Below are 115,343 nucleotides of genomic sequence, written 5' to 3'. Positions count from 1 at the left end.
CCGGGGACCCGGTGCTGCTCTTCGGCTTCGGCGGGAACCTCTCCTACGCCGGACAGGTCGTCCGCTGTCCCTGAGCACCCACTGTCCCTGAGCACCTCTGGCGGGCCGGGCGCCGTAGACTGTAGACGAAAGCCAATCGATACTCGGCGTACCGGCCGTATCGCTGTCGTCGTGCCGCTTTCTTCGTGCCGCTGCCTTCTGGCCGCTTTCGAGGGGGACCGATGTTGTCCGCAGGACTGCCGCAGGGCGCGGTGCCCAAGCTGGAACGGCCCGGCCCGCTGCGTGACCGCGTCTACGAGGCGCTGCTCGAACTGATCACCACCCGGGCCCTCCAGCCCGGTCAGCACCTCGTCGAGAGCGAACTCGCCGGTCACCTCGGGGTGTCGAGGCAGCCCGTGCGGGAGGCCCTGCAGCGGCTCAACACCGAGGGCTGGGTCGATCTGCGTCCCGCGCAGGGCGCGTTCGTGCACGAGCCGACCGAGGAGGAGGCCGACCAGCTCCTGACGGTCCGTACGCTGCTGGAGGCCGAGGCGGCCCGGCTCGCCGCGGCCAACGCGGGCAGCGCGGGCGTGGCCGCCCTGGAGGAGCTGTGCGAGGAGGGGGAGCGGGCGGTCGCCGCCGACGACGTGGACGCCGCCGTCGCCGTCAACGCCCGTTTCCACGCGAAGATCATGGAGCTGGCCGGCAACGCCGTCCTCGCCGAACTCGCCGCACAGGTCGACCGCCGGGTCCGCTGGTACTACACGCCGATCGCCCGGCAGCGCGGCCGGCAGTCCTGGATCGAGCACCGCGGCCTGATCGCCGCCATCACCGGCCGGGACGAGCAGGCGGCGACGCGGCTGATGCGCGAGCACACCGAACATACGCGGCGCTCGTACCACGCGCGCGAGGAATCGTAAGGTCAGAGGCTGTTCGCAGGCCGCCCGGCGGGATGTCCGGGCGGCCTTGCCATAGGTCGCGGAGCCGAGCACTCCGCACTTCTTTGTCCACTCAGTGGAGAAAGTTCGCAGTAATTCGTGCGTGACTTCTTCCCACGCCCGGCGCCCACTGCTACGTTCCCTCCGAAAGCAAGCCACGGACGTGGCCGGGAACCGGCACACTCAAGGCCGATTGAGGCGGGGAGGGGCTCGTGAGACGCATGACGGCACGACCCGCGAACGCCCACCAAGCGCGACTGCTCCAGCTGTTGCGTGACGGAGGGCCCAACTCCCGTGCCCAGCTCGGCGACCAGGTCGACCTCTCCCGGTCGAAGCTGGCCGTCGAGGTGGACCGGCTGCTGGAGACGGAACTGGTCGTGGCCGACGGGCTCGCCGCCTCGCGCGGCGGGCGCCGCAGCCACAACATCCGTCTCAACCCCGAGCTGCGCTTCCTCGGTGTCGACATCGGCGCGACCTCGGTCGACGTCGCCGTCACCAACGCCGAACTGGAGATCCTCGGGCACATCAACCAGCCCATGGACGTACGCGAGGGACCGGTCGCGGTCTTCGAGCAAGTACTGGCCATGGCCGCCAAGTTGCGGGCCTCGGGGCTCGCGGAGGGCTTCGACGGCGCCGGCATCGGCGTCCCGGGGCCGGTCCGCTTCCCCGAGGGTGTGCCGGTGGCTCCGCCGATCATGCCGGGCTGGGACGGCTTCCCCGTGCGGGAGGCGCTCAGCCAGGAACTCGGCTGTCCGGTCATGGTCGACAACGACGTGAACCTGATGGCGCTGGGGGAGCAGCACGCGGGCGTCGCCCGCACCGTGCACGACTTCCTCGTCGTCAAGATCGGTACCGGCATCGGCTGCGGCATCGTCGTCGGCGGTGAGGTCTACCGCGGGACGACGGGCAGCGCGGGCGACATCGGGCACATCCAGGCCGTGCCCGAGGGGCGCCCGTGCGCCTGCGGCAACCGGGGCTGTCTGGAGGCCCACTTCAGCGGCGCGGCACTGGCCCGCGACGCCACGGAGGCCGCCCAGCAGGGCCTGTCGGCCGAACTCGCGAGCCGTCTGGAGGCGAACGGGGGCCTCAGTGCCGCCGACGTCGCCGCCGCGGCCGCCGCGGGCGACGCCACCGCGCTCGACCTGATCCGGGAGGGCGGCCGCAGCACCGGCCAGGTCATCGCCGGCCTGGTCAGCTTCTTCAACCCGGGTCTGGTGGTGATCGGCGGAGGGGTGACCGGCCTCGGCCACAACCTGCTCGCCGCGATCCGCACCCAGGTCTACCGCCAGTCACTGCCGCTGGCGACCGGCAACCTGCCCATCGTACTGGGGGAGTTGGGCCCCACCGCCGGAGTCATCGGCGCGGCCCGGCTGATCAGCGACCACCTGTTCTCACCCGCGTAGGCACCACCTGTCACCCGCGTAGGCACCACTCGGTTCCTGAGCTCCACCTGCACAGCGCCCTGTACTGCCTTGCCCTGCCCTGTACTGCACTATACCGCCCTGCCCTGCTCCGTTCTGCCCTGACACCGGCCCGCATGCCCGCCGAGGGGACCTCACATGGCACCAGAACCACCGCTGCTCAGCATGTCCGGCATCACCAAGTCGTTCCCCGGAGTCCGGGCCCTGGACGGCGTCGACCTCGACGTCCAGGCCGGCGAGGTGCACTGCCTGCTCGGCCAGAACGGCGCCGGGAAGTCCACCCTCATCAAGGTGCTGGCCGGCGCCCACCAGCCCGACACCGGCACCATCCGCTGGCGGGGCGAGGACGTCACCCTGCGCTCGCCCATCGCGGCCATGCGGCTCGGCATCGCCACCATCTATCAGGAACTCGACCTGGTGGAGGACCTGTCGGTCGCCGAGAACGTCCACCTCGGCCACGAGCCGACCGCCGCCGGCTTCGTCGTGCGGGGCAGGGCGGCCAAGGCGTCAACGGCTCAGCTCCTCAAGCGACTCGGCCACCCGGAGGTCGATCCCGGCCGGCTGGTCGGCGAACTCTCGGCGGCGCAGCAACAGATCGTGTCCATGGCGCGCGCGCTCTCGCACGACGTACGACTGATCGTGATGGACGAGCCGTCCGCCGCGCTCGACCCGGACGAGGTCGACAACCTCTTCCGCATCGTCGCCGACCTCACCGCCGAGGGCGTCGCCGTCGTCTACATCTCGCACCGTCTGGAGGAGATCCGCCGCATCGGCGACCGGGTCACCGTCCTCAAGGACGGCCGGGCCGTCGCCGGCGGGCTGCCCGCCGAGTCGACGCCGACCCGCGAGGTGGTGGCGCTGATGACCGGGCGCAACGTCGAGTACGTCTTCCCGGAGCGGCCGGCCGGAGCCCCCGAGGGCGACCCCGTGCTGAGCGTGCGGGGCCTGGCCCGGGAGGGCGAGTTCGCCCCCCTCGACCTGGAGATCCGCCCCGGAGAGATCGTCGGCCTCGCCGGACTCGTCGGCTCCGGCCGCTCCGAGATCCTGGAGACGGTCTACGGGGCCCGCAAGGCGAGTGCCGGCCAGGTCCTCGTCGACGGGGTCCCGCTGCGCCCGGGCAGCGTGCGCGCCGCGGTGCGCGCCGGGCTCGGGCTCGCCCCCGAGGAACGCAAGGCGCAGGCCCTGCTGATGCTGGAGTCCGTCACCCGCAACGTGTCGGTCTCCGCCATGTCCCGCTTCTCACGCGGCGGCTGGATCGACCGCGGCGCCGAACTGGGCGCGGCCCGCGCGGCGACCCGCGAGCTGTCCCTGCGGCCCGACAACCCCTCCGCGCCCGTGCGCACCCTGTCCGGCGGCAACCAGCAGAAGGCGGTCCTCGCCCGCTGGCTGCTGCGCGGCTGCAAGGTCCTGCTGCTCGACGAACCCACCCGCGGCGTCGACGTAGGCGCCCGCGCCGAGCTCTACGCGGTCGTCCGCCGCCTCGCCGACGAGGGCCTCGCCGTCCTGCTGGTCTCCAGCGAGGTGCCCGAGGTGCTGGGCCTCGCCGACCGGGTGCTGGTGCTGCGCGAGGGCCGTGTCGTGCACGAGGCCCCCTCCCGTGAACTCGACGAACACCGCGTACTCGACCTCGTGATGGAAGGAAGCCCGGCGTCATGACGCAGCACGTGTCCCCGCCCCGGGACGGCACCGGCAAGACGGCACCGGTGGACGGTCCGCCCGCCTGGCGGGTCCAGTTGGGCCGCGCCGACGTCCGCACCCTCACCCTGCTCGGGGTGCTCGCCGCCCTGGTCCTGATCGGCGGCATCACTCAGCCCGACGCGTTCCTCGACACCCGCAACCTCCAGCTGGTGCTCACCCAGGCGTCCGTGATCGGCGTCGTCACCGTCGGCATGACCTTCGTCATCGTCTCCGGCGGCATCGACCTGTCGGTCGGCGCCATCGTCGCCCTGGCCTCGGTGTGGGCGACCACGGTCGCCACCCAGGAGTACGGCTTCGTCGGCATCCTCTTCACGGCGGTCGTGGTCGGCGTGGGCTGCGGACTGGTCAACGGGGTGCTCATCGCGTTCGGCCAGATGGTGCCGTTCATCGCCACCCTCGCCATGCTGGCCTCGGCGCGCGGCCTCGCGCTCCAGATCACCGACGGCCGCACCCAGGTCGTCACGGTCCCCAGCGTCCTGGACCTCGGCGAGCGCGACGCCTACATCCTCGGCATCCCGCCCCTGGTCCTGGTGTTCGCGGCGGTCACCGTCATCGGCTGGCTGGTGCTCAACCGGACCACCTTCGGCCGCCGCACGGTCGCCGTCGGCGGCAACGCGGAGGCCGCCCGCCTCGCCGGCATCGACGTCCGTCGCCAGCGGCTCTACCTCTACCTCCTGTCCGGGCTGTGCTGCGGCATCGCCGCCTTCCTCCTGATCGTCCTGGCCGGCTCCGGCCAGAACACCAACGGCAACCTCTACGAACTCGACGCCATCGCCGCCGCGATCATCGGCGGAACGCTCCTGACCGGCGGCCGGGGCCACATCCTGGGCTCGGTGCTCGGCGTCCTGATCTTCACCACCATCACCAACATCTTCGCCCTGAACAACCTGCAGACCGACGTGCAGCAGATCGCCAAGGGCGCGATCATCGTCGCCGCCGTGCTGGTCCAGCGCCGTACCGCAAGCACGCATTGAGGAAAGGGTCCACCGTCATGACGAACCTCACGAGCCGCAGAGGGCTGCTCTTCGGAGCCGCCGCCGTGTCCGCCGGTGCCGTCCTCACGGGGTGCACCAGCAACGACCCCGACGAAGGCGAGGACAAGGCCGCGGACACGCAGCCGGCCGCCGACGACAAGCCGGGCAAGCCGGTCACCATCGGCTACGCCGGTCCGCAGGCCGACCACGGCTGGCTCAACGCCGTCAACGACCAGGCTCAGAAGCGCGCGGAGAAGTACTCGGAAGTCACCCTGGAGGTCACCGAGGGCTCCAACGACACCGCGCAGCAGATCGGCCAGATCGAGACCCTCATCAACAAGAAGGTCGACGTCCTGGTGGTGCTGCCCGCCGACGGCAAGGCGCTCACCCAGGTCGGCCTGAAGGCGATGCGGGCCGGCATCCCGGTCATCAACCTCGACCGGATCTTCAACAGCCCCCAGGCCTACCGCTGCTGGGTCGGCGGCGACAACTACGGCATGGGTCTCAACGCCGCCCACTACATCGGTGAGAAGCTCAAGGACAAGCCGGACGCACGGGTCATCGAGCTGGCCGGCATCGACAACCTGGAACTGACCCAGCAGCGCACCCAGGGCTTCGACGACGGCCTGAAGAACTACCCGAACATCAAGAAGGTGGCCCGCCAGGCCGCCGAGTTCACCGTCGAGTCCGGCCAGGCCAAGATGGCCCAGCTGCTCCAGGCCCAGTCGAACTTCGACGCCCTGTGGAACCACGACGACGACCAGGGCGTGGGCGCGCTGCGCGCCATCGAGCAGGCCGGGCGCGACGACTTCCTGATGGTCGGCGGCGCGGGGGCGCTCTCCGCCTTCCAGGCCATCAAGGCGGACAGCGGCGTACTGAAGGCGACCGTGCTCTACCCGCCGACCATGGCCGCCTCCGCGATCGACCTGGCTCGCGCCCTCGGTCAGGGCAAGGGCGTCAGCGGCCTCGCCGAGTTCGAGATCCCCTCGACCGTCACCTGCTACTCGGCCGTGGTCGACAAGGAGAACGTCGACCAGTACATGTCCACGGGCTTCAAGTGAGGGCTGCCGCCCCACGGCCGGCCTGACCAGCCGGCCGTCGGGCGGGGCCCACCCCCCACCGCGCCATCACGACGAGGAGGACATCCGCATGGGACAGCCGCAGCAGCCCGAGGGGGCCGGGGCGGAGGCATCAGCCGCCGGAACCGGGACCGACAGCGGGACCGGGACCAGGGCGACGGGAGCATCCGCGACCAGACCGGCGCTGCGCGTCGGCATGGTCGGCTACGCCTTCATGGGTGCCGCACACTCCCAGGGCTGGCGCACCGCCGGCCGGGTCTTCGACCTGCCGCTCGACCCGGTACTGGCCGCGATCTGCGGCCGGGACGCCGACGCCGTCCGCACCGCGGCCGACCGGCACGGCTGGGCGAGCACCGAGACGGACTGGCGGACCCTGCTGGAACGGGACGACATCGACCTCGTCGACATCTGCACCCCCGGCGACAGCCACGCCGAGATCGCGCTGGCCGCGCTCGCCGCCGGGAAGCACGTCCTGTGCGAGAAGCCGCTGGCCAACACCGTCGCCGAGGCGGAGGCGATGACCCGGGCCGCCGACGAGGCGCACGCCCGGGGCCAGTTGGCGATGGTCGGGTTCAACTACCGCCGGGTGCCGGCCACCGCGCTGGCCCGGCGGATGGTGGCAGAGGGCCGCGTCGGCCGGCTGCGGCACGTACGGGTGACGTACCTCCAGGACTGGCTGGTGGACCCGAAGGCGCCGCTGACCTGGCGGCTGCGCAAGGAGCTGGCCGGTTCGGGAGCCCTCGGCGACCTCGGCGCGCACATCGTCGACCTCGCGCAGTACCTGACGGGGGAGCGGATCGCGGGCGTCTCCGCCCTCACCGAGACCTTCGTACGGGAACGCCCACTGCCCGAGGGCGCCGCCCGGGGTCTGTCGGCGGGCTCGGCGGACGGCGTCACCGGCGAGGTCACGGTCGACGACGCCGCCGTCTTCACCGGCCGCCTCACGTCCGGCGCCCTCGTCTCCTTCGAGGCCACCCGGTACGCCACCGGCCGCAAGAACGCCCTGCGCATCGAGCTCAACGGCGAGCGCGGCTCGCTCGCCTTCGACCTGGAGCGGCTCAACGAGCTGTCGTACCACGACGGTACGGAGCCGGGGGAGCACGCCGGATTCCGCCGCATCCTCGTCACCGAACCCGAGCATCCCTACCTGGACGCCTGGTGGCCGCCGGGCCACGGGCTCGGCTACGAGCACACCTTCGTCCACCAGGCGCGCGATCTCGTCCACGCCGTCGCGGAGGGCCGCCGGCCCGAGCCGTCCTTCGCCGACGGGCTGCAGGTGCAGCGCGTGCTCGCGGCGGTGGAGGAGAGCGCCGAGAAGAACTCCGTCTACACCCCGATCGCCCTCTGAGGAGGCTGGCAGCGACATGCCGCGCAACTTCACTCTCTTCACCGGCCAGTGGGCGGACCTGCCTCTGGAGGAGGTCTGCCGCCTCGCCCGCGACTTCGGCTACGAAGGACTGGAACTCGCCTGCTGGGGCGACCACTTCGAGGTCGACAAGGCCCTCGCGGACCCCTCCTACGTGGACTCCCGCCACCAGCTGCTCGACAAGTACGGGCTGAAGTGCTGGGCGATCTCCAACCACCTCGTCGGCCAGGCGGTCTGCGACGCCATCATCGACGAACGCCACCGGGCCATCCTGCCCGACCGCATCTGGGGCGACGGCGACGCCGAGGGTGTGCGGCAGCGCGCCGCCGCCGAGATCAAGGACACCGCGCGGGCCGCGGCACGCCTCGGCGTCGACACCGTCATCGGCTTCACCGGGTCCGCCATCTGGCACCTGGTCGCCATGTTCCCGCCCGTCCCCGAGTCGATGATCGAGCGCGGCTACCAGGACTTCGCCGACCGCTGGAACCCGATCCTCGACGTCTTCGACGCCGAGGGCGTGCGGTTCGCGCACGAGGTCCACCCCAGCGAGATCGCCTACGACTACTGGACCACCCAGCGGGCCCTGGAGGCGGTCGACCACCGGCCCGCCTTCGGCCTCAACTTCGACCCGTCCCACTTCGTGTGGCAGGACCTCGACCCCGTCGGCTTCCTGTGGGACTTCCGCGACCGGATCTACCACGTCGACTGCAAGGAGGCCCGCAAGCGCCTCGACGGCCGCAACGGGCGGCTCGGCTCCCACCTGCCGTGGGGCGACCCGCGCCGCGGCTGGGACTTCGTGTCGGCCGGCCACGGCGACGTGCCCTGGGAGGACGTCTTCCGGATGCTGCGCTCCATCGATTACCAGGGCCCCGTGTCCGTCGAGTGGGAGGACGCCGGCATGGACCGTCTCCAGGGGGCCCCCGAGGCTCTCACCCGACTCAAGGCCTTCGACTTCGAGCCGCCCAGCGCGTCCTTCGACGCCGCGTTCAACAGCTGAGCCGCGGCGCGTCACCAGCTGCTCCAGGCGCCCGACGGCAGGTCGGGGACGGGGGCCGGATCATCCGCCGGTCCCCGGTCCGACCTGCCCGAATCCCACTTTGTCCTGCATTGGGCAAAAGTTGAACCAGTCCTGGTCCAAGGGGTGTTGGGCCAGGAAGAACGCGGTTACCGTCCCTGAAGTGTTCAGGACACCCACACCTCCGGGGTGACGGCGCACCCCGGCGCTCGCACGGCACGTCTTCGCACCCACCCGTACGGCCCATCCCGTTCCCGGAGGGACTTCGTGCACAGAAGCAGAACCGGAAAGTCCAAACCCACGAGGCTTCGCACCACCCTCGCCCTGTTCACCGGCCTGATGCTGGCCGTGGGCACCCCGGCGACCGTGGCCGGCGCCCACCCCGGCCACCCGGAACACGACGAACCGGCAGCCGCCGAGGGACAGTTCCAGCAGGTGCCGCTCGCCAAGGGCGAACCCGAGATGGGCGAGCCGATGTCGCTCGCCGTGCTCCCGGACCGCAGCGTCCTGCACACCTCGCGCGACGGCACGCTGCGCCTCACCGACCAGGGCGGCGTCACCAAGGTCGTCGGCAAGCTCGACGTCTACAGCCACGACGAGGAGGGGCTGCAGGGCGTCGGCATCGACCCGGACTTCGAGAACAACCGGGCGATCTACCTCTACTACGCCCCGCCGCTCGACACCCCCGCGGGCGACGCCCCCGAGACCGGCACCGCCGAGGACTTCAAGAAGTTCGACGGCGTCAACCGCCTCTCCCGCTTCGTCCTGGGCGCCAACGGCACGCTGGACATGGCCAGCGAGAAGAAGGTCCTGGACGTCGCGGCCTCCCGCGGCACCTGCTGCCACGTCGGCGGCGACATCGACTTCGACGCCGAGGGCAACCTCTACCTGTCCACCGGCGACGACACCAACCCGTTCGCCTCCGACGGCTACACGCCGATCGACGAGCGACCGGACCGCAACCCGGCCTTCGACGCCCGCCGCAGCTCCGGCAACACCAACGACCTGCGCGGCAAGATCCTGCGCATCAAGGTCGCCGAGGACGGCTCGTACACCGTCCCGGAGGGCAACCTCTTCGCCCCGGGCACCGAGAAGACCCGCCCCGAGATCTACGCGATGGGCTTCCGCAACCCCTTCCGGATGAACATCGACAAGAAGACCGGCACCATCTACGTCGGTGACTACGGTCCCGACGCCGGTGCCGCCGACCCGAACCGGGGCCCGGCGGGACAGGTCGAGTTCGCCAAGGTGACCAAGCCCGCCAACTTCGGCTGGCCCTTCTGCACCGGCGACAACGACGCCTACGTCGACTACGACTTCGCCACCAAGACCTCCGGCGAGAAGTTCGACTGCGCCGCCCCGAAGAACACCTCGCCGCACAACACGGGCCTCGTCGACCTGCCGCCCGCGCAGGCCGCCTGGATCCCGTACGACGGTGACTCCGTGCCCGAGTTCGGCAGCGGCTCCGAGTCCCCCATGGGTGGCCCGGTCTACCGCTACGACCCGGACCTCGACTCCTCCGTGAAGTTCCCCGAGGAGTACGACGGCGACTTCTTCGCCGGCGAGTTCGGCCGCCGCTGGATCAAGCGGATCGAGCAGACCGAGGACGGTGCGGTCGCGAAGATCAACGACTTCCCGTGGACCGGCACCCAGGTCATGGACATGGCGTTCGGCCCGGACGGCGCGCTCTACGTCCTGGACTACGGCCTCTCCTGGTTCCAGGGTGACAAGGATTCCGCGCTCTACCGGATCGAGAACGCCGACGACGGCTTCTCCCCGATCGCCGAGGTGAGCGCCGACAAGACGTCGGGTGCGGCCGGCCTGAAGGTCAAGTTCACCGCCTCCGTCAAGGACGCCGACTCCCCGGACCTCACCTACAGCTGGGACTTCGGCGACGGCACCAAGGGAGAGGGCCTCACGCCCACCCACAAGTACAAGAAGGTCGGCACCTACACCGCGACCTTCACCGCCAGGGATCCCGAGGGCAACACCGGCAACGCCAGCGTCCGGATCGTGGTCGGCAACACCGAACCCAAGGTGAAGATCGAGGTACCGGGCAACGGCAGTCTGGCCGCGATGGGCGAGCCCGTTCCCTTCAAGGTGACCGTCACCGACCCCGACGAGACCGTCGACTGCTCCAAGGTCAAGGTCGTCTACAGCCTCGGCCACGACTCCCACGCCCACGAGCTGACCAGCGAGATGAGCTGCGAGGGCACCCTCAACCCGCCGCCCGGCGACGGCGGCCACGACCCCAACGCCAACATCTACGGCGTCGTCGGCGCCAGCTACACCGACGGCGGGGCCAACGGCCAGGAGGCACTGACCGGCACCGCGCGCACCGTGATCCAGCCCCCGCACCGCCAGGCCGAGCACTTCACCACCCAGCAGGGTGTCGCGGTCATCGACAAGACCGGCGCCAACGGCGGCAAGACCGTCGGTGACATCAACGACGGCGACTGGATCTCCTTCAGCCCGTACAAGTTCGACGGGCAGAAGAAGCTGACCGTCCGGGCCTCCTCCGGCGGTGCCGGCGGCTTCGTCGAACTGCGCACCGGCTCGCCCACCGGCAAGCTGCACGGCTCGGCGTACATCCCGCCGACCGGCAGCTGGGAGACGTTCCAGAACGTCGACGTGCCGCTGCGCTCGCTGCCGAAGCGCACCACGGAGATCTACCTGGTCTTCCGGGGCGGCGACGGCGCGCTGTTCGACGTGGACGACTTCGAGTTCTCCAAGGAGCCGTTCAAGAAGGGCAAGAAGGTCCTGGTCTTCTCCAAGACGGCCGGCTTCCGGCACGACTCCATCCCGGAGGGCGTCGCCGCGCTGAAGGAACTGGGCGGCCCGGCCGGCATCTCCGTCACCGCGACCGAGGAGGCCGGACAGTTCACCACGGCCAACCTCGCCAAGTACGACGCGGTGGCCTTCATGTCCACCACCGGTGACGTCCTCAACGCCGACCAGCAGAAGGCGTTCGAGAACTACGTCAAGAACGGCGGCGGCTACATGGGCATCCACGCCGCCGCCGACACCGAGTACGACTGGGAGTTCTACGGCGGTCTCGTCGGCGCCCACTTCGACTCGCACCCGGCCATCCAGAAGGCCACCGTGCGCGTCGAGGATCACGACCACCCGTCCACCGCGCACCTGGACGACGCATGGGAGCGCACCGACGAGTGGTACAACTACCGCACCAACCCGCGTGAGCAGGCCAAGGTCCTCGCCACCCTCGACGAGACCACCTACGACGGCGGCACCATGAAGGGCGACCACCCGATCGCCTGGTGCCAGAGCTACGGCGGCGGCCGCTCCTTCTACACCGGCGGTGGCCACACCAAGGAGTCCTACGCGGACGAGGCCTTCCGCACCCACCTGCTCGGCGGCATGCAGTACGCCACCGGCCAGGTCAAGGCGGACTGCAAGCCGGACAAGGGCTACCGGGACATCTTCAACGGCCAGACCCTGGACGGCTGGAAGCAGGCCGGCCCCGGCACGTTCGACGTCAAGGACGGCGCCCTGGAGTCCGAGGGCGGCATGGGCCTGCTCTGGTACCAGGCCAAGGAGCTGAAGTCGTACTCCCTCAAGCTCGACTGGAAGATGCGGGGCGACGACAACTCCGGGATCTTCGTGGGCTTCCCGGCCTCCGACGACCCCTGGTCCGCGGTGAACAAGGGCTACGAGATCCAGATCGACGCCACGGACGCGCCGGACCGCACCACGGGCTCCGTCTACTCCTTCAAGTCGGCGAACATCAAGGCCCGTGACCAGGTTCTGCGGCCGCCCGGCCAGTGGAACTCCTACGAGATCAAGGTCCAGGGCGAACGCCTCCAGGTGTTCCTCAACGGAGTCAAGATCAACGACTTCACCAACAAGGACCCCGAGCGGAGCCTGACCGACGGCTACATCGGACTCCAGAACCACGGAGCCGCCGACCAGGTCTCCTTCCGCGACATCCAGCTGAAGGAACTGCCCGCCAAGGGCGACTAGAACGGCGGCGGGCGGAGGACGCCGGACCTCCGCCCGCCGTCTCCCCGGGCACCGCCCGGGCCCCGCTTCCGGCATCGCACCCGGTTCGCACACGACAAGGAGGCTGCCCATGTCCGCCGAACCGTCCCTGCCCACCCCCTCCTCGGCCCCCCGCATCGGTGTCTGGCTCATCGGTGCGCGCGGTTCCGTGGCCACCACCGCCGTCGCGGGCTGCGCGGCCGTCGCCGCCGGGCTCCATCCGCCGACCGGGATGGTCACCGAGACCGCTCCCTTCGCCTCGTGCGGTCTGCCATCGTTGTCGTCGCTCGTCTTCGGCGGTCACGACACCGTCGACTGCCCGCTGCCCAAGCGTGCCGAGCACCTCGCCGCCGGTGGCGTCCTGCCGCACGGCCTGCCGTCCGCCGTACACGCCGAACTCGTCGCCGCCGACCAGGAGATCAGGCCCGGCGGCCCCCTCCCCGGGGGCACGGACGGCGGCCCGGAGCGCACCCAGGACGAGTGGATCGACGTGTTCGCGGCCGACATCCGCGACTTCGTGCGGCGCCAGGGCCTCGCGGGCGCCGTCGTGGTCAACGTCGCCTCCACCGAACCCGCCCCCACCGACGGCACGCTGCCGCCCAGCTCCCTCTACGCGGCCGCCGCCCTGCGCGCCGGCTGCCCCTACGTCAACTTCACCCCCTCCACGGGCCTGCACCACCCGGCGCTGGCCCCGCTCGCCGACTCCTCGGGCCTGCCCTACGCGGGCCGTGACGGCAAGACCGGGCAGACCCTGCTGCGATCGGTACTCGGCCCGATGTTCCTGCAACGCGCCCTCGCGGTGCGCGCCTGGTCCGGCACCAACCTCCTGGGCGGTGGCGACGGCGCGGCCCTCGCCGACCCCGCGGCGGCCGCCGCCAAGAACGCGGGCAAGGAACGCGTCCTCGCCGACACCCTCGGCGCCGCGCCCGAGGGCGAGGTCCACATCGACGACGTGCCCGCGCTCGGCGACTGGAAGACCGCCTGGGACCACATCGCCTTCGACGGCTTCCTCGGCGCCCGCATGGTCCTCCAGACCACCTGGCAGGGCTGCGACTCGGCGCTCGCCGCGCCGCTCGTCCTCGACTTGGCGCGGCTGGTCGCCCGAGCCCGGGAAAGGGGCCTGTCCGGCCCGCTGGGCGAACTGGGCTTCTACTTCAAGGACCCGGTGGGCGACGGTCCGTCGTCACTGGCCGAGCAGTACGCGGAGCTGGTGGGCTTCGCGGAGCGGCTGCGGGACGGCGCCGACGCCCCAGGGGCGCAGCGGTGAGCCGCGCGGTCACCGCGGCGCGGGACGCGTCCGTGCCGTCCGGGCCGGCCGGCGCCGCGGGGGGCGGCCCGGACGGCACGGACGACGCCCCGGCCCCCGGTGGCGGCACGCCCGGCGAGCCCCGCCCGACCGGCTCCGGCCGCGCGGGCGCCTGGGCCGAACTGCTGCGCCTGCCCGCGCTGTTCACCGTCCCCGGTGACGCCCTGGCCGGCGCCGCGGCGGCGGGCGCGCGCCCCGGGCCCCGCACTCTGCTCGCCATCGGATCCTCCCTGTGCCTGTACGAGGCCGGCATGGCCCTGAACGACTGGGCGGACCGCGCCGAGGACGCCGTGGAACGCCCGCACCGCCCGCTTCCGTCCGGCCGCGTCCGTCCGGCCGCCGCCCTCACCGCGGCCTGCGGCCTCACCGGAGCCGGCCTGCTGCTCGCCGCCCGCGCCGGCCGGCCCGCCCTCGCGGTGGCCGCACCGCTGGCGGCGACCGTCTGGGCCTACGACCTGGCGCTGAAGCACACGCCGGCCGGTCCCGCGGCCATGGCCGCCGCCCGCGGACTGGACCTGCTCCTGGGCGCGGCCGCCACCGGCGGCGACACCCGCGCCGCACTGCCCTCCGCCGCACTGCTCGGCAGCCACACCCTCGCGGTCACGGCCGTCTCCCGCCGGGAGACCACCGGCGGCTCGCCCCTGGCCCCGCTGGCGGCCCTCGCGACGACGGGGGCGCTGACCTGGTCGGTCGCCCACCGCCGCACCCGACTCCCGGCAGGCCGGCGGGCAGCAGCCGCCCCCGGCCTGCCGGGCTCCAGCCCAGCCGAGGGCCCGTCCCGGGGCACGGGCGGCGCTCTTGTCACCGCCCTGGGCGCCGCCTACGCCGCCACGGCCGCCCGTCCCTACCTCCACGCCACGCTCAACCCCTCACCCCCGCTCACCCAACGCGCCGTCGGCGGCGGCATCCGGGCCACGATCCCGCTCCAGGCCGCGCTCGCCGCCCGTTCCGGCGCGACCGCCACGTCCCTGCTGGTCGCGGTCCTGGCGCCGGCCGGCCGGATGTTCGCGAGAAGGGCGGCCATGAGGAAGGTGAGCATCACGTGAGCCGGAACCCGCACCAGGAGCCGAACGCGGGCGCGGACGGCCACACGGACGGCCAAACGGGCCGCGCGGACGACCACACGGACGGCGACACGCACGGCCGCGCGGACGTGACCGGACGCCCGCGGCCGAACCGCGACGGTGCCGCCCCACCCCCTCTCCGCTTCGGCTACGGCACCAACGGCCTCACCGACCTCCGGCTCGACGACGCCCTCGCCCTCCTCGCCGACCTCGGCTACGACGGCGTCGGCCTGACCCTCGACCACATGCACCTCGACCCGCTCGCCGACGACCTGGCCGCCCGCACCCGCCGGGTCGCGCACCGGCTGGACGCGCTCGGGCTGGGCGTCACCGTGGAGACGGGCGCCCGCTATGTGCTCGACCCGCGTCGCAAGCACGGCCCCTCCCTCCTCGACCCGGACCCGGACGACCGGGCCCGCCGCGCCGACCTCCTCGTCCGCGCCGTCCGGGTCGCCGCCGACCTGGGTGCCCACGCCGTGCACTGCTTCAGCGGCATCACCCCGGCCGGGACGGACGAGGACACGGCGTGGAAGCGGCTGGCCGAGTCGCTCTCCCCGGTCCTGGACGCCGCCGCCACCGAGGGCGTCCCCCTGGCCGTCGAACCCGAACCGGGCCACCTCCTCGCCACCCTCGCCGACTTCCACCGACTGCGCGGCATCCTCGGCGACCGGGAGCACCTCGGCCTCACCCTGGACATCGGCCACTGCCAGTGCCTCGAACCCCTCCCGCCCGCCGACTGCGTGCGCGCCGCCGCCCCCTGGCTGCGCCACGTACAGATCGAGGACATGCGCCGCGGCGTGCACGAACACCTCCCCTTCGGTGACGGCGAGATCGACTTCCCGCCCGTCCTCGACGCCCTCGCCGCCACCGGCTACCAGGGCCTGACCGTCGTCGAACTGCCGCGCCACTCCCATGCGGGCCCCCACTTCGCCGAACGCTCCCTCCCCTTCCTCCGCGAGGCCGCGGCAGCGACCCCGCCCCGTCCCACGAACCGCTCCGGCGAGCCCTCCGCCACCCACTGAAGGGAGAGCCACACCCATGACGCAGCCACACGCCACCCACGTCACCCCGAGCACCCAGGACGCGGATGGCACCCCCGCCGGACGGGCTCCCCAGGGCACCACCCCCGCCCACATCCCACCGGCCGACCTGCGCGCCACCCTCACCGCCGAACTCGGCGGAGCCGCCCGGGCCTGGCTGGACCAGGCCCTGGACGAGGCAGCCGCCCACCCCGGCAGCCACGGCCCCATCTCCGTCTGGGAGCTGCGCCTGGCCGAGGCGGGCCGCCGCTGCGGCCCCGCCCACGCCGACGCCGCCCGCGTCCTCGTCCTGCACGCGGCCCACGCCGACCCGGAGGCGCTGACCCGGGTCTACTCCCAGGGCACCGCCGACGAACGCCGCGCCGTCCTGCACGCGCTGCCCCACCTCGTGACCGGCCCCGACGCCCTCCCGCTCGTCGAGGACGCCCTGCGCACCAACGACACCCGGCTGGTCGCCGCGGCCCTCGGCCCGTACGCCGCCCGGCACCTGGACCCGCACCAGTGGCGGCACGCCGTGCTGAAGTGCCTGTTCACCGGCGTCCCCGTCGACCACGTGGCGGACCTCGACCGGCGGGCCCGCGCCGACGCCGAACTCGCCCGCATGCTCGCCGACTACGCCGCCGAACGCACCGCCGCGGGCCGCCCGGTCCCCGAAGACCTGCACCGCGTCCTGGCCCTGACCGAGCCCGCGCGCTCCTCGCACGGCACGGCCGACCCCCACGGCAAGGAGTCCTGATGCGCATCTTCGACCCCCACATCCATATGACGTCCCGGACCACCGACGACTACGAGGCCATGTACTCCGCCGGTGTGCGCGCCGTCGTCGAGCCCTCCTTCTGGCTCGGCCAGCCCCGCACCTCTCCCGCCTCCTTCCGCGACTACTTCGACGCCCTGCTCGGCTGGGAGCCCTTCCGCGCCGCCCAGTACGGCATCGCCCACCACTGCACGATCGCCCTCAACCCCAAGGAGGCGAACGACCCCCGGTGCCTGCCCGTCCTCGACGAACTGCCCCGCTATCTGGTCAAGGACCGCGTCGTGGCGGTCGGTGAGATCGGCTACGACTCGATGACCCCGGCCGAGGACACCGCCCTGGCCACCCAGCTCCAGCTCGCCGCCGAACACGGCCTGCCCGCCCTCGTGCACACCCCGCACCGCGACAAGCTGGCCGGCCTGCGGCGCACCCTGGACGTGGTGCGCGAGTCCGCGCTGCCCACGGACCGGGTGCTGGTCGACCACCTCAACGAGACCACCGTCAAGGAGGCCAAGGACAGCGGCGCCTGGCTCGGCTTCTCCGTCTATCCGGACACCAAGATGGACGAGGCGCGGATGGTCGCCCTCCTGCGCGAGTACGGCCCGGAACAGGTCCTGGTGAACTCCGCCGCCGACTGGGGGAAGAGCGACCCGCTCAAGACCCGCAAGGTCGGCGACCTGATGCTCGACGAGGGCTTCACCGAGGACGACGTGGACCGGGTGCTGTGGCGCAACCCCGTCGCCTTCTACGGACTCAGCGGGCGGCTGGTCCTGGACGTGACCTCGGCCGACGCCACGCACGAGGGCAACTCCATCCTGCGCGGCGGGGAGTGAGCCATGCGCTTCCGGCACCCCGACGGCTCCACCGTCCACCTCGCCTACTGCACCAACGTCCACCCCGCCGAGACCCTCGACGGCGTCCTCGCCCAGCTCCGCGACCACTGCGAGCCGGTCCGCCGCCGCCTGGGCCGCGACCGCCTCGGTATCGGGCTGTGGCTCGCCCGCGACGCCGCCCACGCCCTGGTCACCGACCCCGCCGCACTGCGCGGGCTGCGCACCGAACTCGACCGGCGCGGCCTGGAGGTCGTCACCCTCAACGGTTTCCCCTATGAGGGCTTCGGCGCCGAGGAGGTCAAGTACCGCGTCTACACGCCGGACTGGGCCGACCCCGAACGCCTCGACCACACCACGTCCCTGGCCCGCGTCCTCGCCGGCCTCCTGCCCGACGACGTCACGGACGGCACCATCTCCACCCTGCCGCTCGCCTGGCGCACCGCGTACGACGACACCCGCGCCGACAAGGCCCGCACCGCCCTGGTCACCCTCGCCGAACGCCTCGACGCCCTTCAGGAACTGACCGGCCGCTCCATCCGCGTCGGCCTGGAACCCGAACCCGGTTGTGTCGTGGAGACCACCCACGACGCCATCGCCCCGCTGACCGCGATCGCCCACGACCGCATCGGCATCTGCGTCGACACCTGCCACCTCGCCACCTCCTTCGAAGACCCGCACACCGCCCTGGACGCCCTCACCGACGCCCGCGTCCCCATCGTCAAGTCCCAGCTCTCCGCCGCCCTGCACGCCGAACAGCCCTCTCGCCCCGAGGTCCGCGAGGCTCTCGCCGCCTTCGCCGAACCCCGCTTCCTGCACCAGACCCGCGCCGCCACCTCCGCCGGCCTGCACGGCACCGACGACCTCGACGAGGCCCTGGCGGACGGCGGCGCCCTGCCCGCCACCACACCCTGGCGCGCCCACTTCCACGTCCCCCTGCACGCGGCCCCCGCCGCGCCCCTCACCTCCAGCCTCCCGGTGCTCAAGGCAGCGCTGACCCGGCTGGTCGGCGGCCCGCACCCGCTCACCCGCCACCTGGAGGTCGAGACCTACACCTGGCAGGCCCTCCCGCCCGAGCTGCGGCCCCGCGCCCGCGCCCAGCTCACCGACGGCATCGCCGCCGAGCTGACCCTCGCCCGGGACCTGTTGACGGACCTCGGCCTGAAGGAGCTGCCATGACCCCACCGACCCACTCCGACGGACCGACCCCCCTCCTCGTCCTGGACGTCGTCGGCCTCACCCCCCGTCTCCTCGACCACATGCCCCACCTCAAGAAGCTCGGCCAGACCGGCTCCCGCGCGCCGCTGGGCACCGTCCTGCCCGCCGTCACCTGCGCGGCCCAGTCCACCTTCCTCACCGGCACCCACCCGTCCGAGCACGGCATCGTCGGCAACGGCTGGTACTTCCGTGAACTCGGCGACGTCCTGCTCTGGCGCCAGCACAACGGACTCGTCGCCGGCGACAGGCTCTGGGACGCCGCCCGCCGCGCCCACCCCGGCTACACCGTCGCCAACATCTGCTGGTGGTACGCCATGGGCGCCGACACCGACTTCACCGTCACCCCCCGTCCCGTCTACTACGCGGACGGCCGCAAGGAACCCGACTGCTACACCCGGCCCCCGGCCCTGCACGACGAACTCACCGAAAAACTCGGCACCTTCCCGCTCTTCCACTTCTGGGGACCCGGCGCGGACCTGGTCTCCAGCCAGTGGATCATCGACGCGACCCGGCACGTCATGGCCACCCGGCACCCCGACCTGACGCTCTGCTACCTCCCTCATCTCGACTACGACCTGCAGCGCTTCGGCCCCGACGACCCGCGGTCGCTGAAGGCCGCCGCCGACCTGGACGCGGCGCTGGCACCGCTCCTCGGCGACGCCCGCGCCGAGGGTCGCATCGTCGTCGCGCTGTCCGAGTACGGCATCACCCGCGTGAACCGGCCCGTCGACATCAACCGCGCCCTGCGCCGCGCCGGCCTGCTCGAAGTGCACACACAGGACGGCATGGAGTACCTCGACCCGATGGCCTCCCGCGCCTTCGCGGTCGCGGACCACCAGGTCGCCCATGTCTACGTGCGCCGCCCCGAGGACCTCGACGCCACCCGCGCCGCCCTCGACGGACTGCCCGGGATCGAGCAACTCCTCGACGACGAGGGCAAGAAGGCCCACCACCTCGACCACCCGCGCGCCGGCGAGCTCGTCGCCGTGGCGGAGCCGGACGCCTGGTTCACGTACTACTACTGGCTCGACGACGACCGCGCGCCCGACTTCGCGCAGCTCGTCGAGATCCACCGCAAACCCGGCTACGACCCGGTCGAGCTGTTCATGGATCCCCTCGACCCCTACGTCAAGGTCAAGGCGGCCACCGCACTGGCCCGCAAGAAGCTCGGCATGCGCTACCGCATGGCGGTCGTGCCCCTGGACCCCTCACCTATTCGAGGCAGCCACGGCCGCCTCCCAGCGAGCGACGACGACGGTCCGCTCCTCATCTGCTCCACCCCCCGCGCTGTCGGAGACCGCGTCGCGGCCACCGATGTGAAACAACTCCTGCTCCAGCTCGCCGGACTCGGCTGACGCGGCACCACGTACGGCCCCCGAGATCCAGCTACTGAGAGTGAAACACACGGCACTGACAACGGCCCGCCCCAGCCGCATCAGGGCAGGCCACGACCCAGAAGGCAGGCACCCGTGACCCTGTTCTCCGACCCATCGCGCACCGACGCCACCACGGACCCGGCCGTCGACGGCCCGGGCGAAGGGCTGCGCCGCACCCTCGGCGTGGACCGGCGCCGCTTCCTCAGCACGTGTACCGCCGTGGCCGCCGGAGCGGTCGCGGCCCCCGTCTTCGGCGCCGCCCCCGCCCTCGCCCAGGACCGGGACAGAGACCACGGACATGGACACGGCCACGGACACGGCGGGCACGTCCTCGTCCCGGCGGACAAGCGCGGCATCATCCTGTACACCGTCCGTGACGCCACCGGCCGTGACCCCCTCGCCACCGACCTGCCCTCCGGCTTCCGCGAGGTGTTCAAGCAACTGGCGCGCCACGGCTACCGGCAGGTGGAGTTCGCCGGGTACCGCCAGCACGCCAACGCGCCCGGTGGCGCGAACCTGGAAACCGTCGAGGGCGCCAGGCTGCTGCGCTGCTGGCTCGACGACTACGGCCTGCGCGCCCAGGGCAACCACGGCTTCATCCCGTCCTCCTGGCCGCTGACCACGGCGGACAAGGACACCTTCAAGAAGCACTTGGAGATCGCCAACATCCTCGGCCTCGACCACATGGGCACCGGCGGCGACCCCACCGGCAGCTCCTACCGCGCCGACTGGGACGTGGCCGCCGACAAGTGGAACGCCCTCGGAGCCATCGCCCGCCGCGAGGGCGTCAAGCTCTACACCCACAACCACGACAGCGCCTACGGCTTCCTGCTCGACGGCGGCCCGCTGGACGACCAGGGCCGGCCGACCCGCAGCTCGGGCATCCGGAAGCTGGAGTACTTCCTGAAGGTCACCGACCCCAAGGCCGTCTGGCTGGAGATGGACATCTTCTGGGCGCACGTCGCCCAGTACAAGTTCCACACGTACACCGCACACGACGGCTCGACCCGTAAGCAGGTCTTCGACCCGGCCGGCCTCGTCGCCCGCAACAACAAGCGCTACCCGCTGTTCCACGCCAAGGACGGCGTCGTCAGCACGACCAACGGCATGGGCTACGACATGGTGCCCTTCGGAACCGGCGTCATCGACTACACGACGTTCTTCTCGCGGGTAGGGCAGCGGAACTACCACAACCCGATGATCGAGGACGACAACTCCCCGAGCGCCACCGACCCCGGTCAGTCCCTGCGGGAGGCCAAGATCAGCTACGACAACCTGTCGGCCCTGCGCAAGCGTCGCCACTGACCCGCGCCACGGACCGGGCGGCCCTTTCCGCGTACTGCGGGAGGGGCCGCCCGGTCCGTGCGAGGAAGCTCGGTCGGGTCATCCCTCACCCAGCGGTCGGGGATTGGGCGTGACGCGCTTGTTCTTCGGGCGTCCCGGCGGACGCAGGAACAGCGCCATGAAACCTGCGAAGATCGAGATACAGCCCGCCAGGGTGAAGGCGCCGTTGTAGCCCCAGGCGGCGACGACCACGGAGCCCATGCCCGCGCCCAGACCGGAGACGAGCTTGGAGCTGTAGACCATTCCGTAGTTGGTGGCGTTGTTGTTCTCGCCGAAGTAGTCCGCCGTCAGTGCCGCGAACATCGGGAAGATGGCACCGCCGCCGAAACCGGAGACGGCGGAGAAGAACAGGAACAGTGGCAGGTTCTTGATCTCGGCCGACCAGATGATGCCGAACTGGGCGAGGCCCAGGATCGCGCACACGTAGAGCAGGCACTGCTTGCGGCCGTAGAGGTCGGAGAGCCAGCCGATGACACCGCGCCCGGTGCCGTTGACGATCGCCTTCAGCGACATCGCGGCGGCCACGATCCCGGCCGCGAAGCCCGCCTCCTCGCCGATGTCGACCTGGAAGGCGATGCCGAAGATGTTCACTCCGGAGGTACAGGCGAGACAGAACCACATCAGCGCCACCCGGCCGGTGCGCCACGCCTCCATCGGGGAGTACTGCTTGACGGCCGGGGGATTCTTCTCCAGCGAACGCCGGGCCCGCGGGTCGGCCGGCGGATTCAGCGGGTCGACGGCGGCCGGCCACCAGTTCTTCGGCGGGTCCCGGAAGTAGAAGCCGGCGATCGCCACCGTCGCGGCGAGGAAGACACCCGCGGAGACCAGCACCCAGCGGAAGTTGGAGGTGTCCATGTAGCCGTGGAAGATGAAGACGAACGGCACCGAGCCGTAGGCGAAACCGCCGTTGACGAAGCCGGTCTTCCCGCCCCTGCGCTCCGGGTACCACTTGCCGACCATGTTGACGCAGGTCGCGTACACCATGCCCGCGCCCATGCCGCTGAACACGCCGAACCCGATGAAGGCGAGCGTCACATGCGGCGCGAAAGCCAGCGACAGATAGCCGAGCAGCGTGCCGACCGAACCCAGCATCATCGCCCAACGCGCCGGCAGCCTGCCGCTCTCACGCAGCCGCCCCGCCGGGAACGCGACCGCGGCCTGGCAGAACACCCAGGCGGTCATCATCCAGTAGATGCTGCCGCTGGACCAGTGGTGGGCCTCGTGCAGCGTGTCCTCGGCGGACGCGAAAGCGTACTCGGCGGAGGAGATGCCCATCATGCCGACCCAGGGCAGAATCACCATCCACTTGCGCTTGCGCCCCATGATGTCGATGTCGGACTCGCCGACGCGATAGACGCGTCCGTTCCTGTCGGTCACCTCCCGGTAGGTGGCTACCCGTGGGACCTCGGTGGTTGTCATCTCGCTTGCACCCCTTGCGTCGAAAGTTCTGGCCAGCGCCCCCTGTCCAATGCCTTCCGTGCGCGCGCGGGTCCCCGGGGCCGGCCGACGCGCACCCGTCGGCCGGCCCCTCGCTGCCTCACGTCATGAGTCGCCCCCCAGCAGCCCCGCGGCCCGCGCCCAGCGATACTTCGCACCGAGTACGTCCACCGGCTTCTCGGTCGTGTACGGGTACGCCACGACCCCGCGCTCGAAGAGGTACTGGCACGCCTCCTCCACCTCCACGTCGCCCGCGAGGGAAGCCACCACGGGCTTCTCGACGCCCCGTTCACGGAACTCGGCCACCACGCGCGCGGTGAGTTCGGCGAACACCATGGGAGGCGTGACGATGGTGTGCCAGTAACCGAGGACCAGCGCGTGGATGCGCGGGTCCTCCATCCCGAGCCGGATCGTCGCCTCGTACGTCGACGGCGGCTCGCCCCCGGTGATGTCCACCGGGTTGCCCGCCGCCCCGAACGGCGGGATGAACGCGCGGAACGCCGCGTCCAGGTCCGGCGGTATCTCCATCAGCGACAGTCCGTTGTCCGTCACCGCGTCCGAGAGCAGCACCCCGCTGCCGCCCGCCCCGGTGATGATCACCACGTTGTCGCCCGCGGGGGCGGGCAGCACCGGCAACGCGCGCGCGTACTCCAGCATCTCGCCCAGGCCGGGCGCCCGGATGACCCCGGCCTGCCGCAGGATGTCGTCGTACACGGCGTCGTCCCCGGCGAGCGCCCCGGTGTGCGAGCCGGCGGCCTTCGCTCCCGCCGCGGTCCGCCCCGCCTTCAGCACCACGACCGGCTTCCTCGGTACGGTCGCCCGCGCGGCCTCGACGAACGCGCGCCCGTCCTTGAGGTCCTCCAGGTGCATCGCGATGCACTCGGTGTGCGGATCCTCGCCGAACCACGTGAGCAGGTCGTCCTCGTCCAGGTCCGACTTGTTGCCGAGACCGACGATCGCCGACACGCCCGTCTTCGTGGTCCGCGCGAAGCCCAGGATCGCCATCCCGATGCCGCCCGACTGCGAGGTCAGCGCGACACCGCCCTTGACGTCGTACGGCGTGCAGAAGGTGGCGCACAGGTCCTGCCACGTCGAGTAGTAGCCGTAGATGTTCGGACCCAGCAACCGGACGCCGTACCGCTCGGCGACCGCCACGAGTTCGTCCTGGAGCGCGTGCTCACCGGTCTCGGCGAACCCGGAGGGGATCAGTACGGCGTTGGGTATTCCCTTGCGCCCCACCTCCTCCAGGGCCGCGGGAACGAACCTCGCGGGGATCGCGAAGACCGCCACATCCACCTCACCGGGAACGTCGGTGACACTCTTGTACGCCTTGCGGCCCAAGATGTCATCGGCCCTGGGGTTCACCGGATGGATCTCGCCCGCGAAACCGCCGTCGACCAGGTTGCGCATCACCGAGTTGCCGATCTTCCCCGGCTCACCGGACGCGCCGATCACGGCGACCGACGAGGGCTGCATCAGGCGGCGCATCGAGGTGAGGATCTCCTCGCGCGTGTACCGGCGGCGTTCCTTCGGCGCGTCGGTCGCCAGGATCACCCGGATGTCGGCGGCGACCGCGCCTTCGGGCGTGGCGATCACCGGGTTGAGGTCCACCTCGGCGATCTCCGGGAAGTCCGCGACGAGTTCGGAGACCCGGCGGACCTGCTCGGCCACCGCCCACCGGTCCACGCCGGCCTGCCCACGCACCCCGCGCAGCACCTCCGCCGCCCGGATCGAGTCCAGCATGGAAAGCGCCTCGTCGGCGTCCACGGGAGCGAGCCGGAAGGTGACGTCCTTCAACACCTCGACGAGCACCCCGCCGAGCCCGAACGCCACCACCTTCCCGAACGTCGGGTCGGTCACCGCGCCGACGATGACCTCCAGCCCCTTCGGCAGCAGTTCCTGGATCTGCACGCCCTCGATGCGCGCCGACGCGTCGTACGCGCGCGCGTTGTCGACGATCCGGCAGAACGCGGCTCGTACGTCCGCCGCGCCCTCCACCGCGACGACCACCCCGCCGGCGTCGGTCTTGTGCAGGATGTCCGGCGAGACGATCTTCATCACCACCGGCCCGCCGAACCGAGCCGCGCACGCCACCGCCTCGTCGACGTCCCGCGCCAGCTCCTCGCCCGGTACGGCGATCCCGTAGGCGTCGGCGAGCACCTTGCCCTCGGGAGCGGTCAGCGCGGTACGCCCCTCGGCCCGTACGGAGTCCAGGAGCCCGCGCACCCGCGCCACCCGGTCCTCGGCCATCACGTCAGATCACCCCGTTCGACTTGAGCAGGCGCAGTTCCTCGTCGCCGATGCCCAGCTCGCCGACGTAGACCTCCTCGTTGTGCTCACCCAGCAGGGGCGAACTGGTGACCTCCACCGGGGAGTCGGAGAGCTTGAGCGGACTGCCGACGGTCACGAACTCGCCCCGCTCGGGGTGGGGGACGGTGACGACCATCTCGTTGGCCACCAGGGACCGGTCCTCGATGATCTCCTTGGTGGACAGGATCGGCCCGCACGGGATGTTGTGGGCGTTGAGCCGCTCCAGGACCTCCCACTTGGGGAGGGTGGACGACCACTCCTCGATCAGCTGGAACATCTTGTTCAGCTTCGGCAGCCGGGCCCGGGGCGTCGCCCACTCGGGGTCCTCGGCCAGCTCGGGCCGGCCGATCAGCTCGCTCAGCGGCTGCCAGCCGACCGGCTGGACGATGACGTACACGTAGTCGTTCGGGCCGCCCGGCGCGCACTTGACCGCCCACCCCGGCTGCCCGCCACCGGACGCGTTCCCCGACCGGGGAACCTCGTCGCCGAAGTCCTCGTTGGGATATTCGGCGAGTGGACCATGGGTCAGGCGCTGCTGGTCGCGCAGCTTCACCCGGCAGAGGTTGAGCACCGCGTGCTGCATGGCCACGTTCACCCGCTGACCGCGTCCGGTGCGCTCCCGCTGGTACAGCGCGGCGAGGATGCCCGCCACGACGTGCACGCCCGTGCCCGAGTCCCCGATCTGGGCCCCCGTCGCCAGCGGTGGTCCGTCCTCGAAACCGGTGGTGGACATCGATCCGCCCATGGCCTGCGCGACGACCTCGTACGCCTTGAAGGCGGTGTACGGGCCCTCGCCGAACCCCTTGACGGAGGCATAGACGATCCGTGGATTGATCTCCTTGACGCGGTCCCAGGTGAAACCCATCCGGTCGACCGCGCCCGGTCCGAAGTTCTCGACCATGACGTCCGAGCGCCGGATCAGCTCGGTGAGGATCTCCTTGCCGCGCTCGGTCTTGGTGTTGAGGGTGATGCTCCGCTTGTTGCAGTTGAGCATCGTGAAGTAGAGGGAGTCGACGTCCGGCAGATCGCGCAACTGCTTGCGCGTGATGTCACCGGTCGGCGCCTCCAGCTTGACGACGTCCGCGCCGAGCCAGGCGAGCAGCTGGGTCGCCGAGGGCCCGGACTGCACATGCGTCATGTCCAGGACGCGGATGCCCTCAAGAGCCTTCGCTGACATGAGTGTTCACCTCACTTGTACATCGTCTGGTTCATGGTTCCGGGGGCGTACGCGTCCGGGTCGACCCAGACGTTGACCAGGGACGGCTTGCCGGACTCGCGCGCCCGGCGCAGCGCGGGGCCGATGTCGGCGGGGTCGCGGACCTCCTCGCCGTGGCCGCCCAGCATCCGCGCGAACTGGTCGTACGGCACGTCGCCGAGGGTGTTGCCGACCCGCTCGCGCTCCTTGCCGTACTTGGCGGACTGGCCGTAGCGGATCTGGTTCATGGAGGAGTTGTTGCCGACGATGCCGACGAAGGGGAGGTCGTAGCGGACGAGGGTCTCGAAGTCCCAGCCGGTGAGCGAGAAGGCGCCGTCGCCGAAGAGGGCGACGACCTCCTTGTCGGGCCGCGCCTGCTTGGCCGCGAGCACGAAGGGGACGCCGACGCCGAGCGTGCCCAGCGGGCCCGGGTCCATCCAGTGGCCCGGTGACTTGGGCTGCACTACCTGCCCGGAGAAGGTGACGATGTCGCCGCCGTCGCCGATGTAGACCGAGTCCTCGGTGAGGAAGTCGTTGATCTCACTGACCAGCCGGTACGGGTGGATGGGGGAGGCGTCCGACCTGAGCTGCGGCAGCCGCTTGTCCAGCGCGGTCCGCTCGGCCGCGCGCAGCTCGTCGAGCCACTCCTTGCGCTTCGACGCGCCACCGTTGACCCGTCCCGAGGCGGCCTCGGTCACCGCCTTCAGGACGAGCCCCGCGTCGCCGACGATGCCGAGGTCGATGTCGCGGTTCTTGCCGACGGTGCGGTAGTCGAGGTCGATCTGCACGACGGTCGCGTCCGGGGAGAGCCGCTTGCCGTAACCCATACGGAAGTCGAAGGGCGTACCCACGATGACGATGACGTCGGCGTTGGAGAAGGCGTAGCGGCGCGACAGCTGGAAGTGGTGCGGGTCGCCGGGCGCCAGGGTGCCGCGTCCGGCGCCGTTCATGTACGCCGGGACGTTCAGCGTGCGGACCAGTTCGACGGCCGCTTCGGTCGCGCGGGTGGTCCACACCTGGCTGCCGAGCAGGACGGCCGGCTTCTCCGCGTGGACCAGGAGGTCGGCGAGCCGCTCGACCGCCTCCGGGTCGCCGCCGGATCGGGTCGAGGCGCGGTAGGCCCCGGCCTTCGGCACCCGCGCCTTCTCGGTCGGCACCTTGGCGTCCAGCACGTCGCGCGGGATCTCCAGGAAGGAGGGCCCGGGCGCCCCGTGGTAGCACTCGCGGAACGCCATCGACACCATGTCGGCGGCCCGCGCGGTGTCCGGCACGGTCGCCGCGAACTTGGTGATCGGCGTCATCATGTCGACGTGCGGCAGGTCCTGGAGGGAGCCCATCTTGTGCTGGGTGTGCGCGCCCTGACCGCCGATCAGCAGCATCGGCGATTCGGCGCGGAAGGCGTTGGCGACACCGGTGACGGCGTCGGTCGTACCCGGTCCCGCGGTGACCACCGCGCAGCCGGGCTTGCCGGTGATGCGGGCGTAACCGTCGGCGGCGTGCGCGGCGACCTGCTCGTGGCGTACGTCGACGACCTCGATGCCCTCGTCGACGCAGCCGTCGTAGATGTCGATGATGTGGCCGCCGCACAGCGTGTAGATGCGGTCGACCCCCTCGGCCTTGAGTGCCTTGGCAACGAGGTGTCCGCCGGAAATGGCGTCCTGGGTGTCGTCGGGCATGGCGAAGTCCTGTCCCTTCACGAGGGGTTGGGGCGCTCTCGCGGTACATTGCATACAGTCGACGAATACTGTATGAAGCTTGTTATCCCGCATCCAGTGGGTGGTGTCCAGGGGGCGTGCGGCACTTTCAGTCAGGAGCCGGAATGGACCTGTACGAACACCAGGCAAGGGAACTCCTCGAGAAACACGGCATCGTGGTGCCGAGGGCCGAGGTCACCGACTCGCCCGAACGGGCCCGTGGGATCGCCCGCGCCCTCGGCGGCCGCGCCGTCGTCAAGGCGCAGGTGAAAACCGGTGGGCGGGGCAAGGCGGGCGGAGTGCGGCTCGCCGCCGACCCGGCCGCCGCCGAACGCGCGGCACGCCGGATCCTCGGCATGGACATCAAGGGGCACACCGTCGGCACGGTGATGCTCGCCGAACCGGTCGACGTCGACCGCGAGTTCTACGTCTCCTACGTGCTCGACCGCGCGGCCGGTGGCTTCCTCGCGATCGCCTCCGCCGAAGGCGGCACGGAGATCGAGCAGGTCGCGGCCGAGCGGCCCGGGGCCGTGGCGCGGATCCCCGTCGACCCGGCCGAGGGCGTGACCACGGCCACGGCGGCACGCATCGCGGACGCCGCCGGCCTGCCCCCGCAGACCGTCGACGTACTCGTACGGCTCTGGGAGGTACTGGTCCGCGAGGACGCCCTCCTCGTCGAGGTCAACCCGCTCGTCCGGACGGCGCAGGGCGGCATCGTGGCTCTCGACGGCAAGGTCACCCTCGACGACAACGCCCTGTTCCGCCAGTCCCGTTGGGGCGGCGAGCGAGTGGCGTCCGCGGACCCGCTGGAGGCGCGGGCCGCGGCCAAGGGCCTGAACTACGTCAGGCTCGACGGCGAGGTGGGCGTCATCGGCAACGGTGCGGGCCTGGTCATGTCGACGCTCGACGTGGTCGCCGGCTGCGGTGTCCGGCCCGCGAACTTCCTCGACATCGGCGGCGGTGCCTCCGCCCGGGTCATGGCCGACGGACTCTCGGTAGTCCTCTCCGACCCCGCCGTGAAGTCCGTCCTCGTCAACGTCTTCGGCGGCATCACCGCCTGCGACGCGGTCGCCGACGGCATCGTCCGGGCCCTGGAGGAGGTCAGGTTGACCAAACCGCTCGTCGTGCGCCTCGACGGCAACAGCGCCGCCAGGGGCCGAGCCCTGCTCGACGCACGCGCGCACCCGCTCGTCGAACAGGCCACCACCATGGACGGCGCCGCCCGCCGTGCCGCCCGACTCGCCACCGCGGCATCCACCGCCGGATAAGGAGACAGGACGACATGGCGATCTACCTCACCGAGGAGAGCAAGGTCCTCGTCCAGGGCATGACCGGCGCCGAGGGCATGAAGCACACCCGCCGCATGCTGGCCGCCGGTACCGACGTGGTCGGCGGCGTCAACCCGCGCAAGGCGGGCCGCACCGTGGAGTTCGACGAGCGGGCCGTGCCGGTCTTCGGATCGGTGCGCGAGGGCGTCGAACGCACCGGCGCGGACGTCACCGTCGTGTTCGTGCCGCCCGCCTTCGCCAGGGCGGCGGTCGTCGAGGCCGCCGACGCCGGCATCGGCCTCGCCGTCGTCATCACCGAGGGCATCCCGGTCCACGACTCCGTCGCCTTCACCGCGTACGCCGGGGCCAGGGGCACCCGCGTCATCGGCCCCAACTGTCCCGGCGTGATCACGCCCGGCCAGTCCAACGCGGGCATCATCCCGCCCGACATCACCAAGTCCGGCCGCATCGGACTGGTCTCCAAATCGGGCACGCTCACCTACCAACTCATGTACGAGCTGCGCGACATCGGCTTCTCGACCTGCGTCGGCATCGGCGGCGACCCGGTCGTCGGCACCAGCCACATCGACTGCCTCGCCGCGTTCCAGGACGACCCCGACACCGAACTGATCGTCCTCATCGGCGAGATCGGCGGCGACGCGGAGGAGCGCGCGGCGGCCTACATCCGCGACCATGTCACCAAGCCGGTCGTCGGCTACATCGCCGGCTTCACGGCGCCCGAGGGACGGACCATGGGCCACGCCGGCGCGATCGTGTCCGGGTCCTCGGGCACCGCGCAGGCGAAGAGGGACGCGCTGGAGGCCGCCGGGGTGCGGGTCGGCAGCACGCCGACCGAGACGGCACGGCACGTCGCCGCCGCCCTGGGGCGCGAAGCGCGGGACGGAGCCGCCGTATGACATCCGCCGCGGACACGACACCGGTCACGGGGACGACAGCCGCCGCGTCCGCGCTCGTCCTCAAGTCCGGCACCTCCTGGGCCGACGCCTGGCAGCGCTGCCTGACCGTCGCACCCGAGGCGTTCCGGGACGACCGTGTCCTCAACCTCTGGAACGCGGGCTGGCGGGCGGACGGCCGTGTCCTGCCCGCCACCAGCCCCGTCGACGGCACCCCGATCACCGGCCCGCCCCGGCTGGACGGCGCGACGGCCCACGAAGCCGTACGCGCGTCCCTCGACCAGCACCGGGCCTGGCGTCACGTCCCCCTGACCGAACGCCGCGCCCGCGTCGCGGCCACCCTCGACGCCCTCGCCCAGCACCGCGAACTGCTCGCGCTGCTGCTCGTCTGGGAGATCGGCAAGCCCTGGCGGCTCGCGCAGGCCGACGTCGACCGGGCCGTCGACGGTGTGCGCTGGTACGTCGACGGCATCGAGGAGATGGCCGAAGGCAGGGCCCCGCTGGACGGGCCGGTGTCCAACATCGCGAGCTGGAACTACCCGATGAGCGTGCTCGTTCACGCATTGCTGGTACAGGCACTGGCAGGCAACGCGGTCATCGCCAAGACCCCGACCGACGGCGGTGTCGCCTGCCTGACCCTGGCCTGCGCACTCGCCGCCCGCGAGGGAATTCCCGTCACCCTCGTCAGCGGCAGCGGAGGCGAGCTGTCCCAGGCGCTGGTGCGGGCGCCCGAGGTCGGCTGCGTCTCCTTCGTCGGCGGCCGCGACACCGGAGCCGCCGTCGCCACCGCCGTCGCCGACCTGGGCAAGCGGCACATCCTCGAACAGGAAGGACTCAACACCTGGGGCATCTGGAACTTCACGGACTGGGACACGCTCACGGCGGTGGTCCCGAGGCTCTTCGACTACGGCAAGCAGCGCTGCACGGCCTACCCGCGCTTCGTCGTCCAGCGCCGGCTGTTCGACGCGTTCCTCGCGGCCTATCTCCCGGCGGTCCGCACCCTGCGCGTCGGCCATCCGCTCGCCGTCGGCGCACCGGAGGACCCGTACCCCACGCTCGACTTCGGGCCGGTGATCAACGCGTCGAAGGCCAAGGAACTGCGGGACCAGGTGGCCGAGGCCGTCGAGCGCGGCGCCGTGCCCCTGCACCGCGGCAGCACAGCGGACGCGCGGTTCCTGCCCGGCCAGGACACCTCGGCCTACGTCCAGCCGGTCACGCTCCTGGACCCGCCCCGGTCCTCGCCGCTGCACCACGCGGAACCGTTCGGCCCGGTCGACACCATCGTCCTGGTCGACACCGAGGCCGAGCTGCTCGCCGCGATGAACGCCTCCAACGGCGCGCTGGTGGCCACGCTGTCCACGGACGACCCGGCGACGTACGACAGGCTGGCGCCGCAGATCCGCGCGTTCAAGGTCGGCCACGGCGTGCCGCGCTCCCGCGGGGACCGTGACGAGCTGTTCGGCGGACACGGCGCGTCCTGGCGCGGGGCCTTCGTCGGCGGCGAGTTGCTGGTACGCGCCGTCACGCGGGGCCCGGCGGGGGAGCGGCTGCCCGGGAACTTCCCGGACCGCCACCTCATGCCGTGACGGCCGTGAGCCGGGCGCACGGGGCGTCCGACGGTCAGCCGATGCCCTGCCGGTCCGGCTGAAGGCCGAAGTCCCGGTCCGCCGAGGCCGGCACGGACCGCTCGACGGCCTGCCGCAGCAGCTCGCGGTGGCGCAGCAGCAGCTCGCGGTGGCGCAGCAGCGGCTCGCGCCGGTCCGGTGGAGCGAGCCGCAGCAGGTCGTCGAGACCGGCCAGCATGCGCCGTGTGACCTGCGGCGTTCCCCCGGCGGAGGCACGGATCTCGGTGAACCCCAGATCCACCAGCTCGGTCCAGCCCGGCACGGGCTGCACCAGCCGGACCGCCCCGCGCCGGTCCCGGTGCACGACGGCGTCCAGCGGCCGCCGGGACAGGGTGGCCAGGATCTGCACGACACGGTCCAGGGCCTGCACGGCGGTCGTCGGGTCGTTGACCGCGCTGGACAGGGCCCGCAGCGCGATGTCGGAGAGCTGGCGGAGTCCGAACGCCAGATCCTGGTGGAAGGTGCGCTCCACCCCGACGGACAGGGCGTACCGCAGCGCCCGGCGCGGCGGGGCCTGTCCCCCGTGCACCGCCAGGACGGGGGTGCCGGGCACCAGGAAGTCACCGATCCGCGGGATCATCCGCAGCACGACGCCATGCTTGCGGGCCACCCGTACCAGCCGCGCGATGTGCACGTCCCGCAGCACACCGGCCTGCCCGCCGTGGGCGACCCACGCGGTCGCGGACCCGAGGGCGGGCGCCTCCTCGCCGTCCGCCGGTACGGGCATCAGCGCGGCCACCCGGAAGGACTCCGCGGCGATCCGGGCGATCACATGACTGACCCGCATCAACCGCAGCGTCGCGTTCACATACATCACGAACAGCAGCAGGCTCAGGGCGACCATGACGAGCGTGAGCACCGACTGCACCAGGGGGACCGATACGACGATGTCGGGGTCGGCGCCGCTGTCGTAGGAGGTCAGGACGAGCAGCGTCAGGACGAAGGTGGCGAGGAAGACCGCGAAGGTCGCCTTCGTGATCCGGCTGCGGACGAAGAGCCGCACCACTCGTGGGGTGAACTGCCCGCTCGCCATCTGCACGGCGACCAGCGAGATGCTGAACACCACACCGATGAACGTCATCATCGCCGAGCCGACCGCGGACACCACCGTCTTCGCGTCGTCCGCGAACCTCAGCAGCTCGGCCAGTGTGTCGTAGTCACCGTCGTCCCGCAGCGACCGGACGAGGGCGGCATCGAGTTCCTGGGCCACCAGCCACACCACGAAGACGCCCACCATCGCCGCGGTGGGCGCGAACCAGAACGTGTCCCGCAGATGCTCCCTGAGCGGCGACAACGCCCGCGGCCGGCGACGCGGAAGCGGGCTCTGGGTAACCAGCCAGTCACTCATGGTGCGACCCTAGGCGCAATGGGACCGCCGGTCCCGGACCGCCGCTCAGGGGAAGGAAACGCAGGTGAAAGGCACTGCGAAACCTTGGTATGGTTGTCCATGTCGCCGCGGGGACGCCCCGCGTAGCGACAGACACCTGGTCCGGGTGGCGGAATGGCAGACGCGCTAGCTTGAGGTGCTAGTGCCCTTTATCGGGCGTGGGGGTTCAAGTCCCCCCTCGGACACAAGATCAGGCAGAGACGAGATGCCGGTCGGGAGAGATCCCGGCCGGCATCTCGCGTTGTGCGGGCGCCTGACGAAAAGACGATGCGGCACCCGGCCCGGCTTCCCTACACTCACATCGACATCAACATCGACGTCAAGATCGACGTCGACACCGAGTGAGGGGGGCCGGGCCGTGCGTATCCGCACCGCTGCCGTCGTTCCCCCGTCCCGGTACGAGGTGATCCTGGTGTCTTCGGCCGTCCGGTGTCCGCTGCGCGGCCGGCACCGGAAGCCCGCGACGAGCATCTGACGCGGCGTGAGCCCTGGAGGTCATTCCTCCCGGCATCAGCCCTCACGCCCGCCGTGACACGGCGGGCCGTCGCCTCGTTCAGCCCCTCCTCCCGGGAATCGCGCCGCCCTGTTCACAGATCGGTTTCACAGATCAGCGAAAGGCCACGGGCCGTGCGCAACCACACCAACCCCCTCACCGCCGTCCGCAACCTGGGCATCCTCGCCCATGTCGACGCCGGCAAGACCACCGTCACCGAGCGGTTCCTCTACACCACCGGCACCACCTACAAGCGCGGCGAGGTCCACGACGGCACGACCGTCACCGACTTCGATCCGCAGGAGCGCGATCGCGGCATCACCATCTTCGCCGCGGCCGTCAGCTGTTCCTGGGACGGTCACCGGATCAACCTGATCGACACCCCGGGGCACGTCGACTTCGCCGACGAGGTCGAGCGCTCCCTGCGCGTGCTGGACGGTGCGGTCGCCGTCTTCGACGCGGTCGCCGGTGTGGAGCCGCAGAGCGAGTCGGTGTGGCGGCAGGCCGACCGGCACGGCGTGCCGAGGATCGCGTTCGTCAACAAGATGGACCGCGCGGGCGCCGACCTCGACACGGCCGTCACCTCGATCCGCGAGCGGCTGCACCCGGTTCCCCTGGTCGTGCAGCTGCCCATCGGCGCCGAGGACGGCTTCACCGGCGTCGTCGACCTGGTCCGCATGCGCGCCCTGGTGTGGGCCGACGGAGCGGAGACGGCCGAGGAGGGGCCGGTGCCCGATGTCCTGCGCGAGGAGGCGGCGCACCGGAGGCGACTGCTGGAGGAGGCGGTGGCGGAACGCCACCCGGCCGCGCTGGAGGAGTTCTGCGACCGGGAGGCGCTCACCGCGGCCACCCTCATCGACGCGCTGCGCGACCTGACCCGCGGCGGCGACGGCGTGGTGGTGCTGTGCGGCTCGGCCTACCGCAACCGCGGCGTCGAACCGCTGCTGGACGCCGTCGTCTCCTACCTGCCGTCCCCGCTGGACGTGCCTCCGGTACGCGGCACCCACGACGGCACGGAGCAGGAGCGGCCCGCCGACCCGGCGGTGCCGATGGCGGCACTGGCGTTCAAGGTGAACGCCACCCCGACGGGACGGCTCACGTACCTGCGGGTGTACTCGGGCACCATCGAGAAAGGAGACACCGTGTGGGACGCGGGGACCCGCCGCACCGAGCGCGTCGGCCGCATCCTGCGGGTGCGCGCCGACCGCCACGACCCGCTGGAGCGGGCGGTCGCCGGGGACATCGTCGCCGTGGTCGGGCTGAAGTCCGCCCGGGCCGGCTCGACCCTGTGCGCGCCGGGCGCCCCGCTCGCCCTGGAGCCTCCGGGCGTGGCCGAACCGGTCGTGCACGTGGCCGTGGAGGCCCGGCGCTCCACCGACACCGACCGGCTGGCCTCGGCGCTGGCCCGGCTGACCGAGGAAGACCCCTCGCTGGCCGTGCGGACCGACCCGGAGACCGGCCAGACCGTCCTGTCGGGCATGGGTGAACTCCATCTGGAGGTCGCGATGGAGCGCGTCCGGCGCGAGCACGGCCTGGAGGTCGCCGTGGGCCGTCCGGGCGTGGCGTACCGCGAGACGGTCGGCGAAGGTGTGACCGGCTTCGTCCACCGGCACGTCAAGCAGGACGGCGGGGCGGGACAGTTCGCGCATGTCGTGCTCGACGTGGAGCCGTGGGAGGAGGACGCGGAGGTGGGCTCGAAGGAAGGCGGTTTCGTGTTCCGCTCGGCGGTCGTCGGCGGGCGCGTGCCGCAGGAGTTCGTGCGGGCCGTCGAGGCCGGCTGCCGCGACGCCCTGGCCGAGGGCCCACTGGGCGGTCACCCGGTGACCGGCCTCCGGGTCACGCTCACCGACGGCCAGACCCACGTGAAGGACTCCTCGGACACGGCCTTCCGCACCGCCGGCCGGCTCGGTCTCCGCGACGCCCTGCGCGCCTCGAAGATGGTCCTGTTGGAACCCGTCGTGGAGGTGACGGTCACCGTCCCCGAGGACGCGGTCGGCGGCGTGCTCGGCGACCTCGCCGCGCGGCGCGGCCGGGTCACCGGCTCCGACACGCGGGGCGGGGCCGCGGTGCTCTCGGCCACCGTGCCGCTGGCCGAGCTGTTCGGCTACGCGACGCGGCTGCGCAGCCGCACCCAGGGCCGCGGAACCTTCACCGCCCGCCCCACCGGCTACGCACCGGCGCCCACCGCCGCCGTCGTCGCGACGTCGGCGCGGTAGCGTGCGGCGGGGCTGCTCCTCCCGACGGGAGGGGCAGCCCCGCACCGGCGCCGGCGCCGACGAACCAGCCTGAGTTGCTCGGACGTCGCCCAGGGCATGCCCTGGGCGACGCAGGGGAGCCCTGGCTTGTCGGGGTGCGTCCCGGCATGCACGCTCGTTGGGGTGCGTCCCGGCGTGCTTGCTTGTCGGGGCGCGTCCAGACAGGCTCGCGGGGGTGTGATCGGACGCTGGACGGCCCGGGCCCCGGACGGCCCGGGCCCCGGACGGCCCGGGCCCCGGACGGCCCGGGCCCCGGCCTTCGCCGTCAGGCTCTCGCGAGCAGCGACTCCCAGGCGGCCGCCGCGTCCGGATGGCGAGCCGTCAGCACGGCGCCGATGGTGGTGGGAGTCGCCTTCGTGGCCCACTCTCCGTCGCAGCCGATGAGGCCGGCCACCGCGTCGCAGGTCGCCGGGTGCGCGGCCAGCAGCCTGGCACCCGACGGCCCCGGACCGGCCGTGTCCTCGGGGCGCGCCCACTCCCCGGCGCAGCCCAGCAGCTCCGCCACCGCGTCGCAGGCCCCCGGGTGCGCCGTCAGCAGAGCGGCACCCCGGCGGCCGGGCTCCTCGGCCTCCGTCCGGCGGGCCGCGGGGAGGGCCGGAGCCGCCCGCCACGGCGGCACCCACGCGTCCAGCTCCACGAGCCGGCCCGGGAAGATCCGCCCCGCCTCGCGGATCAGCAGCGGGGCCAGCTCCCCCGCACCGGACCGCAAGGTCGTGATCAGCAGCGGCAGCCACGGCAGCAGCACCGCGTCCGGCAGCCGCCCGAACGCGTTCGACACCGCCTCCACGACCACGTCCGCGAGCCCCGGCACGGGCTCCAGCGCGTGCACGAAGCCGCTGAGATAGCGCGGGTAGGCGGGCACCACCAGCGGGTTGTCCAGCAGCGCGTCGCACCGGGCCCGCAGCTCGGCCCGCGACAAGGTGCCGAGCTGCACCCGCGCCGCCCACAGCAGGGCCGTCTTCGACGGATCGTCGGGGTGCGACTGGGCGACCGCCAGGTCCAGCTGCGCACGGTCGCAGCCCAGCGACAGCGCGAGGCTCTCCATGCTGAACAGGAAGCCGAGCATCGCCGCGACCTGCCCGACCGTCGCCTCCTCGTCCTGGAACGCCGTCGGCAGCAGCGTGCAGTAGTGCGCGTATCCGGTCTTGACGAACGCCTCGACCCACGAAGGCAGGACCGGCTCGCTGGTCCGGTAGTACGCCAGCAGCGCCCGCACCCGGCGCAGCACCTCCGGCGCGCCGTCGACGCTGCGTTCGGTGGCGAGCACCTTCAGCGCGTGGGTGCCGAGTTCGTCGGCGAGACGCCGGCTGCGCAGGTACAGCGTCGCGTCCTCGACCGCGGCCAGCACGGTCGCCGTCGTCGCCTGCGGCCCGTACGCGTCGCGCCGCAACCGCTGCTCCAGGACCTGCTCGATACTGACGCCCTCGTAGCCGAGCTCGATCAGAGCCCGCTGGTGGGTGCCGATCGCCAGGTCCCACGACTCCTGGATCGAACGCTCACCGAGCCGCCGCTCACCCATGATCGGCCGTGCCGCCCCGTGCGGCAGCAGCCGCCGCAGCATCCACAGCACGTCGGAACACGCCTGGAGCTCCGGCCGGGAGACCATGTCGAGCAGCGCCCGCTGCACGCCGCGCTGCTGGAGCTTCAGCCCGAGCGGCTCCAGCCGGTCGTGCACGTCCCGGGCGAGTGGCGGCAGCGCCTCGTAGCCGACCTGGCCGATCCGGTCGCCGCCCATCATGATCTCGACGAGGCGCCGCACGTCCCGCCGTCCGGGAACGGCGTCCTTCTCGATGCAGGTGACCGCCGCGTCCTGGAAGTCGTACGGCGTCGGCTTGGCCCGGTCCCGCATGCCGGCGAGCAGGATCGACGTCTCGAAGACCGCGATGGCGTCGGCGGTGGAGGCGAGGTAGCCGTTGCGCCGGGCCGCGCGCACGATGTCCACGGACCAGCTGAGGAGTTCGGCCTCGTCCAGCCCGTCGAGCACGGGCGGTCGGCGCAGGAAGCCGGAAAGCCGGTCCGCGGCGTCGTCGGACTCCGGCGGCGAGGCGGTGGCGCTCTTCCGGGGAGGCTGCTTCGCCGGAGCCTTCTTCGCGGAGGCCTTCCTCGCCGAGGACTTCGCACCGGCCTGACCCGCCAGCCGGTAGGGCTGCACCCGCGTGCGCTTGAGGCTCTTCGCCCACTCCGTCGAGGCGATCGACACGGACCCCGCGGCGAGGCCGAACTGCGCCTCGATCGCGGCGTGGCTGGAGGGGATCAGCCCGTACTGCCAGGCCGTCGCGGAGCGCGGGGAGATCGTGAACGTGTCGGTGCCGCCCAAACCGAACTCCGCGACCCGGCTGGCCGCGTGGAAGGCCCCGCAGACGTACAGGCAGTCCGCCGGATCGGTCCCGGTCGCGCTCAGGTGCTCGCGCATCCGGGTCCACATGTACCGTTCGCGGTCCTCGTCCACGCGGACCCTGGCGCCGTCGCCGGGGGCGAGCCGCCGGAACAGGCTGCCGATGAGGAACATGACCTGGCGGTAGGTGTCGTGGTCGGCAGCGTGGTCGCCGGCGCTGTCGCCGAGCGGCACCTCGACATACTGGTGCCACCACTCGGACCAGTGCCGCACCTTGCCGTGCCGCAGCAGGTGCTCCTCCAACTCGGCGAAGCGCGGCCGCAGGTCGCCGATCTCGACACCGACGGCCTCTCCGTGCAGCCCGGGCTCGGTCCCGGTCTCGGCCGCGGGGACGGCGCCCTCCGCCGCGGCTTCCCCGGCCTGCTCGCCTCTGCTGTCCCACTGGAAGACGTGGTCCGAGGAGCGGTCGACCAGGACCAGCTCCACACCCGGCGTGTCCAGCGCGTACGCGATGGCCTGGTACTCGGCGGACGCCTCGGTGATCGGCGCGACGACCGACAGCGGCGCCCACTCGGCGGGAAAGCCGTCGACGTCGCCGGCGAAGGCCTGTACCGCAACCGGCAGCCGGCAGTTGCGCAGCTCGGTCAGGAGCGGCGCCATGTCCTCGCACAGCTCCAGGTACACGACCTTGGGCTGCTTCTCGCGCAGCCGCCGGGCCATCGCGGTCGCCGAGGCGGGGGAGTGGTGACAGACGGGGAAGATCTCCAGCGGCTCGCGCACCGCGCGGTCGACGTCGTCGACCAGGCCGAGGAGGATGCCCTCCAAGGCGTCGGGTCCGCCGGCGAACGTGGCGGCCGCCTCCTGGAGTTGCCCACGGAGCGCGGCGAACGGCGTGCTCTCCTGCGGCGTACTCACGACAGCGTGGCGATCGCGTCGCGGCCGCCCTCCAGGAACTCGGACCATGAGCCGCCCTCCTCCCTGCTGCGCGGCTCGACGACACCGTGCAGGTACTTGTTGAGGATGGCCAGGTCCTCCGGCTCGCGGCGGGTGAGGGAGCCGACGAGCGAGGAGGCGAGGGTGCGCGCGGTCAGGGCGCGCTCACCGAAGAAGTTGCTGTGCAGGACGGCGTCCTCCAGCACGCCGATCTGCTCGGCCGTCGACAGCGCGGACTCCAGCTTCTCGTCGTCGCTGCCGGCCGCCGCGGCGGACGCGCGCAGGTCGGCGAAGCTCTGCAGGAGCACGTCGAGCAGGTTCGGCGGCACGTCGAGGTCGATCGCGTGCCGGCGCAGCAGTTCCTCGGTGCGGAAACGGACGATCTCCGTCTCGCTCTTCCTGTTCGTCACCACCGGAATGCGGACGAAGTTGAAACGGCGCTTGAGCGCGGAGGACAGGTCGTTGACACCCCGGTCGCGGCTGTTGGCCGTGGCGATGATCGAGAAGCCGGGCTTGGCGAAGACGATGTTGTCGTCCCCGGCACCGCTCTCCAGTTCGGGCACGGAGATGTACTTCTCGGAGAGGATGGAGATCAGCGCGTCCTGCACGTCACTCGTGGAGCGGGTCAGCTCCTCGAAACGGCCGATGGATCCGGCCTCCATCGCCGTCATGATCGGTGAGGGGATCATCGACTCCCGCGACTGCCCCCTGGCGATGACCATGGAGACGTTCCACGAGTACTTGATGTGGTCCTCGGTCGTGCCGGCCGTGCCCTGCACCACCAGCGTGGAGTTGCGGCTGATCGCGGCGGACAGCAGCTCGGCCAGCCAGCTCTTGCCGGTACCCGGGTCCCCGATGAGCAGCAGACCGCGGTCGGAGGCGAGGGTGACGATGGACCGCTCGACGAAGCTGCGGTCGCCGAACCACTTCTGCGAGACCTCGCGGTCCAGGCCGTCGGAGCGCTCGGAGCCGAGAATGAACAGACGGACCATCTTCGGCGACAGCCGCCAGGAGAACGGCTTGGGACTGTCGTCGATCGACTCCAGCCAGTCGAGCTCCTCGGCATACTTGATCTCGGCGGGCGCGCGCAGCAGGTCGGACATGAGGGGAAAGCCTTTCCGTACGGTGATCACGACGACATGAAGGGCATGAAGGGCGTGTGCGGTAATCAGGCGATCAGGTGAGAAACGTCTTGAGTTCGTGCACGAGCTTCTTGATGTGACCGGAGATCACCGGTGTGCCGAGGTCCTTGAACCGCTCCCGGAACCACGGGTTGACGCTGCCGCGCCCGGAGCTGGTCACCGAGCCGACCGGGATGAACTTCGCGCCCGACCGGTGAATGGCGGCCATGCTGTCGAACAGCTCCTGGTGGCGCCACTCGTAGAAGTCGGAGATCCACACCACGACGGTGTTGCGCGGTTCGGAGATCTTCGGCTGGGCGAGGGTCATGGCGACCGTGCCGTCGGTGCCGCCCCCGAGCTTGGTGCGCAGCAGCGTCTCGAACGGGTCGTGCGCCCAGGGCGTGAGGTCCAACGCCTGCGTGTCGTAGGCGATCAGGTGGACGTCCACCTTCGGCAGTCCGGCGAATATGGAGGCCAGGATGGTGCAGTTGACCATCGAGTCGACCATGGAACCCGACTGGTCCACGACCACGACGAGCCGCTGGGGTGTCGTCTTGCGGCTGGTGTGCCGGTAGTAGAGGCGGTCGACGTAGAGCCGTTCCTCCTCCGGGCTCCAGTTGGTGAGGTTCTTCCAGATGGTCCGGTCGATGTCGAGGTTGCGGAAGACGCGTTTGGGCGGCACGGACCGGTCGAGCTCGCCGACCGTGGACTTCTCCACCTGGGTGCGCAGCACCTCGGTGACCTCGTCGACGTAACGGCGGATGAGCGCCTTGGCGTTGGCCAGGGCCACGCCGGAGAGGTTGTTCTTGTCCCGCAGCAACTGCTCGATCAGGGACATGCTCGGCGTCAGCCGGGAGGCCAGGGCGGGGTCGGCCAGTACCTCGCGCAGCTGCATGCGCTTGACGAGACCGGCCTCGATGGAGCCCAGCTCCGGCCCGATCGCGGGGATGAGGCGGCTGAGGTCGGGCGTGTGCCCGCCGCCCCCGGTACCGGTCGGGCTGACGCCGCCACCGGCCCCCGCCGGCTTGGTGCCGCTGCCTTGTCCGCCCCGCCCGCCGCGCAGGTCGCCGGGCCGGCAGCCGAGGGCACGCTCGAACCACTCGGCGTCGGACTGCCAGCGCGCCAGCTGCTCGGCGGTGACGTTGCCGGGTCGGGAGGCGAAGACGTTCAGCAGCACCTTCGACGCGAGCGCCGCGCGCCGCACCTCGGCGGCCCGGTCCCGTGCGCCGTCCTCCTCCGGCTCGGGTGCCATCAACCCGTCCAACTCGGCGGCCAGTTCCGGATGGCGCTGCACGACGGAGCCGACGGACGCGTCGGGGTCGAGGAGCGCGGGAGGCAGACCGATGTCCTCGACGACGGCGAGGCTCGCCGACTCCAGGGTCGCCTGCTCCTCGGGGTCGAAGAGCCGGGCCAGCAGCCGCCAGTAGAGAACCTGCCGCCGGTTGTCGTGCGGGTCGGGAGCGGGGACCTCCCCGCTGGTGGGCCGGGTCATTTCCGCAACAGCTTCCCGGCGCGCTCGCGCAGCACCGTGACGGCGTCGGTGGCGGCCTTCTCGGCCCGGACCCCGGCCTTGTCGGTCGTGCCCCCGGCCCAGGCCCCGGCATGCACGGCGACGGTCTTCTTCCGCACGGTCCGCTCGACGGCGAGCGGCTGGAGCAGGAACCGCCCGCCGTTCCAGCGCAGCAGCCCGAGGCAAGCGGTGGACGAGGCGACGACCTCCGGGGTGAGCGGCCCGGCGGCCGGCACGCGGCCCGCGTCGACGCCCAGACGGCCCCCGGCGACCTCCAGCACGACTCCGTCGGCCCCGTCCGCCACGCCGTACCCCTCCACCAGGACGGGCACCGCGATCCGGGCCGGATGCCGGTCCAGCGGCGACACGTCGAACGGGGCGGCGGTGGGCAGGGCCACCCGGGCGGTGACGAAGGCATCGGCGGGCTCACCCGCACGAGCACGCGCGTCGTCCCACACCAGATCACCCTCGGCGGTGACCGGCATCGCGTCGAGGTCCATGGAGCGCCCCTCGCTCACGGCGGCGAGCAGGGACATGTGCGGCCGCAGCAGCTGCCACAGACCGGCCCCGACGACCGTGTCGGGCTTCGGCGCGGACACCGAGGCCCGCACCAGCCGCGGCGTACCGCCGTCCGCAGGCTCGAACACCGCGTGCACCTGCGCCTGTACGGCGGTGGCGTGCTCCTGGACGTCGACACCGAGCGGCAGCAGCCGCCCGGACGCCTCGCCCACGGCGGGCGCGGAGGCGGCCCCGGGCAGCGTCAGCAACAGGGCACGCGCCCACAGGTCGGCCCAGCGACGCACCGGAACCTGCTCCAGCGTCGCCCCGGGGCAGCAGGCGGCAAGCTCGGCGGCGAACCCGTCGAGCAGCGTGGCCGGCCGGCGCAGCGCCGGGTCGGGCAGCATCGCGGAGACGACGGGCGCTGCCCCGCCGACGAGTTCGTGATCGATGCCCCGCCAGCCGGCCCGCGCCAGATCGCACAGCCAACTGCGCGCGGCGACCAGCAGATTCACCGCATGCTCACCGCCCGGCACCGAACCGGCGGAGGCATCGACCACTCCCGGCCGATCGAGGGACTCAGCCACCCTGGCGATCAGCGCGTCGTGCACTGACCCGAGCAGAGCGGTACGGGCGGCGGCGAGCGCGACGAAGTGCCCCTCGTCGCCGGCCCCGGCGGCCGTCTTGTCAGCGGCCTCGGCGACCCGCGAGGCCAGCGGCGTCCCGGCGGCGGCGTCGGCGATCCCGGCCAGCCCCGCGGCCTGCGCGGGCCGCGGACGGAGCAGCCCGCCCACGAGAGCCTCGTCGAAACCGTCCACGGCCGCGAGGGCCTCGTCGAGCCCCTCGACGTCATCGGAGAGCAGATCGACACGCATCAGGCAGCCACCGCCCCGATCGTCGGGAGGCCGGCCGTCGGGAACCACTGCATCTCGGGCAACGGGCCAGTGGTGGCCGGAAGTTCGAGATAGGAAAGATGCCGCAGGAACCGGCTGAACACCTGGGCCGCCGCGGAAGTGTCGTCCGACCCGGGCCGAGTGGACGTCATGGCGGAGGTGAGCGAGTGCGCGTCGGGTTCCCCGTCGCCGGCCTCGACCTTCAGGTAGCGGCCCACGCGCTCGGCCCCGTACTGCAGCACGGCCTCGCCGACGAGCGCGCGTATGTGGTTGCAGAACGAGCCGCGCGCCCCGCCGCAGGGACGGTTGTTGTTGGTGCTGCACGCGTACGCGTACGACCCCGACGCGACCGAGGACACGTACACGCGCCCGATGTCCGACCCACTGGACACCACCCCCTGCAACCGCCCGTCGGCCAGCTCGACGAACGGCACCTTGGCAAGCTTCCGCGGCCGCGCGGCCGGCACCACCCGCGCCGTGCTCGACTTCTCCCAGACGGACAACGCACCATCTCCCATGCATGCGAAAGGGGATGTTCACGCCACCTCGGCGGAACGAGATCGAATCTATCGGCGACCACTGACAACGCCCCGGACACAGCCGCGACCTTGACGTCGGTCCGGAACCGGTCGCTACTTGTGCAGTGGACGTTGGGCGGCTGTCCATGTCCGTGTCAGCGGTGAGCGGACAGGATGGCGCGTGTTCGTCCCCGGTCCTCGATCCAGGCGGTGCAGATGAAGAAGAGACTGTGCGGTGCGGGTGCCGTCCTCGGCGTCCTGGTCACGGTGGGCGCACTGCCGGCACAGGCATCGTCCCCGGCGCCGCGACCGAAGCCGCACACCCTGCCCCTGGGCCCCTCGAACCTGCCCGAGACCCGCACCACCACGACCCTCCAGCCGGGCGTCACCCTCACCCGCATCGTGCGCGGGAACGCCGACGACCCGGCACTCCACTGGACGGTCGAGGTCTCCGTCCCCGGCGGCGACACCTCGCCGGACCCCGACGCGCCGCCCACCGCCCTGAAAGACAGGGCGAGCGCCGACGAACTGGCCGCCGAGCTGGAACGGGACGGCTTCCAGGCCCGCGTGGAACAGGTGACGACGCCGAGGACGGCCGACTACGCGGGCGGCACCCTCGGTTGGCGAGTCCGCATCGGGACGTATGACTCACAGGCCGCCGCGACGTCCGAACGCGCACGCCTGAGAGCGGCGGGCACACTGGATCCGCCGTGTACACCGGCTGGGACGGCGAGACCACGGACCGCGGCCCATGGCACGTCGACGTGCTCACCATCGACCCGCGCGGATTCCGCGGCAGCCTCGACGCGTCCTACGGCCCGGACCTGGAGAACCGCGAGACGACCAGCGCACTGGCGGCGCCGGCCGACGCGACCGCCGCGGTCAACGCCGGCTTCTTCGTCCTCGACCCCAAGGCGGGCGCACCGGGCGACCCGGCAGGCGTGGGCGTGTACGACGGACGCCTGCTCAGCGAACCGGTGGCCGGACGTCCCGGCCTGGTCATCCACGACAACGGCCGGCGAACGCAGGTCACGCGTCTCACCTGGCGAGGCCGGGTCACCGGTCGCGACTCCACCCTCCGCCTGAACGGCGTCAACCGCGTCCCGGGCCTGATCCGGAACTGCGGCGGCACCAAGGGCGACGCGCCCACCTCGCTGCCCCTGCACGACGTCACCTGCACCAACCCCGACGACCTGGTCACCTTCACACCGGACTACGGCCGGCACACGCCCCGAGGCGAAGGCCTGGAGGCCGTACTGGACGCTCACGACCGGGTCGTGGAGCTGCGCTCACCACGAGGCGGAACGCTCCCGCCGGGCGGCAGCTCCATCCAGGCGACCGGCGACCGCGTCGCCGACCTGACCGCCCTCGCACACGCCGGCCACCGCCTCCGCGTCAGCACCACCCTGCTCGACGAACGCGGCCACCGCGTCTCACCCTCCCCCCGGACCGACATCCTCAACGCCGGCCCCGAATTGGTCCGCGACGGCCGGCTCCACATCACCCCCGCCACCGACGGCATGGTCCACCCCAGCGACCCGAGCTGGTACTACGGCTGGGTCCACAAGCGCAATCCGCGCACGCTGGCCGGAGTGGACGCCGCCGGCCGCACCGTCCTCGTCACCGCCGACGGCCGCAGCACGGACTCCCTCGGGCTCAGCATCGGAGAGAGCGCCGAGGTCGCCAAGTCACTGGGCCTGCGCGACGCGGTCAACCTCGACGGCGGCGGCTCGACGACGATGGTCGCGCACGGCGACGTGATCAACGACCCCTCGGACGCGGCAGGCGAACGCGCCGTCGGCGAGGCCCTGTTGGTCCTGCCCCGCAGCCCCAGAACCGACTCCTAGCTTCCGCACGCAGTCCCCCTACGCACACAGCGCGACGAACAGCAACCCACCCAGGGAGCCGCCGTGTTCGCGAACGTGCCAACCGCCCCGTCCCCCCTCAGAGCCAGGTTCCTCCTGGTCCTGGCCGTCCTCCTGGCCACCCTCGCGCCGACCGCCCCGGCACTGGCCGCGGGGCAGCCGGGCATCACCCGCCCCGGCGCCGCCGAAGTCGTCGCCGTCACCCAGGTCGCGGACCGGCAGATCGACCTGTCGGTCCGGTCGCGGGCGCTGGGCGGCCGCACGGTCGAGGTCCGCCTCCTGACCCCGGACGGCTGGAACCCGCACGACCGACGCAGCCGGCACTGGCCCACCCTCTGGCTGCTGCACGGCTGCTGCGGCGACTACACCTCCTGGACCGCGATGACCGACGTGGCGGAGACCGACAGCCTGCGCGACGTGCTGGTCGTCATGCCGGAGGCCGGCTGGAACGGCTGGTACAGCGACTGGTGGAATCACGGCGAGGGCGGCGACCCGGCGTGGGAGACCTTCCACACGGAGGAGTTGCGCCGCCTCCTGGAACGCGACTGGGGCGCCGGCCGCGACCGCGTGGTGGCCGGCCTGTCGATGGGCGGCCAGGGTGCCCTCCTCTACGCCGCCCGCCACCCCGGCATGTTCAAGGCGACGGCCTCCTACTCCGGCTCGGCCCACCCCCTCCTCGACGACGAGTCGGTGGCCCGCATCATGGGCTTCTTCGCCGGCCAGAACAACGACCCCCTCCGCGTCTGGGGCGACCCCGTCGCGCAACGCCGGATCTGGCAGGCCCACGACCCCTTCCACCTCGCGAAGCGGCTCAGGTCGATCCCGGTGTACCTGTCCTGCGGTGACGGGACGACGGGGCCGCTGGACGCGCCGGGCGGCGTGAGCGCGCTGGAAGCCGACTTCAACCGGCAGAACCACGCCTTGGCCGCCGAGCTGAGGCGCGTCGGCGCGAAGCAGGTGACCACCCACTTCTACGGTCCCGGCACTCACGCCTGGCCGTACTGGGAACGCGAACTGCACGCGTCCCTGCCGATGCTGCTCGGTGCGCTCCGCGTGCACGACTGAGGCGCGGGGCGCGGGCGGCGGACATGCCGGTGCGACGGGGCCCGACCGGATGCCGGTCCCCGTCGCACGGTGTTCGCCGGTTCAGCTGTAGGGGATGACCAGCACGGACTTGTCCGTGCCCGTCTGGAGCCTGGAGGTGCCGTTGCCGATGGCGCTCCACACCTCGAGTCGTACGGTGCCGTTCTTGAGATCGGCCGGTGTGCCCGTGGACGCCTTCAGACCGCGCGCCTGGGTGTACTCCTCCCATCCGGTGACCGGGTCGGTCGCGAAGTAGTGGTACGTCTCGGTCCGATCGATGCTGCCGTCACCGGTGAAGTCGTAGCTGACCCGGGCCTGCTGGCCGAGCCCGACCGTGCTGCCCGCGTCCACCTGGAGCCGGAAGGCGGTTCGCGCCCCCGGGGTGAGGGTGCCGTCGACGTCGCGTACCTCGTAGACGAGGGGCTGGTACGGGGTGCCGTCGTGATTGGCGCCGCCGCCGGAGGCGATCGTGTCACTGCCCGCCGTGCCGCCGGTCGCCGTGGTCAGGGCGCCACCGCTGCGCAGCTGGAAGGTGTTGCCGGTCGGCGGCTCCGGGTCGGGGTCGGGGTCCGTCGAACCCGACCCGGTGCCGGTCGCCGTGGAACGGGCCGGTACGGAGAGGGTCTTGCCGTCGGAGAAGGTGACCGTGCGGGCCGTCGCTCCGTGGTTGTGGGCCGCGTAGGTCCGGGTCGTTCCCTTGGTGAAGACGGCGGAGGTGGGGATGTCACCGGTCACGGTGGCGTCCGGGGCGCCGAGGGCGTCGAAGGTGTTGATCCAGTGGTAGGTGTGCGCCTTGGACTCTCCCTGCTCCGGGGTGTAGCCCGCGTGGCCCGCATCCCATTTGGCCTTGGCCGCAGCCGGGTCGGCGAAGGACTGGAACTCCCAGAGGATGTCGCGCCATTCGACGGCCGGTCCGCCGTTCTCCCGTTCCATCTCGGCGATGTTGCGCCGGATCGCGGCCTTCTCGCCGCCGAGGTGGAGCGATCCGCCGGTCACGGGCAGGACGTTGATGCCGTGGATCTCCTCGGGGTTGGCGGTCCACCACGTGGCGTAGGCGCCGCCGCTGCCCCACACCATGCCGACCGTGTCGTGACCGAAGGAGGACGGGAAGACCTGCTCGTCGGCGTCGAACCAGTACTGGGCGATCGACTCCGACTCGGTGGTCAGCAGGAAGGTGCCGAGGTCACGCAGCGAGGTGTCGCCGGTGGCGGAGCCCCACAGGATCAGGGCGGCGCTGAGGTTGGTGGACTCGGAGGAGGACTCCTGGTTGTTGCCGGCGGCGAAGCCCTGGTGGCCGGAGGCCCAGCTGTGGCCCGCGTAGACGTCGAAGCCGCGCAGGAAGGGGAAGGCGGCGTCGGTGCGGCTGGGGTTGGCGGTGTCCCGCACGAGGGTCTTGACCATGCCGCCCCACGCGGAGTCGGCGGCCCACGCCTGGTCGTACTGGGCGACGATCGCCGCCGCGTAGACGTAGTAGCCGTAGTGGAAGTGGTGGTCGTTGAGTTCGGCGTCGCTGCCGTAGGAGGCGGGATAGCCGGTGAGGGTCTTCCAGTCCTTGTCGTAGCTGAACTCGTTCGCGCCCCCCGCCGTGAACCAGTCCTGGAGCCTGCCCTTCATCAGGCTGAGAAGCCGGTCGCGGACGGCGGTCTCGCCGATCTGGTCGGCCACCGGGACGAGCTGGGCGAGCCGGCCGAGCGCCTTGCCGGTCCAGTAGGTGTCGGTCGCTCCGGAGAAGGGGTCGGCGGCGTTCACGACCTCGTTCAGGTACCCGCGCAGTCGGGCGGTGTCCACGCCGTTCGACTCGGGCAGCGCGGGCAGCACCGCCGAGGCCTTCTGGCTCGTCGTGAAGGAGGCCGACTCGCGGACCTTCATCGTGCCGCGCGGCGAGACGTAGGTGTAGGAGGTGAGGGGGTCCGTGGTATGCAGCCACTGGTGACGGTAGAGGGCCTGGAGGGTGCCGCGCTCGGTGCCCTCCTTCGCCTCGGTGGTGAGCGTGTAGGTGGCCTTGACGGTGCCCCCGGAGTAGTCCCAGGCCACCTTGGAGCCGGTGACGAAGCTGTAGGCGTACTTCTTGAACGTCGCCAGCGCGCCGGTGGAGGGCAGCACGGCGACGGAGAAGTAGTCCTTGGAACCGAGACCCGCCGTGACGGTGGACCCGGCGACGTTCCAGTCACTGCCGGTCGGCGCGAAGAGGGCGTAGTGGTGCCCGGCGACGGTGATGCCGAGGACGTTGCCCTGGTCGGCGAAGACGGTGGGCGCGCCGGCGGTGGTGATCTGGGCGTTGCCGCCGGAGCCCTTGGCGTACACGAACGGCGAGCCGTGTCCGATGGTGGTGCGCAGGGTGCGGGCGCCGTCGGACCAGTAGGGGGTGACCGTCCAGTCGGACCAGTCGTCGGCCTTGGTGTCGGGGGAGTTGAGGCCGGTCAGTCCGATGGTGAGGTCGCGCTTGTGCGCGTACTCGTACTGGCGGCCGTCACCGACGATCGCGGGGGTCGTCGGATAGCCGACGTCGAGCCCGCCGGCCGTGGCCTGGTAGGTGAGGGGGTGCCCGTACATGGGGGTCGAGTACGGGTTGTCGCCGTAGCGCTGGAAGGCGAGGGAGGACCACCAGTCGTTGGTGGGCACGGGCCGGTCCTTGACGGCCGCGGTCACCTTGGGCGTGACCGGAGTTCCCGTGTTGGTGGTGGGACCCGACGTTCCGGGGGGCCGGGTGTCGGAGTAACTGCCGGAGCCTACGGGGACGGTGGCGGCGGCCGCCGGCGCGGCGGCCGGGCCGAGACCGACGACGGCCAGGGCCGAGGCCAGCAGCAGAACGGTTGCCGGTCTGGTGCGTGGGGCTGGCATGCGTCACCTCAAGTCGTGACAGGGGGAGTCTCTGAGAGCGCTCTCAGATGGCCGGAACGTAAAGCCCGTGTAATGCACTGTCAATGGATTGAACACAGGAGGCATATGCCGCGCCTTCTTCCGTCAGGTCTTCGCGTCTCGCCGGAGACCGGTGGCGCCCGTCAGGGGGTGAGGACCAGCGCATTACGTTAATGCGTACGATGTGCAAGTGCGTGAAAGTGACTACAGCATCAGGACAGCCACCCCCGCCGACCTCGCCCCGGCTCGAGCCGTCATGCTCGACACCGTCTACCGCGACTTCGGCACCGGGTACGTCCCCCGCTGGCACGGCGACATCATCGACCTGGCCGGGGCCTACGTGTCCCCCGAGCGGCACACCCTCCTCGTCGCCGTCGACGCGGCCGGCGAGGTCGTCGCCACCGGTGCTCTCGACTCCCGTGGTCCCGCGCACCCGCCGAATCCTCGCCACGTCGCCGAGCGCTACCCCTCCGGCGTGACCGCGCAGCTGCGCCGGGTGTACGTCCGGCCCGGGCACCGTCGGCGCGGTCTCGCCCGGCGGCTCGTCGACGAGCTGCTCGCCTTCGCCGCCGCCGACGGCGGTTACCGGGCCGTGTATCTGCACACCGACCCGGCCGTCACCGGTGCCGAGCCGTTCTGGCGGTCGCTCGCGAAGGTCGTGCACGACGAGCGGGAGGATGCGGGGGGCGGGCAGGGGATCGTGCACTTCGACGTGCCGATGGTGTGAGGGGGCGGCAGTCGATGGAAATGATTGTCATGTAGTCTCCGATCCGTTGCGCCTTCGCCCCGCCCCGCCCCGCTCGCCCGCCCCGCCCCGATCGATCCGAGGACCATGCGCTCCCACCGCCGCTCCCGGCTGCTCGCCCCCCTCATACTCGCCCCGCTGATAGCCGGCTGCTTCGCCTCCGGAGGCGGTGACGACTCCGGGGACGGTGGCGGCGGTGACGGCTCCCGTCTTCGCGTGGCCCTCGCCTTCCCGCCCGCCGAGGGACTCTCGCCGTACGGCGCCGACGCCACCCTCCTCAGCCGCCTCGCCGTCACCGAGGGCCTCACCGCGCTCGACGCCAACGGCAGTGCCGCCCCCGCGCTCGCCGAGTCCTGGCGGCGGGACGGGGACAACACCTGGGAGTTCACGCTCCGCGACGCCACCTTCCAGGACGGCAGCGAGGTCACCCCGGCCGCCGTCGCCGACTCACTCACCCACGCCACCGACGCCAAGCCCGCGCCCGCCGCCCTGGCAGGGGTCACCCTCACCGCGAAGGCCCAGGGCGAACGGGTCGTCCGGATCACCACCGCCGAGCCCGACCCCGTACTGCCGCTGCGGCTGTCCAGTCCCAGCCTCGCCGTTCTGTCGGCCGAGGCCTACGACAAGAGCGGCCGCGTCGACCCCGTCGGCACCGCCACCGGCCCCTTCGAGCTGACCAAGGTCAACGGCGCCACCTCCGCCTCCCTCGACCGGTTCGACGACTACTGGGGTGGCCGCGCCCAGGCCTCCGGCATCGACGCCCGCTTCATCGCCGACGGCACCGCCCGCGCCAACGCCCTGCGGACCGGCGAGCTCGACATCGCCGAGGCGGTCCCGGTGGCCCAGGCGGCGACCCTCGACGAGGAGACGCGGCGCGACACCGCCACCACCCGGACCACCAGCCTGCTCTTCAACGCCTCGTCCGGGGTCTTCAAGGACGCCGGGCTGCGGGCCGCCGCCCGCGCCGCCGTCGACGCCTCCGTGTTCGCCAAGGACGTGTACGAGGGGTACGCCGACCCCGGTGCGGGGGTCTACGGGCCCGCCGTGACCTGGGCCGAGGGGAAGCGGACCGAGCCCGTCGGACGCGCGGCGGGCAAGAAGGCCGACGGTGACACCATCACCCTCGCCACCTACGACAACCGGCCCGAGCTGCCCGAGGTCGCCCAGGTGGTCAAGCAGCAGCTGGAGAAGGCCGGGTTCAAGGTGAAGCTCACCGTCCGCGAGTACTCGCGGCTGGAGGGGGACGCCCTGGCGGGGAAGTTCGACGCGTTCGTTCTCGCCCGGAACACCCTTGTCGACACCGGTGACCCCGTCGCCGTCCTCGCCAGCGACTACACCTGCGACGGCGGATACAACATCGCCCAGCTCTGCGACAAGGACGTCGACGCGGCCGTCGCCAAGGCCGAGCAGAGCGCCGACACCGCGAAGCGGCAGGACGCCGCCATGGCCGCCGAGGCCCGCATCCTCGGCAGCGACGCCGTCGTGCCGCTCGTGCACCAGCGGATCATCACCGGCGTCGGCAGCTCCGTACAGGGCGTGATCCTCGACCCGTACGAGCGCACCCTCGTCGGCACCGGCACGCGGCGCTGACCCGTGCGGCAGCAGGTGGCCACCGTCGTGTGGCGAGGTGTCCTCGCGGCGGGGCTGGTGTGCGGGATCGGGCTGCTGCCGTGGCTGACGCGGACCGATCCGGCCCACACGGTTCTCAAGGCACGGTCGGTCGAGCGTGAGCCCACGCCCGAGGTGCTCGCCGACATCCGCGCGCAGCTCGGGCTCGGCGACGGGCCGCTGCACCTGCTCGGGCGGTGGCTCGGCGGGCTCGTGCGCGGTGACGCCGGGCGGTCGTGGATCTCGGGGGGCGAGGTCCTGCCCGACGTGCTCCAAGCGCTCGGAGCCTCCTTGCTGCTCATGGCCGTCGCCCTTCTCGTCGCCGCCCTCACCGCCGGGCTCATCTGCGCCCGCACGCTCAGGCTCGGCGCCCGGCGGCGGCTCGGTGGGCGGCGGCGTGGCGGCACCGCCTCCGCCGTCGTCGCCTCGCTGCCCGAGTTCCTCGTCGCCTCCGTGCTCGCCACCGTCGTCGGGGTGCAGCTGGGATGGCTGCCCGCGCTGGGGTGGTACGGGCCACAGTGGACCGTGCTGCCCGCGCTCGCCCTCGGGCTGCCCGCCGGGGCGGTGCTCGGGCGGCTGCTCGACGATCTGCTGCCCGGCGCGTTCGGTGAGCCGTGGGCGCTGGCCGCCGCCGCCCGGGGGCTGACCGGCCGGCGCATCGCTCGGCAGGCGTTGCGGCGGTGCGTGCCCGCGCTGCTGCCCAATCTCGGGTTGTTCGTCGTGGGCCTCACCGGTGGGGCCGTCGCCGTCGAGCAGGTCTTCGACATCCCCGGGCTCGGCCGCACCACCCTCCAGGCCGCCCTCGCCCAGGACCTGCCCGTCCTCCAGGCCGGCACCCTCGCCCTCGTCCTCCTCGCCGCGCTCGCGACCGGTGCCACCCGCGTCGCCGCCCGTCTGCTCACCGGACCCGCGCTGCGCGACGGCGCCCTCTCCTCCCTGCACCGGCCCGCCCCGCCCGCCGGCGGACTGCTGCCCCTGCTCTACGGCGTCGTCCTGCTCGCCGTCATCGGCTTCGGCCTGGCGCGCGACCCGCTCGCCCTGAACACGGGGGAGCGGCTGCGGGCGCCCTCCCTCGACCATCCCTTCGGTACCGACGCCCTCGGCCGGGACCTGCTCGCCCGCGTCGGCCACGGGGCTCTGGACACGCTGCTCCTCGCCTCCGCCATCACCGCCGCCGCGCTGCTCGCGGGCGTACTCCTCGGGCTCGTACCCCGGGTGTCGGCACCGCTCGTGGACACCGTCAACGCGGTACCGCCGGTGCTGGCCGCCCTGCTCGTCACCGCCGTCGCGGGAAGCGGAACGGCCACGCCCGCCCTCGCCGTGGCCGCCGTCGCCTGGGCGCCGCTCGCCGCGCACACCTCCTCGCTGCTGCGGCAGGAACGCGCCACCCTGCACATCACCGCCACCCGGGGGCTGGGCGCCGGGCGGTGGTACCTGCTGCGCCGCGAACTGCTGCCCGCCGTCCTGCCCCCCGTCCTCCGGCACGCTCTGCTGCGGCTGCCCGGCGTCGCCCTCGCGCTCGCCTCCCTCGGCTTCCTCGGCCTGGGCGCCCAGCCGCCGTCCCCCGAGTGGGGCCTGCTCCTCGCCGAGAACCAGCCCTACGCCGAGCGCGCCCCCTGGGCCGTCCTCGCCCCCGCCGCCGTCCTCGCCCTGCTCGGCGCGCTGGCCGTCACCGCCGCGGGCGGACTGCGTCGGCCCCGGCGGCGGCCTCGGCGCACGTCCCCGGTCGTCAGCCCAGCGGTCGTCGAGCAGAAGGAACTGGTCGGCGCCCGATGACCGCACCGTCCATCGGCCGGCTCGTGCGGAAGCCCCGCCGCGGGGCCCCGCCCGCCCCGCTCTCCCCACTGCTCCGGCTGCTCATCGTCACCCAACTCGCCTTCAACGTCGGTTTCTTCGCGGTCCTGCCCTTCCTCGCCGAGCATCTGGGCCAGGGCATCGGCATGGCGGGGTGGCTGGTCGGCTTCGTGCTGGGGCTGCGGACCTTCAGCCAGCAGGGGCTGTTCGTGGTCGGCGGGGCGCTGGCCGACCGGTACGGCATCCGGCCGGTCGTACTCGCCGGATGCGTGCTGCGGATCGCCGGGTTCGGGTGGCTCGGGTTCGCCGAGCGGACCTGGGCCGTCGTCGGTGCCGTGCTGCTGATCGGGTTCGCCGCCGCGCTCTTCTCGCCGGCCGTCGAGTCCGAGGTCGCCAGACAGGCCGTCGTCCGGGAGGAGGAGGGGGGCGGGGACCGGACCCGGGTGCTCGCGCTGTTCACCGTCGCCGGGCAGGCGGGGGCTTTCGTCGGGCCGCTGCTGGGGGCTCTGCTGCTCGCCGTCGACTTCCGTACGGCGTGCCTGGCCGGCGCCGGCGTCTTCGTGCTCGTCCTCGCCGGGCACGCGTGGCTGCTGCCGCAGCGCATTCCCGGGCGGGCGCGGGTCCGGGTCAAGGGCGGGGCGCGGCTGCTGCTGCGCAACCGGCGCTTCCTCGCGCTGTGCTGCGCGTACGGCGCCTATCTGCTCGCCTACAACCAGCTCTACCTCGCGCTGCCCGCCGAGGTGGAGCGCGCCGCCGGTTCGCAGGCGCCGCTGGCCTGGCTGTTCGCGCTGTCCTCGCTGCTGGTGGTGACCGCGCAGTTGCCGGTGACGCGGTGGGCGGGGGAGCGGCTGGCGCCGCGCCGGTCGATGGTGGCGGGGCTGGTGCTGGTCGCGGCCGGGTTCGCCGTCGTCGCGGTGGCGCGGCCCGCCGGGTGGACGGGCACCGGTGGGCTGGTGCCCGCCGCCGGGTTCGTGGTGCTGCTCACCCTCGGGCAGATGCTCGTCGCGCCCGTCGCCCGTGCCTGGGTGCCGGACCTCGCCGAGGACGGACGGCTCGGGCTGTACACCGGGGCGTTGTCCTCGGTCTCCGGGTTCATCGTGCTGGCCGGCAGCTCCGCGACCGGACTGCTGCTGGACAGCGGGCTGCCGGCCGCCGTGCCGTGGCTGGTCCTGGCCGCCGTACCGCTGGCGGCGGCGGGGTTGCTGCCCCGGCGCCACTGAGCCACCCGAGCACCTTCGACCGGCCCTGGCGCATTGCCCCGCCCTTCGGACGACCTTGCCGTGGATGAAGGCCGAGTCGATCCGACAGGCCCGCGAGCCCGCGGGAAGGACGACGAGCAGGCGGACGCGGACTGGCACGGACGGACGCGGACAGGAGCGGTCAGACGCGGTCAGGCGCGGTCGGAGGCGACCGGCGGGGACGCGCCTGAGCAGGCCGTCGGCCACCGTCGGCCACCGTCGGGCGCCCGAGAAGCCTCACTGAGCGACGAGTTCCCGCATCGCCTCGGCCGCCGGGGCGGCGCTCCGCGTCCGCGACGTCCGCCACAGCCACAGCACGTCCCGGCCGAAGGACCACACCAGCAGCCCCAGCGCCAGCAGGACCACCCCGGTGTTGACCGCGGGCGACAGCAGCTCCGCGCCCGCCAGCAGCAGCAACACGCCCTGCAGCGCGGCCACCGTCTTGCGGGCCGTGCTCGGCGGCAGCGGGGCGGTCAGCCACGGCCACACCCGGGCCGCGGCGACGAACACGTAGCGCATGCCGCCGATCAGCAGTACCCACGGGCCCTGGTCCATCGCGACGTACACGCTGAGCACCAGGATCAGGAACGCGTCGACCTCCATGTCGAAGCGGGCGCCCAGCTGCGACGACGTGCCGGTGCGGCGGGCGACCCTGCCGTCCACGCCGTCCAGGATCAGGGCCACGGCGGTCAGGCCGACGAGCAGGGAGACCGGCGGCGCGCTGCGGAAGGAGTCCGCGACCAGGGCCGTGACCCCGCCGACCAGGGTGGCCCGGCCGAGGGTGACCCGGTTGGCCGGGCCGAACGACGGCAGCCGGGAACGGTGCAGGGCCCGGGAGAGCACCGCCCAGGTCGCGAACGCGAACGCGAGGCCGGTCAGCCAGCCCGCCGTGCCCATCCCGATCGCCGTGCCGAGCAGCGACAGGAGCAGGATCTGCGCGCCCGCCCCCACCGCGGTCTCCTGCTGAACGGGCCTCGCGTCGTACGCGTCGTACGTGTTGTTCAGGGCCACCGAACACCCTCCGGCCGTGTGACAGAGTCGATCAACGCCGCTACCTTGTGCGCGGCTCGTGCATCCCTCGGTACGTGGGCGGCTTCCCGATCGTTCAGGAGGACATCCGATGACAGGCATGGCACGTGCGTTCTGGCTCGAATCGCCAGGCCGGGGCGCGATCCGCGACGTCGAGCTGTCCGCGCCCGCGGCCGGCGAGGTGCTGGTGCGTACGCTCTTCAGCGGTGTGAGCCGGGGCACGGAGACGCTCGTCTTCGGCGGCGGAGTGCCCGAGAACCAGTACGCGGCCATGCGCGCGCCGTTCCAGGAGGGTGACTTCCCGGGGCCGGTGAAGTACGGCTACCTCAACGTCGGTGTGGTGGAGGAGGGTCCGGCCGCCCTCCTCGGACGCACCGTCTTCTGCCTGTACCCGCACCAGACCCGGTACGTCGTCCCGGCCGCCGCCGTCACCCCGGTGCCCCCGGAGGTCCCCGCCGAGCGGGCCGTGCTCGCCGGCACCGTCGAGACCGCCGTCAACGCCCTGTGGGACGCGGCGCCCCTGGTCGGCGACCGGATCGCCGTGGTCGGCGGCGGCATGGTCGGCTGCTCGGTGGCCGCACTGCTGGCCCGCTTCCCCGGCGTCCGCGTCCAGTTGGTCGACGCCGACCCGGCCCGGGCCGAGGTCGCCGAGGCCCTCGGGATCGGCTTCGCGTCCCCCGCCGACGCCCTCGGCGGCCTCGACCTCGTCGTCCACGCCAGTGCGACGGAGGCGGGCCTCGCCCGGTCACTGGAGCTGCTGCGGCCCGAGGGGACGGTCCTCGAACTGAGCTGGTACGGCGACCGGCGCGTCGCCCTCCCGCTCGGCGAGGCCTTCCACTCGCGGCGCCTGACCGTGCGCAGCAGCCAGGTCGGCACCGTCTCCCCGGCGCGCGGCGCCACCCGCACCTACGCCGACCGGCTCGCCCTCGCCCTCGACCTGCTCGCCGACCCGGCGCTCGACGCACTCGTCACCGGCGAGTCCGCGTTCACCGAACTGCCGGACGTGCTGGCGCGACTGGCCTCCGGCGAGATCCCCGCGCTGTGCCACCGGATCCGGTACCCCGGCGACTGACCCTCCACCCGCCGGGGACGGCATCGGCGCCTGACCTTGAGAAAAGACGTACGGGCCGCTGAACAAGGGAAGGCACCGAGCCGTAATAGACGGCACCCCGCGCACCGATCGGCGGGGGATCAGACGTGCCACACCTGGAGGGTCGTCCGTTGTTCAGCATCACCGTCCGCGATCACATCATGATCGCCCACAGCTTCCGCGGCGACGTCTTCGGGCCCGCGCAGCGCCTGCACGGAGCGACGTTCCTGGTGGACGCCACCTTCCGGCGCGAGCAGCTGGACGAGGACAACATCGTCGTCGACATCGGACTGGCCACCCGTGAACTGGGCGCCGTCGTCAGCGAGCTGAACTACCGCAACCTCGACAACGAACCCGACTTCGCCGGCGTCAACACCTCCACGGAGTTCCTGGCCAAGGTCATCGCCGACCGGCTCGCCGAGCGCGTCCACAAGGGCGGGCTCGGCGAGGGGGCCAAGGGCCTGGCCGGCCTCACCGTGACCCTGCACGAGTCGCACGTCGCCTGGGCGAGTTACGAGCGTGCGCTGTGACCGACACGTCCATCGAGACGGCGACCGGTGCGACCGCCGCCGGTCGCACTCGGCTCACCTACGTCCCCGCACAGACGTCCGCGCCGGCTTCGGCCCCGAGGAACGGGGGGATCATCCCCATGTCCCTGCGCTCCGTGCACTTCGTCATGCCGGGCGGAGTCGACGACCCGGCCGCGCCGAGCGGCGGCAACGCCTACGACCGGCGGGTGCGGCTGGACCTGCCGGGCTTCGGCTGGCGGGTACGGGGTCTGCCCGTGGCCGGGGACTGGCCACGGCCGGACGACGCCGCCCGCGCGGAACTCGCTCGCGTCCTGCGCCGGTTGCCGGACGGCGCCGTCGTCCTCCTCGACGGCCTGGTCGCCTGCGGGGTGCCGGAGGTCGTGGTCCCGGAGGCGGAGCGGCTGCGGATGGCCGTCCTCGTCCACCTCCCGCTCGGCGACGAGACCGGCCTCGACCCCGCCGTGGCCGCCGAACTGGACGCGCGTGAACGCGCGGTGCTGCGGGCCGTCCCGTCCGTCGTCGCCACCAGCGACTGGGCGGTCCGGCGCCTCGTCTCCCACCACGGCCTCGACCCGGTCCGCGTCCACGTCGCCGCCCCCGGCGCCGACATCGCGCCCCTCGCGCCCGGCACGGACGGCGTCTCGCGGCTGCTGTGCGTCGCCGCCGTCACACCCCGCAAGGGCCAGCACCGGCTGGTGGAGGCCCTGTCGGCGGTCGCCGACCTGCCGTGGAGCTGCGTGTGCGTCGGCGGACTCGGGCAGGACCCGGAGTACGTCGGCCGGCTGCGGACGCTGATCGCGCGGCACGGGCTGGAGGACCGGCTGGTCCTCGCGGGACCGCGGGCCGGCGCGGAACTGGACGCCACCTACGCCACCGCCGACCTGATGGTCCTCACCTCGTACGCCGAGACGTACGGCATGGCGGTGACGGAGGCCCTCGCGCGCGGCATCCCTGTGCTGGCCACGGACGTCGGCGGCCTCCCGGAGGCGGTCGGGCGCGCTCCCGACGGCGGGGTGCCCGGCATCCTCGTCCCGCCGGAGGACCCTGTCGCGCTCGCCGCCGAACTGCGCGGCTGGTTCGGGGAAGCGGACGTACGACGCCGGCTGAAGGCCGCGGCACGCGGCCGCCGCGCCGCCCTCGACGGCTGGGCGACCACGGCCCGGAGCCTGGCCGGAGTACTGCACCGGCTGCCGAGCGAACCCCGGAGGGCGGCATGAGGAAGACCACGGCACCGGCCACGCGGGCGATCCCGTCCCAGCCAGGCCCCCAGCACGCCCCCGACTCGGCGAGCGGCGTGATCCCGGGCGCGGGCCCGACCGATCCGCCCACCGAACGCCCCGGGCGGCCCTCGGCCGAGTCACTGGCCGGCAGCTTCGGGCGGCCGTCCGCCGATCCGCTGGCCGACGGCTTTGGGCGGCCCTCCGCCGGTCCCCTCACCGACCACCCCGCGCAGCCCTCCACCGAGTCGCTCGCCGACCGTCTCGGGCAGCCGTCCGCCGATCCGCTGGCCGACGGCCTTGGGCGGCCCTCTGCCGAGTCGCTGGCCGACGGCCTTGGGCGGTCGTCCGCCGATCCGCTCGCCGACGGCCTTGCACGGTCGTCCGCTGAGTCGCTGGCCGACGGCCCCGGGCGGCCCACCGCCGATCCGCTCGCCGACGGCCCCGGCCGGCCCTCCGCCGAGCCGCTCACCGACCGCCCCGAGCAGCCCCCCGCCGGTCCTCCCGCCGGTCCCCTCACCGACCACCCCGCGCAGCCCTCCGCCGAGCGGGCCACTCTCCGCCTGCGCGAGGAGCCGGGGCGCCCCGGTGAACCTCCGCGGTATGCCCCCGAGTGGCTACGGCTGCGTGAGCCCGCCGATGGCGCCGCGCGGGCGCACGAGTTGCTCGACCCGCTGCGGATCCGTCTCGCCAACCTGCCGCGGCGGGCGGGTGGGCTGGTCGTGCACGACGTGGGCTGCGGCACCGGCTCGATGGGACGCTGGCTCGCCCCGCTGCTCGACGGCGCCCAGCACTGGGTGCTGCACGACCACGATCCCTACCTCCTGCACTTCGCCGCCGTCGCCGCCCCGCGTTCGGCCGCCGACGGCAGCCGCGTCACGGTCGAGACTCGGCGCGGCGACCTCGGCCGCCTCACCCCGGACGCGCTGGCCGGCGCCGCGCTGGTGACGGCGTCCGCGCTGCTCGACGTCCTCACCGCCGAGGAGGTCCGCACGCTCGCCGCCGCCTGCGCCTCGGCCGGCTGCCCGGCCCTGCTGACCCTGTCCGTCGCCGGGCGCGTGGACCTCACTCCAGCCCACCCCCTGGACGCCGAGATCGCCGACGCGTTCAACGACCACCAGCGGCGTACCGGCATGCTCGGCCCGGACGCCGTGACCGTCGCGGCGGAGGCCTTCGCCGAGCACGGCGCCACGGTGCGGGCGCACCCCAGCCCCTGGCGGCTGGGCCCCGACGAGGCCGCGCTCACCGCCCAGTGGCTACGGGGCTGGGTCCGCGCGGCCGTCGAACAGCGCCCGGAACTGCGCGAACCGGCCGGCCGGTACCTGGACGAGCGCCTCGCGGCCTGCGCCGCGGGGGAGTTGCGCGTCGTCGTCCACCACACCGACCTGCTGGCCCTGTGCCGGCCGACGGGCGGGGCCTCGTGAGCGCACCGACGGTACAGGCGGCGACGGGAACCCTGCCGGCGGCGGTACGCCGGGACGCGGCGCCCGTCGGCGACCACCCCCGCCGCCGCGCCCTGCGCACCCACCTCGGCACCGTCGCCGGCGTCGCCATCCTCGCCGTACTCCTGTGGCGGATGGGGACCGGTGTGTTCCTGGAAGGGCTGCGCCGCATCGACGCGCCCACGCTGCTGGCGGCGCTCGGGATCGGACTGGTCACCACGGTGTTCAGCGCCTGGCGCTGGGCCCTGGTGGCCCGGGGCCTGCGCATCCGGCTGCCACTCGGACCAGCCGTCGCCGACTATTACCGCGCGCTGTTCCTCAACGCCGCCCTCCCCGGCGGCGTACTCGGCGACGTGCACCGCGCGGTACGGCACGGACGGAGCGCGGGCGACCTGGGGCGGGGCGTGCGGGCCGTCGTCCTCGAACGGGGCGCCGGGCAGGTCGTGTTGATCGGTGTCGGCGTCGCGGTGCTGCTCACGATGGAGTCACCCGTGCTGGCCGGGACCCGGCACCTCGCACCGCTCCTGGGAATGGCCGTGCTCGGCGCGCTCGCCGTCGTCCTCGCCCTGCGCATGAACCGGGCCCCCTCCCGCAAAGGACGGGCAGCGGCCGGGGCCCTGCGGGCGACGCTCCGCGAAGCGCGCGAAGGGCTGCTGTCCCGGCGGAACCTGCCGGGGGTCGCCGTGTCGTCCGTCGTCGTCCTGGCCGGGCACCTCGCGATGTTCGTCCTCGCCGCCCGGGTGGCCGGCAGCGGCGCCTCCGTCGCCGTACTGACGCCGCTGGCCGTGCTGGCGCTGCTCGCCATGGGACTGCCGCTGAACGTCGGCGGCTGGGGCCCCCGGGAGGGCGTCACCGCCTGGGCGTTCGGGGCGGCCGGGCTGGGCGCGGGCACCGGGCTGGGCGTGGCCGTGGTCTACGGGGTGCTCAGCCTCGTGGCGAGCCTGCCCGGGGTCGCCGTTCTCGTGGTCCGCTGGTGCGAGGGGCTGCGCGGCCGTGCCGCCCCGCACCGCGCGCCCGACGGGCACTACCCGCGCTCACCGCCCGGCGCGGTGACCGTCTCCGACGTCAGCAGCGAGAAACACGCTCCGAAGGAATCCGCGAGGCTCGCCAGCAGTTCCTTCCCCTTTTCCGCCGAACCCAGTGAGGGACGCCCGATGACACCGGAATCGGTATAGGCGGACATACCGAGGGAGAGCAGATGACGCCGGTCGTCCGCGACGAAATCGGCGGCCTCGTAACCGGGCCGGACGTATTCGGGGTGCGTGTGCAGAAGAATGGAGGTCTCGATTTCCCCCGCGTGCATGTCGGTGAGCAGCGAAGTGGCCACCCCCGCCCGCTCCCGAGCCGCCTCCCAGTCCTCCGCGGCCGGGAACAGCGCCATCCGTTCGCCGCGTGCGGAGGACTCCTGGACGACGTTGCCCAGTACGTAGTTCCCGCCGTGCCCGTTGACCACCACCAGGGCGTCGACGCCCGAGCGGCGCAGCGAGTCGGCTATGTCCCGTACCACCGCGTGAAGGGTCACCGAGGAGATGCTGACCGTCCCCGGCCAGTCCGCGTGCTCGTGGGAGCAGCCGATCGTCACCGGCGGGAGCAGGTGCACCGGGTACGCGGCGGCGATCTCCCGGGCGACGGCGCACGCGACGAGCGTGTCGGTCGCCAGCGGCAGGTGCGGGCCGTGCTGTTCGAAGCTTCCGACCGGCAGCACCGCCACCTGTCGCGGAACCCCGGAGCCCCGCCTGCGCACGTCTTCGGTCGTGTCCGCCGGCACCAGTGAAACATCCATTCCCGCACGGCCTTTCGTCTCGGTCGAGAAACTGTTGAGCAGTCTGTTGAGGAACGCGAGAATCATGACAGAAAAAATTGGTGTACTCGGCAAGAAAGCAGCGCAGCGCACGGATGTGGAGCGGGTCGTGGTGACGCCTCTGCCCACCGTGTACGGCGAATTCCGGGCATTCGGCTATTTCGACCACGAGCGCGGTGACGAGCAAGTGGCACTGGTCCACGGCGATCCGGGCGCCGACGGCGTGCTGACCCGGCTGCACTCGGAGTGCCTCACGGGTGACGCGTTCGGCTCCCAGCACTGCGAGTGCGGTGCCCAACTCGCCTGCGCACTGCGGGAGGTGGCCGCCGCGGGCGGCGGCGTCGTGGTCTATCTGCGCGGCCACGAGGGACGCGGCATCGGACTGCTCGCCAAACTGCGCGCGATGGCGTTGCAGGCGGAGGGCCTTGACACGGTGGAGGCGAACCTCGCCCTCGGCCTGCCGGTGGACGCCCGCGACTACGGCGTCGCCGCCCGCATCCTCGACGACCTCGGGGTGCGGTCCGTGCGCCTGATGTCCAACAACCCGCGCAAGCGTGAGGCGTTGGTGCGCCACGGCATCGAGGTCACCGAGCAGGTGCCGCTGCTGATACCGCCGTGCGAGAGCAACATCACCTATCTGCGCACCAAGCGGGAACGGCTCGACCACCATCTGCCCCACCTGGACGCGGTGGCGCATGTGTCGTCCTGACTCCAGGGGGCCGGATCAGCCGGTGACGGCCTCGTGCACGAGCCGCTTGAGGTCCGGGTAGACCGTGTGCGAGGACTTCGGCCGTACCTGGGTCATGAACTGCACCGTCAGGTCGCGGCCCGGGTCGACCCAGAAGGTGGTCGTCGCCACGCCGCTCCAGCCGTACGTGCCGAGCCCGGAGGGGGCCTGGGTGCGGGCCGGGTCGATGACCACGGAGACGCCGAGGCCGAAGCCGACTCCGTCGTTGCCGGGTTCGTCGTGCGCCGGGTGGCTGCCGTAGGCGCGCAGGTCGGCGTCGCCGGGCAGGTGGTTGCGGGTCATGAGGTCCACCGTCCCGGGGGCGAGCAGGCGGACGCCGTCGAGTTCGCCCCGGCGCCGCAGGAGTTCCGTGAAGCGGTGCACGTCGTACGCGGACGAGACCAGGCCGCCGCTGCCCGACAGGAACCGCGGCCGGCCCCGCAGCGGCAGCCCGGGGACCGGCTCGATGCCACCGCCGTCCGTCTCGCCGTACAGCTCGGCCAGCCGGCCGGCCTGCTCGTCGGTGACGTGGAAGCCGGTGTCCGTCATGCCCAGCGGCCGGAAGATCCGTTCGGCGCAGTACGTGTCGAGCGACTGCCCCGACACCACCTCCACGAGCCGCCCCAGCACATTGCTGGCCACCGAGTAGTTCCACCGCGTGCCCGGCTCGAACTGCAACGGCAGGCTCGCGTACAGGTCGACCGTCTCGGCCAGGCCCGCGCCCGGCCGCACCGACGACTCCAGGCCGGCCGCGCGGTACAGCTCGTCGACGGGGTGGGCGTGGTAGAAGCCGAAGGTCAGCCCGGCGGTGTGGGTCATCAGATGCCGGACGAGGATCGGCCCGGCGGCCGGCCGGGTGATGACGTCGTCCGCGGACCCTTCCACGTACACCCGCGGCTCGGCGAAGGCCGGCAGGTACCGCGCCACCGGGTCGTCGAGCGACAGCCGGCCCTCCTCCACCAGCATCAGCGCGGCCACGGACGTGACCGGCTTGGTCATGGAGTAGATCCGCCACAGCGTGTCGGCCGCCACGGGCAGCCCGGCCGCGACGTCCCGCCGGCCGTGCACGGTCAGGTGGGCGACCCGGCCGCCGCGGGCGACGGCCACCAGGAACCCGGGCAGCCGGCCCTCGTCGACCTGCCGGGCGAAGTGCCGGTCGAGCCGGTCCAGTGCCTTCGGATCCAGCCCGGCCGCACTCGGGTCGACCTCCTGCCGCAGTGGTGCCGTCACCATCGCCCTCCTTGGTCGTTCGTCGAGGTGGGTCCGGCATACCCCGCGCACACGACTTCAGGCCTGATGACCCGCCGTACGCGCCGGTGTGCACCGGCGCGCCCCGCCGCGTGGCATTCGGGCACCACGTCCTCGCAGGGGAGGGCGGAGGGCAGCCGCCCAAGGGCGTCAGGCCGTCACCGTCTCCGGCTGTGCCGCCTCCGGGCGGGCACGCTCGCCGAGCGCCTCCGTCGGGACCTTGTGGGTCTCGCGGGCGGAGAACGCGGCGATCACCGGCGGGACGCACAGCGCCGCCGTGAACAGCGCCACCGCGAACCAGTCGTCGCCGTCCGGACCGGCGATCTGCGCCGCGAACGTCACCGCGAACCCGGCCACCGCGAAACCGATCTGGGTGCCGATCGCCACGCCGGACAGCCGGACCCGGGTGGAGAACATCTCGCCGTAGAAGGCGGGCCACACGCCGTTCGCGGCGCTGTAGACGACACCGAAGGCGACGATGCCGGTCAGGAACGTCAGCGGGTAGGAGCCGGTCGAGATCGCCCACAGGTACAGGAACATCGTCACCGCGCTGCCCACCGCGCCGATCAGGAACACCGGGCGTCGGCCGATGCGGTCGGACAGCGTCGCCCACAGCGGGATCGCGGCGAGCGCGACGACGTTGGCGAGGGCGCCCACCCACAGCATCGCGGTACGGGACATGCCGACCGAGTCACTGGTGGCGTACGCCAGCGCCCAGACCGTGAAGATCGTGCTGACCGAGGCGATCAGCGCGCCCGCGACCACCCGCAGTACGTCCGCCCAGTGGTCGCGCGCCAGCACCGCCAGCGGCATCTTCGCGACGCCCTCCGTGGCGGCCTGCTGCGCGAAGGCCGGCGTCTCGTCCAGCTTGCGGCGGATGACGTAGCCGACGATCGCGACCACGACGCTCAGCCAGAACGGCACGCGCCAGCCCCAGGACAGCAGCTGGTCCTCGGGGAGCGCGGCGATGGGGAGGAAGACCAGGGTGGCGAGCAGCTGCCCGCCCTGGGTGCCGCTGAGGGTGAAACTGGTGAAGAAGCCGCGTTTGTGCGGTGGCGCGTGCTCCAGGGTCATGGAGTTGGCGCTGGCCTGCTCACCGGCCGCCGATATGCCCTGCAGGACGCGGCAGAGCACCAGCAGGACCGGGGCGAGGGTGCCGACCTGGTCGCGCGTGGGCAGACAGCCGATGAGGAACGTCGACACGCCCATCAGGATCAGCGTGAAGACCATGATCTTCTTGCGGCCCATGCGGTCGCCGATGTGGCCGAGGAAGAACGCGCCGACCGGACGGGCGGCGTAGGCGACGCCGAACGTGGCCAGCGACAGCAGGGTCGCGGTGGCCGGGTCGGACTCGTCGAAGAAGACCTCCGGGAAGATCAGCGCGGCGGCGCTGCCGTAGATGAAGAAGTCGTAGTACTCGAGCGCGCTGCCGATCCAGGCGGCGGTCGCGGCCTTCTTCGGCTGGCCGGGCGGGGCGGCGCCCTGGGACGCGGGGGCGGGGACGGACACGGCGTTGCTCCTTCGGGGGACTCCACGGTAGGCGGAGTGAGCGGAGGGGAGAAGTGCCGATCGGCTAATTAACCCACTGGGTAGTTAGTCGCGGTTGGGAAGGGATGTTGCGCGCACGTGTCCCGCGTGTCAAGAGGTCCCGTCGTTCCGCCGCCGCGGCGGTCAGTCCGCCGCGCGCTCCGCCGTGAGGTAGGCGATCACCATGTCGCCGAGCATGGCCCGGTAGTGCTCGCGCTGGTCCGGGGCGACCAGGTCGCGGCCGAACAGGGCGCCGAAGGTGTGCCGGTTGGCGACCCGGAAGAAGCAGAAGGAGCTGATCATCGCGTGCAGGTCGACGGCGTCGACGTCGGCCGTGAACAGGCCGGACCGCTGCCCGTCCGCCAGGATCCGGTGGATCACGTCGAGCGCCGGCGAGCCGATGCTGGCCAGCATCTCCGAGGACGCGATGTGCTCCGCGTCGTGGATGTTCTCGATGCTCACCAGGCGGATGAAGTCGGGGTGCCGCTCGTGGTGGTCGAAGGTCACCTCGGCGAGGCGCCGGATGGCCGCCACCGGGTCCAGGTGCTCGACGTCGAGCTGCTGCTCGGCCTCCCGGATCACGCCGTACGCCCGCTCCAGCACGGCCGTGAACAGCTGCTCCTTGCCGCCGAAGTAGTAGTAGATCATCCGCTTCGTGGTGCGGGTGCGGGCGGCGATCTCGTCGACGCGGGCACCGTCGTAGCCGGCCCGGGCGAACTCGCGCGTCGCCACGTCGAGGATCTCGGCCCGGGTGCGGGCGGCGTCACGGGTGCGCGTGGCGGCTCGTGCCGGTTCGTCGACGCTGCTCATCGGGTTCCTCCGGCTGCGGGGCGGGGACTGCGGGCTGGGGCGTGCCGGTGATTCTAGAAGCCTCCGCCTTCCCACACGCCCCACCCTCCTGCTATGACTAACGTACTGGTTCGTACATTGGTCGCTCGGGCAGCAGCCCGAGCCGCTCAGGAGGTCCCCGGTGGCCAAGGACTCGTATCTCGTCGGGCTGATCGGCTCCGGCATCGGCCCGTCGCTCAGCCCGGCACTGCACGAGCGGGAGGCCGGCCGGCAGGGTCTGCGCTACCTGTACCGGCTGATCGACATCGACACCCTCGGTGTCCGGCCCGAGGCGGTGGGCGACCTGCTGCGCGCGGCCCGGGACCTGGGCTTCGACGGGCTGAACATCACCCACCCCTGCAAGCAGCTCGTCATCGAGCACCTGGACGCCCTCGCCCCGCAGGCCGAGGCGCTCGGCGCGGTCAACACCGTCGTCCTCGACGACACCGGTCGCGCCACCGGACACAACACCGACGTCACCGGCTTCGCCGCCTCCTTCGCCCGCGGGCTGCCCGACGCGCCGCTGGAGCGGATCGTGCAGTTCGGCGCCGGTGGCGCGGGCGCGGCCGTCGCCCACGCCACGCTCACGCTGGGCGCCGGGCGGGTCACCGTCGTCGACGCGATGCCCGAGCGCGCCGCCACCCTCGCCGCCCAGCTCAACCGCCACTTCGGGGACGGCCGCGCCGACCACGCCGCCCCGGACCGGCTGGCCGGGCTGCTGACCCGGGCCGACGGCATCGTGCACGCCACCCCCACCGGCATGGCCGCCCACCCCGGCCTGCCGCTGCCCGCCGAACTGCTGCACCCCGGGCTGTGGATCGCCGAGGTCGTCTACCGCCCGCTGGAGACCGAGCTGCTGCGCACCGCCCGCGCGCTGGGCTGCGCCACGCTCGACGGCGGCGGCATGGCCGTCTTCCAGGCCGCGGACGCGTTCCGGCTGTTCACCGGGCGGGAACCCGACACCGTGCGGATGCTCGCCGACATCACCGACTTGGCGGGCGCCCTCGGCGCCCCGCAGTAGGAAAGAGGTAGCCACGTGCGGACGTCCATCGCCACCGTCTCCCTCAGCGGATCGCTCACCGAGAAGCTCACGGCCGCCTCCCTGGCCGGCTTCGACGGCGTGGAGATCTTCGAGAACGACCTGCTGGCCAGCCCCCTGACCCCCGAGGAGATCCGCGCCCGCTGCGCCGACCTCGGCCTCACCATCGACCTCTACCAGCCCATGCGGGACGTCGAGGCGCTCCCCGAGGACGAGTTCGCCCGCGCCCTGCGCCGCGCCCGGCACAAGTTCGAGCTGATGCGCAGGCTCGGCGCGGACACCGTCCTGGTCTGCTCCAGCGTCTCCTCGCACGCCGTGGACGACGACGCCCTCGCCGCCGAGCAGCTGAGCCGGCTCGCCGACCTGGCCGAGGACCACGGCGTCCGCGTCGCCTACGAGGCGCTCGCCTGGGGCCGGCACATCAGCACCTACGACCACGCCTGGCACGTCGTCGAGAGCGCCGGCCACCCCGCGCTCGGCACCTGCCTGGACAGCTTCCACATCCTCTCCCGCGGCAGTGACCCCAAGGGCATCGAGGACATCCCCGGAGAGAAGATCTTCTTCCTCCAGCTCGCCGACGCCCCGCTCCTCGCCATGGACGTCCTCCAGTGGAGCCGCCACTACCGCTGCTTCCCCGGCCAGGGCGGCTTCGACGTCGCCGGACTGCTGCGGCACGTACTGCGCGCCGGTTACGACGGTCCACTGTCCCTGGAGGTCTTCAACGACGTCTTCCGGCAGTCCGAGGCCGGCCCCACGGCCGTGGACGCCCAGCGCTCCCTGCTGACGCTCCAGGAGACGGCCGGCCTCGCCGCGCCGCCCGCCCCCGCGCCGCCCACCGGGGTCGCCTTCGCCGAACTGGTCACGCCCGACGCCGCACCCGTTACCGCCGTGCTCGGCGCGCTGGGCTTCGCCCGGACCGCACGGCACCGCGGCAAACCCGTCGACCTGTGGCAGCGGGGCGACGCCCGCGTCCTGGTCAACACCGGGCCGGCCGAACGGCGCGACGGCACCCGGCTGGCCGCCGTCGGCCTGGAGTCGCCGGACCCCGCCGGGGCGGCCCGCCGCGCCGAGGCCCTGCTCGCTCCGGTGCTGCCGCGCCGCCGTGCCCCCGGCGACGCCCCGCTGGAGGCGGTCGCCGCGCCCGACGGCACGGAGCTGTTCTTCTGCGCCACCGAGCGCCCCGGACTGCCCGACTGGCGGGCCGACTTCGAGGACACCGGCGCGCCCGCCGAGGCCGGGGCGGCCTGGCGCGTCGACCACCTCTCCCTCACTCAGCCCTGGCACCAGTTCGACGAGGCGGCGCTCTTCCACCGCGGCGTCCTCGGACTGCGCCCGCAGGAGAGCGTGGACGTCGCCGACCCCTACGGCCTGCTGCGCAGCCGCGCCGTCACCACCGACGACGGCGGGGTCCGCATCGTCCTGACCGTCGGCGCGGCACCCACCGACGACACCGCGCACGCCCAGCACATCGCCCTGGCCACCGACGACGTGGTCGCCGCCGCCCGCCGTTTCCGCGCCGCGGGCGGACCGCTGCTCCCGATCCCCGGCAACTACCACGACGACCTCGCCGCCCGCTTCGAGTTCGCCGACGGCGAGCTGGAGACGTACCGTGAGCTGGGCATCCTCTACGACCGTGACGCGCACGGCACCTTCCGGCACTGCTACACGCACACCGTCGGCCGGGTCTTCTTCGAGCTGGTCCAGCGGGACGGCGGCTACCGCGGCTACGGCGCGGCCAACGCCCCGGTCCGGCTGGCCGCGCAGCACGCGGTGCGGGGGTTCACTGGCGGCTGACGGTGCGGGTGACACCGGCGACGACGGTGGTGGCCAGGATCCAGCCCATCACGATCAGGACGTAACCGAGGTACTGGTACCAGCCCTCGGGCGCGAACGCGCTCTCCTGACCGAAGGAGATCACCGGCAGCAGCAGGTCCAGCGTGTAGAACACCGGGTTGAAGTCGGGGGACTCCGCGGGCTTGAGCGGCGGCGGGTGCCGCAGGCCGTACGCGACCGAGCCGACCGCGAGCAGCGACAGCAGCCAGCCGCCGGCCCGCAGCGGACGGAAGCCGTAGCCGACGGCGGCGTCCTGGAGCAGTCCCCAGACCCGGCCGTACCAGGGCAGGGTGCGGCGGTGCCGGCGCTGCTTGGCGAGCTGGACCAGCCGGGCCGCGTCGTCGTCGCCGATCCGGCGGTAGGAGGCGGTCAACTGCTCGTAGATGAAGGGCAGATAGCTGTCGCCGCGCTCCAGCATCGGCAGCCGCCGCTCGGCGGGCTCGTGCGGGACGAGCGACGTGTAGGTGAGGTCGTTCAGCTGGACCCAGTGCGGCACCACCTCCGGTTCGACGAACAGCACCTCCACCTGGGAGCGGCGCAGGTTGAGGGTGCCCTCCACCGCCGGGCACTGGCGCAGCCACAGTTCACCGATCACACAACTGCTCGCGCGCAGCGCGGTTCCCCCGGGATTGACCAGGCGCGCCTGCGACAGGTCCAGCCGGCCGGGTATGCGCGCACCGCGGAATTCCAGCCGGCCCCGCACCTCGGCGTGCCGCATCAGCACATCGGCCTCGGCCGCGAGCGTCTCGGCCCGCAGGGCGGTGCCGTCCGGCCGGTCGAGCGCCGCGTCGGTGAGGTTGACCGTCCCGGCGACCCGGGCGCCGTCGAGCCGCACCGTTCCCCGCGCCCGCAGCCCCGGCGCCCACAGGTCGGCCCCCAGCACCGCCTGGTTCAGCTGGAGCACCGGCCCCTCGGTGTCCGGCGCGTGGATCTCCGTGCTCTCCAGGTAGAGGCTGCCGGTGATCTCCGCACCGCCGAGCCGCACCATCCCGCCGAACCGGGCGCGGGTCAGCCGCAGTACGCCGTCCACGCGGACGGCGTGCGAGATCAGGCCGGGCAGGACGGACTCGCTCAGGTTCACCTCGCGCAGCCGGGCCGCGTAGAGCCTGGGCACGTCGTCGAAGTGGCAGTGCCGCAGCCGCACGGGGTGGTCGACCGTCGCGTACGCCAGTTCCAGCGGCCCGGTGACGCGCGCGCCCGCCAGGCTCAGCGCGGCCACCTCGCCGTCCGCCCGGGGGCCGTCGAGCAGCAGTGCGCGCAACACGCTCGCGCGTACGGTCCGTTCGGGGCCCCAGGTGCCGCCCTCGGCCGGGTCCTCGTCGTCGGCGGCACGGAAGTCCACGGCGGTGCCCGTGGCGAACGCCCGCCAGACGCGCGCCTCGGCCGGTGTCAGGTCGTTGATCTCCATCAGGGATGGACTCTGACCCGAACCGGCCGATCACGTCAACGCGCTTCGAGCGACGCCTACTTCTTGGCGGCCTCCACCGCGTGCCCGCCGAACTGGTTGCGCAGCGCGGCGATCATCTTCATCTGCGGCGAGTCGTCCTGCCGGGACGCGAACCGCGCGAAGAGGGAAGCCGTGATCGCGGGCAGCGGCACGGCGTTGTCGATGGCCGCCTCGACGGTCCAGCGGCCCTCGCCGGAATCCTCCGCGTAGCCGCGCAGCTCGTCCAGGTGGTGGTCCTCGTCGAGGGCGTTGACGGCCAGGTCGAGGAGCCAGGAGCGGATCACGGTGCCCTCCTGCCAGGAGCGGAAGACCTCGCGGACGTTGTCCACGGAGTCGACCTTCTCCAGCAGCTCCCAGCCCTCGGCGTACGCCTGCATCATGGCGTACTCGATGCCGTTGTGGACCATCTTGGAGAAGTGCCCGGCACCGACCTTGCCCGCGTGGACGTAGCCGTACGGTCCCTCGGGCTTGAGGGCGTCGAAGATGGGCTTGAGGTCGTCGACGACCTCCTTCTCGCCGCCGACCATCAGGGCGTAGCCGTTCTTCAGGCCCCACACGCCGCCCGAGACACCTGCGTCGACGAAGTTGATGCCGCGCTTGGCCAGCTCCTCGGCGTGCTTCTCGTCGTCCGTCCAGCGGCTGTTGCCGCCGTCGATGACGGTGTCGCCGTGCCTGAGCAGGTTCGCCAGCTGGTCGATGACGTGCTGGGTGGCGGCGCCGGCCGGGACCATCACCCAGACCGCGCGCGGCCGCTCCAGCTGCTCGACGAGGTCGACCAGACTGCCGACGTCGGCCCGCTCGGGATTGGTGTCGTATCCGACGACGGTGTGGCCGGCGTTGCGCAGACGCTCGCGCATGTTGCCGCCCATCTTGCCGAGACCAACAAGACCGATCTGCATGTCAGTGCACTTCCTTCAGTTCACGGTAGGCGGCCACCAGCGCGGCCGTGGACGGATCGAGACCGGGCACGTCAGCGCCTTCGGTGAGGGCGGGCTCGACGCGCTTGGCCAGCACCTTGCCGAGCTCCACGCCCCACTGGTCGAAGGAGTCGATGTTCCAGATCGCGCCCTGGACGAACACCTTGTGCTCGTACAGCGCGATCAGCTGGCCGAGGACGGACGGGGTCAGCTCGGTGGCCAGGACGGTCGTGGTGGGGTGGTTGCCCTTGAAGGTGCGGTGCGGCACCTGCTCCTCGGGCACGCCCTCCGCCCGGACCTCATCGGCGCTCTTGCCGAAGGCCAGCGCCTGTCCCTGGGCGAAGAGGTTGGCCATCAGCAGGTCGTGCTGGGCCTTCAGCTCGTCGCTCAGTTCGGCGACGGGCCGGGCGAAGCCGATCAGGTCGGCCGGGATGAGCTTGGTGCCCTGGTGGATCAACTGGTAGTACGCGTGCTGCCCGTTGGTGCCGGGCGTGCCCCAGACCACCGGACCGGTCTCCCACTCCACGGGACGCCCGTCGCGGTCGACCGACTTGCCGTTGGACTCCATGTCGAGCTGCTGGAGGTAGGCCGTGAACTTCGACAGGTAGTGGCTGTACGGCAGTACGGCGTGCGACTGGGCGCCCATGAAGTTGCCGTACCAGACGCCCAGCAGGCCCAGGACCAGCGGGGCGTTGTCCGGGGCCTCGGTGTTGCGGAAGTGCTCGTCGACGATGCGGAAGCCGTCGAGCATCTCCCGGAAGCGGTCCGGGCCGATGGCGATCATCAGGGAGAGGCCGATCGCCGAGTCGTACGAGTACCGGCCGCCGACCCAGTCCCAGAACTCGAACATGTTGGCCGTGTCGATGCCGAACGCGGCGACCTTCTCGGCGTTCGTCGACAGCGCCACGAAGTGCTTGGCGACCGCCTTCTCGTCGCCCTTTCCGGCGCCGTCCAGACCGGCCAGCAGCCAGGAGCGCGCCGAGGTCGCGTTCGTGATCGTCTCGATCGTGGTGAACGTCTTGGACGCCACGACGAACAGCGTCTCCGCCGGGTCCAGGTCCCGGACCGCCTCGTGCAGGTCGGCACCGTCCACGTTCGACACGAACCGGAACGTCAGCGAGCGGTCGGTGAAGGCCCGCAGCGCCTCGTAGGCCATCGCCGGACCGAGGTCGGAGCCGCCGATGCCGATGTTGACGACGTTGCGGATGCGCTTGCCGGTGTGTCCGGTCCACTCACCGGAACGGACCCGGTCGGCGAAGTCGGTCATGCGGTCCAGCACGGCGTGCACCTTGGGTACGACGTTCTCGCCGTCGACCTCGATCACCGCGTCCCGCGGGGCGCGCAGGGCGGTGTGCAGGACCGCCCGGTCCTCGGTGATGTTGATCCGCTCACCGCGGAACATGGCGTCGCGCAGGTCGAACACGCCGGTGGCGGCGGCGAGTTCCCGCAGCAGGGCCAGCGTGTCGTCGGTGACCAGGTTCTTGGAGTAGTCGATGCGCAGATCGCCGACGCGCACGACGTACCGCTCCGCCCGCCCGGGGTCCGAGGCGAACAGCTCGCGCAGGTCCGGCCGCGGCAGCGCGTCCTTGCGGTGGTCCGCCAGCGCGGTCCACTCGGGCCGCCGGTCGAGCTTCGGGGTGTCAGACATGGACGGGGGTCTCCTTGCCGGCCTCGCCGCGCAGGGCGACGGCGTACATATCGTCCGCGTCGAGGCGCCTGAGCTCCTCGGCGATGAGTTCGGAGGTCGAGCGGACCTTGAGCGCGAGGGAGCGCGGGGGCTGGTCGGGCAGGGTCATCGTGGCGATCGGTCCCTCGGGCCGGTCGATGACGATCTCGCCGTTCGCGGTGCCGAGGCGGACGGCCGTGACGACCGGACCGTCGGTGACCACGCGGTCCACCCGGACGTGCAGCCGCGCCTCCAGCCAGCGGGCCAGCAGCTCGGCGGCCGGGTTCTCGGCCTCGGCCTCCACGGTCGCCGAGGTCACCGGCACCCGGGCCTGGTCGAGTGCCGCGGCCAGCATGGAGCGCCACAGCGTCAGCCGGGTCCAGGCGAGGTCGGTGTCGCCGGGCGTGTACGCGCGGACCCGGCGCTCCAGGACCTCCATCGGGCGCTCGACCGCGTACAGGTCGGTGATCCTGCGCTGCGCCAGCGCGCCCAGCGGGTCCCCCGCGGGGTCGTCCGGCGCCTCCACCGGCCACCACACGACGACCGGGGCGTCCGGCAGCAGCAGCGGCAGCACCACCGAGTCGGCGTGCTCGGACACCTCCCCGTACATGCGCAGCACCACCGTCTCACCGGTGCCGGCCTCGGAGCCCACCCGCACCTCGGCGTCGAGGTGGGAGCGGGTGCGGTCGCGCAGGTTGCGGGGGTGCCGCTTGATGACGACCAGGGTGCGCGAGGGGTGCTCGTGCGAGGCCTCCTCGCCGGCCTTGACCGCGTCGTAGGCGTTCTCCTCGTCGGTGACGATCACCAGCGTGAGCACCATGCCCACAGCCGGTGTGCCGATGGCCCGGCGGCCCTGCACCAGCGCCTTGTTGATCTTGCTTGCCGTGGTGTCGGTCAGGTCGATCCTCATGGCCTGCGCCAGCTCCGTCCGTCTCGTGCGAGCATCTCGTCGGCTTCCCGCGGTCCCCAGCCGCCCGAGGGGTACTGCGCGGGCCTCTCGTGCGCGGCCCAGTACCCCTCGATCGGGTCGAGGATCCGCCAGGACTCTTCCACTTCCTGGTGACGGGGGAACAGGTTGGCGTCGCCCAGCAGGACGTCCAGGATCAGCCGTTCGTACGCCTCCGGGCTGGACTCCGTGAACGACTCGCCGTAAGCGAAGTCCATGGACACGTCCCGGATCTCCATCGAGGTGCCCGGCACCTTGGAGCCGAACCGCACCGTCATGCCCTCGTCGGGCTGGACGCGGATGACGATCGCGTTCTCGCCCAGCTCCTCCGTCGCGGTGGAGTCGAAGGGGGAGTGCGGGGCCCGCTGGAAGACGACCGCGATCTCCGTCACCCGGCGGCCCAGCCGCTTGCCGGTGCGCAGGTAGAACGGGACGCCCGCCCAGCGGCGGTTGTCGATGCCCAGCTTGATGGCCGCGTAGGTGTCGGTCGTGGAGGCCGGGTCGATGCCCTCCTCCTCCAGGTAGCCGGGCACCTGCGCGCCGCCCTGCCAGCCGCCCGCGTACTGCCCGCGCACCGTGTGCTCGCCCAGGTCGTCCGGCAGCCGCACGGCCCGCAGCACCTTCAGCTTCTCGGTGAGCAGCGACCGTGCGTCGAAGGCGGCCGGCTCCTCCATGGCGGTGAGGGCCATCAGCTGGAGCAGGTGGTTCTGGATGACGTCACGGGCGGCGCCGATGCCGTCGTAGTAGCCGGCCCGGCCGCCGATGCCGATGTCCTCGGCCATCGTGATCTGCACGTGGTCGACGTAGGACCGGTTCCAGATCGGCTCGTACATCTGGTTGGCGAAGCGCAGCGCCAGGATGTTCTGGACGGTCTCCTTGCCCAGGTAGTGGTCGATGCGGAAGACCTGCTCCGGATCGAAGACCTCGTGCACCAGCGCGTTCAGGTCGCGGGCGCTGCCCAGGTCGTGCCCGAACGGCTTCTCGATCACCGCGCGGCGCCAGGAGCCGTCCGGGGCGTCGGTCAGCCCGTGCTTCTTGAGCTGCTGGACGACCTTCGGGAAGAACTTCGGCGGCACCGAGAGGTAGAAGGCGTAGTTGCCGCTGGTGCCGCGGGAGGCGTCCAGCTCCTCGACGGCCTTGCGCAGCTGCTCGAAGGCGTTGTCGTCGTCGAAGTCGCCGGGGATGAAGCGCATGCCCTCGGCGAGCTGCTGCCAGACCTCCTCGCGGAACGGCGTGCGCGCGTGCTCCTTGACCGCGTCGTGCACGACCTGGGCGAAGTCCTGGTTCTCCCAGTCCCGGCGGGCGAAGCCGACCAGGGAGAAGCCCGGCGGCAGCAGGCCGCGGTTGGCCAGGTCGTAGACGGCCGGCATCAGCTTCCGGCGGGACAGGTCGCCGGTGACACCGAAGATGACCAGTCCCGACGGGCCCGCGATACGGGGCAGGCGCCGGTCCTGGGGATCGCGCAGGGGGTTGCTCCAGTCGAGCGGCGCGACGGGTGTCACGGCCTTCGCGTCCACCGCGGCCGCCTTCGCGCCCTTGGCGGCGCCGGCCGTCCCGGACTTCTTCGCGGTCCGGGCGGACCTGGGCGTCCTGGCCGGTTTCGAGGCCTCGGCGGCCCCGGACTCATCGGCCTCCTGGGCGTGCGACGGCCCCGCGGCCTCCTGTGCCGTCCTCGCCTCCTTGGCCTCCTTCGTCGCCTTGGTCTCGTGGACCGTCGTAGCGGGAAGGTCCTCGCTCATTCCCCGTCAACTCCCTTGCTGTCGAGGGACTTCGTCACGGCGTCCAGCAGGTCCTGCCAGGCCACCTCGAACTTGGCCACGCCCTCCTGCTCCAGCTGCTGCACCACCTCGTCGTACGAGATGCCGAGCCGCTCCACGGCTCCGAGGTCGGCCCGGGCCTGGGCGTAACCACCGGTGACCGTGTCGCCCTGTACGTCACCGTGATCGGCGGCGGCGTTCAGGGTGGCCTCCGGCATCGTGTTCACGGTGCCGGGAGCGACCAGCTCCTCCACGTACAGGGTGTCCCGGAATGCCGGGTCCTTCACCCCGGTCGACGCCCACAGGGGGCGCTGGGGGTTGGCGCGCGCCCCGGCGAGGGCGGTGAAGCGGTCACCGGCGAAGACGTTCTCGTACGCCTCGTAGGCCAGTCGCGCGTTGGCCAGCGCCGCCTTCCCCTTCAGGGCGAGGGCGTCGTCCGTGCCCAGCAGCGTCAGGCGCTTGTCGATCTCGCTGTCGACGCGGGAGACGAAGAAGGAGGCGACGGAGTGGATGCCCGCGAGGTCGAGACCGGCCGCCTGCGCCTTCTCCAGTCCGGCGAGGTAGGCGTCCATGACCTCGCGGTAGCGCTCCAGGGAGAAGATCAGCGTGACGTTGACGCTGATGCCTGCGCCGATGACCTCGGTGATCGCCGGGAGACCGGCCTTCGTCGCCGGGATCTTGATCATCACGTTGGGGCGGTCGACGAGCCAGGCCAGCTGGCGGGCCTCGGCGATCGTGGCCCGGGTGTCGTGGGCGAGACGCGGGTCGACCTCGATGGAGACCCGGCCGTCCCGGCCGCCGGTGGCGTCGTACACGCCACGCAGCACGTCGGCGGCGGCGCGGACGTCGGCGGTGGTCATCATGCGGACCGCCTCGTCGACGGTGACGCCCCGGGTCGCCAGGTCGGCGAGCTGCTCCTCGTAGCCCGCGCCGGAGCCGATGGCGACCTGGAAGATCGACGGGTTGGTGGTGACGCCGACGACGTTCCTCGTCTCGATCAGTTCGGCGAGGTTGCCGGACTCGATCCGCCGCCGCGACAGGTCGTCCAGCCAGATGGAGACGCCCGCCTCGGACAGGCGTCGCAGTGCTCCCGCGGACGCGGTTGCTTCGGTCACAGTGATCATCTTCTCTTTCTGCGGTGTTTTCCGTGGTCGAGTACGGTCGGCTCAGCCGCGGGCGGCGGCCAGGGACTCCCTGGCGGCGGCGGCCACGTGCTCCGCGGTGAAGCCGAACTCGGTGAACAGGGTCTCGGCGTCGGCGGAGGCGCCGAAGTGCTCCAGGGAGACGATGCGGCCCGCGTCCCCGGTGAACCGGTGCCAGGTGAGCCCGATACCGGCCTCCACGGCCACCCGGGCCTTCACGGACGGCGGCAGCACGCTCTCGCGGTACTCGCGCGGCTGCTCCTCGAACCACTCCACGGACGGCATCGACACCACCCGGGTGGGCGTGCCCTCCGCCTCCAGCGCCTCCCGCGCGGCCACGGCGAGCCGCACCTCGGAGCCGGTGGCGATCAGGAGGACCTCCGGGGCGCCGGTGGAGGCCTCGACGAGGACGTAGCCGCCGCGCGCCGCGTCCGGGTTGGGCTCGTACGTCGGTACGCCCTGGCGGGTGAGGGCGAGGCCGTGCGGGGCCGGGTGGGTGGAGTGCCGCTTGAGGATCTCGGCCCAGGCGGTCGCGGTCTCGTTGGCATCCGCCGGACGGACGACGTTCAGACCGGGGATGGCGCGCAGCGCGGCCAGGTGCTCGACCGGCTGGTGGGTCGGGCCGTCCTCGCCGAGGCCCACGGAGTCGTGCGTCCACACGTACGTCACCGGCAGCTGCATCAGGGCGGACATGCGCACCGCGTTGCGCATGTAGTCGGAGAAGACCAGGAAGGTGCCGCCGTAGATCCGGGTGTTGCCGTGCAGGGCGATGCCGTTCATCTCCGCGGCCATCGAGAACTCGCGGATGCCGAAGTGGACGGTGCGGCCGTACGGGTCGGCCTCCGGCAGCGGGTTGCCCTCGGGGAGGAAGGAGCTGGTCCTGTCGATCGTGGTGTTGTTGGAGCCGGCCAGGTCGGCGGAGCCGCCCCACAGCTCGGGCAGGACCGGGCCGAGTGCCTGGAGGACCTTGCCGGAGGCGGCGCGGGTGGCGACGGACTTGCCGGCCTCGAACACCGGGAGGGCGTCCTCCCAGCCCTCGGGCAGCCGGCCGGCGACCACGCGGTCGAACAGCCCGGCGCGCTCCGGCTGGTCGGCGCGCCACTCGGCGAGCCGCTTGTCCCAGGCGGCGTGCGCCTCGGCGCCCCGGTCCAGGGCCCGGCGGGTGTGGGCGAGGACCTCGTCGTCGACCTCGAAGGACCGCTCCGGGTCGAAGCCGAGGACGCGCTTGGTGGCGGCGACCTCGTCCTCACCGAGGGCGGAGCCGTGGGAGGCCTCGGTGTTCCGCGCGTTGGGGGCGGGCCAGGCGATGATCGTGCGCATCGCGATGATGGAGGGGCGCCCGGTCTCGGCCCGCGCCGCAGTCAGCGCCGCGTACAGGGCGCGCACGTCGACGTCGCCGCTCTCGGCGGGCTCGACGCGCTGCACGTGCCAGCCGTAGGCCTCGTAGCGCTTGAGCACGTCCTCGGAGAACGCGGTCGCGGTGTCGCCCTCGATGGAGATGTGGTTGTCGTCGTAGAGGAGGACCAGGTTGCCGAGCCTCTGGTGACCGGCCATCGACGACGCCTCGGCGGAGACGCCCTCCTGGAGGTCGCCGTCGGAGACGATCGCCCAGACGGTGTGGTCGAAGGGGGACTCGCCGGCGGGGGCCCCGGGGTCGAAGAGGCCGCGCTCGTAACGGGCGGCCATCGCCATGCCGACCGCGTTGGCGACGCCCTGGCCGAGCGGGCCGGTCGTCGTCTCCACGCCCGCGGTGTGCCCGTACTCGGGATGGCCGGGCGTCTTCGAGCCGTGCGTGCGGAACGCCTTCAGGTCGTCCAGCTCCAACTCGTACCCGGCGAGGTAGAGCTGCGTGTAGAGGGTCAGCGAGGTGTGGCCCGGGGAGAGGACGAAGCGGTCACGGCCGGTCCACTCGGGGTCGGCGGGGTCGTGCCGCATCACCTTCTGAAAGATCGTGTACGCCGCCGGGGCCAGGGCCATCGCCGTGCCGGGATGGCCGTTCCCGACCTTCTGCACGGCATCGGCCGCGAGAACTCGGGCGGTGTCGACGGCACGCCGGTCGAGTTCGGTCCATTCGAAGCGGTCCGCGCCGTCCAGTGTGTGCGTGCTCATCTTCAAGAAATCCTCGATCGGAGCGAAGGAACTGGTCTGATGTGTTCAAACTTAAAAGTCTGACTTTTGAGAGTGAAGGTCGAGGTGTGCCAGCCTGTGGTGAAACTGGGACATGCCCCGGCGTCCGGGCGCACGGGTGGGACGGCACGAGAAGGACATGGCGGACGAAAACATCCAATACGGCGGTGGCGGCGACGGCAGGAGCGGCGACGGAATCAGAACGTTCCCCTTCCCGGTCGATCTCAGCCTCCTCGGCGTCGGCATGCAGGTCGGTCCCATGGGTGCCGGCCGCACCTGGCACGCGCACGCCCCGCTGCACCGCGTGCACCGCATCGACTTCCACGTCGTCATGCTCTTCACCGGCGGCCCGGTACGTCACATGATCGACTTCGCCGAGTACGAGGCGACGGCCGGCGATCTGCTGTGGATCCGGCCCGGACAGGTCCACCGCTTCTCGCAGACGAGCGAGTACCGCGGAACGGTGCTCACCATGCAGCCCGGCTTCCTGCCCCGCGCCACCGTGGAGGCCACCGGCCTCTACCGCTACGACCTGCCGCCCCTGCTCCACCCCGACGGGGCACGGCTCGCCGGGCTCACGGCCGCCCTCGACCAGCTCCGCCGTGAGTACGAGGACGCCACCACCCTGCCCCTCAGCCTGCACACCGCCGTACTGCGCCACACGCTCTCCGCGTTCCTGCTGCGTCTCGCGCATCTCGCGGTCAGCTCCGCCGAGGCGGCGCGCCAGGGGCGGGCGGACACGCCGGGCGACACCACCTTCACGCTCTTCCGGGACGCGGTCGAGCGGGACTTCGCCACCAACCACAGCGTCAGCGCCTACGCCGACGCGCTCGGCTACTCCCGCCGCACCCTCGTCCGCGCGGTGCGCGCCGCCACCGGCGAGACGCCCAAGGGATTCATCGACAAACGCGTCGTCCTGGAGGCCAAGCGCCTGCTCGCCCACACCGACATGCCGATCGGCCGGGTCGGCGCGGCGGTCGGCTTCCCGGACGCGGCCAACTTCTCCAAGTTCTTCCAGCAGCACACGGACCGGGCACCGGCGGCCTTCCGGGCGGAGCTGCGCTGAGCGTCGCGCCCCCCGCCCCCTGCGGGGGCCGGGTCGCCGCTCAGCGGCCGTGCCTCAGTGGTGCGCCGGTTGTGGCGCGGCCGGGGCGGTGGCCGCCTCCTCGCGCACACCGAACCGCTCGTGCACCCGGCGCAGCGGCTTCGGAGCCCACCACGCGCGGCGGCCCAGCAGCGCCATGGTCGCCGGCACCAGCAGCATCCGTACGACCGTGGCGTCGATCAGCACCGCCAGCGTGAGGCCCAGCCCGATCTGCAGGATCGGGGAGAAGCCGCCCGTCATGAAGGCGCCGAAGACCACCGCGAGGAGCAGCGCGGCACAGGTCACCACCCGCCCCGAGCGGCGCAGCCCGGTCACCACGGCCTCCCGGTCGTCGCCGGTCCGCTCCCGGGCCTCGCGCATCCGCGCCAGGATGAACAGCTCGTAGTCCATGGCGAGTCCGAAGGCGATCGCGATGATCAGCGGCGGGGCGGTCAGACTCAGCGCGCCCAGCCCTTCGGCCCCGATCAGCCCGGCGAGATGACCGTCCTGGAACACCCACACGACGGCGCCGAGCGCGGCGGCGAGGCTGAGCAGCGTGGTCGCGATGGTGCGCAGTGGCAGCAGCACCGACCCGGTGAAGGCGAACAGCAGCACGAAGATCCCGGCCAGCACGGTCAGCGCCGCCCAGGGCGCCCGGTCGGCGAGCATCTGCCGGAAGTCGACCAGCTGGGCCGCGGTACCGGTGACCTGGACGGGGGCGTCGCCGCGTAGGTCCCGTACCCGTTCGACCAGTTCGGTGGCGGCCCTGCCGTCGACGGTGCCGGCCGGGGGCAGTTCGAGCACGGTCGTCCCGCCGGGCAGGTCACGGCTCCCGGTGCCCGGTGTGAGGGCGCGGATCCGGTCGGCCGTCGCCGCGTCGGTGCCGGGCCGCAGGACCACGGTGACCGGCGACACCCCGGTGCCCGTCGGGAAGTGCGCGTCGACGGCGTCGTACAGCTGCCGGGCCTCGGTGCTCTTCGGGAGCTGCCGCGCGTCGCCGATGTTGATCCGCATGCCGGTGACGGGCAGCGCCAGCACCAGCAGGGCCGGGACGGCGACGGCCAGGACGGCCACGCGCCGACGGGCCGCGAAGCGGGCCAGGCGGGCGAAGAGGCGGCCCTCCTCGCCCTTCGCGCGCACCTTCGCCGGGGCGATCTTCCCGCCGAACCGGGCCAGCAGCGCGGGCAGCAGCGTCAGCGCGGCGAGCATGTCGACGACGACCACCGCGGCCACCGCCAGACCCATGCTGCGCAGGAAGGTACTCGGGAAGACCAGCAGTCCGGCCAGGCTCACCGCCACCGTCAGCCCGGAGAAGAGCACGGTCCGCCCGGCCGCGGCCACCGTGCGGTGCACGGCCTCCACCACGTCGGTGGTGTCCCGCCGTTCCTCCCGGAAGCGGACCAGCATCAGCAGGGCGTAGTCCACGGCGAGGCCGAGCCCCAGCATCGTCGTGACCTGGATCGCGTACACGGAGATGTCCGTGAACTGGCTGAAGGCGAACAGGCCCAGGAACGCGCCCGCGATGCCGGCCACCGCGACCAGCAGCGGCAGTCCCGCGGCGCGCAACCCGCCGAAGACGACCAGCAGCAGCACCAGCACGACCGGCAGCGAGATCAACTCCGCGTTCTTCACGTCCTCCTGGGCCCGCTCGCCGAGCTGTTCGCCCAGCAGCGGCCCGCCGCTGACATGGACCCCGGAGGCGTCGATCCCGTGCAGCCGGCCGGCCGCCGCGTCCACCGCGGCCTCCTCGGCGTCGTCGTCCAGACCGCCCTCGAAGGTGACGGGCACGATCAGCGCCCGCCCGTCCTCGGCGACCAGGCCGCGGGTGGCGTACGGGTCGGGCACCGCGGCGACGCCCGCGATCTCCCGCAGGTCGGCGACGGCCCCCCGCACCTGGGCGCGCACCTCGGGGCCGGAGACGGCGGCGGCCTCGATGACGGCGGTGATCGACTCGCCCGACGGGTCGAGGCCGTCCAGGTACTCGGCGGCGACCTCCGACTCGGTGCCGGGGACGTCGGGCACGTCGTCGGAGAGATTTCCGAAGACCCCCGTCCCGAGGCCGAGGCCGAGCAGCAGGAACAGGCCCCACAGGAGCATCACGGTCAGTGGGCGGCGGGTCGCCGCCCGGGCGAGTGTGGACAGCACGGTGCCTCCCGGCAATCGTCATCCGGCTCGGGATGCGTCTTTCGGCATCGCCAACAGACTCGTGCCGGGGGCACGGTGCCGGATCGCCGGAGGGAGTGGTTTACGGGACTCACCCCGACGGGGGAGTCCGCCCCCCGCCTCACCCGTCAGGGGGAGCCCGGGGCCACCAGTCCGGTCTCGTACGCGCAGATCACCGCCTGCACCCGGTCCCTGAGACCGAGCTTGCCCAGCACGTTGCTGACATGGGTCTTGACGGTGTGTTCGCTCACGAACAGGGTCGTGGCGATCTCGGAGTTGGACAGCCCGCGCGCCAGCAGCCGCAGCGTCTCCACCTCGCGGGCGGTCAGCACGTCGAGGCGCTGCGGGGTGACCTCGGCGGTGGTCTCCTCCCACCGGCGCCGCACGATGTCCGCGACCAGCCGGCGCGTCACCGCCGGTGCCAGCAGCGAGTCGCCGGCCGCGACCACCCGCACCGCGTGCACCAGGTCGTCCCGGCGCACGTCCTTGAGCAGGAAGCCGCTGGCGCCCGCGTACAACGCCTCGTACACGTACTCGTCCAGGTCGAAGGTGGTCAGCATGACGACCTTGCACGCGGACCGCGCGCACACCCGCCGGGCCGCGTCGAGGCCGTCCATGACCGGCATACGGATGTCCAGGAGCAGCACGTCGGGCGCGTGCCGCTCGACCGCGGCCACCGCCTCGGCACCGTCACCCGCCTCCGCGACGACCTCGATGTCGGCCTGTGCCTCCAGGATCATGCTGAAGCCGCTGCGGACCAGCTCCTGGTCATCCGCGACGACCACCCGGATGCTCACCCGAGCGCCGCCCGCCGTCCGGTGGCGACGGGCAGGCGGACGACGACGCGGAAGCCGCCGGCCGGGCCGCCGCCCGCGGTGGCCCCGCCCCCGCAGGCGGCGGCCCGCTCCCGGATGCCTATCAGCCCGTGTCCGCCCTCGCCCAGGGCCGACGCGCCCCGTCCGTCGTCCGTCACCGTCAAGGTCACTTCGTCCTCCGCCCAGTCGAGCCCGACCGTCGCGGAGGAAGCGTACGCGTGCTTGACCGTGTTGGTGAGGGCCTCCTGGGCGATGCGGTAGGCGGCGACCTCGGTGTCCGGCGGCAGCGGGCGCGGCTCCCCGGTCACCCGCAACTCCACGCGCAGCCCGGTCGATTCGCCCACCTGCCGGACCAGGCCGGACAGCGCGGCCACACCCGGCTGCGGCAGGCGCCGCGGTGCGGTCGCCGGCTGTTCCTGCTTGAGTACGCCGAGAATGCGCCGCAGTTGGGTCATCGCGTCCCGGCCGGCGGTCGCGATGGCCTCGAACGCGGCCTCGGCGCGCGCCGGATCGCTGCGCACGACGACCGGTCCCGCCTCGGCCTGCACCACCATCAGGCTGACCGCGTGCGCCAGGATGTCGTGCATGTCGCGGGCGATGCGGGAGCGTTCCTGCGCCATGGCCCGCGCGGTGTCGGCGGCCCGCTCGCGCTCCAACCGCCGGGCCCGGTCCTCCAGTTCGGCGGTGTAGGCCCGCTGGGTGCGGGCGAGCGAGCCGAGCGCGTACGCGCACACGATGCTCAGCAGCTGGAAGGCGTACTCGAAGGGCTCGGCGTCTTCCTTGTGGCTGATGGTGCCGGCGACCCCGATCAGCCAGCCCGCCAGCATCAGGCGCCGCTGCCAGGGCCGGGCGAGGGCGGCCAGTGTGTAGAGGACGACGAACCCGCCGTACATCAGGTCGGGCGGGGGCGCGTGGTACAACGCCTGCGTGGGGGTGGCCACCGACACGGCACAGGCGGTGGCGAAGGGCGCCGCGCGCCGCCACACCAGCGGCACCGCGGTGGCGGCCCCGAGCAGCCAGCCCCGCCAGGTCAGCGGATCGTCGCCCTCGTCCGGGAACAGCCATTGCAGGGAGACGGCGAACAGCACCAGCGCGGCGACGGCCGCGTCGACGGCGTACGGATTCGTCGTACGCAGCCGTGCGGCGACGGAGGCGAGCGGGGACCGGACGGACATGGGCGGCTCCTCGGGGCAAGGGCCGTCCCAGTATCACGAGGCTCCAGGGGGCGCGTCCTCACCGGTGAGAGGGATTTCCGGTGCCCGGCGGCAGGGCCCAGGCCCTCACCGGCCGGACGGACGCCCCGCGCCGTCCCGCACCGTTTCCTCCGGCCGCCACCCCAGCGCCCGGGATATCCCGCGCGCCGCCAGCCGCACCGCGGGGACCAGCGTCGGCACCTGTGCGCCCGCGTGCGGTACGACGACCGAGACGGCCGCGGTCACCGCGCCGTCCGGGCCGTGCACCGGAGCGGCCACCGACAGGGCGTCGTCGGTGATCTGACGGTCACTCACCGCGGCGCCGGTGCGCCGCACCTCGGCCAGCACCCGGCGCAGCCGCTCCGGATCGGTGATCGTACAAGGGGTGAAGGAGGCGAGCGGACCCACGCGGTACGCCTCCTGGAACTCCGGTTCGCCATGAGCGAGCAGGGCGAGCCCGACCCCGGTGGCGTGCAGCGGCCAGCGGGCGCCGACGCGGATGTGCACACCGACCGAGGAACGCCCCGCCAGCCACTCGATGTAGACGACCTCGCCACCGTCCCGCACCGCCAACTGCACGTTCTCGTGCGTCGCCTCGTACAGGTCCTCCAGGTACGGCAGTGCGACCTGCCGCAACGGCAGACCGCGCGGGGCGAGTGCGGCGACCTCCCACAGCCGCAGTCCCACGTGGTAGACACCCGACTCGTCCCGCTCCAGCGCGCCCCATTGGGTCAGGGCCCGCACCAGCCGGTGCGCGGTGGTCAGGCTCAGCCCGGCCCGGCGGCTGATGTCCGTCAGGCACAGCGCCGGATGCTCGTGGTCGAACGCGCCGAGCACCGACAGCAGCCGTTCGGGCGCGGTGGTGGCGCCCCCGCGCACGGGGGTCCCCCCGCTCGACGAGCGAAGCCGAGAGTGGGGGAGGGCGGTCATGGCCGGGCAACCTCGGATGGCGATGGCGGAAGGCGTGGCGTGGCGGGGGCGGGGGCGCTGCGGGGCCGGGGCCGGGGCGTCGGCCCGAGCGTACGATGCCGGCCGCGCCCGGCACAGGGGGCATGCGGGCCGCGGCGAGCAACGGGGGCCGGCTCGGCCGGCCGGGCGTGCCATGATCGGCGCCAGGTGGAAGTCGGGCCGGTGACGGAAGGGTGCGGGCGTGAGACTGACGACTCTGGGCGGCGGCGGATTCCGGGTGCCGCTCGTGTACGGAGCGCTCCTCGGGGACCGCTCCGAGGGACGCGTGACGCATGTCGTGCTGCACGACCTGGACGCGGCCCGGCTGTCGGCGGTGACCCGGGTGCTCGCCGAGCAGGCCGCCGGGGTGCCGGACGCGCCGGAGGTGACCGCGACGACGGACCTGGACGAGGCGCTGCGCGGCGCCGACTTCGTGTTCTCCGCGATCCGCGTCGGCGGCCTGGAAGGGCGGGCCGACGACGAACGGGTGGCGCTGGCCGAGGGCGTCCTCGGGCAGGAGACGGTCGGCGCGGGCGGCATCGCCTACGGACTGCGCACCGTCCCGGTCGCCGTCGACATCGCGCGCCGCGTGGCCCGGCTGGCGCCGGACGCCTGGGTCATCAACTTCACCAACCCGGCCGGACTGGTCACCGAGGCCATGTCCCGGCACCTCGGCGACCGCGTCATCGGCATCTGCGACTCGCCGGTCGGCCTCGGCCGCCGCGTCGCCCGCGTGCTGGGCGCCGACCCGGACCGGGCGTGGATCGACTACGTCGGCCTCAACCACCTCGGCTGGGTACGCGGCCTGCGCGTCGCCGGCCGCGACGAACTCCCGCGGCTGCTCGCCGACCCGGCGCTGCTCGGCTCCTTCGAGGAGGGCCGGCTCTTCGGCCCCGAGTGGCTGCGCTCCCTGGGCGCGATCCCCAACGAATACCTGCACTACTACTACTTCAACCGGGAGACCGTCCGCGCCTACCGGGAGGCCGACCGCACCCGCGGCGCGTTCCTGCGCGACCAGCAGGCCCGCTTCTACGACGAGATGCGCCGCCCCGACGCCCCCGCCCTCGCGACCTGGGACCGTACCCGCGCCGAGCGCGAGGCCACCTACATGGCCGAGAACCGCGAAGCGGCGGGCGCGGGCGAGCGCGAGGCCGACGACCTGTCCGGCGGCTACGAGAAGGTGGCACTGGCGCTGATGCGGGCCGTCGCCCGCGACGAACGCACCACCCTGATCCTCAACGTCCGCAACCGCGGCACGCTGTCGGTCCTCGACGCCGACGCAGTGATCGAGGTCCCGTGCCTGGTCGACGCGAACGGCGCCCACCCGGTGGCCGTGGACCCGCTGCCGGGCCACGCCACCGGCCTGGTCTGCGCGGTCAAGGCGGTCGAGCGCGAGGTCCTGACGGCGGCCGGGTCCGGCTCCCGCACGGCAGCGGTGCGCGCCTTCGCGCTGCACCCGCTCGTCGACTCGGTCAACGTCGCCCACCGCCTCGTCGACGGCTACACGGCCGCCCATCCGGGTCTGGCGTATCTGAGGTAGCGCGGCCGGCCTCCCGGCCGCGCCCTACGCGGGAGCCCCGGCGGCCGGGTCCGGTGCGGGGGCGTTGATCGGGCCGACGGCCGGCGCGGTGACCGCCGGATACTTCACCGGGGCCGGGGCCGGGGCCGCGACGGCGGGGAGGTCCGGACGCTGATGCGGCAGGGAGACGGGCCGCAGCGGGCGCGGTCCGGACACCACCGTGTAGTCCTGGCCCAGGAACGGCGGCGTCAGCTCGCCCGGATCGTCACCGAGGGCCAGCCGGACCGCCGCCCACGGCACGTTGATCCCGCACAGCGCCAGCTGGTGCAGCCCTCCGGCCGGCCGGGTGTTGACGTCCATCAGGACGGGCCGGTCGCCGTACATCCGGAACTGCACGTTGGCCAGGTGGTGCAGCCCGAACTCCTCGGCGATCCGCCGGGCCGGCGCCAGCCACCGCTCGTGCAGAGTGAAACCCCGGCGGCGGCCGTCCTTGGTACGGCCCACGGCCAGCCGCACCCGGTTGTCGGGCCCGGTGAGGCAGTCCACCGAGACCTCCGGCTGCTCCAGCCGCGGCATCACCAGCCAGTCGACCGGCTCATCGGCCGCCCGCAGCGCCTCGACGACCAGGTGCAGCGGCACGGACGGACCCGGGAAGCCGTTCAGGTCCGCGAGGGAGAAGGAGTCCCGGGTGACCATCCGGAAGCCCACGCCACCCGCGCCGGACGCGGGCTTGAAGCACGCCCGGTGGCCGTGCGCCTCCAGCTCCTCGACGGCCGAGACGAGTTCCTCGGCGGTGCGGACCCGCCACCACGGCGGCACCGGCACGCCGATCGCCCGGACCGCCTCGTAGGCGATCACCTTGTCCTGGAAGACGGCCACCGCCTCCGGCGGCGGCGCCAGCAGCGCCGTACCGGCCGCCTCGAACTCGGCACGGTGGGCCACGATCGCCGACTGGTACAGCCGGGGCACGAACACGTCGATGCCGCGCCGTGCGCACTGGTCCAGGGCGTACTCGACGTAACCGGCCGGGGACAGGCCCTCCGGCTCCAGGTCGGCGGTGTCCGCGGCGGCGAGCACGGGGGAGTCCGGGTCACCGTGCGTGGCGTGGATCTCCACGGCCCGGTCGGCGGGATTTCTCCGCAGCTGATCCATGAAGAAGACGTTCTCCGCGTACGTGCGGTTGAGCCAGACGCGTACGGGAGAAACCATGCAGGCCGCCTTTCACGGTTCGCGGGCAGGGCGAAGCGGGCCGTGCCCGGCCAGGGGGTTGGAGGGACACCAAGCCGCCCTGCGCGGAGGGAATCGTGGCGGTGGTGTTGGGCCGATCATAGGGGGTTCCACGCCTCCGGACGCAAAGCGCGTCACACGGATGCACGGGCGGTGCCACGGGGCGGCCGGGACGCCCGGGTCCGGCGTGGGCGAGCCGCCCTTGTGACCGGGGCCCGCGATGTGATCTCGTGGCGTCGAACGGGCGTCCGGAAGGGGTGGGGGATGACGGCGACGGACGGTGGCCCGGGACGGCTGTGGGCCATCAGCGACCTGCACATCGGCTACGCGGAGAACCGCGCCCTGGTCGAGAGGATGCGTCCCGAGTCCGACGACGACTGGCTCCTGGTGGCCGGCGACGTGGCGGAGACCGTCTCCGACATCCGCTGGGCCCTCGGCACCCTCGCGGACCGCTTCCGCCGGGTCGTCTGGGCCCCCGGCAACCACGAGCTGTGGACGCATCCCAAGGACACCGTCACCCTCCGTGGCGTCGCCCGCTACGAGCACCTCGTCGAGACGTGCCGCGAGCTGGGCGTGACGACACCCGAGGACCCGTACCCCGTGTGGGAGGGGTCCGGCGGCCCGGCGGTCGTCGCGCCGCTGTTCCTGCTCTACGACTACTCGTTCCTGCCCGCCGGATCGGCGACCAAGGACGAGGGACTGGCGTACGCCCACGGCACCGGCGTCGTGTGCAACGACGAGTTCCTGCTGCACCCCGACCCCTACCCCAGCCGTGACGCCTGGTGCCGGGCGCGGGTCGCCGAGACCGAGCGCAGGCTCGCCGCGCTCCCCGCGGACCTGCCGACGATCCTCGTCAACCACTATCCGCTGGACCGGCACCCCACCGACGTCCTCTGGTACCCCGAGTTCGCCATGTGGTGCGGCACCCGGCTGACCGCCGACTGGCATCGCAGGTTCCGGGTCGACACCATGGTCTACGGGCATCTGCACATCCCGCGGACCACCTGGCACGAGGGCGTCCGGTTCGAGGAGGTGTCGGTGGGCTACCCCCGCGAATGGCGCAAGCGGACCGGGCCACCGGGAGCGCTGCGCCGCATCCTGCCGTCGCCGGCGCGAGAGGAGGTGGCCCGGTGATCGAGGAGCTGCTGCCCGACACGGTCGTCACCGTGGAGACCCACGGCCAGGACGACGCCGGGCACCTTCCCCTCTACCCGGAGGAGGAGGCGCTCGTGGCCCGGGCGGTCGCCAAGCGCCGCCGGGAGTTCACCCTCGTCCGGTCCTGCGCCCGCCGGGCCATGGAGAAGCTCGGCGTGCCCGCGCAGCCCGTGCCGACCGGCGAACGCGGTGCGCCGCGCTGGCCCGCCGGGCTGGTCGGCAGCATGACCCACTGCGACGGCTACTGCGCCGCCGCGCTGGTCCGCGCCACCGACCTGGCCTCACTCGGCATCGACGCCGAACCCGACGGGCCGCTCCCGGACGGCGTCCTGCCCACCGTGTCCCTGCCCGCGGAGGCGGAGCGGTTGCGCCGGCTGGCCGAGGAGCGTCCCGGCGTCCACTGGGACCGGCTGCTGTTCAGTGCCAAGGAGTCCGTCTACAAGGCGTGGTTCCCGCTCACCGGGGAGTGGCTGGACTTCATGGAGGCGGACATCGAGATCTCCGTGAATCCCGGCGACCCGCGCCGCGGCACCCTGCGCGCCACCCTCCTGGTACCGGGACCGACCGTGGGCGGCCGGCGGCTGACCCACTTCGACGGCCGCTGGACCGCCGGGCACGGGCTGGTCGCCACGGCGGTCACGGTCCCGCACACCTGAGCCTTCCGCCGCGCCGCCCGCACTCCCCGGGGTCCGCCCCGCCCGTCCGCCTCGCGCGCGGCTCGGTCCGGCGCCGCGTCAGGGTCGCGGGCACCAGCTCCGCAGCAGCCGGAAGAACTCCTCCTCATTGCCGGCCAGCCCAGCGGCCTCCAGCGCCTGCTCCGCCTCGGCCAGCACGGAGGGCGGGACGACGGGCGGACGAGGGGCGTCGGCCGGTCCCGCCGCGGTGTCGAAACCGGCGCGCACCGTGTGCAGCAGCCGCAGGTAGGCCTGAACGGCGGTGCGCTCGTGGTCGGTCAGTACGGCGGTGGTGGTGGTCATCGGTCGGCTCTCCCCACAACGACGTCAGCGGTCACGCGCCCCCGCACGGCGGCGGCACACTCCCAGCTTGCCGCCCACCACTGACAATCCCGCCGAGCCGCGCCCCGTACGCCGCTCATCATGGGCCGATCGAGCCATCAGCCCAGGTAGCCGAGCGACGCCCCTATCCGCCCCGCCAGGTGGTCCCGCTGCACCGGCCCGCGCAGAGCCGAACCGTCCAGCCACGTCCGGCACTTGCTGGCCAGCAGCAGCCCGAAGGCCTCCGCCTCCTTCTCGTCGGCGAGGTCGAAGCGGGAACGCGCGGCGATCGTGCGCACGGTGGCGCGCAGTACCTCCTCGTCCCGGGCCGCGCCGTCGGCGTCCAGCAGCCGGGCTGCGACCGTGGCCCCCTCGACGTGGTGCCCGCAGTGCCCGGCCTTCATGTGCCACAGCTCGTGGCCCAGGATGACCAACTGGTGGTCGGGCGCGGTGCGTTCCTCGACGACGACCAGGTCCTGGTCGGCCATGTCGAGCCACAGGCCGCTGGCCGTCCCGGGCGGGAAGGCGGCCATGCGGAACAGCACCGGACGGCCCCGCCGCCTGCTCATCGCCTCGCACAGCGCCGCGTACAACTCGGTGGGCCGCGCCGGGGCGGGGAGCGTCAGCTCCTCGATCAACTCGCCGCACAGGCGGCGCATCTCCCTACCGATGCCCACGTCTCTCCCCAGGCTCACGACTCGGGCCGCTTGACGCTTTCCAGGAGCATGTCCAGCCATTCGGCGACCTTGTCGCGGTGCTGGTCGGTGGGCAGTTGGGCGGCCCGCCAGGCGATGCCGCGGACGCCGTGGTCCTGCAGCAGCCGCTCCAGGGGGTCGCCGGCGGCGGCCGCCGCCTTCCGTTCCCGGTCGGCGAGCTGCTGGAGCAGTTCCTGCTCGGTGTGCTGGAGGGCGCCCGCGAGCGCCTCGGGGTCCTCGGCGGTGAGGAATCCGGCGTGTACCCGGAAGAAGCGCTGGATGGCGTCGCAGTGCTCCATGGTGGGCCGCCGGTCGCCGTTGATGAGGGCGCCCGCCTGCTGCCGGGACATGCCGGCGCCGTCGGCGATCTCCTGCTGGGTGTACTTGCGTCCGTTCGGTTTCAGCCGGGTGCGGCGCAGCAGGTCGAGACGCTGCACGAACCGGGCCTGCACATCGGGCTCGCCCGCCGGCCGGCCGCTCAGCAGGGCGCCCGCCACGGACTCGGGGACGCCGGAGGCGGCGGACAGGCGGCCGACGTCGAAGACCTCGGCGGCGGACACGCCGAGCCGGTCCGCGAGCGCGGTGACGCGGGCGACGACGGCGGACAGCACGGCCGTCGGCATGGCACCCGGACCCTCGAAGCCACCCGTCACCGACAGCTCTCCTACGTCTCTCACAGGCCTCACAGGCTTCTCACAAGCGGTTGCCGTGAACTTCCCGGAGAGTAGCCTGCCGCTCGAACTCACATCCAGGTCTCGCCACAACTGTGGCCTATTTCAGCCGTCAACAGGCAAGAAATGCCACGATAGTTGACACGCCTCGCGTCGGGGCACCAGGATCGGGACGCCGCGAGAAGGCCGCATAGGCAAGAGGGGTGACCTCCCGATGGCATTTCAGGCAGGAGGGCAGCGGCCGGCGCCGCGGCCCGTCCCCACGACCCCCGACGCCCAGGCGTACCTCCAGGACTACACCGCGCTCCTGGAGGCCGTGTCCTTCCCCTCCCTCGTCGTCGACCACCGCTGGGACGTGGTGCTGACCAACGGCGCCTTCCGGACACTCTTCCGGGGTGCCGGACCGCATCCGACGGCCATGCCGGGCGACAACTTCCTCAGATTCGTCCTGTTCCACCCCGACGCCTCCGCGGTCCTCGGGGAGCACGAGTCGAGCTGGTGCCTGCCCATGCTGGCGCACCTGGCCGGCGCCCTGGAGCGGAACGGCCACGACAACGGCCTGCAGGCCGTCCGCCGCGACATCGCCCAGGACCCGATCATGGAGGCCGCCTACCGCCAGGGCCTGCCGCACTGGATCCGTGCCGTCGGCGCGGAGGCCGTCGAACTCGACGGCGCCGTACGGCCGCTGCACCACCCCGACCCGCGCTGGGGCGCCACCGAGTGCCGGGTCGTGGTCGAAACGTGCAAGGCGCTGGAGGAGTTGGGCTACACCCGGCTGACGCTGGTCCTGCGCGAACCCCGCCGCGCCCCGCACCGCCCCGCGCGCCCCCGCCGCGCCGCCGCCCATCTGAGAGTGGTCCCCGCCCCCGAGTGATCCACCGCGCGAGCGGGCTCCGCCCTGTTCCCAGTCAGTGTGCTGTGTGACATAGTACTGGCGTGAGTACGCCGCTGACCTGCGATGTCGTAGTGGTCGGGGCCGGAATGGTGGGCGCGGCCTGTGCGCTGTACGCCGCCCGTGCCGGGCTCGACGTGACAGTGGTGGACCGTGGTCCGGTGGCCGGCGGCACCACCGGAGCGGGGGAGGGCAACCTCCTCGTCTCCGACAAGGAACCCGGACCCGAGCTGGAACTCGCCCTGCTGTCCACCCGCTTGTGGACCGCGCTGGCCGGCGAACTGGGCCACGCCGTCGAGTACGAGGCCAAGGGCGGCGTCGTCGTCGCGGAGACCCCCGAGTCACTGGCCGGCCTGGAGGCCTTCGCCGCCGGCCAGCGGACGGCCGGGGTGCAGGCGGTGGGCGTCCCGGTGGACCGGCTGCACGACCTCGAACCCCGTCTCGCCCCCGGCCTGGCGGGCGCCGTGCACTATCCGCAGGACGCCCAGGTCATGCCCGCCCTGGCCGCCGCCCACCTGCTGCGGGCGTCGGGGGCCCGACTGCACAGCGGCCGGACGGTGACCGGCATCCTGCGCGGCCCCGACGGGGCCGTGCGCGGAGTACGCACGGACCGCGGCGACCTGCACGCCCCGGCCGTCGTCAACGCGGCCGGACCGTGGGGCGGCGAACTGGCCGCCCTGGCCGGCGTACGGCTGCCGGTCCTGCCCAGACGCGGCTACGTCCTGGTCACCGAACCACTGCCGCCCCGCGTACGCCACAAGGTGTACGCCGCGGACTACGTCGCCGACGTCGCCAGCGACTCGGCCGTCCTGCAGACCTCCCCGGTCGTGGAGGGCACCGCCGCCGGGCCGGTCCTCATCGGTGCCAGCCGCGAACGGGTCGGCTTCGACCGGTCGGTGTCCCTTCCGGCGCTGCGGGCGCTGGCGGCGGGCGCGACCCGGCTGTTCCCCTTCCTCGCGCGGGTACGGGCGCTGCGGGCGTACGCCGGGTTCCGGCCGTATCTGCCCGATCACCTCCCGGCGATCGGCCCCGACCCGAGGGCGCCAGGTCTCCTCCACGCCTGCGGGCACGAGGGCGCCGGCATCGGCCTGTCCACCGGCACCGGACACCTGATCGCCCAACTGCTGAGCGGTGAGCGGCCCGCCCTGGACCTCACCGCGTTCCGCCCCGACCGCTTTCCCGAGGAGGCCCGGTGAACCCGCTCCGGCTGGTCCGGGCCCGGCCGGCGCCCGCCTTCACGGTGACCGTCGACGGGCGGACGATCGAGGCGCTGCCCGGCCGGACGGTCGCCGCCGCGCTGTGGGCGGCCGGCGTCACCTCCTGGCGCACCACCCGGGACACGGGCCGTCCGCGCGGGGTGTTCTGCGGGATCGGCGTGTGTTTCGACTGCCTCGTCACCGTCAACGGCCGCCCCAACCAGCGCGCCTGCCTGGTCCCCGTACACCCGGGCGACGTGATCCGCACCCAGGAGGGGACCGGCCATGAGGACTGACCTCGCGGTGATCGGGGCCGGACCGGCCGGGCTCGCGGCGGCGCTGGCGGCGGCCGCCCACGGGGTGCGGGTCACGGTCGTGGACGCGGCCGACCGGCCGGGCGGGCAGTTCTTCCGGCAGCCCGCCGCCGAGCTGGACGCCCGGCGACCACGGGCCCTGCACCACCGATGGCGCACCTGGGAGCGGCTGCGGGACGGGCTCGCCGCCAGTGACGTACGCGTCCTGACGGACCATCACGTGTGGTTCGTCGAGGAGCGGTCCGGCGCCTTCACCGTGCACGCGCTGCTCGGACCGGGGCAGGACGAGCCGGTCGCCGTACCCGCGGACGCGGTGCTGCTCGCCACCGGCGGCTACGAGCACGTCCTGCCCTTCCCCGGCTGGACCCTGCCCGGCGTACTCACCGCCGGGGGCGCCCAGGCCATGCTCAAGGGCGGGCTGGTGGTGCCCGGACGGGCCGTCGTCGTCGCCGGCACCGGGCCGCTGCTGCTGCCCGTGGCGACCGGGCTCGCGGCGGCCGGGGCGCGGGTGGCGGCGCTCGTGGAGTCCGCCGACCCGAGGCAGGTCGCCCGCCATGCCCGCGCCCTGGCCGGGAAGCTCCCCGAGGGCGCCGGATACGCCGCCCGGCTCCTGCGCCACCGCGTCCGTCCGCTCACCCGGCACACCGTCGTCCGCGCCCACGGCGACGACCGGCTGACCGGAGTCACCGTCGCCGCCCTCGACGCCGACGGACGCGTCCGGCGCGGCACCGGGCGGTACATCCCCTGCGACACGCTGGCCGTCGGCCACGGCATGCTCCCGCACACCGACCTCGCCGACGGTCTCGGCTGCCGCCTGGACGGACCGGCCGTGGCCGTCGACGCCGAGCAGCGCACGAGCGTCCCCGGCGTCTGGGCGGCCGGGGAGTCCACCGGCGTCGGCGGCGCCGCCCTCGCGCTCGCCGAGGGGCACATCGCCGGGCGCTCGGTCGCCGCCCGACTGCGGGGCACCGGGCCCGGACCGGCCGGACGGACGCCCGCCGAGCGGACCCGCGAGACGCTGCGGACCTCCGCCGAGGCCCTCGCCGCCGCCTTCGCCCCGCCCGCCCACTGGACCGACCAGGTCACCGACGACACCCTCATCTGCCGCTGCGAGGAGGTCACCGCCGGTGCCGTCCGGGAGGCCGTCGACGGACTCGGCGCGGGGGACGTGCGCACCGTGAAGCTGCTCACCCGGGCCGGGATGGGCTGGTGCCAGGGGCGGATGTGCGCCACCGCCGTCGCCGGCCTCACCGGATGCGAAGCCACCCCTTCCCGGCGGCCGTTCGCCCGCCCCGTACCCCTCGGCGTGCTCGCCCGGCCAGAACCGGAACAGCCGGAACAGCCGGAACAGCCCGAGCCGGAACAGCCCGAGAGAGGATCCTCATGACCGACCACCGCCCCTGGCGCGGCGTCCTCGTCGCCACCGCACTCCCGCTGAACGACGACCTCTCCGTCGACCACGACGCCTACGCGGACCACTGCGCCTGGCTGGTGGCGAACGGCTGCGACGGTGTCGTGCCCAACGGCTCCCTCGGCGAGTACCAGGTGCTCACTCCCGAGGAACGCACCCGGGTCGTCGAAACCGCCGTCGCCGCCGTCGGCGGGGAGCGGGTCATGCCCGGCGTCGCGGCCTACGGGTCCACCGAGGCCCGCGGCTGGGCCGAGCAGGCACGGGAGGCCGGCTGCGGCGCGGTGATGCTGCTGCCGCCCAACGCCTACCGCGCCGACGAACGTTCCGTCCTCGCCCACTACGCCGAGGTCGCGAAGGCGGGCCTGCCGGTCGTCGCGTACAACAACCCCATCGACACCAAGGTCGACCTGGTGCCGGAACTGCTCGCCCGGCTGCACGGGGAGGGACACATCCAGGGCGTCAAGGAGTTCTCCGGCGACGTCCGCCGCGCCTACCGCATCGCGGAACTCGCCCCGGAACTGGACCTGCTGGCCGGCGCCGACGACGTCCTGCTGGAGCTGGCGCTCGCGGGGGCGAAGGGCTGGATCGCCGGATACCCCAACGCACTGCCCGCCGCCTGCGTCGAGCTGTACCGCGCCGCCGTAGCCGGTGACCTGTCCACGGCCGGCCGGCTGTACCGGCAACTGCACCCGCTGTTGCGCTGGGACTCGAAGGTCGAGTTCGTGCAGGCGATCAAGGTCTCCATGGACCTCGCCGGACGGCACGGCGGCGCCTGCCGCCCGCCGCGTGTGCCGCTGCTGCCCGAACAGGAGGCCGCCGTCCGCGCCGCCACCGAGAAGGCCCTCGCGGCCGGACTGGCGTAGGGGTACGACCATGCGCAGCACACTCGTCCTGCACGCCGTCGACTCCCACACCGAGGGCATGCCCACCCGAGTGGTCACCGGCGGCATCGGCACCATCCCCGGCGCGACCATGAACGAGCGGCGGCTGTACTTCCGCGAACACCGCGACGACGTCAAGCGGTTGCTGATGAACGAACCGCGCGGCCACGCCGCCATGAGCGGCGCGATCCTCCAGCCGCCCACCCGGGCCGACTGCGACTGGGGCGTCGTCTACATCGAGGTCTCCGGCTACCTCCCCATGTGCGGACACGGCACGATCGGCGTGGCAACGGTCCTCGTGGAGACCGGCATGGTCGAGGTCGTGGAACCCGTCACCACCATCCGCCTCGACACCCCCGCCGGAGTCGTGGTCGCCGAGGTGGCGGTGGAGGGCGGCGCGGCCAGGGCGGTGACCCTGCGCAACGTGCCCTCCTTCGCCGTCGGCCTCGACCGCGAGGTGACCCTGCCCGACGGCCGGACGGTGACGTACGACCTCGCCTACGGCGGCAACTTCTACGCGATTCTGCCGCTGGAGCGGCTGGGGCTGCCCTTCGACCGGTCCCGCAAGGACGACATCCTCGCCGCCGGCCTCTCCCTGATGGCGGCCATCGACGAGGTCGAGGAGCCGGTACACCCGGAGGACTCCTCCATCCGCGGCTGCCACCATGTCCAGGTGACCGCACCCGACGCGACCGCCCGCCACTCCCGGCACGCCATGGTGATCCACCCCGGCTGGTTCGACCGCTCGCCCTGCGGCACCGGCACCAGTGCCCGCATGGCCCAGCTGCACGCCCGTGGTGAACTCCCCCTGCACACCGAGTTCGTGAACGAGTCCTTCATCGGCACCCGGTTCACCGGCCGGCTGCTCGGCACGACCGAGGCCGGGGGCCTGCCCGCCGTGCTGCCCAGTTTCACCGGCCGCGCGTGGATCACCGGCACCGCGCAGTACCTGCTCGATCCCGAGGACCCCTTCCCCGCGGGGTTCGTGCTGTGAGTGCTGTGAACTCGAACGCCACCGGTCCCGTCCTGCCCGTCCTCGGCAGCAGGAAGCCCAGTCACCGCGAGCGGGTCGCCGAGGCGCTGCGCGCCGCCCTCATCGCGGGCGAACTGCGCCCCGGCGAGGTCTACTCGGCCCCCGGCCTCGCCGCCCGCTTCGGCGTCTCCGCCACCCCCGTGCGCGAGGCGATGCTCGACCTCGCCAAGGAAGGGCTGGTCGACACCGTTCCCAACAAGGGATTCCGGGTCACCGCCGTCTCCGACCGGCAACTCGACGAGTACACCCACATCCGGTCGCTCATCGAGATCCCGACCACCGCCGGGCTCGCCACCACCGCCGACGCCGTCGCGCTGGAGGCCCTGCGCCCGGTGGCCGAGGAGATCGTCACCTCGGCCGCGGCCGGTGACCTCATCGCGTACGTCGAGGCCGACCTGCGCTTCCACTTGGGGCTGCTGGCGCTGGCCGGCAACGCCCACCTGGTGGAGGTCGTACGCGACCTGCGTCGTCGCTCCCGGCTGTACGGCCTGACGGCGCTGGTGGAGCAGGGGAGGCTGCGGGCGTCGGCCGAGGAGCACCTGGAGATCCTCGACGCGCTGCTCGCCCGCGACGAGGAGGGGGTCCGCGGGGTGATGAGGCGGCACCTGGGACACGTCCGCGGGCTGTGGGCGGCCCCGGGTCAGTGAGGCGGCGGCGCGTCCGTCTCGACCGGCTGCGCCGCCCCGCGCTTCGCCGCCTGGATCTGCTCGTACACATGGGTCCGCAGCTCGGCGAAGCGCGGGGCCACCCGCGTGTGCACCTGGTCCCGCTCGCCCGGCAGGTCGACCTCGAGCTGCTCCCGCACGACCGTGGGGGAGGCGGACAGCACGATCACGCGTTCGCCCAGGTAGAGGGCCTCGTCGATGTCGTGGGTGACGAACAGGACGGTGATCGCGCGTTCCCGCCACAGCCGCCGTACCAGATCCTCCAGGTCCGCGCGGGTCTGCGCGTCCACCGCCGCGAACGGCTCGTCCATCAGGAGCACTTCGGGCTCGTACGCCAGCGCCCGCGCGATGGCGACCCGCTGCTGCATGCCCCCGGACAACTGCCAGGGATACGCCCCGGCGGCGTCCGCGAGACCGACCGAGGCGAGGGCGTCCGTGACCAGCTCCCGGCGCCGCGCCTTGCCCAGGTCCTTCTGTTTCAGGGGCAGTTCGACGTTCTCGCCGACCCGCATCCACGGGAAGAGGCTGCGCCCGTACTCCTGGAAGACGAACGCCATGCCGGGCGGCGGACCGGCCACCTTCCGCCCGGCCAGGAGCACCTCGCCGGCCGTCGGTTCCAGCAGCCCGCCCACGCACTTCAGCAGCGTCGTCTTGCCGCAGCCCGACGGGCCGACCAGGCAGACCAGTTCCCCGGCCGCCACGGAGAAGGTCAGGTCGCGCACCGCCTCGACGCGCCGCCCCGATCCCTCGTACACCTTCTTCAGGCCGCGTACGTCGAGCATGGACCGCCCTTTCGGAAGCTTCACCCAGGCCGCCGGGCGGCGGCGCGCAGGCCGTGGTACCAGCCGAGCGCCCGCCGCTCGACCAGCTGGAACAGGACCGAGAGCACGAAACCGAGCAGGCCGAGCAGCAGGATGCCGGTCCACATGTCGGGGATCGCGAACGAGCGCTGGAACTGCACGATGGTGAAACCGAGGCCGTTGCTGGCGGCGAACATCTCGCTGATCACCATCAGGATGATGCCGATCGACAACGCCTGGCGCAGACCCGCGAAGATCTGCGGGCTCGCCGAGCGCAGCACCACGTGCCGCAGCCACGCGACACCCGTGATGCCGTAGGAGCGGGCCGTCTCGGCCATCACCGCGTCGACCGCCCGGACCCCCTCGACCGTGTTGAGCAGCACCGGCCACACACAGCCGGCCGCGATCACGACGATCTTCATGGTGTCGCCGATGCCCGCGAACAGCATGATCACCGGCACCAGCACCGGCGGCGGCACCGCCCGCAGGAACTCCAGCACCGGCTCGCACACCGCCCGCACCCGCCGGTAGGAGCCGATGAGCGTGCCGAGCGCGACACCGGCGACGGCCGCGAGCGCGTAGCCCGCCGCGAGCCTGAGCACGCTGGGCAGCACGTCACCGCGCCACCGGTCGGCGGTCCACACGTCCGGGAAGGTCTCCAGGATCGTGCCGAGCGGCGGCCAGTACACGTCCTCGCTGCCGGCCGACGACACCCACCAGACGGCCACCAGCACGGCGGGCAGCGCGAGCGCGAACACCAGTCGCAGCAGTACCCGCCTCACACCGCCACCTCCCCGCGTACCGACTGGTGCCAGGCCAGCGCCCGTCGCTCCACCGACCGGGCCCCGACGTTGATCAACAGCCCGAGCAGACCGGCGACGACGATCAGCGCGTACATCTCGGGCACGGCCTGCGAGGTCTGCGCGACGGCGATCCGGGCGCCCAGCCCCGGCGCGCCGATGACGAGTTCGGCGGTGATGGCGAGGATCAACGCGACGGCCGCCGCCAGCCGCACCCCCGTCATGACGTACGGCAGCGCGGTCGGCCACAGCACGTGCCGGACCCGCGCCCAAGTGCCCAGACCGTACGACCGCGCCGTCTCCTCGGCGACCGGGTCGACGTCCTGGACGCCGTACAGGACCTGGATCAGCATCTGCCAGAAGGCGGCGTACACGACCAGGAGCAGCACCGACCGCAGTTCGGTGCCGTACATCAGCACCGCCAGCGGGATCAGCGCGACCGACGGGATCGGGCGCAGGAACTCGATCGTGGACGCCGTCGCCTCGCGCAAGTACGGCACCACCGACAGGAGCACCCCGACGACGATTCCGGCGCCGACCGCGAGGGCCAGGCCCAGCGCCCAGCCGGTGAGCGTGTCGCCGAGCGCGGTCCAGAAGGCGCCGTCCGCGACCTCCGTGCCGAGCGCGTCGGCGATGCGGCTGGTCGGCGGGAAGTACTCGTCCTCGACCAGGCCGAGGCGCGGTACCGCCTCGCCGAGGGCGAGGAAGACCGCGAGGCCGGTCGCGCCCAGCGCGGCGTTCGCCCCCTTCACGGCAGCAGCGCGTCCAGGTCGGGGAACCGGTCGAACAGGCCGTCCTCGTAACCGAGTTTGCCCAGCGCATGGAGGGAGGAGCGGTTCGGTTCGGTCGGCCACTTCGGCAGGGTCACCTTCGCCAGCACGTCCGGCGGGATCTTCGTGTACGTGGTGACGATCTCGCGGACCTCGTCGGGGTGGGCGTCGGCGTACGCGAGGGACTCGGCGGTGGCCTCCTGGAACTTCTTCACCACCTCCGGGTTCTCCTGCGCGTACCGGGTGGAGGTGAAGTACATGGCGACCGTCAGATCCGGATGGATGTCGACCATGGGGGAGGCGATCTCCCGGCCGCCCTGGCTCTTGATGGTGGCCAGTGCCGGTTCCACCACCATCGCCGCGTCGATCCGCCCGCCGTCGAGCGCGGCCGGCATCTGGTCGAAGGCCAGCTCGACGAAGTCCACCTTGTCGGGGTCGCCGCCCGCGGCGCCGACCGAGGCCCGTACCGCGGTCTCGTTGATGTTCTTCAGCGTGTTGATGGCGACCTTCTTGCCCTCCAGCTCCTTCGCCGACTTGATCGGGCTGTCGCCCTTGACGGTGAGCGCCTCGAAGTCCTTGCCCACGACGCCGGTCGAGGCGATGCCGTTGGCCACCGCCTTGACGGGCACGTTGTTCGACTGGGCGATCATCAACGACGTCATGTTGCTGAAGCCGAACTCGAACTGGCCGCTGACCACGCCGGGCACGATCGCCGCCCCGCCCTGCGCGCCGGCGAAGGACAGCTTCAACCCGCGCTCGTCGAAGAAGCCCTTCTTCTGCCCCAGGTACAGGGGCGCGACGTCGACGATGGGGATGAGGCCCACCTTGACCGTGGTGGTGCCGCCGGACGACCCGGCGTCGCCCGACCCTCCGGAATCGGACGAGCCGCAAGCCGTCGCGGCGGTCAGGACGGACACGGCCGTGAGGCCGACGAACAGACGACGCATGACTCCCCCTGTGGGACCGGACCAGGTGCTCCGACAGGCTGTGCGCAGACAGCACGAACGTGCTCAGCGGGAACGTAGGGCCGGTGCGGAGGCCAGGTCAATGCCCGCGTCGATATGGGCCGTTGAGGATTCAACCTGGGGTCGTTGACAGTGCGGGACGCGCACTCGTAGCGTGCGCACTGCGTACGGTCGTTCGTGCCGCACGCCCTGCCGTGAGGCTCTTGCCGGAGGCCAGATGCCCGATGCAGCCCGCGCACCGCACTTCGTCAGGTCCTTCGAACGGGGCCTCGCCGTCATCCGGGCCTTCGACGCCGACCACCCGGCGCTGACCCTGAGCGAGGTCGCCCGCGCCGCGGAACTCACCCGCGCGGCGGCCCGCCGCTTCCTGCTCACCCTGGCGGATCTCGGCTACGTTCACACCGACGGTCGGCTCTTCCGGCTCACTCCGCGCGTGCTGGAGCTGGGCTACTCCTATCTGGCCGGCTTCACGCTGCCGCAGATCGCCGAACCGCACCTGGAGCGACTCGTCGCGCAGGTACGGGAGTCTTCCTCGCTGTGCGTCCTGGACGGCGACGACGTCGTGTACGTCGCACGCGTCCCGACCAGTCGCATCATGACCGCGTCGATCACCGTGGGCACCCGCTTCCCGGCACACCTCACCTCGGTGGGCCGGGTGATCCTCGCCGATCTGCCGGACGCCGAGATCGAGACCCGGATCGCCCGCGCCGACCTGCGTCCGCACACCGCCCGCACCCTCACCTCGGCGGACGCCCTGCGCGCGGAACTGCGCCGGGTGCGCCGCCAGGGCTACGCGCTCGTCGACCAGGAACTCGAGGACGGGCTCAGGTCCGTCGCCGCGCCGGTGCGGGACCGGGACGGCGAGGCGGTGGCCGGCGTGAACATCGCGGTGCACGCCGGCCGCAACTCCGTGGAGTCCGTACGCCGGGACCTGCTGCCGCACCTGCTGGCGACCGTCGCCCGGATCGACGCCGACCTCCGGATCACCGGTCAGGCGCTCACAGGTCCAGCACGAGCCGCCGGCCACGGCAGCGGGACACACAGATGAGCATCGTCTCCCCGGCGGCCCGCTCCTCGTCGGTGAGCACCGAGTCCCGGTGGTCCGGCTCGCCCTCGACGACGTCGGTCTCGCAGGTGCCGCAGGTGCCCTCCGTACAGGAGAAGAGCACCTCGACGCCGGCGGCCCGGACGGCGTCCAGGACGGAGACGCCCGGCGGGACGGCGACCGTGCGCCCGCTGCGCGCGAGTACGGCCTCGAACTCCGTGTCCGGGCTCCCCGCCCCCGCCTCCTTCGGACGGAACCGCTCCAGGCGCAGGATCCCGGCCGGGCAGCGCGCCTCGACGGCGTCCAGCAGCGGCGCCGGCCCGCAGCAGTAGACGAGGGTGTCCTCGGGGATGTCGTCGAGTACGGAGGCGAGGTCCAGCAGCCCCGACTCGTCCTCCGGGGCGATCGTGACCCGGTCGCCGTACCGCTCCAACTCCGCGGTGAACGCCATGGTGTTCCGTGTCCGCCCGCCGTAGAGCAGGCGCCACTCGGCGCCCGCCTCCTCGACGGCGGCCAGCATGGGCAGGATCGGGGTGATGCCGATACCGCCCGCGACGAAGCGGTAGTGGGGGGCCGGCTCCAGCCGGAAGTGGTTGCGCGGTCCTCGTACCCGGACCTTGTCGCCGACCCGCAACTCACCGTGCACGTGGGCCGACCCTCCCCGCCCCGCGGCCTCGCGCAACACGGCGATCCGCCACACCGTCCGGTCGGCCGGGTCGCCGCACAGCGAGTACTGCCGCTCCAGCTCCGGCGCGAGGACGACATCGATGTGGGCGCCGGGCTCCCAGACGGGCAGCGGTTCGCCGAGCGGGTGACGCAGGGCGAGGGTGAGCACGCCGTCGGCCGCGGTCTCCCGGCGGTCGACGACGAGTTCGGCTTCGTAGAGGGTCATGAGTCGCTTCCCCGGTGTTTCTCCTGCGGGTGTCCGTCCGGGTGTCCCTGCGGGTGGGCGAGCATCCAGTCCCACATCGTGACGGGGTCATCGGCGGTGTGCTCGGCGCCGCAGTGGCAGGTGCCGTGCAGTACGTCGGTGCCCGGCAGCCAGTCGATGCGGTAGACCTCGCCGGTGCGCCCGCTCATCGGGCCGCCCGTTCGGCGGGCCTGTCGCCCTCCTCGACCAGCCGGGCGAGGATGCGGCGGGCCGCCAGGCCGCCGGTGTCGATGTTGATGCTCAGCTCCTGGTAGCCGGTGCGCTCGGTGCCGAGCGTGCGCTGGAGCAGGTTGAGCGCGTCGACGTCCTGCATGACGACCGTGTGGTTGTTCTTCCGCAGGAACTCGGTGACCTCGGCGTCGTCCGTCGCCCAGTCCCGCGAGACCGCCCAGAAGTCGTACACCTTGCCGTCGCCGGACGGCGTGATGGCGTAGGTGATCTCGGTGTGGAAGCCGTTCGGATCGCTGCCGTCCGCCTCCGGCACCACACCGGTCGGTGCGACCCGGCTGTGCAGCAGGTACAGGCACGGCGCGTGGTACTCGATGTCCTGCCACCGCGAGATTCGCCCGCTGATACCGGTCGACCTGGCGTAGAACGGCGGGCACTCGGCGTCGTCCATGTGCCGGCTGACCCGGACGATCCCGGCGCCCTCGTCGACCTCCGTGGTGATCGGCGTCTCGGCGACCTCGGGCGTGCCGATGTAACCGCCGTGCAGATACGTCTCGTGGGAGAGGTCGAGGAGGTTGTCGACCAGCAGTCCGTAGTCGGCGTCGATCGGCTCCATGCCCCGGACCGTGACCCAGCCGGGGGAGTCCAGGTGGCGGGCGCGCGGCACGGTCCCGGTGTCGGCCAGCGCCGGGTCCCCGATCCACACCCACACCAGGGAGTCCTGCTCGATTACCGGGTAGGAGGCGACGCGGGCGGTGCGCGGGACGCGCTTCTGGCCCGGCACGTACACGCAGGTGCCCGTCGTGTCGTACGTGAACCCGTGGTACCCGCACACGATCCGGTCGCCGTCCAGCCGCGTCGGCGCCTCGGAGAGCGGGTAGCGGCGGTGCACGCAGCGGTCGTGCAGGACCACCGGCGTCCCGTCCCCCTCGGTGCGGTAGAGGACGAGCGGCTCACCGAGCAGTGTGCGTCCCAGCAACTCGCGGCCGACCTCGTGGCTGTAGGCGGCGACGTACCACTGGTTCCTGGCGAAGGCGGTCATGTGCGGCATCGTTGCGGCTCCCGTCCGTCGTGGGTGGTGGCATCGTCCGGGAGGGCGTCACGGGTGGCAACGCTTCTTCCGCCTCACGGAAGGCGGCGTCGCGGGGACTGTCGGTGGGTGCCTCTAGTCTTTCGCCAACGTCACAGCGGGGCGGGCCGGTTGGGCCCGCCGGACATGCTGTGCCGGATCCCGGATCCCGGATGTGGAAGAGGCGAGGAAGCGATGGGTTGGCTGGCAGCGGGCGACACATATGAAGTCGCTCTGGTGGACGGCCGGGTGGTGGCCCGGTCCGCGTCGGGCCCACCCCCGGCCGGGCAGGAGGGGAAGCGGGTAAGAGCCCTGCCCGCGGAGATACGGGACCGGCCCGAAGTCGTCGAACTCCAGCGCTTCGCCGAGTGGCTGGACCGGCACGCGGCCGAGTGCGCGGCACAGGTCGGCAACTGGATGGTGTCCTCGCTGCCGGTGCCGACCGCTCTGCTGGCCCGGGTCTGGCCCGACGAGGCATGGCGGGCGGCGCTCCGCGACATCGTTATCGTCGGTGACGGTCCCGATGGCGGTGACACCCCCGGGGAGGCCGGCTTCCTGCGCGACGTGGACGACTCGGGCGTACTGCGGGTGGTGAACCTGGACGGTGAGACCGTCCGCCTGGCAGCCCGGACGGTGACCATGCCGCACCCGGTCCTCCTCCCCGACCTGGCGGAACTCCGGACCTTCGCGGCCGAGTCGGGCGTGGTCCAGGGCGTCGAGCAGATCCACCGGGCCACCTGGCGCAAACCCGCCGGGACCGGCGGCGGAACCGACAGGGTCACCGAGTTCGCCGACGCCGAGTACCGCTCCTGGTTCCACCTCTCCTCCCGCGCCACGTCCCTCGGCTACAAGATCTCCGGCGGCAGCATCGTCGACAGGATCCGGGACGCCGGGCGCGTCATCACCGCCACGGTCGGCATGAGCGATCCCTACACCGAGGACAAGGCCTGGACCGGCAGCCTGTCCTGGAGCGACGGGGACGGGCACCGGTGTCTCCCGCTGACCGAGGTCGGCCCCGTGGCCTGGTCCGAGGGCATGCGCATGGCCGCGGCCCTGCACGCCGGCCGCACCGTGACCACGGACGGCACCGAGTGAACGGCAGCGGTACGCACACCCACGGAAGGCACGTGAGCATGAGCGACGGCACGACACGGGACGCGGCGACGGCGGCGGAGGTGGAGGAGCTGTTGCGCGCCGGTGCGGTACTGCCGCCGGGCACCACCGGCGGAGGCGACCGGGCCGTGCCCGTGTACGCCCGGGCCTACCGGCATCCGGGACTGGACGGCCGGACCGTGGTGCGCCTGATCGCCGAGGACGGGACCGGCGACCCGGACACGGGCTTCCTCGGACTCGAACCCGACGGCGAGCCGGTGGAGGTCGGTGTCGGACAACACCGGGCCATGGGCTTCCCCGAATGGGTGCTGGTCCGTCATCCCTCGGACGGACACCTGGCGATGTCCCTGGTCGATGAGATGAACAAGGTCGCGCGGACGGTGAGATCCCGGGCGAAGAAGGCCCGCGCCACCTACGAGTCGATCGGCGAACGGCTCGCGGGCTCCGTACCGCACTTCCTGCCGACCTTCTACGAGCAGGCCGGCCGGGTGTTCCTGGCCGCCGACCAGACGGCCTACGCGTCCCAGATGTTCATCAACGCGCGCAAGGCCGAGACGGCACACGCGCTGCCGTTCGACGAGGCGCGCATGGACGCGGTGTTCCTCGAGTTCGCCCTGGCCGGCGCGGTGCCGACGAAGATCCTCTCCAGTTACGCCAAGGGGCTGTCGTCCCGCGTACCGGCCGCGACGGCCTTCCGGCACCTGTGCGGGCTCTTCGTCCGGCTCGCCGCGCACGGCGTGCCGCCGTCGAGCCCGGGCGCGGCCGACCTGCGCCGGCTGGCGAAGGCGGTCGCGGGCAAGAACGCGCTCGCCGAGGAGATGGCACACCTCCGCGAGATGCTGCCGCTGCCCGGCACGGCCAAGGCCCCGCCCGGCTGGTGGAAGGCCCACCGGACCGCCCTGCTGGAACTGGCCCGGCGTGAGCCCGCCGCCCGCGGCACGCTGCTGGGGCTGCTGCCGGCGGAGTGGGAGCGGGACGAACTGCCCCAGTGGCTGGCCCTGCTGGAGGACGCCGGGGCGGCTGCCGGGCTGTGCGACGCCACGCTGCCCGCCGAGGCCCGTTCCCCCGACGGGACGGTCGGATGGACGCGCAGGTTCCTCGCGCTGTGCGGGACCGACGGACACCAGGCCGCGCCGCCGGAACTGTATCCGCTGGTCGACCGCATGGCCGACGCGCTGCGTGCCGAGCTTTGGGCCCAGGGGGACACCCTCCAGCCCCCGGTCGGCGACGTGAACCTGCTCGACCAGCTGCTGTCCCTGGACATACCGGTGGCGGAACCCGGCGACGACCAGAGGCTCGCCCTGAGCACGTGGGCGGCCCGCGAGTACCGGCGGGATCTCCTCGCGCTGGAGGCCGACGCGCGTTTCCGTCCGGCGTTCCGGCGCGGCTGTCCCGAGGGGAAGTGGGGCAACAGCGAGGAGACCGTCGTCAACCTGGCCGGGTCCCCAGGCGGGCGGACGATGCTCGCACCCTGGGTGGCGGAGGTCGGCCGGAGGTACCTCACCCGCGAACTGGCCGAACTCTCCGGCTACTCCGGCGCTCTGCGCACGCTGTCCTGGCTGCCGGGGGAGGCGCTGGCCGTCGCCGCCGACGAAGTGCGGGAGGCCCTGGCCACCGGCGTCGCACCCGCGCTGGCCAGCACCCTGCGCACCGGCGTCCTCGACGAGCTGGGCTGGCCCGCCTGGGAGGAAGCCCTGCGGTCCGACGCCTCGCGGGAGAAGAACCGTGGCATCAGGGTCATCGACGGCTGGCCGTACCTCATCGTCATGGCCGGTGGAGAGGCCCGGGTGATCGGGGCGGAGGGCACGGTTCTCGCCTGTGTGCCGAGCCTCCCGGACCCTTCGGACCTGTTCGGGTCGTTCACCTGCCAGTACGTGGACGGCGGGCTGCTCGTCTGGTGGCGACTGTCCTCCACGGCCGGCTCCACCCTCACCTGGCAGGGGTACTGGCACGACACCACCGACTCGCCACGCATGGCGGTCGAGGGTGACGTCCACGCCTGGTGGCCCTGCGAGGTGGACGGGAGCGGAGGAGTCAACGGCGGTATGGCACCCGCCTCCCTTCCCCTTCCCGGAGGCGGCCGGACCACCGGTCACGGGGTGCTGCGCCGAGGGGACGCCTTCGTACCGCAAACGCGGCAGGTGATCAGTGACGGCACCTCGTACTGGGTGGTGGCCAGGGCGGACGGGGAGGACGGGAAGTACACCTGGCGCGCGTACGACCCGGTCGGCGACACGCTGGGCGAACCCGGAGCACCGCAGTGGATCGACGAGGCGCTGCGCACCGCTCCGGAGGGAAGCACTCTGAGGAGCGCCTGGCTGCTGCCCGCCCCCTCCGCCGTACCGGGCCCGATGTGCGCCCCGGTGGACGGAGTGCTCGGCTGGCGCGTGGTGACCCTCCCCGACGGTTCGCGGCGGGGCGAGGACCTGGCCGGACGCTCGGTCGTCGTGCCACCCGAAGTGGACGGGGACCTGCAGCACGCGCTGGTGTTCCCCGGCGCCGACCGGCCGGTGACCGTGATCCACACGTCGCGCACGGTGAGGCTCGTCGACACCAAGGGCGCGCTGCTCGCCGAGACCGGGACAGGCTACAAGGCCGGACCCTTCAACGCCGGTACGGCACTGCTTCCGCACCTGCGCTACTGGCACCTCCTCCAGCCGCGCGACCCGCAGGGGTCCGCCGCGCTCCGCAAGGTGGGCGAGGACACCGCCAAGGCGCTCCTGATGGGAGCCGTGGCGGCGCTGGACGCCGAGAAGGACGGCGAGCGGGGCGAGGAGGGGGTGGAGACGGACGACCGGGACATGGTGGGCGGCCTGGTCCGGACACTCCTGCCCGAGATCGGCCACGAGGCGCTGCGCGCGGGCGTCGCCGGGGTGGTGAGGTTCGCCGCCGAGCAGCAGCGCGTCCTGGACGAGGCGCTGACCCGGCTCGACTCCGCGATCGCCGGGGTCGAGCCGCAGGAGCCACGGCCCAGGACCGGAGACAAGCTGCTCGAGGCGGCGGTGAACGGTGTCGGCCTGACCGGCCGGGGCTGGCGCCCCCATTACTGGGCCAGTGAGCACCACCTCCATAACCTGCCGCACCTGCTGGGCCGGTCGATGCGGGGCCCGGCCGAGCCGGTTCCCCCGGGCCGGACCCACCTCGAACTGGCCAGGCAGGAGTCGCTGAGGAAGATCGACGCCCTGGCTCTGCCCGAGCTGCCCGCGATACTGGCCCTGCGGGCCTGTTCGGTGCCCACCGTGGAGGAGCACCGGCAGCCCCTGGACGCGTTCCTCGCGGAATTCGACGCGCAGCAACTCACGGAGCTGGACCCCGGCCACTGGCGCCGCGTCCGGCTGCGGCTGGACCAGAGCCTGTTCGAGGGGCCCGACGCCGTGCGGGGCAACACGGACGAGACGGTGCTGGACCTCGACGGCGGCGCGTTCCTGCTCTTTCCCCACCGAGCCTTCGACTACCTGCGTGAATGGGACTCCGAGGACGACACCGCGGGCCGGTGCTACGGAGCGGTCTTCCACGATCCGTCCGGCCGGTTCGAGGTGCCCGCGCCGTACACTCCGGTCGCCGTGGGGGAGTTCGTGCCGAAGCCGACCCGAGCGCCCGGCTGGGCGGCGGCGTTCCGCGCCGAGCTGGCCGAGCGCGGCCCGGCACCCTGGTTCCCGGCGGCCGCCGAGGAGTTCGCGCGGCTCACCGGCGTCACCCCGACCATGGCCCGGCTGCTGGTCGCCGGCCTGCCCATGATCGACGACAAGCGCGAGCCGGTGCCCTCCGCGACGCTCAAGACGATCGGAGTGAAGTCGGCCGACGCGCGCGTGGCCAAGGACGAACTGCGCTCCCTCGACGCGGGCGCCCGGCAGGCCGTCGTGGCGGCGCTGCTCCCCGCCGAGCCGACACGGCTGTGGACCGACGGCCCCGACGCCGCCCGCGCGGCCGAGGTCTGGAACGAGCGGCTGGGCCGGCGCACGCCCATCTCCGAGGACGTGCTCCACGAAGCGGCCCGTACCGTGGTCTCCCCGGGATGGGCTCCGCCCGGAGCACTGCACGGCTTCGTCGACATGACCACCGAACCCCGCCTGACACAGGACCTGACCTGGAAGTTCGGCAGCTACTATCTCGAATCCGCCGAGCGGACGCCCGGCTTCGACAACGACGTCCTCAAGGGCTCCGTGGCCCTGGCCGCGTGGCTCGCCCACCGGCTCCCGTCCGGCGACCCGGTCCGCGCCACCCTGCCCGTCGTACTGAGCGCGCTGCGCGACCGGCTGGCCCACCCCGGCCTGCTGATCGCCCTCGACCGGCGCACCGACTGGGAGGCGTTCCGGCGGGCCGCCGGAGATCCCACGGAGACCGGCGAGGACTTCGTGCGCTACGGCGCGGTCGTGCTGGGCACCGAAGGGTCCAGGCCCGTCCCCGCCATCCGGCCCGCGCTGCTGGACGCGGCCGGCGACGACCCCCACCTGACGGCGCTGTTCACGGGGGAACGACCGAACGCCCAGGAGACGGCACTGAGCATGGTCCATGACCGGCCCTTCGCCGAGCTGCTCGCCGACCCCGGCAACCCGGTGGCGGGCGAGCGCGACGAGGACGGCCTGTGGTGGCCGCAGGACCCCGCCCGGTCCGTGCCCGACCTGGTCGGTGAGGTCGCCGAGCGGCACGGCATCGGTGAGGACGCCGCCGTCCTCTACCTGATGCTGCTGGCCATGCCGGATCCGACCGACCGCAACACCGCGCGCTGGACCGGATGGGGCAGGCGACGCGGTGGCACGGCCCGGCTCCGCGCCGCCCGCGCCGAACTCGCGGCCACCGACCTCGTGGTCGAAGGCAACCGCTCCAAGGCCGGACGTTCGCTGTTCCTGCCCGGCGGCTGGACCCAGCTCACCAATCCGCACCTGCCGCTGGAGCGGTGGAAGCTGCCGATGTACGACCTGCTCGACGGTGAGAGCCCCGTCCTGGGCGTCGTGGTGCCCACCCGGCCCGTCGCCGGTCTGTACCGCGACGCCTGGCAGCGGACCCAGGACGGGGACGGGCCGCGGCTGGAGGAACTGGAAGTGCCGCGACCGCGCAAGCGCCGCCGCTGAGTGCCGCCACCGGCGGGGACGGTCGCCGGGTGCGGCCGTCCCCGCCGAACCACTCACCTGGTCCCGTGACCGTATGACCGCAAGACAGGAGGCGGCCGCTCAGATGGCCGCGCCGGCAGCCCGCACCCGGCCGTACCTGATCGGCGTACGGCACCACAGTCCCGCGCTCGCCGTGGCTGCCGTATCTCTCGGATCCGCGCACCGCCGCACCGGTGGCAGCACCGGGTCGCGGCGGTGATCGGCGCGTTCCACGCGCCAGGCTTGGCCGGCGACGAGGACGCCCCGGACCCGACGGCGGCTGCCCCCGCTCCGGCTACCCGGCGGCGGGTTCGCGGCATGGTCGAGCTGTCGGTCGCCGGAGGACGCCGGGCCGTCGCCGAACCCGCACGCGAGAACGACCGCCACGGGCACGAGGCCGCGCTGCGCCGCGGCGGATTCGCCACCGGCGCGGCACTGGTCGCCGCGCTCGGCGAGGTGGCCGCGCACCGGACCCGCGACGTCTTCGGCCGCCTCCGCCCGGACGATCAGGACCACTGCACGGCCCAGTGGCTCGCCACGGCCGTCCATCTCGCCGGCACGGAAGCGGCACTCACCCGCCCTACCTGGCGCGGACGAGCCCGACCCGCACAGGGCGTCAGCGCTCCAGCTCCTTGTGTGCCGTCTCCGGCAGCCGCAGGTACACGAGCGAGGACAGCAGGCACAGGACGGCGACGTACCAGGGGAAGAGCCCGGCGTGGCCCAGGTCCTTGAACAGCGTGCCCACGTACGGCGCCGTGCCGCCGAACAGTGCGACCGTCAGCGAGTAGGGGAAGCCGATGCCGGCCGCCCGTACCCGGGGCGGGAAGATCTCGGCGTTGACGGCGGCGCTGATCGAGGTGAAGCCGGTCAGCAGGATCATGCCGGCGCACTGCACGAGCAGCAGCACGGCGAACGAGTCGCGCAGGGAGTGCAGCAGGGGCACGCTCAGCAGGGCGAACCCCACGCCGAAGAACAGCAGCAGCGGACGGCGGCCGAAGCGGTCGGAGAGCAGCCCGCCGAGCGGCTGGAGGAGTGCGAAGAAGGCGAGCGAGATGGTGCCCGCGAGCAGCGCGTCCGCCTTGTCCAGCCCGGTGTTGAGCTCGGCGTAGGTCGGCAGGTACGACGTCCAGGTGTAGTAGGCGATGGTGCCGCCCGCCGTGATGCCGCAGATCAGCAGGGACTCGCGCGGATGGCGGCGCAGCGCCTCGAACAGGCCGGGGCGCGGGGCCTTCTGCTGCTCGGCGCTGCGGGTCTCCTGGGCGCCCTGCCGGATCCAGAAGCCGACCAGGCTGAGGACGGCGCCGAGGACGAACGGCACCCGCCACCCCCAGCCGTTCATCCGCTCCTCGCTCAACGTGTTCACGAGCAGGGCCGCGACGCCGGACGCCACGAGCTGCCCCGCCGTCGTCGACACGTACTGGAAGCTGGAGAAGAGGCCGCGTCGGCCCGGCCCCGCCGACTCCACCAGGAAGGTCGTCGACGCCGCGAACTCGCCGCCCACCGACAGCCCTTGGAGCAGCCGGGCCACGACCAGGACCACCGGGGCGAGCACACCGGCCGCCGCGTACGTCGGGGTCAGGCCGACCAGCAGGCTGCTGCCGCCCATCAGCAGGATGGTGACCGTCAGCGCGGCGCGCCGCCCCCGCCGGTCGGCGATCGCGCCCATCAGCAGCCCGCCGACCGGCCGCATGAAGAAGCCCACCGCGAACACCGCGAACGTCGACAGCAGCGGCACCAGCGAGTTGTCCGCGCTCTCGGGGAAGACCTGGTCCGCGATGTAGGTGGCCAGGAACGTGTAGGCGTACCAGTCGTACCACTCCACGGCGTTGCCCACCGAGGCGGCGAGGAGCTGGCGTACGGGCCGTCGGGTCGGGGGTGCTTCCGTGTGCATGCCTGTCATGATCGCGACCATCCCCGGGCGGCGGGCCCGGCACACCTCACGTACCGGTGACTTTCACACCAGCGCCACCTGACCCTTCCCTGACGTTTGCTGCTCCTGGAACACTCCTTTCGCGCGCATTCCGTCATCATCCGGCACCGTCCGGCCGGGTGAGTCCCCCCAAGGCGAGAGGCTCTTACACCCCATGGCCGAAGTGAACCGGCGCCGATTCCTCCAACTCGCGGGCGCCACCACGGCGTTCAGCGCACTCTCGGCGAGCATCGAGCGGGCCGCCGCGCTCCCGGCGAATCACCGCTCGGGTTCCATCGAGGACGTCGAGCACATCGTCGTCCTGATGCAGGAGAACCGTTCGTTCGACCACTACTTCGGCAGGCTGCGCGGCGTGCGCGGCTTCGGCGACCCGCACCCGGTCTCCCTGGACGGCGGCAAGTCGGTCTGGCACCAGGCCAAGAGCGACGGCACCGAGGTGCTGCCCTTCCACCCCGTGGCCGACGACCTCGGCATGCAGTTCCTGGAGGGGCTGCCGCACGGCTGGTCCGACGGGCAGGACGCCTACCACAACGGCAAGTACGACCGCTGGCTGCCCGCCAAGGGCACCACCACCATGGCGTACCTGACCCGTGACGACATCCCCTTCCACTACGCGCTCGCCGACACCTTCACCGTCTGCGACGCCTACCACTGCTCCTTCATCGGCTCCACCGACCCCAACCGCTACTACATGTGGTCGGGTCACACGGGCAACGACGGCACGGGCGGCGGCCCGGTCCTCGGCAACGACGAACTCGGCTACGACTGGACGACGTACCCCGAGCGGCTGGAGGAGGCCGGGATCTCCTGGAAGATCTACCAGGACATCGGCGACGGCCTGGACGCGGCCGGCCACTGGGGCTGGATCGACGACGCCTACCGCGGCAACTACGGCGACAACTCCCTGCTGTACTTCAACAAGTACCGGAACGCCGAGCCCGGCGACCCCCTGTACGACAAGGCCCGCACCGGTACCGACGCGAAGAACGGTGACGGGTACTTCGACCGGCTCCGCGCCGACGTCAAGGCCGGGAGGCTGCCGAAGATCTCCTGGATAGCCGCCCCGGAGGCCTTCTCCGAGCACTCCAACTGGCCGTCCAACTACGGTGCCTGGTACATCTCCCAGGTTCTGGACGCGCTCACCTCCAACCCGGCCGTGTGGGCGAGGACCGCCCTGTTCATCACGTACGACGAGAACGACGGCTTCTTCGACCACCTGGTGCCGCCGCTGCCGCCGAAGTCCGCCGCGCGGGGCCGGTCCACCGTGGACGTCTCCCTCGACGTCTTCGAGGGGAGCAAGACCCACCGCGAGGGCTTCTACGGGCTCGGCCCGCGCGTGCCGATGCTGGTCGTATCGCCCTGGAGCAAGGGCGGCTTCGTCTGCTCCGAGACCTTCGACCACACCTCCGTCATCCGGTTCATGGAGCGCCGCTTCGGCGTGCGCGAGCCGGGCATCTCGCCGTGGCGGCGCGCGATCTGCGGCGACCTGACCGCCGCCTTCGACTTCTCCCGCACGGACAGCCGCCCGGCCGAGCTGCCGGACACCGACGCCTACGAGCCGCCGGACCGCGAACGCCACCCGGACTACCGCCCGACGCCGCCCGCCGACCCGGACATGCCCCGGCAGGAACGCGGTCTGCGCCCCGCCCGCCCGCTGCGGTACGCCCCGCACGTGGACGGCGCCGTGGACGCGGCGGCCGGGAAGTTCACGCTGACCTTCGCCTCCGGCGCCAAGGCCGGTGCCGCCTTCCTCGTCACCTCCGGCAACCGCACCGACGGCCCCTGGACCTACACCACCGAGGCCGGCAAGACCATCGCGGACACCTGGAACTCGGCGTACTCGGACGGCTCCTACGACCTGACCGTGCACGGACCCAACGGCTTCCTGCGCGTCTTCCGGGGCCCCAACAGGACCGCCGGGCCCGAGGTAACCGCGCGGCACACCGGCGACGACGTCCGGCTGACCCTCACCAACACGGGGTCCGGCACGGTCCGGCTCCGGATCGCCAACGCAGACGCCTACGGCGGCGGCGCCAGGACCGTCACCGTGCGCCCCGGCGCCACCGTCCACCACACCGTCGGCCTCGCGCGCAGCCGCCGCTGGTACGACGTGACGGTCACCTCCGAGGCCGACCCGGCGTTCCTGCGGCGCCTGGCCGGACACGTGGAGAACGGGCGGCCGGGGGTGAGCGACCCGGCGATGATCACGGACTGACGGCGCGGCCGGACAGGCCTACAGCCGCGTGAGGTGCCCCGGCCCCGGCTACCGGGGCACCAGCACGGGTCCGACCTGCCCAGGGGCGGCCGCCTCCAGGGCCGCGGCTTGCGGGGCCGCGGCTTGCGGGGCCACTTGCCTCGGGGCGGCGGCCGCCCTCGGGGCCGCCGCTTCCGAGCCCGCCGTTCCCGCGCCTACCGCTTCCGGGCCCACGGCTTCCGGGCCCACGGCCCCCGCGCTCACCGCTTCCCTGCCCGTCGGAGCCGCCGGTGCCGACGCCGACGCCGACGCCGGCGCGGCG

89 protein-coding genes, 1 tRNA gene and 2 pseudogenes (2 of these 92 only partly in view) are annotated in these 115,343 nt (G+C 72.6%); 51 read left to right on the top strand and 41 right to left on the bottom strand.

Annotation, left to right across the window (positions count from 1 at the left end; genetic code table 11):
• The 17 genes from RI578_RS05910 to RI578_RS05830 all read left to right on the top strand — a co-directional run.
• Window positions 1–74, top strand: partial view of a beta-ketoacyl-ACP synthase III gene (locus RI578_RS05910; RefSeq protein ID WP_210961133.1) — the final stretch only. The gene continues 874 nt to the left of window position 1, outside the view; only the last 74 of its 948 coding nucleotides appear in the window; its start codon lies off the left edge, out of view; it ends in the stop codon at window positions 72–74.
• A 147-nt stretch (window positions 75–221) separates the two neighbouring features.
• The gene (locus tag RI578_RS05905; protein WP_310870074.1) at window positions 222–899 is read left to right on the top strand and encodes a GntR family transcriptional regulator; all 678 of its coding nucleotides are present in this window, start codon (window positions 222–224) and stop codon (window positions 897–899) included.
• 239 nt (window positions 900–1,138) lie between these two features.
• Entirely contained in the window at window positions 1,139–2,320 is a 1,182-nt protein-coding gene (locus RI578_RS05900; RefSeq protein ID WP_121750103.1) for an ROK family protein, read from the top strand.
• A 156-nt stretch (window positions 2,321–2,476) separates the two neighbouring features.
• Window positions 2,477–3,994, top strand: a complete 1,518-nt coding sequence (locus RI578_RS05895; RefSeq protein ID WP_310870073.1) for a sugar ABC transporter ATP-binding protein — start codon at window positions 2,477–2,479, stop codon at window positions 3,992–3,994.
• On the top strand, window positions 3,991–5,010 hold the full coding sequence (locus RI578_RS05890; RefSeq protein WP_121750105.1) for an ABC transporter permease: 1,020 nt from the start codon (window positions 3,991–3,993) through the stop codon (window positions 5,008–5,010). The genes RI578_RS05895 and RI578_RS05890 overlap by 4 nt, the downstream gene beginning before the upstream one ends.
• A 17-nt stretch (window positions 5,011–5,027) precedes the next feature.
• Complete coding sequence (locus RI578_RS05885; protein WP_310870072.1) at window positions 5,028–6,071, top strand: substrate-binding domain-containing protein; 1,044 nt, start codon at window positions 5,028–5,030, stop codon at window positions 6,069–6,071.
• An 88-nt stretch (window positions 6,072–6,159) separates the two neighbouring features.
• On the top strand, window positions 6,160–7,437 hold the full coding sequence (locus tag RI578_RS05880; RefSeq protein WP_310870071.1) for a Gfo/Idh/MocA family oxidoreductase: 1,278 nt from the start codon (window positions 6,160–6,162) through the stop codon (window positions 7,435–7,437).
• Window positions 7,438–7,453: 16 nt separating this feature from the next.
• On the top strand, window positions 7,454–8,452 hold the full coding sequence (locus tag RI578_RS05875) for a sugar phosphate isomerase/epimerase family protein (protein WP_310870070.1): 999 nt from the start codon (window positions 7,454–7,456) through the stop codon (window positions 8,450–8,452).
• Window positions 8,453–8,809: 357 nt separating this feature from the next.
• Window positions 8,810–12,451 (top strand): ThuA domain-containing protein, encoded by a 3,642-nt coding sequence (locus RI578_RS05870; protein ID WP_399063035.1) that lies wholly within the window; start codon window positions 8,810–8,812, stop codon window positions 12,449–12,451.
• A gap of 109 nt (window positions 12,452–12,560) precedes the next feature.
• A complete protein-coding gene (locus RI578_RS05865) occupies window positions 12,561–13,736 on the top strand; it encodes an inositol-3-phosphate synthase (protein WP_310870068.1) in 1,176 nt (391 codons plus the stop codon).
• Window positions 13,733–14,821: an SCO3242 family prenyltransferase gene (locus tag RI578_RS05860; protein ID WP_399059547.1), complete on the top strand. Its 1,089-nt coding sequence runs from the start codon at window positions 13,733–13,735 to the stop codon at window positions 14,819–14,821. The genes RI578_RS05865 and RI578_RS05860 overlap by 4 nt, the downstream gene beginning before the upstream one ends.
• 107 nt (window positions 14,822–14,928) lie before the next feature.
• Window positions 14,929–15,861, top strand: coding sequence for a sugar phosphate isomerase/epimerase family protein (locus RI578_RS05855; RefSeq protein WP_310875679.1), 933 nt, complete (start codon window positions 14,929–14,931; stop codon window positions 15,859–15,861).
• 16 nt (window positions 15,862–15,877) lie between these two features.
• Window positions 15,878–16,615 carry an EboA domain-containing protein gene (locus RI578_RS05850; RefSeq protein ID WP_310870067.1) on the top strand — a complete coding sequence of 246 codons (738 nt, stop codon included), beginning with the start codon at window positions 15,878–15,880 and terminating at the stop codon, window positions 16,613–16,615.
• Window positions 16,615–17,463, top strand: a complete 849-nt coding sequence (locus RI578_RS05845) for a TatD family hydrolase (protein WP_310870066.1) — start codon at window positions 16,615–16,617, stop codon at window positions 17,461–17,463. The genes RI578_RS05850 and RI578_RS05845 overlap by 1 nt, the downstream gene beginning before the upstream one ends.
• Before the next feature lie 3 nt (window positions 17,464–17,466).
• Window positions 17,467–18,639, top strand: a complete 1,173-nt coding sequence (gene eboE / locus RI578_RS05840) for a metabolite traffic protein EboE (RefSeq protein WP_310870065.1) — start codon at window positions 17,467–17,469, stop codon at window positions 18,637–18,639.
• Window positions 18,636–20,033 carry an alkaline phosphatase family protein gene (locus RI578_RS05835; protein ID WP_310870064.1) on the top strand — a complete coding sequence of 466 codons (1,398 nt, stop codon included), beginning with the start codon at window positions 18,636–18,638 and terminating at the stop codon, window positions 20,031–20,033. Before eboE ends, RI578_RS05835 begins: the two co-directional genes overlap by 4 nt.
• A 114-nt stretch (window positions 20,034–20,147) precedes the next feature.
• A complete protein-coding gene (locus tag RI578_RS05830; RefSeq protein ID WP_399059544.1) occupies window positions 20,148–21,359 on the top strand; it encodes a sugar phosphate isomerase/epimerase family protein in 1,212 nt (403 codons plus the stop codon).
• Window positions 21,360–21,437: 78 nt separating this feature from the next.
• Here the strand turns inward: RI578_RS05830 and RI578_RS05825 are convergent, their stop codons facing one another.
• From RI578_RS05825 to RI578_RS05810, 4 genes are all read right to left on the bottom strand, one after another.
• Window positions 21,438–22,817 (bottom strand): OFA family MFS transporter, encoded by a 1,380-nt coding sequence (locus tag RI578_RS05825; protein ID WP_310870063.1) that lies wholly within the window; start codon window positions 22,815–22,817, stop codon window positions 21,438–21,440.
• Between the two features lie 123 nt (window positions 22,818–22,940).
• Entirely contained in the window at window positions 22,941–25,085 is a 2,145-nt protein-coding gene (locus RI578_RS05820) for an acetate--CoA ligase family protein (protein WP_310870062.1), read from the bottom strand.
• Window positions 25,086–25,089: 4 nt separating this feature from the next.
• Complete coding sequence (gene frc, locus RI578_RS05815) at window positions 25,090–26,322, bottom strand: formyl-CoA transferase (RefSeq protein ID WP_310870061.1); 1,233 nt, start codon at window positions 26,320–26,322, stop codon at window positions 25,090–25,092.
• A gap of 11 nt (window positions 26,323–26,333) precedes the next feature.
• Window positions 26,334–28,016, bottom strand: coding sequence for a thiamine pyrophosphate-binding protein (locus RI578_RS05810; protein WP_310870060.1), 1,683 nt, complete (start codon window positions 28,014–28,016; stop codon window positions 26,334–26,336).
• A 143-nt stretch (window positions 28,017–28,159) separates the two neighbouring features.
• Here RI578_RS05810 and sucC point away from each other — a divergent pair, with 143 nt between their 5' ends.
• Genes sucC through RI578_RS05795 form a run of 3 tightly spaced genes read left to right on the top strand, consistent with a single transcriptional unit; the run spans window position 28,160 to window position 31,802 of the window.
• On the top strand, window positions 28,160–29,302 hold the full coding sequence (gene sucC, locus RI578_RS05805; protein WP_310870059.1) for an ADP-forming succinate--CoA ligase subunit beta: 1,143 nt from the start codon (window positions 28,160–28,162) through the stop codon (window positions 29,300–29,302).
• A gap of 14 nt (window positions 29,303–29,316) precedes the next feature.
• Entirely contained in the window at window positions 29,317–30,219 is a 903-nt protein-coding gene (gene sucD, locus RI578_RS05800; protein WP_310870058.1) for a succinate--CoA ligase subunit alpha, read from the top strand.
• Entirely contained in the window at window positions 30,216–31,802 is a 1,587-nt protein-coding gene (locus RI578_RS05795) for an aldehyde dehydrogenase family protein (protein ID WP_310870057.1), read from the top strand. Before sucD ends, RI578_RS05795 begins: the two co-directional genes overlap by 4 nt.
• Before the next feature lie 34 nt (window positions 31,803–31,836).
• Here RI578_RS05795 and RI578_RS05790 read toward each other — a convergent pair whose 3' ends face one another.
• Complete coding sequence (locus RI578_RS05790; protein ID WP_310870056.1) at window positions 31,837–33,189, bottom strand: DUF2254 domain-containing protein; 1,353 nt, start codon at window positions 33,187–33,189, stop codon at window positions 31,837–31,839.
• A 139-nt stretch (window positions 33,190–33,328) separates the two neighbouring features.
• On the opposite strand from RI578_RS05790, the gene RI578_RS05785 reads away from it, so the two are divergent.
• Both RI578_RS05785 and fusA read left to right on the top strand, forming a co-directional pair.
• A tRNA-Leu gene (locus RI578_RS05785) sits at window positions 33,329–33,413 on the top strand.
• A gap of 442 nt (window positions 33,414–33,855) precedes the next feature.
• Window positions 33,856–35,937: an elongation factor G gene (gene fusA / locus RI578_RS05780; protein WP_310870055.1), complete on the top strand. Its 2,082-nt coding sequence runs from the start codon at window positions 33,856–33,858 to the stop codon at window positions 35,935–35,937.
• Window positions 35,938–36,241: 304 nt separating this feature from the next.
• Here the strand turns inward: fusA and RI578_RS05775 are convergent, their stop codons facing one another.
• The 5 genes from RI578_RS05775 to RI578_RS05755 form a co-directional block, all read right to left on the bottom strand.
• Window positions 36,242–39,274 carry a DUF5682 family protein gene (locus tag RI578_RS05775; protein WP_310870054.1) on the bottom strand — a complete coding sequence of 1,011 codons (3,033 nt, stop codon included), beginning with the start codon at window positions 39,272–39,274 and terminating at the stop codon, window positions 36,242–36,244.
• Complete coding sequence (locus RI578_RS05770) at window positions 39,223–40,347, bottom strand: AAA family ATPase (protein ID WP_310870053.1); 1,125 nt, start codon at window positions 40,345–40,347, stop codon at window positions 39,223–39,225. The genes RI578_RS05775 and RI578_RS05770 overlap by 52 nt, the downstream gene beginning before the upstream one ends.
• A 73-nt stretch (window positions 40,348–40,420) precedes the next feature.
• The gene (locus tag RI578_RS05765; RefSeq protein WP_310870052.1) at window positions 40,421–41,857 is read right to left on the bottom strand and encodes a VWA domain-containing protein; all 1,437 of its coding nucleotides are present in this window, start codon (window positions 41,855–41,857) and stop codon (window positions 40,421–40,423) included.
• Window positions 41,854–43,248: a hypothetical protein gene (locus RI578_RS05760; RefSeq protein ID WP_310870051.1), complete on the bottom strand. Its 1,395-nt coding sequence runs from the start codon at window positions 43,246–43,248 to the stop codon at window positions 41,854–41,856. Before RI578_RS05760 ends, RI578_RS05765 begins: the two co-directional genes overlap by 4 nt.
• The gene (locus RI578_RS05755) at window positions 43,248–43,769 is read right to left on the bottom strand and encodes a hypothetical protein (protein ID WP_310870050.1); all 522 of its coding nucleotides are present in this window, start codon (window positions 43,767–43,769) and stop codon (window positions 43,248–43,250) included. The genes RI578_RS05760 and RI578_RS05755 overlap by 1 nt, the downstream gene beginning before the upstream one ends.
• 231 nt (window positions 43,770–44,000) lie before the next feature.
• Here RI578_RS05755 and RI578_RS05750 point away from each other — a divergent pair.
• Window positions 44,001–45,631, top strand: a pseudogene (locus RI578_RS05750) (phosphodiester glycosidase family protein).
• Window positions 45,632–45,694: 63 nt separating this feature from the next.
• Window positions 45,695–46,714 (top strand): alpha/beta hydrolase family protein, encoded by a 1,020-nt coding sequence (locus RI578_RS05745; protein ID WP_310870049.1) that lies wholly within the window; start codon window positions 45,695–45,697, stop codon window positions 46,712–46,714.
• Between the two features lie 81 nt (window positions 46,715–46,795).
• Here the strand turns inward: RI578_RS05745 and RI578_RS05740 are convergent, their stop codons facing one another.
• Complete coding sequence (locus tag RI578_RS05740) at window positions 46,796–49,573, bottom strand: glycosyl hydrolase (RefSeq protein ID WP_310870048.1); 2,778 nt, start codon at window positions 49,571–49,573, stop codon at window positions 46,796–46,798.
• A gap of 208 nt (window positions 49,574–49,781) precedes the next feature.
• Between RI578_RS05740 and RI578_RS05735 the strand changes: the two genes are divergently transcribed.
• From RI578_RS05735 to RI578_RS05720, 4 genes are all read left to right on the top strand, one after another.
• Window positions 49,782–50,318, top strand: coding sequence for a GNAT family N-acetyltransferase (locus tag RI578_RS05735; protein ID WP_310870047.1), 537 nt, complete (start codon window positions 49,782–49,784; stop codon window positions 50,316–50,318).
• A gap of 105 nt (window positions 50,319–50,423) precedes the next feature.
• The gene (locus RI578_RS05730) at window positions 50,424–51,926 is read left to right on the top strand and encodes an ABC transporter substrate-binding protein (RefSeq protein WP_310870046.1); all 1,503 of its coding nucleotides are present in this window, start codon (window positions 50,424–50,426) and stop codon (window positions 51,924–51,926) included.
• Window positions 51,927–51,929: 3 nt separating this feature from the next.
• Window positions 51,930–53,720, top strand: coding sequence for an ABC transporter permease subunit (locus tag RI578_RS05725; RefSeq protein ID WP_310870045.1), 1,791 nt, complete (start codon window positions 51,930–51,932; stop codon window positions 53,718–53,720).
• Window positions 53,717–54,958, top strand: a complete 1,242-nt coding sequence (locus RI578_RS05720) for an MFS transporter (RefSeq protein WP_310870044.1) — start codon at window positions 53,717–53,719, stop codon at window positions 54,956–54,958. Before RI578_RS05725 ends, RI578_RS05720 begins: the two co-directional genes overlap by 4 nt.
• A 255-nt stretch (window positions 54,959–55,213) precedes the next feature.
• Here RI578_RS05720 and RI578_RS05715 read toward each other — a convergent pair whose 3' ends face one another.
• Window positions 55,214–55,987, bottom strand: coding sequence for a CDP-alcohol phosphatidyltransferase family protein (locus RI578_RS05715; protein ID WP_310870043.1), 774 nt, complete (start codon window positions 55,985–55,987; stop codon window positions 55,214–55,216).
• A gap of 109 nt (window positions 55,988–56,096) precedes the next feature.
• Here RI578_RS05715 and RI578_RS05710 point away from each other — a divergent pair, with 109 nt between their 5' ends.
• The 5 genes and pseudogenes from RI578_RS05710 to RI578_RS05690 all read left to right on the top strand — a co-directional run.
• Window positions 56,097–57,077: a zinc-binding alcohol dehydrogenase gene (locus tag RI578_RS05710; protein WP_310870042.1), complete on the top strand. Its 981-nt coding sequence runs from the start codon at window positions 56,097–56,099 to the stop codon at window positions 57,075–57,077.
• Window positions 57,078–57,226: 149 nt separating this feature from the next.
• Window positions 57,227–57,625: a 6-carboxytetrahydropterin synthase gene (locus tag RI578_RS05705; RefSeq protein ID WP_121750136.1), complete on the top strand. Its 399-nt coding sequence runs from the start codon at window positions 57,227–57,229 to the stop codon at window positions 57,623–57,625.
• Window positions 57,622–58,842, top strand: a complete 1,221-nt coding sequence (locus RI578_RS05700; RefSeq protein WP_310870041.1) for a glycosyltransferase family 4 protein — start codon at window positions 57,622–57,624, stop codon at window positions 58,840–58,842. The genes RI578_RS05705 and RI578_RS05700 overlap by 4 nt, the downstream gene beginning before the upstream one ends.
• A 395-nt stretch (window positions 58,843–59,237) precedes the next feature.
• Entirely contained in the window at window positions 59,238–60,266 is a 1,029-nt protein-coding gene (locus RI578_RS05695) for a hypothetical protein (protein ID WP_310875677.1), read from the top strand.
• 152 nt (window positions 60,267–60,418) lie between these two features.
• Window positions 60,419–61,174: pseudogene (locus RI578_RS05690) on the top strand (YbhN family protein); the annotation flags it as partial.
• A gap of 134 nt (window positions 61,175–61,308) precedes the next feature.
• On the opposite strand, the gene RI578_RS05685 reads toward RI578_RS05690, so the two are convergent.
• The gene (locus RI578_RS05685; protein WP_310870040.1) at window positions 61,309–62,067 is read right to left on the bottom strand and encodes a creatininase family protein; all 759 of its coding nucleotides are present in this window, start codon (window positions 62,065–62,067) and stop codon (window positions 61,309–61,311) included.
• A gap of 64 nt (window positions 62,068–62,131) precedes the next feature.
• Here RI578_RS05685 and ribA point away from each other — a divergent pair, with 64 nt between their 5' ends.
• On the top strand, window positions 62,132–62,794 hold the full coding sequence (ribA, locus tag RI578_RS05680) for a GTP cyclohydrolase II (protein WP_310870039.1): 663 nt from the start codon (window positions 62,132–62,134) through the stop codon (window positions 62,792–62,794).
• Between the two features lie 15 nt (window positions 62,795–62,809).
• Here ribA and RI578_RS05675 read toward each other — a convergent pair whose 3' ends face one another.
• From RI578_RS05675 to RI578_RS05665, 3 genes are all read right to left on the bottom strand, one after another.
• Entirely contained in the window at window positions 62,810–64,045 is a 1,236-nt protein-coding gene (locus RI578_RS05675; protein WP_310870038.1) for a serine hydrolase domain-containing protein, read from the bottom strand.
• A gap of 165 nt (window positions 64,046–64,210) precedes the next feature.
• A complete protein-coding gene (locus RI578_RS05670; RefSeq protein WP_310870037.1) occupies window positions 64,211–65,569 on the bottom strand; it encodes an MFS transporter in 1,359 nt (452 codons plus the stop codon).
• Between the two features lie 162 nt (window positions 65,570–65,731).
• On the bottom strand, window positions 65,732–66,397 hold the full coding sequence (locus RI578_RS05665; protein WP_310870036.1) for a TetR/AcrR family transcriptional regulator: 666 nt from the start codon (window positions 66,395–66,397) through the stop codon (window positions 65,732–65,734).
• Window positions 66,398–66,557: 160 nt separating this feature from the next.
• On the opposite strand from RI578_RS05665, the gene RI578_RS05660 reads away from it, so the two are divergent.
• Window positions 66,558–67,436, top strand: coding sequence for a shikimate dehydrogenase (locus tag RI578_RS05660; protein WP_310870035.1), 879 nt, complete (start codon window positions 66,558–66,560; stop codon window positions 67,434–67,436).
• 15 nt (window positions 67,437–67,451) lie between these two features.
• On the top strand, window positions 67,452–69,248 hold the full coding sequence (locus tag RI578_RS05655) for a TIM barrel protein (RefSeq protein WP_310870034.1): 1,797 nt from the start codon (window positions 67,452–67,454) through the stop codon (window positions 69,246–69,248).
• Here RI578_RS05655 and RI578_RS05650 read toward each other — a convergent pair.
• From RI578_RS05650 to tkt, 7 genes are read right to left on the bottom strand one after another with little or no spacing between them, the layout of a single operon-like run.
• Window positions 69,235–70,695 (bottom strand): membrane-associated oxidoreductase, encoded by a 1,461-nt coding sequence (locus tag RI578_RS05650; protein WP_310870033.1) that lies wholly within the window; start codon window positions 70,693–70,695, stop codon window positions 69,235–69,237. The genes RI578_RS05655 and RI578_RS05650 overlap by 14 nt on opposite strands.
• A 56-nt stretch (window positions 70,696–70,751) precedes the next feature.
• Complete coding sequence (gene gnd, locus RI578_RS05645; protein ID WP_310870032.1) at window positions 70,752–71,633, bottom strand: phosphogluconate dehydrogenase (NAD(+)-dependent, decarboxylating); 882 nt, start codon at window positions 71,631–71,633, stop codon at window positions 70,752–70,754.
• Window position 71,634: 1 nt separating this feature from the next.
• Window positions 71,635–73,299 carry a glucose-6-phosphate isomerase gene (pgi, locus tag RI578_RS05640; protein ID WP_310870031.1) on the bottom strand — a complete coding sequence of 555 codons (1,665 nt, stop codon included), beginning with the start codon at window positions 73,297–73,299 and terminating at the stop codon, window positions 71,635–71,637.
• Entirely contained in the window at window positions 73,292–74,227 is a 936-nt protein-coding gene (opcA, locus tag RI578_RS05635; RefSeq protein WP_310870030.1) for a glucose-6-phosphate dehydrogenase assembly protein OpcA, read from the bottom strand. The genes pgi and opcA overlap by 8 nt, the downstream gene beginning before the upstream one ends.
• Complete coding sequence (zwf, locus tag RI578_RS05630; protein WP_310870029.1) at window positions 74,224–76,002, bottom strand: glucose-6-phosphate dehydrogenase; 1,779 nt, start codon at window positions 76,000–76,002, stop codon at window positions 74,224–74,226. Before zwf ends, opcA begins: the two co-directional genes overlap by 4 nt.
• The gene (tal, locus tag RI578_RS05625; RefSeq protein ID WP_310870028.1) at window positions 75,999–77,144 is read right to left on the bottom strand and encodes a transaldolase; all 1,146 of its coding nucleotides are present in this window, start codon (window positions 77,142–77,144) and stop codon (window positions 75,999–76,001) included. The genes zwf and tal overlap by 4 nt, the downstream gene beginning before the upstream one ends.
• 42 nt (window positions 77,145–77,186) lie before the next feature.
• Complete coding sequence (tkt, locus tag RI578_RS05620) at window positions 77,187–79,271, bottom strand: transketolase (protein ID WP_310870027.1); 2,085 nt, start codon at window positions 79,269–79,271, stop codon at window positions 77,187–77,189.
• 157 nt (window positions 79,272–79,428) lie between these two features.
• On the opposite strand from tkt, the gene RI578_RS05615 reads away from it, so the two are divergent.
• On the top strand, window positions 79,429–80,355 hold the full coding sequence (locus RI578_RS05615) for an AraC family transcriptional regulator (RefSeq protein ID WP_310870026.1): 927 nt from the start codon (window positions 79,429–79,431) through the stop codon (window positions 80,353–80,355).
• A gap of 54 nt (window positions 80,356–80,409) precedes the next feature.
• Here RI578_RS05615 and RI578_RS05610 read toward each other — a convergent pair whose 3' ends face one another.
• From RI578_RS05610 to RI578_RS05595, 4 genes are all read right to left on the bottom strand, one after another.
• Window positions 80,410–82,518, bottom strand: a complete 2,109-nt coding sequence (locus RI578_RS05610; protein WP_310870025.1) for an MMPL family transporter — start codon at window positions 82,516–82,518, stop codon at window positions 80,410–80,412.
• A 146-nt stretch (window positions 82,519–82,664) separates the two neighbouring features.
• Window positions 82,665–83,333 carry a response regulator transcription factor gene (locus RI578_RS05605; protein ID WP_310870024.1) on the bottom strand — a complete coding sequence of 223 codons (669 nt, stop codon included), beginning with the start codon at window positions 83,331–83,333 and terminating at the stop codon, window positions 82,665–82,667.
• Window positions 83,330–84,526, bottom strand: coding sequence for a histidine kinase (locus RI578_RS05600; RefSeq protein WP_310870023.1), 1,197 nt, complete (start codon window positions 84,524–84,526; stop codon window positions 83,330–83,332). Before RI578_RS05600 ends, RI578_RS05605 begins: the two co-directional genes overlap by 4 nt.
• Before the next feature lie 105 nt (window positions 84,527–84,631).
• Window positions 84,632–85,474 carry an IclR family transcriptional regulator gene (locus RI578_RS05595; RefSeq protein WP_399059526.1) on the bottom strand — a complete coding sequence of 281 codons (843 nt, stop codon included), beginning with the start codon at window positions 85,472–85,474 and terminating at the stop codon, window positions 84,632–84,634.
• A 220-nt stretch (window positions 85,475–85,694) separates the two neighbouring features.
• Between RI578_RS05595 and RI578_RS05590 the strand changes: the two genes are divergently transcribed.
• Window positions 85,695–87,032, top strand: a complete 1,338-nt coding sequence (locus RI578_RS05590) for a 6-phospho-beta-glucosidase (RefSeq protein WP_310870021.1) — start codon at window positions 85,695–85,697, stop codon at window positions 87,030–87,032.
• Between the two features lie 24 nt (window positions 87,033–87,056).
• On the opposite strand, the gene RI578_RS05585 is transcribed toward RI578_RS05590, so the two are convergent.
• Window positions 87,057–88,220 (bottom strand): ATP-grasp domain-containing protein, encoded by a 1,164-nt coding sequence (locus tag RI578_RS05585; protein ID WP_310870020.1) that lies wholly within the window; start codon window positions 88,218–88,220, stop codon window positions 87,057–87,059.
• 282 nt (window positions 88,221–88,502) lie between these two features.
• Between RI578_RS05585 and RI578_RS05580 the strand changes: the two genes are divergently transcribed.
• Both RI578_RS05580 and RI578_RS05575 read left to right on the top strand, forming a co-directional pair.
• On the top strand, window positions 88,503–89,372 hold the full coding sequence (locus RI578_RS05580) for a metallophosphoesterase (RefSeq protein ID WP_310870019.1): 870 nt from the start codon (window positions 88,503–88,505) through the stop codon (window positions 89,370–89,372).
• On the top strand, window positions 89,369–90,049 hold the full coding sequence (locus tag RI578_RS05575; RefSeq protein WP_310870018.1) for a 4'-phosphopantetheinyl transferase superfamily protein: 681 nt from the start codon (window positions 89,369–89,371) through the stop codon (window positions 90,047–90,049). Before RI578_RS05580 ends, RI578_RS05575 begins: the two co-directional genes overlap by 4 nt.
• 78 nt (window positions 90,050–90,127) lie before the next feature.
• Here the strand turns inward: RI578_RS05575 and RI578_RS05570 are convergent, their stop codons facing one another.
• From RI578_RS05570 to RI578_RS05560, 3 genes are all read right to left on the bottom strand, one after another.
• Window positions 90,128–90,370, bottom strand: coding sequence for a hypothetical protein (locus RI578_RS05570; RefSeq protein WP_310870017.1), 243 nt, complete (start codon window positions 90,368–90,370; stop codon window positions 90,128–90,130).
• A 137-nt stretch (window positions 90,371–90,507) separates the two neighbouring features.
• Complete coding sequence (locus RI578_RS05565) at window positions 90,508–91,047, bottom strand: toxin-antitoxin system, toxin component (protein WP_310875676.1); 540 nt, start codon at window positions 91,045–91,047, stop codon at window positions 90,508–90,510.
• 32 nt (window positions 91,048–91,079) lie between these two features.
• Window positions 91,080–91,736 carry a helix-turn-helix transcriptional regulator gene (locus RI578_RS05560; RefSeq protein WP_310875675.1) on the bottom strand — a complete coding sequence of 219 codons (657 nt, stop codon included), beginning with the start codon at window positions 91,734–91,736 and terminating at the stop codon, window positions 91,080–91,082.
• 232 nt (window positions 91,737–91,968) lie between these two features.
• Here RI578_RS05560 and RI578_RS05555 point away from each other — a divergent pair, with 232 nt between their 5' ends.
• The 7 genes from RI578_RS05555 (at window position 91,969) to RI578_RS05525 (ending at window position 98,128) form a co-directional block, all read left to right on the top strand.
• Window positions 91,969–92,628, top strand: coding sequence for a hypothetical protein (locus RI578_RS05555; protein WP_310870016.1), 660 nt, complete (start codon window positions 91,969–91,971; stop codon window positions 92,626–92,628).
• Between the two features lie 62 nt (window positions 92,629–92,690).
• A complete protein-coding gene (locus RI578_RS05550) occupies window positions 92,691–93,842 on the top strand; it encodes an FAD-binding oxidoreductase (RefSeq protein ID WP_310870015.1) in 1,152 nt (383 codons plus the stop codon).
• Entirely contained in the window at window positions 93,839–94,138 is a 300-nt protein-coding gene (locus RI578_RS05545; RefSeq protein WP_310870014.1) for a (2Fe-2S)-binding protein, read from the top strand. Before RI578_RS05550 ends, RI578_RS05545 begins: the two co-directional genes overlap by 4 nt.
• Window positions 94,128–95,543 (top strand): FAD-dependent oxidoreductase, encoded by a 1,416-nt coding sequence (locus RI578_RS05540; RefSeq protein WP_310870013.1) that lies wholly within the window; start codon window positions 94,128–94,130, stop codon window positions 95,541–95,543. Before RI578_RS05545 ends, RI578_RS05540 begins: the two co-directional genes overlap by 11 nt.
• Complete coding sequence (locus RI578_RS05535; protein WP_310870012.1) at window positions 95,540–96,430, top strand: dihydrodipicolinate synthase family protein; 891 nt, start codon at window positions 95,540–95,542, stop codon at window positions 96,428–96,430. Before RI578_RS05540 ends, RI578_RS05535 begins: the two co-directional genes overlap by 4 nt.
• A 10-nt stretch (window positions 96,431–96,440) precedes the next feature.
• Window positions 96,441–97,442, top strand: a complete 1,002-nt coding sequence (locus RI578_RS05530; protein ID WP_310870011.1) for a proline racemase family protein — start codon at window positions 96,441–96,443, stop codon at window positions 97,440–97,442.
• Window positions 97,439–98,128, top strand: coding sequence for a GntR family transcriptional regulator (locus RI578_RS05525; RefSeq protein ID WP_399059520.1), 690 nt, complete (start codon window positions 97,439–97,441; stop codon window positions 98,126–98,128). Before RI578_RS05530 ends, RI578_RS05525 begins: the two co-directional genes overlap by 4 nt.
• Here RI578_RS05525 and RI578_RS05520 read toward each other — a convergent pair.
• The 4 genes from RI578_RS05520 to RI578_RS05505 are packed head-to-tail and all read right to left on the bottom strand — an operon-like array spanning window position 98,122 to window position 101,463.
• The gene (locus RI578_RS05520; protein ID WP_310870010.1) at window positions 98,122–98,928 is read right to left on the bottom strand and encodes an ABC transporter ATP-binding protein; all 807 of its coding nucleotides are present in this window, start codon (window positions 98,926–98,928) and stop codon (window positions 98,122–98,124) included. The two genes, RI578_RS05525 and RI578_RS05520, sit on opposite strands and share 7 nt — an antisense overlap.
• Before the next feature lie 20 nt (window positions 98,929–98,948).
• On the bottom strand, window positions 98,949–99,728 hold the full coding sequence (locus tag RI578_RS05515) for an ABC transporter permease subunit (RefSeq protein WP_310870009.1): 780 nt from the start codon (window positions 99,726–99,728) through the stop codon (window positions 98,949–98,951).
• Window positions 99,725–100,498, bottom strand: coding sequence for an ABC transporter permease (locus tag RI578_RS05510; RefSeq protein ID WP_310870008.1), 774 nt, complete (start codon window positions 100,496–100,498; stop codon window positions 99,725–99,727). The genes RI578_RS05515 and RI578_RS05510 overlap by 4 nt, the downstream gene beginning before the upstream one ends.
• Complete coding sequence (locus RI578_RS05505) at window positions 100,495–101,463, bottom strand: ABC transporter substrate-binding protein (RefSeq protein ID WP_310870007.1); 969 nt, start codon at window positions 101,461–101,463, stop codon at window positions 100,495–100,497. Before RI578_RS05505 ends, RI578_RS05510 begins: the two co-directional genes overlap by 4 nt.
• A gap of 235 nt (window positions 101,464–101,698) precedes the next feature.
• Here RI578_RS05505 and RI578_RS05500 point away from each other — a divergent pair, with 235 nt between their 5' ends.
• Window positions 101,699–102,529, top strand: a complete 831-nt coding sequence (locus RI578_RS05500; protein WP_310870006.1) for an IclR family transcriptional regulator C-terminal domain-containing protein — start codon at window positions 101,699–101,701, stop codon at window positions 102,527–102,529.
• On the opposite strand, the gene RI578_RS05495 is transcribed toward RI578_RS05500, so the two are convergent.
• The 3 genes from RI578_RS05495 to RI578_RS05485 are packed head-to-tail and all read right to left on the bottom strand — an operon-like array spanning window position 102,480 to window position 104,676.
• The gene (locus tag RI578_RS05495) at window positions 102,480–103,418 is read right to left on the bottom strand and encodes a PDR/VanB family oxidoreductase (RefSeq protein ID WP_310870005.1); all 939 of its coding nucleotides are present in this window, start codon (window positions 103,416–103,418) and stop codon (window positions 102,480–102,482) included. The genes RI578_RS05500 and RI578_RS05495 overlap by 50 nt on opposite strands.
• A complete protein-coding gene (locus RI578_RS05490) occupies window positions 103,415–103,606 on the bottom strand; it encodes a hypothetical protein (RefSeq protein ID WP_310870004.1) in 192 nt (63 codons plus the stop codon). Before RI578_RS05490 ends, RI578_RS05495 begins: the two co-directional genes overlap by 4 nt.
• A complete protein-coding gene (locus RI578_RS05485) occupies window positions 103,603–104,676 on the bottom strand; it encodes an aromatic ring-hydroxylating dioxygenase subunit alpha (protein ID WP_310870003.1) in 1,074 nt (357 codons plus the stop codon). The genes RI578_RS05490 and RI578_RS05485 overlap by 4 nt, the downstream gene beginning before the upstream one ends.
• A gap of 213 nt (window positions 104,677–104,889) precedes the next feature.
• Between RI578_RS05485 and RI578_RS05480 the strand changes: the two genes are divergently transcribed.
• Complete coding sequence (locus tag RI578_RS05480) at window positions 104,890–105,789, top strand: DUF4132 domain-containing protein (RefSeq protein WP_310870002.1); 900 nt, start codon at window positions 104,890–104,892, stop codon at window positions 105,787–105,789.
• Window positions 105,790–105,827: 38 nt separating this feature from the next.
• Entirely contained in the window at window positions 105,828–110,879 is a 5,052-nt protein-coding gene (locus tag RI578_RS05475) for a DNA-binding protein (RefSeq protein ID WP_310870001.1), read from the top strand.
• Window positions 110,880–110,978: 99 nt separating this feature from the next.
• On the opposite strand, the gene RI578_RS05470 is transcribed toward RI578_RS05475, so the two are convergent.
• Window positions 110,979–111,446, bottom strand: a complete 468-nt coding sequence (locus RI578_RS05470) for a hypothetical protein (protein ID WP_310870000.1) — start codon at window positions 111,444–111,446, stop codon at window positions 110,979–110,981.
• A gap of 67 nt (window positions 111,447–111,513) precedes the next feature.
• Window positions 111,514–112,809, bottom strand: coding sequence for an MFS transporter (locus tag RI578_RS05465; RefSeq protein WP_310869999.1), 1,296 nt, complete (start codon window positions 112,807–112,809; stop codon window positions 111,514–111,516).
• Window positions 112,810–112,981: 172 nt separating this feature from the next.
• On the opposite strand from RI578_RS05465, the gene RI578_RS05460 reads away from it, so the two are divergent.
• Window positions 112,982–115,042, top strand: coding sequence for a phosphocholine-specific phospholipase C (locus RI578_RS05460; protein WP_310869998.1), 2,061 nt, complete (start codon window positions 112,982–112,984; stop codon window positions 115,040–115,042).
• Window positions 115,043–115,090: 48 nt separating this feature from the next.
• On the opposite strand, the gene RI578_RS05455 is transcribed toward RI578_RS05460, so the two are convergent.
• On the bottom strand, window positions 115,091–115,343 hold the final stretch of the coding sequence (locus tag RI578_RS05455) for a hypothetical protein (RefSeq protein WP_310869997.1). It continues 845 nt past the right edge of the window; the window shows 253 of its 1,098 coding nt (coding positions 846–1,098); the start codon falls outside the window, past its right edge; it ends in the stop codon at window positions 115,091–115,093.

This window comes from Streptomyces sp. BB1-1-1 (genome assembly GCF_031597775.1).
Taxonomy (GTDB): Bacteria; Actinomycetota; Actinomycetes; order Streptomycetales; family Streptomycetaceae; genus Streptomyces; species Streptomyces thinghirensis.
This window is presented reverse-complemented; position numbering and strand designations above follow the sequence as displayed.

What these genes read in the sequence shown, in the direction of transcription:
- RI578_RS05905 (WP_310870074.1), top strand. Translation starts at nt 222, where the DNA reads ATGTTGTCCGCAGGACTGCCGCAGGGCGCGGTGCCCAAGCTGGAACGG.
- RI578_RS05900 (WP_121750103.1), top strand. Translation starts at nt 1,139, where the DNA reads ATGACGGCACGACCCGCGAACGCCCACCAAGCGCGACTGCTCCAGCTG.
- RI578_RS05895 (WP_310870073.1), top strand. Translation starts at nt 2,477, where the DNA reads ATGGCACCAGAACCACCGCTGCTCAGCATGTCCGGCATCACCAAGTCG.
- RI578_RS05890 (WP_121750105.1), top strand. Translation starts at nt 3,991, where the DNA reads ATGACGCAGCACGTGTCCCCGCCCCGGGACGGCACCGGCAAGACGGCA.
- RI578_RS05885 (WP_310870072.1), top strand. Translation starts at nt 5,028, where the DNA reads ATGACGAACCTCACGAGCCGCAGAGGGCTGCTCTTCGGAGCCGCCGCC.
- RI578_RS05880 (WP_310870071.1), top strand. Translation starts at nt 6,160, where the DNA reads ATGGGACAGCCGCAGCAGCCCGAGGGGGCCGGGGCGGAGGCATCAGCC.
- RI578_RS05875 (WP_310870070.1), top strand. Translation starts at nt 7,454, where the DNA reads ATGCCGCGCAACTTCACTCTCTTCACCGGCCAGTGGGCGGACCTGCCT.
- RI578_RS05870 (WP_399063035.1), top strand. Translation starts at nt 8,810, where the DNA reads ATGCTGGCCGTGGGCACCCCGGCGACCGTGGCCGGCGCCCACCCCGGC.
- RI578_RS05865 (WP_310870068.1), top strand. Translation starts at nt 12,561, where the DNA reads ATGTCCGCCGAACCGTCCCTGCCCACCCCCTCCTCGGCCCCCCGCATC.
- RI578_RS05850 (WP_310870067.1), top strand. Translation starts at nt 15,878, where the DNA reads ATGACGCAGCCACACGCCACCCACGTCACCCCGAGCACCCAGGACGCG.
- RI578_RS05845 (WP_310870066.1), top strand. Translation starts at nt 16,615, where the DNA reads ATGCGCATCTTCGACCCCCACATCCATATGACGTCCCGGACCACCGAC.
- eboE (WP_310870065.1), top strand. Translation starts at nt 17,467, where the DNA reads ATGCGCTTCCGGCACCCCGACGGCTCCACCGTCCACCTCGCCTACTGC.
- RI578_RS05835 (WP_310870064.1), top strand. Translation starts at nt 18,636, where the DNA reads ATGACCCCACCGACCCACTCCGACGGACCGACCCCCCTCCTCGTCCTG.
- RI578_RS05825 (WP_310870063.1), bottom strand. Translation starts at nt 22,817, where the DNA reads ATGACAACCACCGAGGTCCCACGGGTAGCCACCTACCGGGAGGTGACC.
- RI578_RS05820 (WP_310870062.1), bottom strand. Translation starts at nt 25,085, where the DNA reads ATGGCCGAGGACCGGGTGGCGCGGGTGCGCGGGCTCCTGGACTCCGTA.
- frc (WP_310870061.1), bottom strand. Translation starts at nt 26,322, where the DNA reads ATGTCAGCGAAGGCTCTTGAGGGCATCCGCGTCCTGGACATGACGCAT.
- RI578_RS05810 (WP_310870060.1), bottom strand. Translation starts at nt 28,016, where the DNA reads ATGCCCGACGACACCCAGGACGCCATTTCCGGCGGACACCTCGTTGCC.
- sucC (WP_310870059.1), top strand. Translation starts at nt 28,160, where the DNA reads ATGGACCTGTACGAACACCAGGCAAGGGAACTCCTCGAGAAACACGGC.
- sucD (WP_310870058.1), top strand. Translation starts at nt 29,317, where the DNA reads ATGGCGATCTACCTCACCGAGGAGAGCAAGGTCCTCGTCCAGGGCATG.
- RI578_RS05795 (WP_310870057.1), top strand. Translation starts at nt 30,216, where the DNA reads ATGACATCCGCCGCGGACACGACACCGGTCACGGGGACGACAGCCGCC.
- RI578_RS05790 (WP_310870056.1), bottom strand. Translation starts at nt 33,189, where the DNA reads ATGAGTGACTGGCTGGTTACCCAGAGCCCGCTTCCGCGTCGCCGGCCG.
- RI578_RS05775 (WP_310870054.1), bottom strand. Translation starts at nt 39,274, where the DNA reads ATGGTCCGAGTTCCTGGAGGGCGGCCGCGACGCGATCGCCACGCTGTC.
- RI578_RS05770 (WP_310870053.1), bottom strand. Translation starts at nt 40,347, where the DNA reads ATGTCCGACCTGCTGCGCGCGCCCGCCGAGATCAAGTATGCCGAGGAG.
- RI578_RS05765 (WP_310870052.1), bottom strand. Translation starts at nt 41,857, where the DNA reads ATGACCCGGCCCACCAGCGGGGAGGTCCCCGCTCCCGACCCGCACGAC.
- RI578_RS05760 (WP_310870051.1), bottom strand. Translation starts at nt 43,248, where the DNA reads ATGCGTGTCGATCTGCTCTCCGATGACGTCGAGGGGCTCGACGAGGCC.
- RI578_RS05740 (WP_310870048.1), bottom strand. Translation starts at nt 49,573, where the DNA reads ATGCCAGCCCCACGCACCAGACCGGCAACCGTTCTGCTGCTGGCCTCG.
- RI578_RS05730 (WP_310870046.1), top strand. Translation starts at nt 50,424, where the DNA reads ATGCGCTCCCACCGCCGCTCCCGGCTGCTCGCCCCCCTCATACTCGCC.
- RI578_RS05720 (WP_310870044.1), top strand. Translation starts at nt 53,717, where the DNA reads ATGACCGCACCGTCCATCGGCCGGCTCGTGCGGAAGCCCCGCCGCGGG.
- RI578_RS05710 (WP_310870042.1), top strand. Translation starts at nt 56,097, where the DNA reads ATGACAGGCATGGCACGTGCGTTCTGGCTCGAATCGCCAGGCCGGGGC.
- RI578_RS05685 (WP_310870040.1), bottom strand. Translation starts at nt 62,067, where the DNA reads ATGGATGTTTCACTGGTGCCGGCGGACACGACCGAAGACGTGCGCAGG.
- ribA (WP_310870039.1), top strand. Translation starts at nt 62,132, where the DNA reads ATGACAGAAAAAATTGGTGTACTCGGCAAGAAAGCAGCGCAGCGCACG.
- RI578_RS05675 (WP_310870038.1), bottom strand. Translation starts at nt 64,045, where the DNA reads ATGGTGACGGCACCACTGCGGCAGGAGGTCGACCCGAGTGCGGCCGGG.
- RI578_RS05665 (WP_310870036.1), bottom strand. Translation starts at nt 66,397, where the DNA reads ATGAGCAGCGTCGACGAACCGGCACGAGCCGCCACGCGCACCCGTGAC.
- RI578_RS05650 (WP_310870033.1), bottom strand. Translation starts at nt 70,695, where the DNA reads ATGGAGATCAACGACCTGACACCGGCCGAGGCGCGCGTCTGGCGGGCG.
- gnd (WP_310870032.1), bottom strand. Translation starts at nt 71,633, where the DNA reads ATGCAGATCGGTCTTGTTGGTCTCGGCAAGATGGGCGGCAACATGCGC.
- pgi (WP_310870031.1), bottom strand. Translation starts at nt 73,299, where the DNA reads ATGTCTGACACCCCGAAGCTCGACCGGCGGCCCGAGTGGACCGCGCTG.
- opcA (WP_310870030.1), bottom strand. Translation starts at nt 74,227, where the DNA reads ATGAGGATCGACCTGACCGACACCACGGCAAGCAAGATCAACAAGGCG.
- zwf (WP_310870029.1), bottom strand. Translation starts at nt 76,002, where the DNA reads ATGAGCGAGGACCTTCCCGCTACGACGGTCCACGAGACCAAGGCGACG.
- tal (WP_310870028.1), bottom strand. Translation starts at nt 77,144, where the DNA reads ATGATCACTGTGACCGAAGCAACCGCGTCCGCGGGAGCACTGCGACGC.
- tkt (WP_310870027.1), bottom strand. Translation starts at nt 79,271, where the DNA reads ATGAGCACGCACACACTGGACGGCGCGGACCGCTTCGAATGGACCGAA.
- RI578_RS05615 (WP_310870026.1), top strand. Translation starts at nt 79,429, where the DNA reads ATGGCGGACGAAAACATCCAATACGGCGGTGGCGGCGACGGCAGGAGC.
- RI578_RS05600 (WP_310870023.1), bottom strand. Translation starts at nt 84,526, where the DNA reads ATGTCCGTCCGGTCCCCGCTCGCCTCCGTCGCCGCACGGCTGCGTACG.
- RI578_RS05595 (WP_399059526.1), bottom strand. Translation starts at nt 85,474, where the DNA reads ATGACCGCCCTCCCCCACTCTCGGCTTCGCTCGTCGAGCGGGGGGACC.
- RI578_RS05585 (WP_310870020.1), bottom strand. Translation starts at nt 88,220, where the DNA reads ATGGTTTCTCCCGTACGCGTCTGGCTCAACCGCACGTACGCGGAGAAC.
- RI578_RS05580 (WP_310870019.1), top strand. Translation starts at nt 88,503, where the DNA reads ATGACGGCGACGGACGGTGGCCCGGGACGGCTGTGGGCCATCAGCGAC.
- RI578_RS05570 (WP_310870017.1), bottom strand. Translation starts at nt 90,370, where the DNA reads ATGACCACCACCACCGCCGTACTGACCGACCACGAGCGCACCGCCGTT.
- RI578_RS05565 (WP_310875676.1), bottom strand. Translation starts at nt 91,047, where the DNA reads ATGCGCCGCCTGTGCGGCGAGTTGATCGAGGAGCTGACGCTCCCCGCC.
- RI578_RS05555 (WP_310870016.1), top strand. Translation starts at nt 91,969, where the DNA reads ATGGCATTTCAGGCAGGAGGGCAGCGGCCGGCGCCGCGGCCCGTCCCC.
- RI578_RS05540 (WP_310870013.1), top strand. Translation starts at nt 94,128, where the DNA reads ATGAGGACTGACCTCGCGGTGATCGGGGCCGGACCGGCCGGGCTCGCG.
- RI578_RS05535 (WP_310870012.1), top strand. Translation starts at nt 95,540, where the DNA reads ATGACCGACCACCGCCCCTGGCGCGGCGTCCTCGTCGCCACCGCACTC.
- RI578_RS05530 (WP_310870011.1), top strand. Translation starts at nt 96,441, where the DNA reads ATGCGCAGCACACTCGTCCTGCACGCCGTCGACTCCCACACCGAGGGC.
- RI578_RS05520 (WP_310870010.1), bottom strand. Translation starts at nt 98,928, where the DNA reads ATGCTCGACGTACGCGGCCTGAAGAAGGTGTACGAGGGATCGGGGCGG.
- RI578_RS05505 (WP_310870007.1), bottom strand. Translation starts at nt 101,463, where the DNA reads ATGCGTCGTCTGTTCGTCGGCCTCACGGCCGTGTCCGTCCTGACCGCC.
- RI578_RS05500 (WP_310870006.1), top strand. Translation starts at nt 101,699, where the DNA reads ATGCCCGATGCAGCCCGCGCACCGCACTTCGTCAGGTCCTTCGAACGG.
- RI578_RS05495 (WP_310870005.1), bottom strand. Translation starts at nt 103,418, where the DNA reads ATGACCCTCTACGAAGCCGAACTCGTCGTCGACCGCCGGGAGACCGCG.
- RI578_RS05490 (WP_310870004.1), bottom strand. Translation starts at nt 103,606, where the DNA reads ATGAGCGGGCGCACCGGCGAGGTCTACCGCATCGACTGGCTGCCGGGC.
- RI578_RS05485 (WP_310870003.1), bottom strand. Translation starts at nt 104,676, where the DNA reads ATGCCGCACATGACCGCCTTCGCCAGGAACCAGTGGTACGTCGCCGCC.
- RI578_RS05480 (WP_310870002.1), top strand. Translation starts at nt 104,890, where the DNA reads ATGGGTTGGCTGGCAGCGGGCGACACATATGAAGTCGCTCTGGTGGAC.
- RI578_RS05475 (WP_310870001.1), top strand. Translation starts at nt 105,828, where the DNA reads ATGAGCGACGGCACGACACGGGACGCGGCGACGGCGGCGGAGGTGGAG.
- RI578_RS05470 (WP_310870000.1), bottom strand. Translation starts at nt 111,446, where the DNA reads ATGGACGGCCGTGGCGAGCCACTGGGCCGTGCAGTGGTCCTGATCGTC.
- RI578_RS05465 (WP_310869999.1), bottom strand. Translation starts at nt 112,809, where the DNA reads ATGGTCGCGATCATGACAGGCATGCACACGGAAGCACCCCCGACCCGA.
- RI578_RS05460 (WP_310869998.1), top strand. Translation starts at nt 112,982, where the DNA reads ATGGCCGAAGTGAACCGGCGCCGATTCCTCCAACTCGCGGGCGCCACC.